We start from the raw sequence: 115343 nt of genomic DNA on the forward strand, positions 1-115343 counted from the left end.
GGGGGGGGTTGGTGGGCTACCCTTGCGCCCCCCAACGGGGGGGCGCCCCGGGGCTGGGCCGCGCCCCGCAACTGGTCGTCGTCTTTGGGCCCGAGCGTCACCACGGCCAACCCGGCTGTCCTCGCGCGTCCCGGAGCCCGGGTCTTGAGCCGTCGAGTCGCGTGTGCGGAATTGGCTTCGGCGGTCGGCGATGATGACGAAGTCTTCGAGCCTCCCCACCAGAGCCTTCCCCCCGCCGCGGCTACTGCCCCTCCACCACCACGTTGATCCGGCCCGCCGACACCCGGGCCGTCAGCTTCTCGCCCGCGTCGACCTCGTCCGGGCTGCGGACGGCCTGGCCGCTCTCCTTCTGCAGGACGGCGTAGCCGCGTTCCAGGGTGGCCGCGGGGGACAGGGCCACGACGCGGGCCCGGGTGTGCTCGAGGTCCGTGGCCGCGTGCTCGAGGCGGTGGCGCAGGGTGCGGCGGGAGCGGTCGAGGAGGGTGTCGAGTTCGGATTCGCGCGATTCGACCATGCCGTACGGGTCGGCCAGGACCGGGCGGGTGCGGACCGAGGCCAGGCCGTGTTCCTCGCGGTCGAGGCGCATGGCGATGGTGTGGCGGGCCCGGTCGCGGAGCTGCGTGATGCGCGCCGTCTCCTCGCCGACGTCCGGGACGATGCGCTTGGCGGCGTCCGTGGGGGTGGAGGCGCGCAGGTCGGCGACCAGGTCGAGGAGCGGGGTGTCGGGTTCGTGCCCGATCGCACTCACCACCGGGGTCCGGCAGCGGAAGACCGCGCGGATCAACTGCTCGTCGGAGAACGGGAGGAGGTCTTCGACGCTGCCGCCGCCACGGGCCACCACGATCAGGTCGATGTCCGGGTGCGCGTCCAATTCCTCGATCGCGGCGGTCACTTGCGCCACCGCGGAGACGCCCTGCACGGCGACGTTGCGGACGTCGAACTGCACCGCGGGCCACCGGTGCTTCGCGTTCTGCAGGACGTCCCGCTCGGCCGCGCTCGCTCGGCCGCACACCAGCCCGATGCGGTGCGGCAGGAACGGCAGCGGCTTCTTGTGTCGTGGATCGAACAAGCCTTCGGTGCCGAGCGTCCGCTTGAGCTGCTCCAGCCGGGCCAGTAGCTCGCCGATGCCGACCGGACGGATCTCGGTCGCGCGCAGTGACAACGTGCCGCGCGGGGCGTACCACTCCGGCTTGGCCAGCACCACGACGCGGGCACCCTCGGTCACCACGTCGGCGACCGCGTCGAACACCCGGCGGTAGCAGGTGACCGAGATCGACACGTCGTGCGACGGGTCGCGCAGCACCATGAACACCACGCCCGCACCGGGCCGCCGGCTGAGCTGGGTGATCTGCCCTTCGACCCACACCGCGCCGAGGCGGTCGATCCACCCCCCGATAAGGCGCGAGATCTCGGAGACCGGGACGGGCGATTCCGCGGAGGTAGTCAGCGCCATGCGGCCACATTACGGGCCGACCCCGACACTTTGGGTCACCCCCCGGCGCCCGGGGCCGCAGCGCGCCCGCGCCCGTACGATGGACACCATGACTGAGCACCCCCGCCGCGTCCTGCTCGCCGCCCCCCGTGGCTACTGCGCGGGCGTGGACCGGGCCGTCGTCACCGTCGAAAAGGCCCTCGAGCTGTACGGGCCGCCGGTGTACGTCCGCAAGGAGATCGTCCACAACAAGTACGTCGTCCAGACGCTGCGCAACCGCGGTGCGATCTTCGTCGACGAGACCGAAGAGGTCCCCGAGGGCGCCACCGTGATCTTCTCCGCGCACGGCGTCGCGCCGATCGTGCACGACGAGGCCGCCGAGCGCAGCCTCAAGACCATCGACGCGACGTGTCCGCTGGTCACCAAGGTGCACAAGGAAGCCGTCCGCTTCGCCGAGGAGGACTACGACATCCTCCTCATCGGCCACGAAGGCCACGAAGAGGTCATCGGCACCACCGGCGAGGCCCCCGACCACATCACTCTGGTCGACGGCCCCGACGATGTCGCGGACGTCGAGGTGCGCGACCCGTCGAAGGTGGTGTGGCTCTCCCAGACCACGCTGTCGGTGGACGAGACGCTCGCCACGGTCGACGCGCTCAAGACCAAGTTCCCGCTGTTGCAGAGCCCGCCCAGCGACGACATCTGCTACGCGACGCAGAACCGCCAGGTCGCGGTCAAGCAGATCGCCGCGGAGGCCGACCTGGTCGTGGTGGTGGGCTCGAAGAACTCGTCGAACTCGGTGCGTCTGGTCGAGGTCGCGCTGGAGGCCGGCGCGAGCGCGTCCTACCTGGTGGACTCCGCCGACGAGATCGACGCGGCGTGGCTCGACGGCGTCGGCACGGTCGGTGTGACCAGCGGCGCGTCGGTGCCGGAGGTCCTCGTCGACGGCGTCCTGGAGTGGCTCGCACAGCACGGCTTCGAGGACGTGCGCGTGCACAGCGCGATCGAGGAGAAGCTGACGTTCTCGCTGCCGCAGGAGCTGAAGCGGGACATGAAGGCGGCCCAGGGCTGAGCTGAAACCGGACCGACGGGTCGGCCGAGGCCGGGCCGCCTCGCGGCAGATCACGTGAAAGCCCGCGCGAACCCCGGACTGAACGGGGGCGCGCGGGCTTTCGTGTGGGCGGTGCCGGTGCCGGTGCCGGTGCCGGTGTGGGGTGTGGGGTGGTCGTCGTGCGGCACCGCGGCTTCGGGGGGTGCCGCGCAAACGGGGCGGGGGTGAGCGGGGTCCCGGGGGCTGCGTGCAAAAGGCCGCCGCTCCGGCGGCTGGACGAGTTTCGTGCGGCCCGCTCGGGAGCCGGGGGCGGGCCGGGGTGATAGGCCGGGAAGGCTCCGGGTGATCCCCTGCCGTGCGCGAGGGACCGCGCGCCGAATGCTGCGGGACGTGCGGCGTATCGACCTCGGCGCGCGCAGGGCGCGCGGGCGGGGTGGGGCCGGCGGGCCGGTTGACCGGTTTCGCACGCCGACGACCTGCGCCCCGGCCGTTCGGGTCAGGGTTTTTGCGGGTGTTCGCGGCGGATTCTTTCGCTTCCGGCGGGCCGTACCACCTCGACTCCGGCCGTCCCGTCAGGGTTCGCGCGGGTTTTCGCGGGGGCGGTGGAGAGCCTCGCTCTCGGGCGCGCGCGGCATTTCGGGGGCAGGCGGTGGGGACTGCGGAGGGCGGGCCGGGCGGGTGTCGCGGGGGGTTCGCGGGTCTCGCGGGGGCGTGCGGGGGGACCCCGGGTCGCGGCGGTCGGGGGCGTTGCGGTCCGGTCGTTCGGGCCGGTTCCGGTCACGTGGGTCTCGCGTGGTCCGCGGGCTGGGGGACGACTCTCCGTCGCGTTCGGCGCGCTTGCGGACCAAGACGACGGCCGCGGCCAGTGCCGTAGCCGCGAACAGGATCCCGGCCTTGAAGGTCAGCGCGGTGAACACGTCCAGCCCGGTCCGCAGCAGGAAGTCCTCGCCGTTGTCGCTGGGGAACAGCACGCTCGTCGCGACCGCGGTCAGTGCGAACGCGATCGGCGGCGCGACGACCGCGGCGACCAGGTCGCGCGGCCGGGTCTTGACCGCCACCAGCACGCAGACGGCCAGGAAGACCGTGCCGAACAGCGTCCCGAGGGTGTCCGTGAGCATTTCGTTGAGCACGCCGCCGAGCAGCGCGCCCGCGGTCAGGACCACGAAGGCGCCCGGTGCCGTCAGACCCACACCACCGGGCCGCGGACGGCGCTCGCCCGCGCGGGCCGGCCGGGATCGCGGACTCGCCGCGCCCGGGGCCGCGGGCAGCGGCTGCGGCGCACCCGGTCCGGAACCCCTGCGGGGTGCCTCGCGGCGTTCGGGCGGCACGGGGGCCCCGGGCTCGGGCACGCCCGACGATGCGTCGGAAGGACGGCGGCGGCGCACGGGTTCACTCCGTCCGGGCGCGGGCACGGCCGACCGCCGCGCCGACGCGGCGCCGCCCGAAGCCGGACGGGCTCGGCTGCGTTGATTCACATATCAACGTTATGTGTACAACCTGCTGCAAAGCGGTGAAGAACACGCGCATATCGTTACCCGATTCCCTCCCCTAGCCGGACCGGCCCGTCCGATTGGCCCTGCTCACCGCCGTTCGGATCACGGCCCGCGTTCCGTTCGGCGTGGCCCGTCCCGTCGGCCCGGGCCTCGCGCTCCGGGGGCCCGTTTCCGTCTCCGCCCTCGCCTTGATCGGCGCCCTCACTCCGCGCCACCGCCGGGAAAGCCGCTTCCTCGATCGGCGGCAGCGAACGCAGCCGATTGCCCTCCTCGGCCGACGCCACCAGCTCCGGCGCGGACAGCGCGCGGGCCGTGGTCTCGACCTGGCCCGGCGACGTCAGGTCGTCCTCGACCAGCTTGAGGTCCCGCATCCGCCGCGCGCTCACCAGTACGCGGGCCTCCAGCGACCCCACCGTGCGGTTGTACGCGCCGACCGCGCCGGTCAGCGACCGCCCCAGCCGGTCCAGGTGCTCGCCGAGGTTGCCGAGCCGGTCGTACAGCTCGCGGCCGAGTTCGAACACTTCGCGCGCGCCGTCGGCCAGCGCGTCCTGGCTCCATGCGTACGCGACCGTGCGCAGCAGCGCGATCAGCGTCGTCGGGGTGGCCAGCACGACCTTGCGCAGCGCGGCGTACTCCAGCAGCCCCGGCTCCTGCTCGAGCGCCTGCGCCAGGAACGCCTCGCCCGGCACGAACAGCACGACGAACTCCGGTGTCGGCTGGATCTTCTGCCAGTACGCCTTCCCGCCGAGCTGGTCGACGTGCGTGCGGAGCTGGCGGGCGTGTGCGGTGAGCCGCTCGGCGCGCACGGCGTCGTCGTCGGTCTCAGCGGCGTCGAGGAACGCGGCGAGCGGCACCTTCGCGTCGACCACGACGTGCTTGCCGCCCGCGAGGTGGACCACCATGTCGGGGCGGAACACACCGTCGTCGGTGGACACCGAGGCCTGGGTGTCGAAGTCGCAGCGGTCGACGAGGCCGGCCACCTCCACCGCACGCCGCAGGTGCATTTCGCCCCAGCGTCCGCGCACGTCGGGGCGGCGCAGGGCGCTGACCAGGGAGGCGGTCTCGCGGCGGAGCTGCTCACCGGCGTTGCGCACGTCGTCGATCTGCCGGGTCAGCGCGGCCTGTGCGGCGGCGCGGGCGCGCTCCAGTTCGCCGAGGCGGCCGTCGAGCTTGTCGAGGGTCTCGCGGATCGGGTCGCCCGCGATCCGGAAGCGGTGGTCGGCCAGCTCCAGGAACTGCGCGTTGCTGCGCGCGAGCGCGTCCGCGGACAGCGCCTTGAACCGCTCGCCGAGTTGCTCCTGCGCGCGCTCGGCCAGGTCCGCGGCGTCGAGCGCGGACGCCCGCTCGGCCTCCAGCCGGGCGATCCGCGCACTCGACTGACCGCGGCTCCACAGCACACCCAGCAGCGCACCGACGGCGAGCCCGATGAGCAGCAGCAACACGGCGGTGACATCCATACCGTTCATCCTTGCGGGTCAACGGCCACGGACGACACTCGCCGCGCCGGACCGAAGGGCGCGGGGGAAGGGACCACGGCGGCGGGATCGGCAGGGGACGACGCGCCGGACGGAAGGCGGTGAGGGGCGGAGGGACGGCTGTCGGGCCGTGCCGGTGCGGGCTGGTCGGCGGGCGGAGCCGGGGCCGCGGAGCGGGGGACGAGCGCAACGGGCGCCGTCGGGTGAGGTGGCGGCGGACGCGCGGTGTCGATGAGGCGGCTGCGTGCGCACGTGCAGCGCTCGGTCCGGGGGCGGCGCGCGCTCACTGCCCCAACGCTCGGTCTCCGACGGGGGAGCGGCGCACACCCGAACCCGAGCAGACACCCGGCGGCACGCGGTCATCGCCCGGAAGCCGTCGGCCCTGGCCGCAAGGCGGTTTCACCCCGCGCGGCGAGCCGGCCCCCACGGCCCTCGCCGGCCCTACCGCCCCGCGCTCCCGGACGGGTTCCCCGGTCCCGAGTGCGGGCCCTGCTGCCCCGGGTACGGCGCGGGTGCGGCGCCGTAGGGGCCCGGCTGTGCGGTCGGCGGCATGCCGTAGGGCTGGGGCTGGGGTGCGGGCGCACCGCCATACGGGCCCTGCTGCGGCACGCCAGGCGCGCCGTAGCCCTGCGCACCGCCCGCCGCCCCGAACGGATTCCCCGCCTGCTGCGCAGCCCGCGCCGCCGCCTCCTGGGCGTCGAGGGCCTGCAGCCGCTGGAGCGGTGCGCGCGAGCCCTTCGCTTCGAACGGAATGTGCCAGGGCGCTGCCGCGTCGCGGATGTCGCGGGCGAACCACGGCAGCATCTCCGCCTCGACGAAGTTCACCGTGTGCTTGAGCGTCCCGCCCGCCCGCAGCTGTGCGTGCAGGGCGAAGCTGCTCGGCGATTCGCCGCTGCCCTCGCGCAGCTTGACCGTGACCGCGGCGATGTCGCCCCACGCGGCCGACCGGTTCTTCGTCATGCCGTACAGCACGAGCCCCTGCGCGGAGATCGCGATGCGCCGGTGCTTGTACACGTAGAACGCCAGCACCGGGATCAGTGCCAGCGGGACCGCCAGCCCGGTCATCGCGCCCTTCGGCAGCCCGGTGCTGTCGGCGATGTCGGCCATGTCCATCGGCATCAGCAGCAGCGGGATCGCCGCCGCGAACAGCAGCTTGCCGAACTTCTCGCCTTGCCACAGAACGTAGTCCGGGTGCGTTTCCCGGTTCCCCGTGCCACTCATACGGTCATCCCCGAGGTGTCGTCGACGTGCGCGCCGAAGCCCCCCTCGCGCGGTGTGCGCGAGAGCCTACTTCCGCGACGCGCGGCGCCGGCAGCGGGTTGCCGCCAATGCCGTCAGGGCTCGAACGAGCGCGGCTGCCGTCCGCGCGCCATCCGCGTCACGACCTCGTCGGCGACGACCTGCGGGCCCTTGACGGTGAACCGCACCTGGCGTCCGGCGAGCCCCTCGCACACATCGACGGCGAGCGCGCGCAACATGCCTTCCTCGACGTAGGCCAGGCTGCGGTACTCGATGTCGCCGTTGTGCAGGGTGAGGTTCAGACTCGCCGTGGCCCGGTCGGTGCGGACACTCAGGCGGCACCCGAGCCAGACGGAGGCGATCGTGTCCCACGCGATCGGCACGGCACGCCTGCCGTCCACGAGGACGACGGCGTCGGGGCGGATCTCGATCCGTCGCCGGGCCTGGATCCGGCAGTAGCGCAGGCAGCCGGCCGCGAACAGGAGACCCGCGGCGGCCAGGACCCAGCCGACGACGCGCAGCCTGGTCCGTGCCGCGCCGGAGTCGCCCGCGGCCGCCAGGAACGCGGGCGCCGCCGCGCCGAAGAACACCACCGCGGCTAAGGCGTTGTACGCGATCCAGCGGATCCGCGTTCCCTGCCACACGATGTGGTCCGGGTAGGCCACCCGGTTCCTGCGTAGCTCGTCCACCACTCACCCCTGTGCCGCGACGTGCCGCGCGGCACAGGCCCCCCGCATCCCTTTGCCGGGGCAGGGCCACCGCTTGGCCGTCCCTCGGGCGGTGTGCGCGAGAGCCTACTTCCGCGACGCGCGGGCGCGGCAGCGGGCTGCCGCCGATGTCCTCAGGGCCCGAACGGTCGCGGCGGCCGCCCTGCCGCCATCCGCGCGGCGACCTCGTCGGCGACGACCTGCGGGCCCTGGACGGTGAACTGCACCGGGCGGCCGGCCAACCCCTGGCACAGGTCGAGGGCGAGTGCGCGGAACATGCCTTCTTCCACGTAGGCCATGCGGCGGATGTGGACCGAGTCGTCGCGCAGGCTCAGGTGCAGGGTCACGACGCCCGCGTCGGTGCGTTCGCCGACCCGAAGCCCCAGGCGGAGGGCGGCGATCGCGTCCCACGCGATCGGCAGGGTCCGGGCGCCGTCCACGAGGACGACGGCGTCGGGGCGGATCACGAACCGGCGTGCCGCGTGCACCCGGGCACGCCGCACCACGCAGCCCACAAGCAGGCCTCCGGCGGCGAGCAGCGCCGCGCCGAGGACGAGCAGCTTCGTCCGGTCGCCGTGAGAATCGCCCGCAGCCGCCACGAAGGCGGGGACGGATACACCGATGGCCGCCACCCCGAGGACGGCGTTGCCGAGGATCCGGCCGATCCGCAGCCCCTGCCACACCACATGGTTCGGGTAGGCCACCCGGTTCATGCGTGTTCCGGCCATCACTCACCCCCGTGTCGCGATGTGCCGCGCAGCGTAGCCCTCGCGCGTGGCTCCGGACCAGGCCCGCGGCCGCGGGCCGAGGCGTGTCGGCCGGTCGATAGACTGAAGCAAGGTATGGCCGCGTCCCGGCCGCCCTCCACCCGAACCCATCACCCCCAGGGAAGCCACGTTGTCGCTCACCATCGGAATCGTCGGTCTGCCCAACGTCGGCAAGTCCACCCTGTTCAACGCGCTCACCAAGAACAGCGTGCTCGCCGCGAACTACCCGTTCGCGACGATCGAGCCGAACGTCGGTGTCGTGGGTGTGCCGGACGAACGCCTCCACAAGCTCGCGGAGATCTTCGGTTCGCAGAAGGTCCTCCCGGCCACGGTCGACTTCGTGGACATCGCGGGCATCGTCAAGGGGGCCTCGGAAGGTGAGGGCCTGGGCAACAAGTTCCTCGCGAACATCCGCGAGTCGGACGCGATCTGCCAGGTCATCCGGGTCTTCACCGACCCCGACGTGGTGCACGTCGACGGCAAGGTCTCGCCGCGGGACGACATGGAGACCATCAACACCGAGCTCATCCTCGCCGACCTGCAGACCATCGAGAAGGTCCTGCCGCGCCTGCAGAAGGAATCCCGCCTCAAGAAGGAGTCCGCGGAGGCCGCCAAGGCCGTCGAGGAAGCCCAGAAGGTGCTGGAGAGCGGCCAGACGATCTTCGCCGCCGGCCTGGACTCCGCGCCGCTGCGCGAACTCCACCTGCTGACCGCCAAGCCGTTCCTCTATGTCTTCAACGTCGACGAGGAAGAGCTGGTCAACGAGGACCTCAAGGCCCAGCTCCGCGAGCTGGTCGCCCCGGCCGAGGCGATCTTCCTGGACGCCAAGATCGAGTCCGAGCTGATCGAGCTGCCCGACGACGAGGCCCTCGAACTCCTCCAGGGCATGGGCCAGGAGGAGTCCGGCCTGGCGCTGCTCGCCCGCGTCGGCTTCACCACCCTCGGCCTGCAGACCTACCTGACGGCCGGTCCCAAGGAAGCCCGCGCCTGGACGATCAAGAAGGGCGCCACCGCGCCCGAGGCGGCCGGCGTCATCCACACCGACTTCCAGCGCGGCTTCATCAAGGCCGAGGTCATCGCGTTCGACGACCTGGTCGAGACGGGCTCGCGCACCGAGGCCCGCGCCAAGGGCAAGGCCCGCATGGAGGGCAAGGACTACGTCATGCAGGACGGCGACGTGGTCGAATTCCGCTTCAACGTCTGACCGTTCGGCGAAGGGCGGGCTCCGCGGAGCCCGCCCTTCGGCGTTCGCGGGGGCCGGTGCCCGGGGCCCGGCGCGCGGCTCCGTATGGCTAGCATCGGCGCCCATGACGGGGAACTTGGAGCAGGGCTGGTATCCGGACCCGGCAGGGGTGCCGCACCGGCTGCGCTGGTGGGACGGAAGCGCCTGGACCGGGCGGACGAAGGACGAAGACGGCCCGGAAGCCGGCCCCGAGCCGGGGGCCGACGACCCGTTCCCCGCCGCGGCGCGCATACCGGCGGCCGAGACCGCCGCCCCGCCGCTCGCCCCGATTGCCCCGGTCGCCCCGGTCCTGTTCGAGGCCGTGGAGCCGGACCGGGTACGGCGGAGGGTCGTCACCGGCATCGCCGCCGTCGCCCTCGCCGCGGTGTCGGTGACCGGCGGCTACTTCTGGGGCGCGCACGGCAAGAGCAGCGGCGGCACGACGGGCGAGCCCGCGGCGGCGGCCCCGCCATCGGTCCCTTCCGCGCCGCAGCCCGGGGCGCCCGCCGCGGAGTCGCCCGCTCCATCCGCGTCCGGCAGCGCGGGTGCCCCGGCCGTCCCGGTCACCGAGGGGCTCGTCGCCCGCTGGCGGCTGGACGAGAAGTCGGGGAGCACGGCGCAGGACGCCGCGGGCAGGCACCCCGCGACGGTGGCCGGATCCGTGTCCTGGGCCGCCGACCGCGGCGGCAGCGCGGTGTTCGCGGGCAACGGCAGCCTCGCCACCGACGGCCCGGTGCTCGACACCGCCAAGAGCTTCACGGTGACCGCGTGGGCGAAACTCGCCGACACCGGCGGCCAGAGCATGGTCGTCGGCCAGGACGGCACCCAAGTCAGCGGTTTCTACCTGCACTTCAACCTGAACGCGAAGACGTGGGCGTTCGCTCGGACCTCGAACGACGCGGCGAACCCGACGGCGTGGAGCACCGTCACCGCGCAGGCGCCGCCCAAGACGGGCGTGTGGACGCATCTCACCGGGACCTTCGACGCGGCGACATCGCGCATGGCCCTGTACGTCGACGGCGTCCTGCAGGGCGAACTCACCCACCCCGCTCCCTGGAACGCCCAAGGCCCCTTCACGATCGGGCGCGCCACCAGCAACGTCGACCGGTTCCGCGGCTCCATCGCCGATGTCGAGGTCTTCGACCGGGTGCTGACCGCCGCCGAGGTACGCCAGTTGGCGACACCGCCGAAGAGCTAGCGCGAGCGCCGCGGAACCGACGATTTGCGGGGGATTGTCGCCCGTTCTCCCGGCGATGTGCGAAGGTGCGTTCCGGAACTGATAGTTGCGTTTGTCCCGCCGCCGACCTGGACTTTTCCCGACTGCTAGCATCTCGCGCCATGGCGACGGACAACAGGCCGAGCGGGTGGTATAGCGACCCGTCGGGGCAGCCGGACATGTTGCGCTGGTGGAACGGAACCGCGTGGACCGACGATTTTCGGCCGCAGTCCGACTTCCTCCAGACCGCGGGGGAGCCGCAGGATTCGGCGAACAGCCTGCATCCTCCGCAGGGCCCCCAGCCCCCCTTCACAATGCAGGAAAGCGCGTCGCAGCCCACGGTCGCCGCGTCGTCCGCGCCGTGGCCCGGGGCGGACCGGCCCATTCCGGGGCCGGTGACGCCCGTCCGTTTCGAAGCGGTCGAGCCCAACAAGACGCGCACGCGTGTCGTCGCCCTGACGATCGCGGTCGTGCTCGCCGCCGCGGCCGGCATCGGCGGCTACTTCCTCGGCACCTCCGGGAAGTCCGACGACAAGGCCGAGCCGGGTTCCACGAGCACGCCTACGAGCAGCACATCCCCAGGTGACGTCAACAGCCCGCAGGGCTTCGCCGGGACGGCGCTCGCCGGCGGCAAGCAGATACCCGGGGGCCAGGTGGTCACCGGCCCGAAGCAGCGTGTGACCTTCTCGGTCCCCACGGGCTGGACCCCGCAGGTCGACCCGAAGGCGACCAGCGAGGAAGCCCGCTACGTCCTCTCCTCGTACCCGTGCACCGGCCGCACCGCCGGCGTCTGCACCAAGGGCACGGTCGTGCAGAACCTGCGCCTGCTGAGCGGAGGCTGGTCCGACCTCAAGTCGCTGGCGCTCGGCATGGGCCAGGAGCTGATCACCGCCCAGTCGGGCGGCACCAAGCCCCCCGGCGTCACCGGCCCGCTCAAGCAGGCTCCTGTGCAGATCCAGGGGCTCGACGGCTACCTCGCGCTGTGGGACCTGCCCATGGTCGCCGGGCAGACCGCGCCCAGCAGTTATTGCGGCATCCTGACGGTCCGGGTCTCGCCGTCGACGCAGGAGATCGCCGTCCTCGAAATGTGCCTCGACCGTACCGCCGACGCACCGCCCGTTTCGCTCCTGGACGAGATCGCGAACTCGGTACGCATCACGGCTTGAGCACCACGATGATCGACACGGGGACGACGGGACACGCCGTGAAAACGCGCGACGGACGCGGGCGCCGGAGGGCAGCCGGACGGCGCCCCCCGGCCGGCTCGGGCACGCGGAGGACCAACAGGCGCAGGCGGAAGAACCGCGCCGCGCACCGCGCCTACGTCGCCTGCGCGGACACGTCGGGTCCCCTGCGCCCGGTCCCCGACGGCGACTACCGCGTCGAGTACCGCCGGACCGCCTCGACCGGGGCGAAGATCGTGCTCACCGTGCTGGTGCTGGTGAACGCCGCCGCGGCGGTGGCGTTCATCGGCTGGCTGCTGCTGCCCGAGCACGTCCCGGGCCCGGGCGTGCGCTGGTCGGACGGGGGACGGCTGGCCGTGGCCCGCGGCGCGTTCTGCGTGGTCGTGCTCGTCGAACTGATCCGGCTGGTGCAGTCCGCCGCCGTCTGGCTCTTCGCGTTCCGCGCCCGCGATCCGATACCCGTCGAACCGCCGAGCGGGCTGCGCGTCGCGGTCCTGACCACCATCGTCCCGGCCAAGGAGCCGATCGCCATCGTCGAGCGGACACTGCTGGCGATGAAGGAGATCGAGTACGACGGCACGGTCGACGTCTGGATCCTCGACGAAGGCGACGACCCCGCGGTCAAGGCCATGGCCGCCCGGATCGGCGTCCGCCACTTCAGCCGCAAGGGCCGCCCCGAGTACAACCAGGCGGAGGGCGAGTTCCGGGCCAAGACCAAGTCCGGCAACCACAACTCCTGGCGCGCCGAGCACGAGCGCGACTACGACGTGGTGGCGCAGATGGACCCCGACCATGTGCCGCTGACGTGCTTCCTGCGCCGCACCCTCGGCTACTTCCGGGACCCCGACACCGCGTTCGTCGTCGCTCCGCAGGTGTACGGGAACATGTACGACAACTGGGTCGCGCACGGCGCGTCCGTCCAGCAGTACCTGTTCAGCGGCCTCGTGGAGCGCGGCGGCAACGGCATGGACGCGCCGTTGCTGATCGGCACGAACCACCTGTACCGGCCCGCCGCGTGGGAGCAGATCGGCGGCTACCAGGACTCGATCATCGAGGACCACCTGACGAGCATGCGGGTCCAGGCCACCGACAACCCGGCCACCGGCCGGCGCTGGAAGGGCGTCTACACCCCGGACGTGCTGGCGGTCGGCGAGGGTCCGACGTCGTGGACCGACTACTTCAACCAGCAGAAGCGCTGGGCCTACGGCATCTGGGAGATCCTGCTGCGGCGCAAGCTGCAGCGGGGGATACGCCTGAAGTTCCGGCAGCGCGTCCTCTACGGGTTCGTGCAGTTCTACTATCCGAGTGTGGCGCTGACCACGGTGCTCGGCGGACTCGCGACCGCGACGTACCTGCTGTTCGGCGTCACCTCGCTGAGCGTCGACAACAGCCACTGGCTCGCCTTGTGGGGGGCCAGCATGGGCAGCTGGTTCGTGCTCTGGCTGTGGCTCCGGCGGTTCAACCTGGCGGCCCACGAACGCCGGGAAATCGGCATGGCGGGCATGGGGCTGGCGCTCTTCGCCGGGCCCGTCTACGTCGCCGCCGCGGTGGCCGCCCTGTTCCGCCGGCCGCTGGCCTATGCGGTCACCGCCAAGGGCGAACTGCGCAGCGCCGAGTCGTTCCGCACCTTCCGGCTGCACTTCCTGTGGGCGCTGCTCGCCGCCGGACTGCTCGGCGCGAGTTTCGCCCTGCACCACGACGTGACCGTGCTGCGCGTGTGGGCCGGGGTCAGCCTGGCGACCGGGCTCGGCCCGCCGCTGATCTCGTGGGTCGCCGCCCGCCGCAGCGTCGACCTCGACGCGGCCGGCCGCACGGCCGACGCCATGGCCGACGCCACCGCCGACGCGGGTGCCGGGCAGGTCCCGCACCAGCGCACCGCGCTGCCCGCCGGGTCCGGCCGGCCGGAGCGGCCGCCGGCCGACGACGTCGTGGCCGAGCCGCGGCCCGCGGCGCTCCGGCCCGACGAAGCCGCGGCGGGTACGCCCGCGGTGCAGCCGGGAGGAGCGGGCTGACATGCGCGTCACGTTTCCGCGGGTCCTGATCCTGCTGCTGCTCGGCTCGATGGTGGCCTACGCGTTCGTCATCGGCCCCAAGCTCGCCCATGTCGAGGCGACGACGGACGAGCGCCCCGGCGTGGGCCCGGTCCCGACCTACCAGCCGCCCCCGCCGTGGGTCGGCCAGCGCCGCACCATGGAGCCGATCAGCCGGTTCCCCGAGCCGGGCAAGAAGTTCCTCGGCATCATGACGGCCCGCGGCTCCTACGACCTGGAGCCGCTGGACGCCTTCCAGCAGGCCGTGGGACACGACCCGCAGGTGCTGCAGTTCTCCGTGGGCTGGGCCGACTCGACGTTCGACAGGCGGCTCTTCGACCAGGTCGCGAAGCGCGGCATGATGCCGCTGCTGGCCTGGGAGCCCTGGGACTTCACCAAGGAGTCCAGGGACGAGATGCAGCGCGGCAACCAGCCCGAGTACGCGCTGGCCAACATCGTCGCCGGCAAGTTCGACGACTACATCACCACGTGGGCCAACGGCATCAAGAACCTCGGATATCCGGTCGGCATCCGGTTCGCGCACGAGATGAACGGCTACTGGTACCCGTGGGCCGTCCAGGCGAACGGCAACACCCCCGACCAATACATCCAGGCGTGGCGGCACGTGCACGACATCTTCGAGCGCGCCGGAGCCACCGACGTGACGTGGGTGTGGAGTCCGAACCGCGACTACGAGAACGCCGCACCGCTCAAATCCGTGTACCCCGGCGACGACTACGTGGACTGGATCGGCCTCTCCGGCTACTACGGCACCAAGGGCGCGGAGAAGTACATGTCCTTCGACGAGATCTTCCGCCCCACGCTCCGACAGCTTCGCGAGTTCACGTCCCGGCCGATCGTCATCACCGAGACCGGCGCGGTCGACTTCGACCACAAGAAGGCGTCGTGGATCCAGGAGATGTTCCGGCAGCTGCCCGGCGATCCGGACATCATCGGCGTCATCTGGTACGAGGCGCGCAAGGAACGCGAGGCGGACTGGCGGATCTCCAACTCACCGGACGCCGCGGCGGCCTACCGGCAGGGGATGGAGGATCCGATGTACGACGTCAAGTGGACCTTCAACGCCAAGCCCCTGACCAGCCTAGAACCCGCCTCGGACCCGTCTCCGTCGGGCGGCTCGCCGGGCCCGGCGGACACCACCGCTCCGACCACCGCGCCCCCGACGACCAAGCCCCCCAAGTCCACGACGAAGCCGACGAAGCCCACGGGGACCAAGACCACGACCAAGGCGCGGTGACCCATGGACGAAGTCCGGAAAGGCCTCGTCCGGCTGTGGAACGCCGCCCGCACGCGCCCCTACGCGGCCGGCGCGGTCTCCGCGGCCCTGCTGGGCGCGGTGCTGGCCGTATGGGTCCTGATGCCGCCGCGCGTGGCCGGAAAGGTACGCGCCCCGCAGGCCGTGGCCGCGCCGCCGCCGAAGGCGGTCGCGCAGGTCATGCCCGAACCCGGCGACCTGTGCTCGACAGAGGAGAACCGGCACCCGGCCCGCACCGTCGACAGCGGCCGCTACCTGGTCAACCCGAACGAGTGGAACGCGGTCGGCGGGTTGTGCGTGCAGAGCCGCGGCGGCGCGGACTTCCGCATCACCCAGAGCGGCGTGACCGGGCGGACCGTGGTCGACCCGCAGCGCGGGCCCGGCGCCTACGCGCACATCACGACCCCGCCGACCGGCGGCCCGCTGCCGATCCGCGTCGACAAACTCCAGTACGCGACCAGCAGTTGGCGGACGCGCACGGTCGACTCCGGGACGTATAACGCCTCCTATGACCTCTGGTACAGCTCGGTGCCCGGCCAGTGCTCGTTCACGGACAGCGCCGAGCTGATGATCTGGATCGACAGCCGCAACAAGCGCCCGTCGGGCAAGCTGGCGCCCGACCCGTTCCGCGTCGGGGCCTTGTCGTTCTCGGTGTACGAGCCGCCGAAGCCGGTCAGCGGCGGCCACACGCTCATCGTCTACGCGCTGACCACGCCGGTCGACGAGGTGGTGAACCTCGACCTGCGGGCGTTCACCCGCGACGCCGTGCAGCGCGGCTACGTCCCCGGTGATTCCGCGCTGTGCGCGGCGCAGGCGGGCTTCGAGGTGTGGGACGGAGGCGTGGGACTCGCCACCGAGTCCTTCTCGTTCTCCGCGGCCGCGGGCATCCCCTCCGGCGCCGTGACCTCGGCGCTGCCGGGGTTGTGCCTGGAATGGCCCGACGGCGCCCGTGCCGCGAACGTGGGCACCTGCAACGCCCAGCCGTCGCAGAGCTGGTCGCGCCCGCCGGACGGGACGCTGGTGCACGCCGGCCTGTGCCTGGAGAACGGGCGCGACGGTGCGTTGTCGCTGGTCGAGTGCGACGGGACACCGGAGCAGCGGTGGATCCCGGATGCCGCCGGCCGGATCGTCAACGGCTCCCGGAACGCCTGCCTCGATGCGGGGACCGGCGGCGGTGCGGGCCGGACGGGTGCGGTGCCGCGGGCCCGCACCTGCGACAACAGCCAGGGGCAGGTCTGGTACCCGCCGGTCTAGGCGCGGCCTTGGTTTCCTGCCGGGTTTCTGCCGGTCTCGTGCCGGGCTCCTACCGGCTTTACTGCCCCGCGATTGCGGCGACCGGCCCGAAGCCCGCGTAGATGCCGGTCGCGGGCTGCACCGTCACCCACATCGTGACCTCGCCCTCCCGGGCGAAGCGGAAGGTGACGCGCCGGGACTGGCCCGCCGTCACCAGGTCGGCCGGGTTCGGCACCACGGCGGTGGCGTTCCCCGGGCCGCCGAGCTGCAGCGTCTCGTTCGGGCCGATGCGCATCTCCGGCCGCTGCGGGGTGGGCGTGAACACGGCCGGCTGCGGCAGTTCGTTGACGGTGACCTGCTGGAGCTGGTCCGGCGCGGTCCCGCCGTTGTAGATCGACCCGGTGACGGCGAGCGGCCCGCCGCGGCCCACCGCGGGGCTGACCAGCACGACGTTCTGCACTTTGAGCGAGCCGAGGGTGGTGGCGGGGGTGTCCGGCGCGATCTGGAGGGTCTCCGCGTCGTTGCCGGCGCCGCAGCCGGCGAGCGCGAGGGCGGGGGCGATGACCAGAAGCGCGGCGGCGAGCGCCTTGCGGATTCGGCGGTGCGGCACGGCGGCGTCACTCCGGAGGTCTCGACGGGAAGACACGTGACGTCCCTTTTATCCCGATTATCCGGAAAACAATCCCGCGGCGCGCCGACCGTGTCACTTCCCGCCGAAGTCCCGCACGATCGCGTCGATGTTGGCGGCCAGCCGGGTGTCGAGTTCCGTCACCCCGCCGGCGTCGTGCGTGGTGAGCAGGAAGTGCAGGTTCCGCCAGCGGATGTCGATGTCCGGGTGGTGGTTCATGTCCTCGGCGGCGATCGCGACGGTGTCGACGATGCGGATCGCGGTCGGGAAGTCGGGCGCTTCCACGGTCCGGCGGATCGCCTTGCGGTCGCCCGTCCAGCCGTCCAGGTCGTTGACGGCGACGGTGAGTGCGATGTCAGTCAGGAGTTCCGGCATGCCGACGACGCTGGTACGCGCGCGCCCGCACGTCAAGACTCCACGCGGGGCACCCGCACACCCCGATTGCCCCAAGCTGCGGAACCGGGACAGCGCCGGTATCCCGCCAAGACCCCCCAACGGCCCCGGAAGCCGTAAAGTGGTCCGGCATGACCGACCGCCCGCGCACCGGAGGCCCGGAGGCCGCCGGAGACCCCGCCCGTGAAGACGGCCTGATCGTGGTCGTCGGCGCGGCGATCCTGCACGGCGGCAAGGTCCTTGCGGCCCGCCGCAGCGCACCCGCGCACCTGGCCGGCGGCTGGGAGTTCCCGGGCGGCAAGCTCGAACCCGGGGAGACCGAGGACGTCACCGTGGTCCGCGAATGCCGCGAGGAGCTGGGCGTCGAGGTCCGCGCGGTGCGCCGGCTCCCCGGCAGCTGGCCGCTCAACCCGGGCTACGTCCTGCACCTGTGGCACGCCGAGCTGCTCGGCGGCCAACCGGAGCCGGAGCCGCTGGAAGACCACTCCGAACTGCGCTGGCTGGGCCCCGGCGAACTGGACGACGTGGCGTGGCTGCCGCAGGACCGCGATGCGGTCCCGGTGGTGGCGCGCCTCATGGCCGCGCACCGCGGCGGCTGACCGGCCGGGTGTACTCCGGCCAGGCTCGCAAAAGGCGTGAAAAAGCCGCGAATCGGGGAAGCGGCTTCTCGACACCAACGAAACCGGCGACGTGAGGGATCCGCGGTCCATGGATCAGGGGCAGAGCGGCGAGGGGCCTTCCGGGGGCACCACCCCCAACTCGGTGGCGCCCGGAACCCTGTACGACCTCGTGCCCAGCGCCACGTGGGTGCTGAACGCCGACGGCTTGATCACCATGTGGAGCCGCTCCGCCGAGGAGCTGTTCGGGTACACCCGCGAGGAGGTCCTCGGCACGTGGGCGGGCGATCTGCTCGACCCGCCGCTGACCCCGGAACGCGGCGACGCGATCAGCCGGCAGATGATGGACGTCGAGCTGATCGGCAGCACGTACCGGATCCGCAAGGCGGACGGCAGCGTCCACGACTTCGAGTCCCGGTCGGCGTTCGTGACCGACGCCGAGGGCAACAGCTCGGTGCTCATCACCTCGGTCGAGGCGGACGCGCTGCACCGGGTCGAGTCGGACCTGGCGATCCGGCAGGCGCTGTTCGACCAGTCGCCGATCGGCGTGGGGATCTTCGACACCGACCTGAAGTACGTCGCGGCGAACGAGGCCCTCGCGGCGATGGACGGCGTCCCGGTCTCCGACCACATCGGCAAGACCATCGCCGACGTGATGCCGGGCATCGACACCGCGCGCGTGCGCACGATCCAGCAGCGCGTGCTGGACACCGGCGAACCCGTCGTGGACTCGCGCATCTTCGGCCCGATTCCGGCCGACGGCGGCCCGCGGACGGTCTGGTCGATGTCCTACAACCGCCTTCAGGCGCAGGGCGGGAAGACCCTCGGGGTGAGCTGCTCGCTCATCGACGTGACCGAGCGGCACTACGCCATGGTCAAGGTCGACGCGGCCCGCAAACGGCTCGCGCTGCTCAACGAGGCCGGCACTCGGATCGGCGCGACGCTGGACATCCCGCGCATCGCCGAGGAACTCGCCGCCTCCGTGGTGCCGGGATTCGCCGACCTGGCCGCCGTCGACCTGCTCGAAGCCGTGATGATCGGCGAGGAGCTGCCGTCCGGCGTGCACGGCGACCAGACCGTGATGTACCGGGCGGCCTCGCGCGGCGCCCGGCCGGGCCGGTACACCGACGAACTCCTCGAACAGGGGTCGCGGCTGGTGTACTCCGCCGACTCGACGTTCGGGCGGTGCCTGCGCAGCGGCGGCTCGTACCTGGTGCAGAACATCCAGGACGACATGTACGAGGAGCTGATCCGCGACACCGGCCGCGCCGAATCCGCCCGCGTGCTCGGCGTGCACACGCTCATGGTGGTGCCGCTGAGCGCCCGCGGCATCGTGCTCGGCACGCTGCTGCTGGGCCGCGGCGAGGGCCGCCCCGCGTTCGACCCGGACGACCTGACGCTCGCCACCGAACTCGGCGCCCGCGCCGCGGTGTCGGTGGACAACGCGCGGCTCTACCACCGCCAGCGGGACACCGCGGTGATGCTCCAGCGCAGCCTGCTGCCGCAGGAGCTGCCGGAGATCCCGGGCGTCGCGGTCGCCTACCGCTACCTGCCGGGCAGCCTGGTCACCGAAGTGGGCGGCGACTGGTTCGACGTGCTGCCGCTGTCCGGCGGGCGCATCGGGCTGGTGGTCGGAGACGTCATGGGCCACGGCGTGCACGCCGCCGCGGTGATGGGGCAGTTGCGCACCGCCGTGCGCACGCTCGCGGGCCTCGACCTGCCGCCCGCCGAGGTGATGGGCCATCTCGACGACATCGTCGCCAGCCTCGGCGAACTCCACTACGCCACCTGCGTATACGTGGTCTACGACCCGGTCGCCCGGACCTGCGAGTTCGCCTCCGCCGGGCATCTGCCGCCGGTGCTGGTGTCGCCCGGCGGGCTGCCGGTCGTCGTGGATCCGCCGTCCGGCGCGGTGCTGGGCGTGGGCGGGGTGCCGTTCGAGCAGAAGGAGCTGTCCGTCGAGCCGGGCAGCCTGCTCGTGCTCTACACCGACGGCCTGGTGGAGACCCGGGAACGCGACCTGGACACCGGCATCGGGCTGCTGTGCGACGCGATCGCGCAGCACCACGGGCCGCTGGAGGAGGCGTCCGACGCGGTCATTTCGTCGCTGCACAAGGAACTCGGGTTCGACGACGTCGCGTTGCTGATGGCCCGACTGGACGCGCTGCCGTCGAACGCGGTGGCGTCGTGGTGGCTGCCCGCCGAGCCGCCGGTCGTCGCGCGCGCCCGCGAACTGACCCGCAAGACCCTGCACGACTGGGATCTCGAATCGCTCGTCGACATCGCCGAGCTGCTGGTGAGCGAGCTGGTCACCAACGCGCTGCGGTACGGCGCCGGTCCGATCCGGCTCCGGCTGCTGCGCGGGCGGAACCTGCTGTGCGAGGTGGCGGACGCCGTGCCGAGCCTGCCCCGGCTGCGCGAGGCGCGGGACACCGACGAGGGCGGCCGCGGGATGCAGCTGGTCACGACGCTGGCGGACCGCTGGGGCAGCCGCCGGGCCGGGCACGGCAAGATCGTGTGGTTCGAACTGCCTTTGCCCGACCCGGCGGACGACGATCCGGCCGGGTGACCGCGGGCTCCGCGTGGGGGAGTGCGGTCAGCTGGAGCGGCGGCGGATCTTGTTGCCGAGCCACACCAGCGGGTCGTACTTGCGGTCGGCGACGCGCTCCTTCATCGGGATCAGCGCGTTGTCGGTGATCTTGATGTGCTCGGGGCACACCTCGGTGCAGCACTTGGTGATGTTGCAGTAGCCCAGGCCGTGTTCCTCCTGGGCGGACTTCTGCCGGTCGGCCACGTCGAGCGGGTGCATGTCCAGCTCGGCGATCCGCATGAGGAAACGGGGCCCGGAGAACGCCGGCTTGTTGTCCTCGAAGTCGCGGATCACGTGGCAGGTGTTCTGGCACAGGAAGCACTCGATGCACTTGCGGAATTCCTGCGAGCGCTCGACGTCCACCTGCTGCATGCGGTAGTCGCCAGGTTCCAGCCCCTCCGGCGGGGTGAACGACGGGACTTCGCGGGCCTTGGCGTAGTTGAACGACACGTCGGTCACCAGGTCGCGGGTCACCGGGAACGTCCGCATGGGCGTGACGGTGATGGTCTCGTCCTCGGTGAACGTGCTCATGCGCGTCATGCACAGCAGCCGCGGCCGCCCGTTGATCTCCGCGCTGCACGAACCGCACTTGCCGGCCTTGCAGTTCCACCGCACCGCGAGATCGGGCGCCTGGGTGGCCTGGAGGCGGTGGATGATGTCGAGGACGACCTCGCCCTCGTTCACCTCCACCGTGTAGTCGCGCAGCTCGCCGCCGTCCGCGTCGCCGCGCCAGACGCGGAAGTTCGCTTTGTACGACATCAGTTGCCTTCCTCTTCCGCGTCCGCTCGCGTGGCCTCGGCCTGCGCGTCGGCGGGCAGTTCGGCGTCGGTCAGGTACTTCATCAGCTCGTCGCGCTCGAACAGCGCAAGCAGGTCGGCACGCATCGGCTCGGGGGAGCGCCGCACCAGGTCGACGTGCCCGCCGTCCGCGGCGAGAGTGCAGGTCAGCAGGACCTGGCGCCACTCCGCGGACATGCCGGGGTGGTCCTCGCGGGTGTGCCCGCCGCGGCTCTCCTCCCGCTCCAGCGCCGCTTTCGCAATGCACTCGGAGACCAGCAGCATGTTCCGCAGGTCGATCGCCAGGTGCCAGCCGGGGTTGAACTGCCGGTGGCCTTCGACACCCGCCTTGGCGGCGCGCTCCTTCAGCTCCTCCAGACGGGTGAGCGCCTCGGCCATCTCGCCCTCGCGGCGGATGATGCCGACGAGGTCGTTCATCGTCTGCTGGAGTTCCTGGTGGACCGAGTACGGGTTCTCCGCACCTTCGTTGCCGAACGGCGCGAGCGCCTCCGCGGCGGCCTCGTCGAGCTGCTCTTCGGCGACGTCGCGGCGCTCCTCGCCCAACTCGTCGACGTACTGGGCCGCGTACAGCCCCGCACGGCGGCCGAACACCAGCAGGTCGGACAGCGAGTTGCCGCCGAGCCGGTTGCTGCCGTGCATGCCGCCGGCCACCTCGCCGGCCGCGAACAGGCCCAGCACGCCGGGTGTGGCGGCGGTGTCCGGATCGACCTCGATGCCGCCCATCACGTAGTGGCAGGTCGGGCCGACCTCCATCGGCTCGGCGGTGATGTCGACGTCCGCGAGTTCCTTGAACTGGTGGTGCATGGAGGGGAGTTTGCGCCGGATGACGTCCGCGGGCAGGCGGGTCGACACGTCCAGGTACACACCGCCGTGCGGGGTGCCGCGGCCCGCCTTGACCTCGGAGTTGATGGCGCGGGCGACCTCGTCGCGGGGCAGCAGCTCGGGCGGGCGCCGGTTGTTGTCCGGGTCGGTGTACCAGCGGTCGCCTTCCTCCTCGGACTTCGCGTACTTCTCCTTGAACACGTCCGGGATGTAGTCGAACATGAAGCGCTTGCCCTCGGAGTTGCGCAGCACCCCGCCGTCGCCGCGCACCGATTCGGTGACCAGGATGCCCTTCACACTCGGCGGCCAGACCATGCCCGTCGGGTGGAACTGCACGAACTCCATGTTGACCAGCGAGGCGCCGGCCAGCAGCGCGAGCGCCTGGCCGTCGCCCGTGTACTCCCACGAGTTCGAGGTGACCTTGAACGACTTCCCGATGCCGCCGGTCGCCAGCACGATCGCGGGCGCCTCGAAGACCACGAACCGGCCCGACTCGCGCCAGTAGCCGAACGCGCCGGTGATCCGGTTGCCGGTCTCACTGCCCGCGTCCGGCACGGTCAGTAGGCGCGTGACGGTGGCCTCCTGGAAGACCTTCAGGCGGGCCTCGTAGTCGCCGTGCTCCTTGAAGTCCTCCTGCTGGAGGGCGACGATCTTCTGCTGGAGCGTGCGGATCAGCTCCAGGCCGGTGCGGTCGCCGACGTGCGCGAGGCGCGGGTACTCGTGGCCGCCGAAGTTGCGCTGGCTGATCCGGCCGTCCTGGGTGCGGTCGAAGAGCGCGCCCCACGACTCCAGCTCCCAGACCCGGTCCGGGGCTTCCTTGGCATGCAATTCGGCCATGCGCCACAGGTTGAGGAACTTGCCGCCGCGCATCGTGTCGCGGAAGTGCACCTGCCAGTTGTCGTTGCTGTTGACGTTGCCCATCGAGGCGGCGATGCCGCCCTCGGCCATGACCGTGTGCGCTTTGCCGAACAGGGACTTGCAGATGACCGCCGTGCGCTTGCCCTGCATCCGCGCCTCGATCGCCGCCCGGAGCCCGGCGCCGCCGGCCCCGATCACGACGACGTCGTAGCTGTGCCGTTCCACTTCTTTGGACATGAAAGCTCGGTGCCTTTCCCGGTACGTGGATGACTCACATGCGGACTCAGAAGAAGCGCGGGTCGGCGAACGCGTCGGACGCGACCAGGTACACGTACAAGTCCGCGATCGCGACGCTGAACAGCGACGCCCACGCCAGCTGCATGTGGCGCACGTTCAGGCGGCTGACGAGCTGCCAGTAGCGGTACCGCACCGGGTGCTTGGAGAAGTGCTTGAGCCGCCCGCCGACGATGTGCCGGCACGAGTGGCAGGAGAGCGTGTACGCCCAGATCAGCGTGACGTTGGCGAGCAGCACCAGGGTGCCCAGGCCCATGTGCCCCCACGCGCCGTGCTCGTCGCGGAAGGCGATGATCACGTCCCAGGTGAGGATGCCGCCGACGAGGATCGCGAAGTACAGGAAGTAGCGGTGGATGTTCTGGACGATCAGCGGGAACTTCGTCTCACCGCTGTACTTCGACCGCGGCTCGGGCACCGCGCACGCGGACGGCGACGCCCAGAAGCCGCGGTAGTAGGCCTTGCGGTAGTAGTAGCAGGTGAGGCGGAAGCCGAGCGGGAAGATCAGCACGATCAGCGCCGGGGACAGTCGCCACCAGTCCCCGAAGACCGGGACGTTGGCGCTCATCGGCATGCTGTCGCAGTTTTCCGCCAGGCATGGCGAATAGAACGGCGAGACGTACGGTTCGGCGAAGTAGTCGGCGTTCGCGAAGGCCCGCCAGGTCGAGTAGATGATGAACGCGACCAGGATCGTCACGGTGACGGCCGGGGCCAGCCACCAGCGGTCCGTACGGAGGTGCCGTTCCTTGATCTGCGCCCTTCCGGGCGCGGCGGTGCCGGTGGCCATGCGTGGGTGCCCTTCTCGGCTGACGGTCGTCCTCTGTGGGTGCGTGCCCCGCTACGTCCGCTGGGGCCGCATGCCGCCGATGCCCTCGTCGTCCGCATCGGCGAACAGGGCGGGGTCGTACGGCACTTCGGGAAGCGGTTCGAGTGGTGAGGGAGCGTCTTCGCGCGGCTCGGACGGGCCCGCGGGCGGCGCGTGTTCGCACAGCAGGTCGAGGGAATCCTTCAGCCGGTCGACGTCACCGCATACGCGGCGCACGTCCAGCGTGTTCCCCATCCGGTTCTTCACCGACCTGAGGACCCGGTCGAGTTCGTCCAGCTTGCGCCGGGCCCGGGTCAGGTCGTAGTCCACGATCGCCGTCATGTCGCGCGCTCACCCCCTGGTCGCCGGTCCCGCGCCGTCGGGGGACCGGTTGGTCGGTGTTGCGGACGTGCATTTTCGTACGCGGGCATGCCGGATCACGCCGGCGGCCGCTCGCGGTGCGAACCCCGGAAGTGTGGCGCGATCCATGATTGGTTGGAAAGTACCCTGTGGATCTTTTTCGCGACCGCGCGCGGATTTCCGGCGGGGGCGGGGACCGAGGCGGAATGCGACCGGTGTGGATCGAATCGCGGGTGGTCGGATTTTCGATCTTGAATTCCCGATCAAGGAATTCAAGATCACCTTTCCGCGGGCGCGACGCTTTCCGGCAGCAGGGCGCGACGTCGGCGAGCCTCGGCAGCCCGGGCGCGAGCCGCCGGGCTTTGGCAAGGCGGCGAATTGCGTCGCCCGGCCGGTCGTCCCGGGCGAGCGCGAGCGCGGCGGTGCAGTGGATTTGCGCCGCGGCCGCGGCACCAGACACCAGGCGCAGACCGATCCGGCAGTGGCGCAAGGCGGCACGGGTGTCCCCGTTGTGGAGCGCGTGCAGAGCTTCGCCGTCACCGGCGAGAGTGAGCATCGGGCCCGTGCGGGCGGCCGCGATCAGCCGGTCGGCGTCGACGTCGGGGCCGGCGGCGAGCAGCACCGTGCCGCGGCTTTCCTGCCGCATCGTGCGGTAGTAGCCGGCACGCAGCCTGACGAGGGCCGCGGCCGCCGTCGCGGGCGGCTCGGCATCCGGCGGAACTCCGGCGGCAAGCGCCTCGGCGTCGTCGTACCGCCCCTCCGTCAACGCGATGCCGGCCTCCAGAACCGCGGCCTCGCCCGCGGTGGTGGTCCCGGCCGCGATAGCCGCGCGGATCGCGGCGGTATCGCCTACGGAGGCGGCGCTGAAAACCGGCCACGCCGCCTTGCGGAGCGTTCCGCCGGGCGGCATGGCCGCGGCACCGCGGAACGGCAGGACGAATACGGTCCAGCCCATGGCGCCCGGCTGGAACTGCCCCAGGAACGCCGCGGTCGCCAGCACGATTGCGCCGCACAGGCCGACGCCGAGGCCGCCCGGAACGGCGAACGCGGCGACCGCGCTGCCGGCCATGCTCGCGGCGGTCAGCGCCTGCGCGGCCCAGTAACGCGGGACGGCGCCGGGAAGCCCGGGGTCGAACGGGCGCAGCGTGGTCGCCACGAGGGGGAGCCCCCGCCGTACGACCAGCAGGTCGCCGCGCAGGTGCGACGACCGGAAAGCGCCGAGACCCAGGACGACATGGGCGCTGGGCAGCCCCACCGCGGCGGCCCACAGAGCGGAGAACAGTCCGTAGATGAAAGACGCCGCGAGGAATCCCAGCAGCAGCCCGCCGAACACCGCGGACCCGCCCGCATGGTCCTTGTCCAGCTGCGGCACGAGCACCACAGCCGGCAGATAGCACAGCAGGAAGGGGAGCATCGGGCCGCGGAGCCTCGGACGCTTCTGCCGCGTCGAACGGCGATCGGACCTGGTCATGGCCGAATTTGTTGCATACCCGACCGGGCATGATCGCCGGTTTGGCCAATCTGTTACCGGCGTAGCCCGGGGGTCACTCCTCCCGCACCGTCGCCGCCGGGCTGGTCTCGATCCGGGCCCGCGTCGCCGTCACGCGGGGGCGGCCCGGGAGGGCGCGGTCGGCTTCGGCCAGGGCTTCGCGGGCCGCGTCGATGTCGCCCGCCGCGCACGCGGCCAAGGCGTAGGTGCACAGTGCGTCGGCGTAGCCCGCGCGGGTGCCGCGCTTTTCCGCGCGGACTTCGCGGCGGGCGGCGCGGACCGCCTTTTCCGGCTTGCCGTGCAGGACCAGCAGGAGCGGGTGGCCTTCCTCCTCCTCGGCGAACTTCAGGAGCGCGCCGGAGGGGTGCAGCATGTAGTCGGTCTGCCGGAGCGCGTCCTCCGCGGCGGCCAGGTTTCCGGCCAGCGGGACGGCGCCCATGACCAGTGCCTGGACGGCGACCTCGCCGAAGAGCGTCCGCGCCGTCTCCCACTCGTGGTCCGCCGGGTGCAGCCGCTCCAGGAATCCGCGGGCCAGCTCCACCGCCTGCGCGTCGTCGGCGCGCGCCTCGGCGGCCAGCACCTGGCCGTACGCGCGGTACGGCTGCGCCAGCGGCCCGTCCGGCATCAGGTCGGCGAGCTGCGACACCGTCGCCACATCCCCGGCGGCGTAGGCCTCGCGCAGCCGCTCGTGCAGGAGCCGGGCCCGCGTGGTGGTCTCGTGCTCGCCGGGCAGCGCGCCCGCCAACCCCGGCTCCGGCGCCTCGGCTCCCGGCCCGAACGGATTCCCGCCCGCCCCCGGCGCCCGGCCCGTCTCCGGCGCGTCCGCCCCGGACCCGCCGAACGGCCCGCTGCCGAAACTGCCGCCGCCCGCGTCCGGCGCGCCGCCCGGCGTCCCGAACGCGGCGTCGGAGTCGTCCCGCCGCCGTGCCCACCGCCGCCGCATCCGCTCGCTGAAGGAATCGCTCACAGGGACGATTCTGCCGGGTCGCCCGGGTTTCCCGTACGTGAGCGGGGTCCCCGCCGGGTCCCGGAGCCCGCCGCGGACCGAGGCCGGACCCCCGCGCCCCGTACGATAGGGAGTGCCGCGGCGGACCGGCCCGGCTGGCATCCCGGCATATCCGGCGGAACCGGACGACACGTGCCTCGCGGATGCGACGTCCCGAGCCCAACGGAAGCCAACACCCGCATGCCCACGCGCAACGACATCCGCAACGTCGCCATCGTCGCCCACGTCGACCACGGGAAGACCACCCTCGTCGACGCCATGCTCAAGCAGGCCGGCGCCTTCGGCGCGCACCAGCACGTCGACGACCGGGTCATGGACTCGAACGACCTGGAGCGCGAGAAGGGCATCACGATCCTCGCCAAGAACACCGCGGTGAAGTACCACCCCGCGGACGGCGGCGACCCGATCACCATCAACATCATCGACACCCCCGGCCACGCCGACTTCGGCGGCGAGGTGGAGCGCGGCCTGTCGATGGTGGACGGCGTCGTGCTGCTGGTCGACGCGTCCGAGGGCCCGCTGCCGCAGACCCGCTTCGTGCTGCGCAAGGCGCTGTCCGCGAAGATGCCGGTCATCCTGTGTATCAACAAGGTCGACCGGCCCGACGCCCGGATCGCCGAGGTCGTCGACGAGACGTACGAGCTGTTCATGGACCTCGACGCCACCGAGGAGCAGATCGAGTTCCCGATCGTCTACGCGTGCGCCCGCGACGGCATGGCGTCGCTGAACCGCCCGGACAACGGCGGCACGCCGGACAACAAGGACCTGCAGCCGTTCTTCCAGACCATCCTGGACACCATCGCGGCGCCGACGTACGACGAGGGCGCGCCGCTCCAGGCGCACGTCACCAACCTCGACGCGTCGAACTTCCTCGGCCGTATCGCCCTGTGCCGCGTGCACAACGGCACCATCAAGAAGGGCCAGCAGGCCGCCTGGTGCCGCCACGACGGCACGATCGAGCGGGTCCGCATCACCGAGCTGCTGATGACGGACGCGCTGGAGCGCAAGCCCGCCGAGGAGGCCGGCCCCGGCGACATCATCGCGATCGCCGGCATCCCGGAGATCATGATCGGCGACACCATCGCCGACCCGGAGGACCCGCGTCCGCTGCCGCTCATCACCGTCGACGAGCCGGCCATCTCGATGACCATCGGCACCAACACCTCGCCGCTGGTCGGCAAGGCGGGCAAGGGCCACAAGGTCACCGCGCGCCTGGTGAAGGACCGCCTGGACAAGGAGCTGGTCGGCAACGTGTCGATGCGGGTCCTGCCGACCGAGCGCCCCGACGCGTGGGAGGTCCAGGGCCGCGGCGAGCTGGCGCTGGCGATCCTCGTCGAGCAGATGCGCCGCGAGGGCTTCGAGCTGACCGTCGGCAAGCCGCAGGTGGTCACCAAGGAGATCAACGGCAAGGTGCACGAGCCGTTCGAGCGCCTGACCATCGACTCGCCCGAGGAGTACCTGGGCGCGATCACCCAGCTCCTGGCGAGCCGCAAGGGTCGAATGGAGACCATGACGAACCACGGCACCGGCTGGATCCGGATGGAGTTCGTGGTCCCGGCCCGCGGCCTCATCGGCTTCCGCACCGAGTTCCTCACCGAGACCCGCGGCACCGGCATCGCGCACAGCATCCACGAGGGCTACGAGCCGTGGGTCGGCGAGCTGCGCACCCGCAACAACGGCTCGCTGGTGGCCGACCGCTCCGGCGTGGTGACCGCGTTCGCGATGACCAACCTCCAGGAGCGCGGCACGCTGTTCATCGAGCCGACCGTCGAGGTGTACGAGGGCATGATCGTCGGCGAGAACTCGCGCTCCGACGACATGGACGTGAACATCACGAAGGAGAAGAAGCTCACGAACATGCGCTCGTCCACCGCGGACGAGACCGAGAAGCTCATCCCGCCGCGCAAGCTGTCGCTCGAGCAGGCCCTCGAGTTCTGCCGCGAGGACGAGTGCGTGGAGGTCACCCCGGAGACGGTGCGCATCCGCAAGGTGGTGCTGAACCAGCAGGAGCGGGCCCGCGCGGCGTCGCGCGCCAAGCGCTCCTGACGCTCCCGGCCGGGTCGCCGCGAGGCGATCAATAACAGTCGGGAATGAGCAAAAAAGAACATCGAAAGAACAAGAAAAAGGCGCGGCCGCCGGCCGCGCCTTTTTCTTGATCGCATTCCGTTTCTGCAAACCGTTCGGCTGTTATATTCGGAATGCGGGCTCGGGAAGATCGTTCAACCGATCGATCCGCGGATGTATCGACTCATTCGGCGGCTCATAGTCCGGACCGTGGGTCATCGGGTTTTTCCGGATTGATCGCCGTCAAGTGCGCTCATCGAACAGCGGGAACCGTTGAGCGGTGATCGGGATCTCCGCGACCGTCGCGCGATTCGTCCCGATGCGGCGGCTTTTCGCAGGAATTTCGGCGGCAGGCTTAACTGAAATGCAATCGTCCAAGCCTGGCTGTAGGTCGATATGCCGTCGGATAGTTGCGCTTGCGTCCGAGAGGTATTTCGCGCTCGTCCCCCTGCACGGCCTCGGACGCCGACAAGATCGCAATGCCCTCCCCCCTTCCTGTCCGAAGAGTCTTCGAGGAGGCAGACCGTGCGTGGATCTACGCGCGTGAAGGTCGGCGCGGCGCTGACGGTGGTCGCGTTGGCCGCGACCGCGTGCAGCAGCGGCAGCGACAGCAAGAACGCAGGTGGCAGTTCGCCGAGTGCGGGCGGCAGCGCTCCGGCCGGCAACCCGAACGGTGTCTACAGCTATCAGAGCGGCGAGCCGCAGAACCCGCTCCAGCCGGCGAACGCGAACGAGAACCAGGGCGGCCGCATCCTCCAGGTGCTGTTCCGCGGTCTGTACACCTTCGACCCGAAGGACGGCCACCCGATACCCGCGATGGCGGACAAGGTGGACAGCCCCGACGCACAGAACTACACCATCAAGATCAAGCCCGGCTGGACGTTCCACAACGGCGAGCCCGTCACCGCGAAGTCCTTCGTGGACGCGTGGAACTGGGGCGCCAACGCCAAGAACAAGCAGCTGAGCGCCGACCCGTGGTTCGCCGACATCGAGGGCTTCAAGGACGTCCACCCCGAAGAGGGCGACCCCAAGGCCGACACGATGACCGGCCTCAAGGTGGTCGACGACACCACGTTCACGGTCAAGCTGAGCCAGCCGGTGTCGAGCTTCAAGTACAAGCTCGGCTACGTCGCCTACTCACCCCTGCCGCAGGCCTTCTACGCCGACCCCGCGAAGTTCGGCGAGAACCCGGTCGGCAACGGCCCGTACCAGATGGACGGCGCCTGGGAGCACAAGGTCCACCTCAAGCTGAAGACCTTCGCGAACTACAAGGGCGACGACAAGCCGAAGAACGGCGGCATCGACTTCAAGTTCTACACGTCGGCCGAAGCGGCGTACACCGACCTGCTGTCGGACAACCTCGACGTGATGGACCAGGTCCCGACCACCCAGCTCGGCAAGTACAAGCAGGACCTCGGCGACCGCGCCGTGGACCAGCCGCAGGCGTCCATCCAGCTCGTCGGCATCGCGCTGTACGACCCGGCGTGGAGCAAGCCCGGCATGGAGAAGGTCCGCCAGGGCATCTCGATGGCGATCGACCGCGACACGATCACCAAGACCGTGTTCAAGGGCGCACGCAAGCCGGCCGACTCGTGGGTCTCGCCGGGCATCAACGGCTACCTGCCGGGCACCTGCGGCGACTTCTGCAAGTACGACCCGGCCAAGGCCAAGCAGTTCGTCCAGGAGGGCGGCGGCATCCCGGGCAACAAGCTGACGCTGATCTACAACGGTGACGCCAACCACAAGGAATGGGTCGACGCCACCTGCAACAGCATCCGCCAGACCCTGAACGTCGAGTGCGTGGGCGACCCGAAGCCGACCTTCAAGGACTCCCGCAACATCATCCAGGGCAAGAAGGTCACCGGCGGCCTGTTCCGCACCGGCTGGCAGGCGGACTACCCGCTCAACGGCAACTTCCTCGCGGACGTCTACCGCACCGGTGCCGCGTCGAACGACTCCGGTTACAGCAACCCGAAGTTCGACGAGCTGACGAAGCAGGCGGACGCCAACCCGGACCTCAACGCCGCGGTCAAGCAGTACCAGGAAGCGGAGAAGCTCCTGGCGGCCGACATGCCGCAGATCCCCCTGTGGAACTACCAGTCGACCACCGGCTACTCCAAGAAGGTCACCAACGTGACCTACGTGTGGAACGGCGACCCGGACTTCACCCAGGTGGTCGTCAAGTAACCGCAGTCGGTTCGGAACGACCCGTCCCGAGACGGCGCGTCCGGGCGGGAGCGGCCTCCGCCGCCCCGCCCGGGCCCCGAACGAGCGCGGCCCGGCGGCACGGTCCAGCCCACGAGGCGGCCGGGCCGCCTTGTGGGCTGCACCGACCGACTGGAGGTGACCGATGGGGCGCTATGTCGCGCGGCGGCTGCTCCAGATGATCCCGGTATTCCTCGGCACGACCATGTTCATCTACTACATGGTCTACAAACTGCCCGGGGACCCTATTTCGGCACTGTACGGCGACAAGGCCGCCGACAAGGTCTTCGTCCACGCGAAGCGCCAGGAACTCGGCCTCGACGACCCGTTCCTCGTGCAGTACTGGCACTACCTCAAAGCGATCGTCCTGCACTGGGACTTCGGCGTGACGTTCTCCGGCCGGCCCGTGTGGGAGGAGATGAAGCAGGCTTTCCCGGTCAGCCTGCGGCTGGCGACCGTCGCGGTCGCCTTCGAGATCGTCGTCGGGATATCGCTCGGTCTGCTGAGCGGGCTGCGACGCGGCAAGTTCGCCGACCGCATCGTCCTCATCATCACGCTGCTCATCATCTCGATTCCGATCTTCGTGCTCGGGCAGATCGTGCAGTGGACCGTGGCGATCCAATGGGATCTGACCAAACCCACCGTCGACGACGAAGCCAGCTGGGGCAGCCTCCTCATGCCCGGCTTCGTGCTCGGTGCGATCGCCGTCGCGTTCCTCGCCCGCGTCACGCGGACGACCATCGTGGAGAACATGCGCGCGGACTACATGCGTACCGCCACCGCGAAGGGCCTGCCGCGGCACCGCGTGGTGACCGTGCACCTGCTGCGCAACTCGCTCATCCCCATCGTCACGCTGGTCGGCACCGACCTGGGGACGCTGATGGGCGGCGCGATCGTCACGGAAGGCATCTTCAACGTGCACGGCGTCGGGTATGCCGTGTTCCGGGCGGTCCAGCTGAACGAAGGGCCCACGGTCGTCGGGTTCGTGACCGTCCTCGTCCTGATCTTCCTGGCCTGCAGCCTGATCGTCGACCTGCTCTACGCGGTCCTTGACCCGAGGATCCGATATGTCTGAGACCACGACTCCCGACACCAACCCGGAGCCCACCAAGCCCACGCTGCCCGAACAGCGGGCGAGCGACCTGGCCGCCGCGGAGGGGGCGACCCTCCAGAAAGCCGCGGTCCTCGCCGCCGAGAAGGTCGAAGCACCGCACAGCCTCGCCTCGGACGCTTGGCACGAACTGCGGCGCAACCCCTTCTTCGTGGTCTCCGGCGTGCTGATCCTGCTGCTGCTGACGATCGCGGCCTTCCCGCGCTGGTTCACCGGCAAGAGCCCGCGCGACGCCGAACTCCGCGAGCACTACATCGATCCGCCGAAGTGGTCGCACTTCTTCCAGGCCGACTGGTTCGGCTACGACGGCCAAGGCCACAGCATCTATGCGCGGATGATCTACGGCGCCCGCGCGTCGATCATCGTCGGCGTCGCCACCACGGTCATGGTGGCGATCCTCGGCATCGTCATCGGCATGCTGGCCGGCTACTACGGCGGCTGGGTGGACTCCATCCTGTCCCGCGTCGTCGACGTGTTCTTCTCGATCCCGCTGCTGCTCGGCGCGCTGGTGATCCTCATGGTCACCAAGGACCGCAACGAATGGACGGTGGTCCTCGCCCTGGGCATCCTGGGCTGGACCCAGATAGCCCGCATCATGCGCGGGTCGGTGATGACCGTGAAGAACTCCGACTTCGTGGTCGCCGCCCGGGCGCTCGGCGCCCGCACCCCGCGCATCCTGATGCGGCACATCCTGCCCAACGCGATCGCGCCGGTCATCGTCGTCTCGACGATCTCGCTCGGCGTGTTCATCGCCTCGGAGGCGACGCTGTCGTTCCTCGGCATCGGGCTGCGCGAACCCACCGTGTCGTGGGGCCTGGACATCGCGTCCGCCCACGAAGTACTGCGCGACGCACCGCACGTGGTGTTCTTCCCGTCCGCGTTCCTCAGCGTCACGGTGCTGAGTTTCATCATGCTCGGCGACGCGGTCCGCGACGCCCTCGACCCGAAGCTGCGTTAGGGGGCGGCGGTGACCATCGACATCACGGATCCGGTACTCGTGAACCCGGACATGCCCTTGCTCGAAGTCGACGACCTGCATGTGGAGTTCCACACCCGCGACGGTGTGGCGCACGCGGTCAACGGCGTCTCCTACCAGGTGCACCCCGGCGAAACCCTCGCGGTGCTCGGCGAATCGGGCTCCGGCAAATCGGTGACCGCCCAGGCGATCATGGGCATCCTCGACATGCCGCCGGCCCGGATCTCCAAGGGGGCCATCCGGTTCGAGGGCCAGGACATGCTCAAGATGCGCAAGGAAGAGCGGCGGAAGCTGCGCGGCCAGCGCATCGCGATGATCTTCCAGGACTCGCTGTCCGCGCTGAACCCGGTCTACTCGGTCGGCTTCCAGCTCGGCGAGATGTTCCGGGTGCACCGCGGCATGTCCCGCAAGGACGCCAAGGCCAAGGCCGTCGAGCTGATGGACCTGGTCAAGATCCCGGCGGCCAAGGCGCGCGTCGGCGACTACCCGCACCAGTTCTCCGGCGGTATGCGCCAGCGCATCATGATCGCCATGGCGCTGGCCCTCGAACCGGACCTGATCATCGCGGACGAGCCGACCACCGCACTCGACGTGACGGTGCAGGCCCAGGTGATGGGCCTGCTCGCGGAACTCCAGCAGGAGTTCCGGATGGGCCTCATCCTCATCACCCACGACCTCGGCGTGGTCGCCGACGTCGCCGACAACATCGTGGTGATGTACGCGGGCCGCATCGTCGAACGCGCCCCGGTCCACGCGATCTACGCGAACCCCGGCCACCCGTACACCAAAGGCCTGCTCGCCTCGATCCCGCGGCTCGACCTCAAGGGCCAGGATCTTTATGCCATCAAGGGCATTCCACCCAATCTGACCCGGATTCCACCCGGTTGCGCCTTCAATCCGCGCTGCCCTTACGCCCAGGACCTCTGTCGCACCGAGGTGCCGGCCGTCCTCGACCTCGGCGCGCACCGGCAGAGCGCGTGCCATTTCGCCCAGGCCGTGCTCGACGGCGAACTCCAGGCATCCGACGGGCTCGACGAGCTCGACGGCGTCGACGGGCGCGACGGGGAGGTGTCCGCGGATGTCCGGTGAGCCGATCCTGCGTGTGGAGAACCTGGTCAAGCACTTCCCGCTGACCCGGGGCATCCTGTTCCAGACCAAAGTGGGCGCCGTGCAGGCCGTCGACGGCGTCTCCTTCGACCTGCACCCCGGCGAAACACTGGGCCTGGTCGGCGAGTCCGGCTGCGGCAAGTCGACCGTCGCGAAGCTGCTCATGAACCTGGAGCGGCCGACGGCCGGAAAAGTCCTGTACAAGGGCAACGACATCACCCGGGTGACCGGCAAAGCACTCAAGGCGGTGCGCCGGAACATCCAGATGGTCTTCCAGGACCCCTATACATCGCTGAACCCGCGCATGACCGTCGGCGACATCGTCGGGGAGCCGTTCGCCATCCACCCGGAGGTCGCCCCGCGCGGCGACCGGCGCAAGAAGGTGCAGGACCTGCTCGACCTCGTCGGGCTCAACCCGGAGCACATCAACCGGTACCCGCACCAGTTCTCCGGCGGGCAGCGGCAGCGCATCGGCATCGCCCGCGGCCTGGCGCTGAACCCGGAGATCATCATCTGCGACGAGCCGGTGTCGGCACTCGACGTGTCGGTGCAGGCGCAGGTCGTCAACCTGATGGAGCGGCTCCAGGCGGAGCTGGGGCTCGCGTACGTCTTCATCGCGCACGACCTGTCGGTCGTCCGGCACATCTCCGACCGGGTCGCGGTCATGTACCTCGGCAAGATCGTGGAGATCGGCACCGAGACGCAGATCTACGACCACCCGACGCACCCGTATACGCAGGCGCTGCTTTCGGCCGTTCCCGTGCCCGACCCCGCGGGCCGCGACGAACGCGAGCGGATCCTGCTCACCGGGGACGTCCCGTCGCCGGCGAATCCGCCCTCGGGCTGCCGCTTCCGCACCCGCTGCTGGAAGGCCCAGGACATCTGCGCCCAGGAGGAGCCGCCGCTCCAGATCCGCTCCGGCCTGGGCGCCGAAACGGCGCACGCCAGCGCGTGCCACTTCGCGGAGGAACGGGACATCGTGCACGCGCACTGACCGCCGGGAGCTGCCCGCGCGGTGGCGATCCGCACAGCGGCAGGGCGCCCGTCCGCACCGCTGAACGGACATCGCGCACCGGTCAAATACCACCCCGCCAGGGTGCCGCCTCGACAGAGGTGGCACCCTGGTCTTTTGTGTCCGCACGCTACGCGCGTCACACCAGGAAATGCCTGGTCGATGGGCCTTTTGGGTTCCGCCACTCTGCGTAGCGTTTCCCCCTCCGGGGGTCGAGGTAGGGGCGCGATGTGGTTGTTCGTTCATCGGACTGTATGCTCCGGGCAGCGGTACGCCGTGTCCGATTGGTCACGCACGATCCGGGAACTGTTCGGCTAATGGATGCCCAGTCGTCGAGACGATCCGGAGAGGCGCGTGACCAAACCGCAATCCTTCAGACTCTTGGAGGGCGGGAATCGGTGACGGATAGTAGATGCGCTTGTGCTCGGACCACGGTCATGCGCTCGGTGGCGCGACTGGACGGGCATCCGCGGCGAGGACACCCACGGGTTGCCCGTCGTACTTCACTTCCGAAGTGATCCATGAGGAGGCAACCCATGCGCGGAACGACGCGCGTGAAGTGGCTCGCCGGGGCCGGCATGATCGCCCTGGTCGCCACGGCATGTGGTGGTGGCAGCAGTGACAACAAGAGCGGCAGCTCGGCGTCGGCGGGTGCCGGCGGCGGCAGCTCGACGGGTTACTACACCGCGAGCAGCACGGAGCCGCAGAACCTGCTGCAGCCGGCCAACGCGAACGAGACCGGCGGGTTCTACCCGCTGAGCATGATGTTCCGCGGCCTGTACACGTACGACCCCAAGACCGGTGACACCGTCCCGGCCATGGCCGAGTCGATGGAGTCCACGGACTCCACGAACTGGACCGTGAAGCTCAAGTCGGGGTGGACGTTCCACAACGGCGAGCCGGTCACCGCGAAGTCGTTCGTCGACGCTTGGAACTGGGGCGCGGTCTCCACGAACAAGCAGATCAACGCCACGTGGTACCAGCCGATCGAGGGCTACGACCAGGTCCACCCGGCGCAGGGCAACCCGACCGCGACGACCATGTCGGGCCTCAAGGTCGTGGACGACAACACGTTCACGATCAAGCTGACCCAGCCGATCTCCTCCTTCAAGGCGCAGATGGGCTACACGCCCTTCATGCCGCTGCCGCAGGAGTTCTACAAGGACCCGCAGAAGTACGGCGAGGCCCCGATCGGCAACGGCCCCTTCCAGCTCGACACCGCCGCGGGCGGCTGGCAGCGGAAGAAGCAGATCACGGTCAAGCGCTACGACGCTTACAAGGGCAACGACAAGGCGAAGTCGGCCGGCGTGACGCTGGTCTTCTACACGACCTACGACGCCGCCTACACCGCGCTGCGCGACAACAAGCTGGACGTCATCGACCAGATGCCGACCTCGGCGATCGCCTCCTTCCAGAAGGACCTCGGCGACCGCGCGATCGTCCAGCCGCAGCTGTCGATCCAGAAGATCGGCTTCCCGCTGTACGACCCCGCGTGGGCGACCCCGGGTGCCGCGAAGGTCCGCCAGGGCCTGAGCATGGCGATCGACCGCGCCGCGATCACCAAGGCCATCTACAAGGGCCTCGAGGTTCCGGCCACCGACTGGCTCGCCCCGGGCATCCCCGGCCACAGCGACGTCTGCGGCGACGTGTGCAAGTACGACCCGGCCAAGGCGAAGCAGCTCGTCGCCGAGGGCGGCGGCATCCCGCACGGCAAGCTGACCATCGCGACCAACGCCGACGGCCCGCACCGCGAGTGGGTCACCGCCGTCTGCAACAGCATCAACCAGACGCTGGGGTCGCAGGCGTGTGAGCCGAAGCTCTACCCGGAGTTCTCGGTCGCCCGTGACGAGATCACCAACAAGAAGATGACCTCCGCGTACCGGACCGGCTGGAAGGCCGACTACCCGTACCCGGACAACTTCCTGAACGACATCTACCGCACCGGTGCGGCGTCGAACGACGCGGGTTACAGCAACGCGAACTTCGACAACCTGGCCAAGCAGGCCATGGCCGCCTCGGACAAGAACCAGTCGCTCGACCTGTGGAAGCAGGCCCAGGGCCAGCTCGCCCAGGACCTGCCGTCCATCCCGCTCTGGTACTACACGACGAAGGCCGGCTACTCGACCAAGGTCTCGAACGTCCAGATGGACGTCTTCGGCAACCCGGTGTTCACCGAGGTCACCGTCAAGTAGTGACAAGGCACTGACGGTCCCGGCCGCTCCCGATCGGAGCGGCCGGGCCGTCGGAGCGTCGCAAGCGGACCCAGCCGGCGCAGTCGAACGGACGGCGCCGGCTGCAGGCCGTGTCACCCGAGCAGGAGGCTGACATGGGGCGTTACATCATCAGGCGGCTGCTGATGATGATCCCGGTGTTCATCGGGACCACGTTCTTGATCTATTTCATGGTGTACAAGCTGGGTGGCGACCCCATCTCGGCCATGTTCGGCGACCGCGGGGCCGACCCGGTCTTCGTCGCCCAGAAGCGGGCCGAGTACCACCTCGACGACCCGTTCTTCGTGCAGTACTGGTACTACCTGACCGGCCTCCTCAAGGGCGACTTCGGCACCAGCTTCTCGGGCATCCCCGTCTGGGACGAGCTGAAGAACGCTTTCCCGATCTCGCTGCGCCTCGCGCTCATCGCCTTCGCGATCGAGATCGTCATCGGCGTCACCGCCGGGCTCCTCGCGGGCCTGCGCCGCGGCAAGTTCGCCGACTCCGTGGTCCTCGTGGCCACCCTCGTCGTGATCTCGATCCCGGTCTTCGTGCTGGGCTTCGTGCTGCAGTACTGGCTCGGCCTCAAATGGGGCGTGTTCGCGGCCACCGCGAGCACCGAACCCACGTGGAGCGAGCTGATCCTCCCCGGCATCGTGCTCGGCTCCCTGTCGCTGGCGTTCGTCGCCCGATTGACGAGAACGAGCATCGTCGAGAACATCCGCGCCGACTACGTGCGCACCGCCACCGCGAAGGGCCTGCCGCGCCGCCGCGTGGTGACCGTGCACCTGCTGCGCAACTCGCTCATCCCGGTGGTCACCTTCCTCGGGGCCGACCTCGGATCGCTGATGGCGGGCGCCATCGTGACCGAGGGCATCTTCAACGTCAACGGCGTAGGCCGCCTGATCTACCTGGCGGTCACCAAGCACGAGAGCGCGACGGTCGTCGGGGCGGTGGCCTTCCTGGTCATCATCTACCTCTTCATGAACCTGATCGTCGACCTGCTGTACGCCGTCCTGGACCCGAGGATTCGGTATGCCTGAGTACGAAAAGGAACAGGGCGAGCAGCTGCCGACCCGCAGCAACGAGATGCCGCACTTCGGCGGGCAGGAGTTCCGCACGCTCTCCATGTCCGACGAGGAAGGCACCACGGTCGAGAAGGCCGGCGCCTACGCCGAGCCGATCGACAAGGGCCCGCAGGACAAGCCGCGCGGCGCGTGGGCCGAGGCGTGGCGCGAACTGCGCCGCAGCCCGCGGTTCTACATCTCCGGGCTGCTCCTGCTGCTGCTGATCGTGATGTCGTTCTGGCCGAGCCTGTTCACCAGCACGGACCCGCGCAACTGTCCGATCCTGGACACCGACATCAAGCCGAACGGCGACCACTGGTTCGGCACCAACACGCAGGGCTGCGACATCTACGCCCGCACGATCTACGGCGCCCGCGCCTCGATCATCGTCGGTGTCGCGACCACCGCCGGCGTGGTGCTGCTCGGCGGCCTGGTCGGCGCCCTGTCCGGCTACTTCGGCGGCTGGGTCGACTCGATCCTCGCGCGCGTCACCGACATCTTCTTCGGCATCCCGCTGCTGCTCGGCGCGCTGGTCTTCATGAGCGCCTTCCCGAACGACCGCAGCATCTGGCTGGTGGTCGGCGCCCTCGCGGTCTTCGGCTGGATGCAGATCGCGCGCATCATGCGCGGCTCGGTGATCACCGTCAAACAGTCCGATTACGTGGTCGCGGCCAAGGCGCTCGGCGCCAGTACGCAGCGCATCCTGATGCGCCACGTGCTGCCGAACGCGGTCGCGCCGGTGATCGTCGTCGCGACGATCTCGCTGGGCACCTTCATCGCCACCGAGGCGACGCTGTCCTTCCTCGGCATCGGCCTCCCCCCGACCGAGATCTCGTGGGGCGCGGACATCAGCAGCGCGACCACGGTCATCCGGGACCAGCCCTACCAGCTGTTCTTCCCGTCGCTGTTCCTCTCCGTGACGGTGCTCAGCTTCATCCTGCTCGGCGACGCGGTCCGCGACGCCCTCGACCCGAAGCTCCGCTGACCGGGGGAGGGGAAGACACCAAGTGACGACGAATCAGTTGACGAAGCCCGCCAAGAACGAGCCGGTGCCCGGTGCGCCGCTCCTCGAAGTGGACGATCTGCACGTCGAGTTCCGCACCCGCGACGGCGTCGCCAAGGCGATCAACGGCGTGTCCTACTCGGTCGCGGCCGGCGAGACCCTCGCGGTGCTCGGCGAGTCGGGTTCCGGCAAGTCGGTGACCGCCCAGACCATCATGGGCATCCTCGACATGCCGCCCGGGGTCATCACCGGCGGCGAGATCCGGTTCCACGGCCGCGACATGCTCAAGATGGGCAAGGAAGAGCGGCGGAAGCTGCGCGGCGAGAAGATCGCCATGATCTTCCAGGACTCGCTGTCCGCGCTGAACCCGGTCTACTCGGTCGGCTTCCAGCTCGGCGAGATGTTCCGGGTGCACAAGGGCATGTCCCGCAAGGACGCCAAGGCCAAGGCCGTCGAGCTGATGGACCTGGTGAAGATCCCGGCGGCGAAGCAGCGGGTGTCGGACTACCCGCACCAGTTCTCCGGCGGTATGCGCCAGCGCATCATGATCGCCATGGCGATGGCGCTCGACCCCGAGCTGATCATCGCGGACGAGCCGACCACCGCGCTCGACGTGACGGTGCAGGCGCAGGTCATGGACCTGCTCGCGGAACTCCAGCGCGAGCGCAACATGGGCCTGATCCTCATCACCCACGACCTCGGCGTGGTCGCCGACGTCGCGGACAAGATCGCGGTGATGTACGCGGGCCGGATCGTCGAGGAGGCGCCGGTGCACGAGCTGTACCGCCGCCCCGCGCACCCCTACACCGAGGGCCTGCTCGCGTCGATCCCGCGGCTCGACCTCAAGGGCCAGGACCTGTACGCCATCAAGGGCCTGCCGCCGAACCTCATGCGCATCCCGACCGGCTGCGCGTTCAACCCGCGCTGCCCGTACGCGCAGGACGTCTGCCGCACCGACGTCCCGCCGCTGCACCCGGTCGCGCCCGGCCGCGGCAGCGCGTGCCACTTCGCGAAGGAGGTCCTCGATGGCACCCTCGGGTGAGAACATCCTGGAAGTCCGCCAGCTGGTCAAACACTTCCCGCTGACCCAGGGGATCGTGTTCCAGAAGCAGGTCGGCGCGGTCAAGGCCGTCGACGGCGTGACGTTCGACCTGGTGCACGGCGAGACGCTGGGCCTGGTCGGCGAGTCCGGCTGCGGCAAGTCGACCGTGGCGAAGCTGCTGATGAACCTGGAGCGCGCTTCGGCGGGCCAGGTGCTGTACAAGGGCGACGACATCTCGAAGCTGTCCGGCCGGGCGCTGAAGAGCGTGCGCCGGAACATCCAGATGGTGTTCCAGGACCCCTACACGTCGCTGAACCCGCGTATGACGGTCGCGGACATCATCGGCGAGCCGTACAGCATCCACCCGGAGGCCAAGCCCAAGCAGGGCGTCAAGACCCGGGTCCAGGAACTCCTGGAGCTGGTGGGCCTCAACCCGGAGCACATCAACCGGTACCCGCACCAGTTCTCCGGCGGGCAGCGGCAGCGCATCGGCATCGCCCGCGGCCTGGCGCTGAACCCGGAGATCATCATCTGCGACGAGCCGGTGTCGGCACTCGACGTGTCGGTGCAGGCGCAGGTGATCAACCTGATGGAGAAGCTGCAGAACGAGTTCGACCTGTCGTACATCTTCATCGCGCACGACCTGTCGATCGTCCGGCACATCTCCGACCGGGTGGCCGTGATGTACCTGGGCAAGATCGTGGAGATCGGCACCGAGACCGAGATCTACGACCACCCGACGCACCCCTACACGCAGGCGCTGCTGTCCGCGGTCCCCGTCCCGGACCCGCAGGGCCGCGACGCCCGCGACCGCATCATCCTCACCGGCGACGTCCCCTCCCCGGCTAACCCGCCCTCGGGCTGCCGCTTCCGCACCCGCTGCTGGAAGGCCCAGGACATCTGCGCGCAGGAGGAGCCGCTCCTGCAGATCCGCAAGGGCCTCAAGGGCGAAGCCGTCCACGAGAGCGCCTGCCACTTCGCCGAAGAGCGGGACGTCGTCCACGCCCACTGACGCGAACCGCACACGACGCCGGGCCCGGCACCCTTCGGGGAGCCGGGCCCGGCGCGTGTCACGAGCCGAGGAAGCGCCCGACCCAGTCGCGGACGGCGGAAAGCGTGTCGTCGTCGGCCTGTGCGAGGACGCGGGATATCCGGCGTTGCGTGATCGAGCGGACGTATTCCGGCATGGCCCAACTCGGCCGGTCCAGACCGCCGTCGTGTCCGACTGCGACGTGGTGGGGAAAGCCCGTTGCGCGGCTGGTGATCGGCGCGACTACGGCCAGACCGACCGGCCAGCGGTTGAAGGACGACGCGGACACGACCAGCGCCGGCCGCTTCCCGCCTTGTTCGCCGAACACCGACGGCTCCAAGTCGACCAGCACGATGTCGCCCGGGTACACGTCGTCCTTCACGTGTTGTACTCCGGATACTCGGCACCAGCGTCGCCGGGCACCTCACCGACGCGATCCCACACGTCGCGCTCTTCGAGGTAGGCGGCCCAGGCATCCGGGTCCTCGCGGCGCATCCGGTGCATGGCCTCGTCGACCTCCCGCATGAGATCACGCGACTCGGCAGCATCGAGGCACGCAGCCAACGCGTCGTCGAGAGTGCGGCTGTCGTGCATGTCGGCCCAGCGGCGGAGCCGATCGCGGTTCTCCACGGAGACCTTTATCGTCGTCGTCGCCATACCACGAGTATACCGCTGGGGATGCTCGCGGTAGGGCGCTCGGCTTGCCAGTCAGTCCTCGTCTCGGTCCCCGGTGACAGCGACTGCTGCCGAGATTTCCGGATCGCCGAACGCCGGCGGCAGCGGCAGCGGCCCGACAACGGTCGGCGCGGTGGCGAGGCTGTCGGCGGTCAGCTGCGACAGGAGCCCGAGGCTTGGCGCCGTCTCGGTGGTTCCCTCGGCAGGCCGGGGGATGCTCGCGGCGTGCGTGTTGTCAGTCAAGGCCCAACGCCCGCTTCAGGAAGTCGACCTGGAGGAGCAGGAGATTCTCGGCCACCTGTTCCTGCGGGGTCATGTGGGTCACGCCCGAGAGGGGGAGGACCTCGTGGGGGCGGCCGGCGGCGAGGAGGGCGGAGGAGAGGCGGAGGGTGTGGGCGGCGACGACGTTGTCGTCGGCGAGCCCGTGGATGACCATCAGCGGGCGGGCGGGGTCCGCGGCGGGGCCGAGGTCGCCGCCGGTGACGAGGGAGTTCTCGGCATAGACGGCGGGCCGGTCGGCCGGGTGGCCGAGGTAGCGCTCGGTGTAGTGGGTGTCGTAGAGGTGCCAGTCGGTGACCGGGGCTCCGGCGACGCCCGCGTGGAAGACGTCGGGGCGGCGGAGGATGGCCAAGGCGGCGAGATAGCCGCCGTACGACCAGCCGCGGATGGCCACCCGGTCCAGGTCCAGGTACGGGCGGTCCACGGCGAGCGACTGGAGGGCCTCGACCTGGTCGTCGAGCGTCGCGCCCGCGAAGTCGTCGCGGATCGCTTTCTCCCACGCCGGTGAATAGTGCGGCGTGCCGCGGCCGTCCGCGACGATCACCGCGAAGCCCTGCTCGGCGAACCACTGCGACGTCAAGTGCGGGGCCTGCGCGGCGAATACGCGCTGCCCGTGCGGGCCGCCGTACGGGTCCATGAGCACCGGCAGCTTCTCGCCCGAGGTCGCGTCGAAGCCGCTCGGCAGCAGCACCGCGACCGGGATGCGGTTGGGTCCCGCGGTGGTCAGTTCCACCTCGGCGGTGAGCACCGGGGCCTCGCCGTGCGACGCGATCGTGCCGACCGGGGTGCCGTCGCGCAGCACCGTGACGGTCGGGCCGACCCGCTCCAGAGACGACGAAATCAGCACGGTGGTGGCGCCGTTGCGGACCGCGCTGTGGACGCCCGCGCCGGACGACACACGCTCCGCGCCCTCGGCGGTGACCCGGTAGACGTGCACCTGCCCGGTCTCCGGGTCGTCCGCCTCGGCTCCGGCGGCCGCGGTGACCAGCACGTCGTCGGCGGTGCTGTCGAGGACCGAACGCACGTGCAGCGTCCCGTCGGTGAGCGCCCGCCCCGCGACGGTGACGCGCCGCGCGCCGTCCGCGTCGACGATGCGCAGCAGGTCGCCGTTCGGCGTCCACGCCGGGGCGCCGGGGAAGATGTCGATCCACACCGGGTCGGTGACGGTGTCGACCTCGGCGGTCTTGCCGGTCGCGGGGTCGGCGGACAGGACGCGCTCGGCACGCTGGTCGCGGGTGGACACGACGAGCAGCGGCGGGCCGGACGCCGACCATGCCACGTTGACGAGGTAGGGGAACTGCTGCCGGTCCCAAACGATTTCGGTGCGCTCGCCGGTCGCGGTGGTGATCGCGTGCAGGGTGACGTCGGCGTTCGCGGTACCGGCCGCCGGGTAGGCGATTTCGTGCGCGGCCGACGCGGGGTTCGCCGGGTCGGCGATCCACCAGCGGTCGACGGGTGTGTTGTCGGCGCGTTCGGCGAGCAGTGAGGTGCCGTCCGGCGACCACCAGAAGCCGCGGCTCCGCTGCATCTCCTCCGCGGCGATGAACTCGGCGGCACCCCAGGTGACTTCCCCGTTCTCCGGGGTGGCGAGCGCGCGGTCGTTCGCGCCGTCGCGGTCGATCACGCGCAGTTCGCCGCCCGCGAGGTAGGCGATGCGCTCGCCGCCGGGTGCGGGGCGCGGGTCGATCACCGGTCCGGGGGTGGCGAGTTCGGCGACCGTGCCGGCGGTCAGGTCGGCGGCGAACAGGCGGCCGGACAGCGTGAACGCGGCGAGCGTGCCGGCGCTGTCGACGGCGTAGCCGACGACGCCCGCGGATCCTTCGCGGCTGCGTTCGCGGCGGGCGCGCTCTTCCGCGGACAGGTGTTCTTCGCCGCCGCCGAGCAGGGCCGCCGGGTCGGCGACCAGGCGCTCGCCGGCGCCGGGCGTGTAGGCCCACAGGCAGGTCGTGCGGTCGGTGCCGGAGCGCGACCGCAGAAAGAGCACGGTCCCGTCCGCGCCGCCTCCGGTGATGGTGAAGGTGCGCGGGACCCCGAGCGTGAAGCGCAGGGTGCGGGCGTGTTGCCGGGGAAAGGTGATCTCCGAACTCATGGAGGCCAGCCTACGGTCGCGCGTCCCGCAAAAGGCAGGTATACGGCCCGTGGGTAGATGGGCGTACGGCGGCGTATTCCGATCGGATCATGTGCAGGTCTGATCGGGTGAATTCCATCCGTGTGCGTTGCGTTACGCACCGTGTCTGGGCTTGATTCGATGTATCGGGGGTTTGCCAGGGCCCTCGGGCCACGCCTGTTGTACGGGAGGTGCGCGACCATGGCGGTCTCGGTCTCCGCTGTGACGCTTCTCGGCGTCATGGTCGTATTCCTGCTCCGCAAAGCCGGTATGCGTCCGCTGCACGCGATCGTGTGCACGCTGCTCGGCTTCTATCTGGCCGGTACGTCGATTGCCCCGTCCATCCGCGACGCGGGGACGAGTTTCGCGGGCATCGTCAACGGCATCCACTTCTGACCCCTCGTCCCCACCCGACCCCACGGTCGAAGCGGGTGGCTTCGAGGGCCTCCGGAGGCCGCTCTAGCCTGGTCGTATGACGACCGAGGCGAAGAACCCGAGCGGCAACCGCTGGCTCGAAGTCACCGGCGGGACGCGGGGCCCGGCATACGCGGCGCGCTTCCGCGCGCTCGCCGCCGAGGGCCGCGACCTGCACGGCGAAGCCCGCTTCTGCGACGCGCTGCTGCCGCGCGGCGCGCGGGTTCTTGACGCCGGATGCGGCACGGGGCGCATCGCCGTCGAGCTCGCCCGCCGCGGGCACACGACCGCGGGTGTGGACATCGACGCGTCCATGCTCGACGAGGCACGTGCCGAGGCCCCCGGGCTCACCTGGGTGCTCGGCGACCTCGCCGCGCTGGATCTCGCGATGCTGCATCCACAGCCTGTGGACGGCGGAGCCGTGAGCGAAGCCGAGCCCTTCGACCTCGCGGTGGCCGCGGGCAACGTCATGATCTACCTGACGCCCGGCACCGAGTTCCCGGTGCTGGCCGCGCTTGCTTCCTGTGTGCGGCCGGGCGGCGGCCTGGTGGTCGCCGGGTTCGCCCTCGACGGGGGCGAAGGCGGCGTCCCGCTGGCAGTCGATCGCTACGAGGCTGCGTGCGCGGCGGCCGGCCTCGTGCCGGTCGAGCGGTTCGCCGGCTGGGGCCGCGAACCGTGGGATCCGGACGGCGACTACGGCGTGTTCGTGCACCGGCGCGGCTGAGCCGTCCGAACCGCCCGGCGTTCCGGCCCGCGCCGGTGCGGCCACGTACGCTGGCACCCATGACCGCGTCCGCAGCACCCCTCAGCCTCCTCCTCGTCCACGCGCACCCGGACGACGAGGTGATCAACAACGGCGCGAGCATGGCGCGGTACGCCGCCGAAGGCGTGCACGTCACGCTCGTGACCTGCACGCTCGGCGAAGAGGGCGAGATCCTGGTGCCCGCGCTGGCGCACCTCGCCTCGGACCGCGAGGACGGCCTCGGGGCGCACCGGATGACCGAGATGGCCGACTCGATGAAGGCGCTCGGCGTGTCCGACCAGCGCTACCTCGGCGGCGCGGGCCGGTTCCGGGACTCCGGGATGATGGGCACGCCGCAGAACGACCGGCCGGACTCCTTCTGGCAGGCCGACGTGGACGAGGCCGCGGGGCTGCTGGTGCCGGTGATCCGCGAGGTGCGGCCGCAGGTCCTGGTGACCTACGACGAGATCGGCGGCTACGGCCACCCCGACCACATCCAGGCGCACCGCGTCGCGATGCGCGCCGCCGAGCTGGCCGCCGACCCGGGGCACGGCGAGGGCGAGGCGTGGGCGATCGCGAAGGTCTACTGGAACGCGATGCCGAAGTCCGTGGTGAAGGCGAGCTTCGACCAGATGGTGGCGGACGGCAAGCAGCCGCCGTTCGACTTCAAGGACGTGGACGAGCTGCCGTTCGTGGTGGACGACTCCGTGGTGACCGCGGCCGTCGACGCGGGCGAGTTCTTCGACGCGAAGGTCGCGGCGCTGCGGGCCTACCCGACGCAGGTGTCGACCGAGGACACCTTCTTCGCGCTGTCCAACAACGTCGGCCAGTCGATCATGAGCGTCGAGCACTACCGCCTCGTGCGGGGCGAGCCGGGTCCGGCCGGGGCGGACGGCCGCGAGACGGACCTGTTCGCCGGGCTGCGCGGCTGACCGGCGCCGCAGGGACCGGGCCGGGACGGCCGTCCGGGGCGCCCGGGGCCGGACCCCGGCCCCGGGCGGCGCGGGTTAGAGTTTCCGGGTGCTTTCCACCGTCGGCCGGGTCGCGGCGTACATCGGACTGTTCGTGCTGGGCTGCGCGGTGGCCGCGGTCGGCGCGTTCGCGCAGGCCGCGTACCTGCCGGGCGGCCTGATCGCGGCGCTCGCCGGTGCGGGCGGCGCCTTCGTGGTCGGCGGCTACGCGATGCAGAGCAAGGGCGGTGCGCTGGCGCCCGCCGCGGGATGGCTCGTCACCGCGTTCTACATCGCCGCGAACCCGCGCCCGGAGGGCGACTGGGTGTTCACCAGCGGCGCGACCTCCTACCTCTTCCTCTTCGGCGGCTCGATCATCGGCGTCACCATCGCGATGCAGCCGTGGGGCGGCACCCCCGGATTCCTCCTCCTTTCGGGTGAACGCACGCCGCATAAGAACACCTGAGCGCCGCCACGCGGCATGCTCGTGGGCGCGGGTGCCCGGGATCGTCGTCCCGGCCGGCCGGAGCCTCGAACGTAACTTCTCAGGTCCCCTGTTCGTTGCTCACATGGAGCGGCCAAGCACCCCCGGTCCATTGGCCCCACGTGTGCCGGAGAGGCACGCGGTTCCGTCCCGGCACGGCGGCATCAAGCGATCACGAGTCGGTCGCCCGCGCGCCCGCCGTCGGACGCGACCGGCCATCGGTGGCCGCCTTCCCGGGCGGTCGAAGATCGCAACGGAGAGTTCGTTCGTCGTGAGCAACGACCACCCCACCACGCCCGGCCCGCCCGAGGACCCCGGATACGAGCCGCCCGCGGGCTCCGCGGGAGGCCGCGTCCCGGGCCCGGCGGCCGGGCCGTCGCGCGAGGCGGACGGTACCGATCTGCCGCCGCGCGACCCGTCCGAGTTCGACTCGTGGTTCGCGGACGAACCGGTGCGTCCGATGCCGTCGGTCGACGGGATTCCGCCGACGCCGCATGTGCCGTCGTACGGCACCGGCGCGTACCCGGTGGCGGACGAAGGGGTACCGGGCGGTCCTTACCCGCCGCCCGGGGACACCCGCGCCATGCCGGCCGTGGACCCGGAGTCCGTCCCGCCGCCGGCCGCCGAACCCGCCGCGGCCGCCGCCGATGTCCCTGCCGCCGCCCTGCCGAAGAAGGCGGGACGCCGCAGCCTCATCGGCGCGTTCGGCAGCCCCACCCCGCTCGCCTCGCCCGGCGGCACCGACGCCTTCCGCAGCACGGCCGAGGGTGGCGACGACGCGGGCGACCGCACCATGACGACCCGCGTCAGCATCAAGATCCCCGGCTCCCGGCCGATCCCGCCCGTAGTGCTGCGCGGCCAAGCCCCGCTCGCCCAGGACGGCGACCCGGGGCGGTACGGCGCCTGGGACGACGCCGACGACCACGAGTTCGGCGCCGACGCCCCGCAGTACCAGCCCGCGCCCGCGGGCCAGAAGAAGCGGGCCGCGTCGATGTCGCCCGCACGGCGGCGCAAGCGCATGCTGATCGTCGGGTCCGCGGCCGGCATCGCGCTGCTCGGCGGGATCTACGGCGGCTCGCTCGCGTACGCGGGCGGCGGGGTGCCGCGCGGCACATCGGTGCTCGGCGTGGACATCGGCGGTCAGTCGAAGTCCGAAGCGGTCCGCACCCTGGAGAGCGTCCTGGGGGACCGCGCGACCGGCCCGTTCCCGGTGAAGATCGGCGACAAGGAGCTGATGCTCGACCCGCCGAACTCCGGTCTCATCCTGGACGCGGAGAGCACGGTGGACCGCGCCGCGCACCGCAGCCTCAATCCGCTGGAGTCCGTGCCGGCGATGTTCGGCAGCTCGCGCACCGTGAAGCCGGCCACCATCGAGGACCCCGCCAAGCTGGCCGCGGCACTCGAGCAACTCGCCGCGGACGCGGGCGAACAGGCCCGCGAAGGCGGGGTGTCCTTCGACGGCGGCAAGGCCACCGCGATCGCACCGCAGACCGTGCGGGTGCTGGACACTCCGGCGGCGGTCGAGGCGGTGCGCAGCGCCTACCTGAGCGGCGGTGCGCGCGGGCCTGTGGTGCTGCCCACCAAGCAGTCGAGGCCGAAGGTCAGCCAGGAGGAAGTCGACCGGGCGATGCGCGAGTTCGCCGTCCCGGCGATGTCCGGCCCGGTGACGCTGACGGCCGGCAAGGTCAGCATGAAGCTCGAACCGGCCACACTGGCGAAGTACTTGTCGATGGTGCCGGACGCGAACGGCAAGCTGGTGCCCAAGATCGACACCGCGGGTCTGCAGGAAGCACTCGGGAACAGCTTCTCCACGGTCGGCCAGAAGCCGGTCGACGCGACGTTCAAGGTGGACAACGGCAAGGTGAGTGTCGTCCCGTCCAAGCCCGGGCAGGGCGTCTCCGGCGACACCGCGGCGCAGGCGCTGATGCCGGTGCTGACCAAGACGACCGGGCGCACGGCGGCTGTCGCGCTGGGGCCGGTCGAACCGGCGTTCACCACGGCCAAGGCGCAGGCGCTCGGGATCACCGACGTGCTGGCGACGTACACGACGAACTACCCGTATGCGCAGTACCGGTTGACGAACATCCACCGCGCCGCCGACCTCGTCGACGGTGGTGTGGTGATGCCCGGCGACACCTGGTCGCTCAACAAGGCGGTGGGGGAGCGCACCGCGGAGAGCGGCTTCGCCAAGGGCACGATCATCAACAACGGCCGCTTCCAGACCGACTTCGGCGGCGGCGTCTCGCAGGTCGCCACGACGATGTTCAACGCGGTCTTCTTCGCGGGCCTGAAAGACGTGCAGCACAAGCCGCACAGCTTCTGGATCGACCGCTACCCCGCGGGCCGCGAGGCGACCGTCGCGTGGCCGTCGCTCGACCTGAAGTGGCAGAACGACTCGGGCAAACCGGTCTACATCGACACGTCGTACTCCGACAACTCGGTGACCGTGACCCTGCTGGGCACCAAGAAGTACGACCAGATCAAGTCGACCAGCTCCCCGAAGTACGACCTGGTGGAGCCGAAGGCGATCAACGACACCAGCGCCGGCTGCGTACCGCAGGGCCCGTCGCAGGGCTTCAAGATCGACGTGACGCGCATCTTCGTGCAGGGCGGCCGGGAAGTGCGCCGCGAGCAGTTCCACACCAAGTACGACCCGGCCGACGCCATCACCTGCGGCCCGCCGGCCCCGGGCGGGGCGGCGGCCCCGCCGGGCGTCGGTTCGGGCAACAACGACTGATGAAGGCCGCCGAGTTCGCGGGCCTGCCGCGGTGACCGTCGCGACCGGACGGCGGCATGGCGGCGGCCCGGCCGGCCGCAAGCGCGCCGCGGTGGTGCGGGCGGCCCGGGAGCGCTTCCTGCGCGACGGGTTCGGCGTGACGGTCGAGGCGATCGCCGGTCACGCGCGGGTGTCCAAAGCCACGGTCTACAGCCACTTCGGCACCAAGGAAGAGCTGTTCGCCGAGGTCGTCGGCGAAGCCGTCGAGGAAGCCTGCCGCGAACCGTTCGAGACCATGCGCGAGTTCGTCCGGCGCGCCCCGGACGTGCGGGGTGCGCTCACCGCCGCGGCCCGCGCCTGGGTCGACGGCCTCGCCCGGCCGGACGTGCTGGCGCTCCGCGCGTTGGTCGCCGCGGAGAGCGCCCGCTTCCCGGAACTCGCCGGAGTCTGGCGCACGTACGGCCCGGACCGGCTCGCCGGGGCCCTCGCCGAACTGCTGCGCGGCGACCCCCGACTGGACGTCCCCAACATGGACGTGGCCGTGCTGCAGTTCCACGCGCTCGTCCTGTACCCGCACTTCGCGCACGGCGGCTACCCCGCGCCGCTGGATCCGGAGACGGCCGACGAGCTGATCGCCCGGGGCGTGGAGATGTTCCTGGCGTACTACGGCCGCGACGGCCGCTGACCCGTCAGTCCGACGGATGGATCTTCCCGACGTCCTGCGCCAGATCGAGGCCGAACGTGCGGTCGAGGTGCACGAGCGACTCGAACCGGGCCCCCGGCGCGACCGCCGCGTCGTGGCGCAGCGAGTCGGTCAGCGCGAGCGCCCGCGCGGTGTCGAGGTCGTCGTCGACCGCGGCGTGGATCGCGGAGATCCGGTCGAGCGGGATGGCGCCGGACGGCGCCTCGGCGAAGCGCGCCACGTCGGCCCGGAGTTCCAGCAGCCGGGTGTGCGCCTCGGCGATGTCCGCAGGCCCCAGCGGAGTGCGGTCGCCGTGCCGCCGGTCCAGCAGCGCCAGGCGCACCGCCAGTGGATCCGCGTCCGGGAACGCCGGATGGTCGTGCATGGTGGCGAGGATGATCCGGTCGCCCTCGTCGTGGTCGTGCGGGCCGACGTGCACGTCGACGGCGCCGACCGTGGCGGTGGCCGACGGCGGGTGGATGTTGTAGCGGAGCGGCTCGGCCATCGGAGGTTCGCCGCACGGATGCGGCGCCAGCATCACCACCAGGTGGTGCCGTTCGGCGGCGCGGCGGACCAGGTCGGCGGTCACGGCGGCACGCAGCGAGCCGGGGCAGAACGCCACCGTCAACCGGCGGCCTCCCGCAGCCTGGACGGGCGTCTTCCGGCCGCTGCGGGCGTCGGCGAGTTGCAGCATAGGGGCACGCTACCCGCGCGGCACCGGTGTGCGGTGCCGCCGCGCGGGGCCGGAAGGGCCCCGCGGCGCGGCGCGATGCATGATGCCGCATCGGGGGAACCCCGTGGCGCAGTACGGCGTTCTCGTTGCGGGCGAGGGCAGAGCGAGTAGAGTCCTTGCGCCACCGACGGCGACCCGCGCGACGGACGGTTCACCCCCGCCGGGGGCTCCGGGGCCAACCCCCCGGATTTGTGCAGCACTTCGGAGGCAGGCCATGGCGCTGCGCCGCGCGAACGCGCCGCATTCGGATGCGGCCCCGGCACCGCGCGGCCGCCGGACCGGCCGGCTACGCGCGTCGCTTCCCGCCACCGCACGCGGCCGCCTCCGCTGGGGCGCCGCCGCGACCGTGCTCGCCGCCCTCCCGGCGGTCTTCGTGGTCGCGCTCGCGGAGGACGGCCCTCGCACCCGGCTGACCGCCGAATATGTGCGCACCGGAAGTTGGGCGACCGGCTTCAGCGCCCAGTACGTGGTGCGCAACAGCGGCGAGGACGCCGCGCACGGCTGGACGCTGCGATTCCGCCTCCCGGCGGGCAGCGAGGTCGCCACGCTGTGGAACGGCCGCATGACGCGCGACGGCGGCAAGTACACGATCCGGGACGAGGAATGGAACCGGGTGCTGCGCCCCGGCGAGACCGCCGTCGTCGGATTCGAGGTGCGGCGCGTCGATCCGGGCGAGCCGCCGACCGAACTGCCGTTGGAATGCACGATCAACGACCGGCCGTGCGGGCAGGCCGACGCGGCGGCCTCGCCGTCCGCCGAGCCGTCGGCGACCCCGCAGACGAGCGCGGTGTCCGGGCCGGGCCGGGGTGCGCCGCAGGAGCGGCCGGCCACCGCGACCGCGTCGGCGACCGGCACGGTGCGGCCCGTGGTGCCGCCCGCGTCGGCGTCGCCCGGGGTGTCCGGGGCTCCCGGAGGGACCGGGACGGGGGCGACGCGGATCCGACCGTACGTCGACCTCTCCGCGCCCGGCTCGTTCGACCTGGCCGCGACGAGCCGGCTGACCGGGGTCGCGGACTGGACGCTGGCGTTCGTGGTCGACGGCGGCGACTGCCGGCCCGGGTGGGGCGGCGGGGTCCGCCTGGACGACCCGTCGGTCGTCCAGCGGGTGTCCGAACTCCGCTTTCAGGGCGGCGACGTGACCATCTCGTTCGGCGGCTCGGGCGGCAACGACCTGGCCGCCGGCTGCCGGACGCCGGAAGCGCTCGCCGACGCTTACCTGCAGGTCGTCGACATGTTCCGGGTGACCCACATCGACCTCGACGTCGAAGGCCGGTCGCTCGCCCGCCCGGACATCGTGGAACGCCGCAACCAGGCCCTCGTCCTGGTGCGCCAGCGCCTCGGCAAGGCCGGCCGGAACCTGCACCTGACCTACTCGCTGCCCGCGGGACCCGCGGGGCTCGGGGCGGAAGCCGTCGCCCTGCTGCGCGACGCCGCCACCCGCGGTCTGAACGTCGACACGGTCAACCTGATGGCGATGGACTACGGGCCCGCCAACGCGCCCAACCCGATGGGCCGCATGGCCCGCTACGCCACCGACGCCGCCAACACGGCGCACGGTCAACTGCGCGGCGTGTGGCCCAACCTGACGGATGCTCAGGTCTGGCGCACGATGGGCTTGACGCCGATGATCGGCGTGGCCGACGTGCCCGGCGAGGTGTTCACCGTCGCGGACGCCCAGGAACTCGCCCGCTTCGCGGAGAGCCGGCACCTCGGCGCGCTGTCGTGGTGGTCGGCGGCCCGCGACCGCGGGTGCGGCTCGACGGTCGTGGCGCTGGGCGCGGCCGACCCGGGCTGCAGCGGTATCTCACAGGCGCCGAACGCGTTCCTGCGCGCCTTCACCGGCACCGAATACGGCAGTTCGGTACCGACCGCGCCGGCGGACGGCGGCGGCGCCCCGGAGAAGCCCTAGCCGCGGCCGGGCGGACCGGACACCCGCCAGGGACCCGGCCCGGACCCGGCCCGGACCCGGCCCGGGCCCGGCCTAGTTCAGCCGGGAGCGGGCCGCGCGGGCTTCCCGGCGCACCACGTCCGCGAGTTCCCGGTCGATCGGCCCGACGAGGTCCGCGAACGCATCCAATTCGGCCGCCCCGCCGGGGAAATCCCCGGTCTGCGCGAGCAGCGCACCGCGCTCCCGGCGCAGCACCGCGGGATGCCGCGGCAGCAGCAGGGACAGTTCGACCGCCCACAGCTGCGTCCACGTGCGCTCCGGGACAGGCACCGTCACGGGCCCCGGGGCGGGTGCCATGGCCGGGTGCGGTCCTTGGGCCCAGCCGCGGATGTTGTTGAGGATGCGCAGCAGGATCGCGTGCGGCGGGGCGGGCAGCAGCAGGTGCGGGTCGTCCGGTGACCCGCCCGCGGCCAGTGCGACGGCGCGGGCGTCGGTCTCGGTCATGAGCCGCCCGCCGTCGAAGGGGTCGGCGAGCACGAACGCGCCGTCCGGGTCGCCGATGCCGACCACGAAGTGGCCGGGCAGGGCCACGCCGTAGACCGGCAGGCCGGCGCGGCGGCCCACCTCGGTCCAGACCGCGGACAGCAGGATCGGCAGGCCGCGTCGGCGCCGCAGCACTTGGTCGAGCAGCGACGACCGCAGGTCCCCGTAGTCGGCTTGGCTGCCCCGGAACCCGGCGCGGGCGCCGAGCACCAGCGCCAGGACCGCGGCAGCCCGGGACGGGTCCGCGTCGTCCGGCGGTTCGGCGAGCTCCGCGGCGACCGCCGCGGCGAGTCGGTCGAGTTCCGCGCGGCACGGCCCGAAGTCGAGCGACGGGTCCGCTTCGGCGCCGATCAGCAGGCACGCTTCGGCGAGGTCGACCGGTTCGCCGCGCACGACGGCGGCGAACCGCGCCCGGCGGGCGGCGGTGGGGTCGGTCACGGGCGCGTCTCCCTGCGACGGCGTGGGGGCGTGGCGGAGCTGGGTGGTGCGGCCGACGGGTCCGGCGGCCGACGGGTCCGGCTAGGGCTGCGGGGGCTGCCGGTAGTGGTATCGGTGGTGGTTCGCGAAGCCCAGGGCGTCGTACAGCGCGATCGCCGGGTCGTTGTCCGGTTCGACCTGGAGCCAACCGGTCGTGGCGCCCGCGTCGAGCGCCCCGGCGGTCAGCGCCTTCATGATGGCGCGCGCCCAGCCCTGCCGCCGGTGTGCGGGGTCCACCTCGACGGCCGCGAACCCGGCCAGCCGGCGGCCGGGGCCGGGGCCGGCGTCGCCGCCGACCTCGATCGCGCAGCGGCCGATCGCGACGGTCGCGCCGGTGGCGGGATCGCGTATTTGGGCGAACAGGGTGCCGGGCGGGCCCGCCAGCACGTGCCGCGCCTCGGGGGAGAGGACGTCCACCCGCCGGTACAGGCTCATCCACGTGTCGTCGAAGGTGCCGGACAGCTCGACCCTGCTGTCGTCGACGGCGTCCAGCCGGTCCCGGGCCGCGGCCAGGCGTCCGGTCTGGAACAGCGCGGCGCGGACCGGCGTCCAGCCGAGCGCGGCGAGCGCGCGGTCTTCCGCATCACCGTCGACGGTCTGGAACAGGCACGGCAGGCCGCGGTCGGCGTACCAGCGCTCGGCCTCCGCAAGTGCCGCGTCGAACGGTCGGCCGGGCTCGCCGAGCGCCAGCACCGAGTTGGCCCGGGCGGTGAATCCGCCGGCCGCCCGCAAACGCCAGCCGCCCAGCGCGGCATACTCGAAAGCAGGCCACGCCCGATCGGCTGCGGCCTGCAACAACTCCACCGGCAGAGCGGCCGGCCCTCGCGCCGGGACCGGGGGAACGACCTTCCCCGCAACCAGCGTGTGCTCGTCCACCCGGGTGATGCTGCCGTCCTTGCGGGTGATCGTGAGCACCCCCGCGGACCAGGTGTCGAGGACGCCGACCACGTCGCCGAACTGCGGCGGCGCGCCTTCCGGGCTCAGCCGGCGTCGAACCGACACCCGCCTTCCGACGTCGTGCGGTGTGATCCGGTTCACCTGCCGTACACCCCGATCTCTGCTGACCTGAGACGGTGATCTCTGCTGATATGGGCCCGCTAGGAGATAGCCCGGGACCACCGCGATACTAGTGACGGGCATCGACGTTGCCGCGCTCCCGCGCACCCGTAACGACCTGGCGGAGCCCGCCATGAGGAGGAATCCCAAGTGACCTACGTCATCGCGCAGCCCTGCGTCGACGTGAAGGACAAGGCTTGCATCGAGGAGTGCCCCGTCGATTGCATCTACGAGGGTGAGCGCGCCCTCTACATCCACCCGGACGAGTGCGTGGACTGCGGCGCGTGCGAGCCGGTCTGCCCGGTCGAGGCGATCTTCTACGAAGACGACGTGCCCGAGCAGTGGAAGGACTACTACAAGGCGAACGTCGAGTTCTTCGACGACCTGGGCTCCCCCGGCGGCGCCTCGAAGCTCGGTCAGATCGACAAGGACCACGCGCTGATCGCCGCGCTGCCGCCGCAGGCCGCGGAGTAGTCGTCGCTGTGACCGACACGCACAACCGCACCGCGCCGTCCGCCTCCGCCGAGGGGTGGGCGGCGCGCCGCGTCTCCGGACGGCTGCCGGAATTCCCGTGGGACCGGCTCGAACCGCTCAAGGCGAAGGCCGCCGCGCACCCGGACGGCATCGTCGACCTGTCCGTCGGCACGCCCGTCGACCCGACGCCCGCGTTGATCCGCGACGCGCTCGCCGCGGCCGCCGACTCGCCGGGCTACCCGCTGACCTACGGCACCGCCGCGGTCCGCGAATCCGCGGCCGGCTGGCTGCGCCGCCGCCTCGGCGTGGCGGCCGACCCGGCCGCGATCCTGCCGGTCATCGGCACCAAGGAACTCGTCGCGGGGCTGCCCGCGCAGCTCGGCGTCGGACCCGGCGACAAGGTGCTGCACCCGGCGCTCGCGTATCCGACGTACGACGTCGGCGCGCGGCTGGCCGGCGCCGAGCCGGTGCCGGTCGCGGACGGCGAGAAGCCGGACCCGGACGGTGTCCGGCTGGTCTGGATCAACTCGCCGGGCAACCCGCACGGCGCCGTGCGGACCGCGGACGAACTGCGCGACATGGTCGCCTGGTCGCGCTCGATCGGCGCGATCCTGGTGTCCGACGAGTGCTACATCGAACTGGGCTGGGACACCGAGCCGGTGTCGGTGCTGCACCCGGACGTGTGCGGCGGCAGCCACGACGGCCTGCTCGCGCTGCACTCCCTGTCGAAGCGCTCCAACCTGGCCGGCTACCGCGCCGGGTTCGTCACCGGCGACCCGGCGGTGGTGCGGGAGTTGCTCGCGGTGCGCAAGCACGCGGGAATGATCGTGCCGGGCCCGGTGCAGGAGGCGATGCGCGTCGCGTTCGACGACGACGCGCACGTGGCGGAGCAGAAGGCGCGGTACGGCGCTCGGCGGGCGCTGCTGCGCGGCGCGCTGGAGTCGGCGGGCTTCCGCATCGACCACTCCGAGGCGAGCCTGTACCTGTGGGCGACGCGCGACGAGGAGTGCTGGGACACCGTGGCGTGGCTGGCCGAACGCGGCGTCCTGGTGGCGCCCGGCGAGTTCTACGGCGCGACGGGCACGCGGCACGTCCGGGTGGCGTTCACCGCCACCGACGAGCGCGTGGCGGCCGCGGTGGCGCGCCTCAAGGGCTGAGTCCGAGGACCGAGCGCCGAGGGCTGGAGCCCCGGGGCGGAGTGTGCGGGTGTGCGGGGCGATGCTCGGGGCGCCGCCCCGCACACTTTCGGGTTCCGCGGATCCCTCGGGGTGGTCCGGGGGTTCTCGGTCGGTGCAGACCGGCTGACCCGGGACCGGCCGGGATCAGAAGAGCTGCGGAACCTCGCGCAGCGGCGTCGTCACGCCGGCCAGCGTCTCCGCCGCGTTGGTCTGGAGGTAGTGCTGGGTACCCGTGGTGATCGCGTTGTCCGCGGACGGCATGGCGCTGTTGAGCCCCCGGTCGGCGGAGAAGCCCGCGACCGGCAGCGCGGGGCCGAGGCCCGCCTCGGCCGGGACCAGCACGGAGCTCGCGAGGCCCTCCCCGACCTGGTCGGCGATCCCCGTCGGCACCGCCAGGTCCGGCTGCGAAATGCCGGTGACGCCGTCGAGCGCCGGCACCGGCAGCTCCGCGGCGTGGGCGGCGGACGCCCCGATGATCAACGGCGCCGCGCCCGCGGCGGCCAGCAGCGCGGCCTGGACCACGCGGCGCGGGAGAGTGCTCGACATCGCGCTCCTCAAGAACTTTCGTACCTGCCGGGTCCCCGGCGTCCGGGCCGGTCGGGCACGGACGCCGGGTATATCGGCCGCGGCGCGGAAAGGTTGCGACGAAGCGGGCCATTCGCGAAACAGATCCCTCGTTCGGGTGAGGGAACCCGGGAGGCACTTGTCAGGACGGGGCGTCCGTGTAGCGGATCTGGACCTGCGTCGCGTCCGCGGGGGCGGCCTTGCCGCTGCCGGACTTGACGGTCTGCCAGCCGTCGCCGCCGTCCTCGCGCGTCCACACCTTGCCGCCGTAGGAGACCTCGCGGATGCCCAGCTGCTGGGCGTGCGCGACGGCCCACGACGCGATCGCCCAGCCCCGGCCGTCGGCCTTGCCGGGCTGCACGGCCAGCGTGCCCGTGGCGTCGGCGACCGCGGAGTCCGCGACGGCCGGCTTGAAGTCCTTGGTGAGCGCGGTACGCAGCGGTGCCGCGGTCACCACGCCGGGCTTGGCGGCGAGGCGGCAGCTCAGCGTGGCCGGGGCACGGCCGGTGAGCGCGGCGGTCAGCGACACGGCCTTGTTCTCGTGCCGGGCGTAGGCGTCCGGGTAGGCGCTGCGCTGCACCTTCTGGGCGGCCTGGGTGAGCGGCAGGTCGGTGTAGTTCGGCACCTTGACCAGTGCGTCGTAGAACTTGCCGGACGCGTAGACGGGGTCCTGGAGCTGCGCCTGGGTGCCCCAGCCCATCGACGGGCGCTGCTGGAAGAGGCCCAGCGAGTCGGCGTCGCCGTAGCTGATGTTGAAGAGCTTCGACTCCTGCATCGACGTCGCCAGCGCGATCTCGATGGCGCGGTCGGGCAGCCCGCGGGCCTGGCCGACGGCGGCGATCGTGGCGGCGTTCGCGGCCTGCTCGGGGTCGAACGACAGCGTGTCCGACGCCCCCGAGGCATCCGGCACGGTGCACTCGTCGGACGGGGTGCCGCCTCCGGGCAGCATCTTGACGACGACGACCGCCACGGCGGCGAACAGCCCGAGCACGACCAGCAGGGCGACCACCCAGCCGACTATGCCCGACCGCTCGTTCCGCTCTTCCGCACGCTTTCTCTGGCCCACACACCGAAGACTATGGTGGCGGGCATGCCTGCTGCTTTGGACTTGGCCCGCGACGCGGCCGACGTGACCGCGCAACTCGTCGACATTCCCTCGGTCAGCGGTGCGGAGAAAGCCCTCGCGGACGTGGTCGAGGAGGTGCTGCGGGCGCTGCCGCACCTGACCGTGCACCGGGACGGCGACGCGGTGGTCGCGCGGACCGACCTGGGCCGTGCGGAGCGCGTGGTCCTGGCCGGGCACCTGGACACCGTGCCGATCGCCGACAACGTGCCGTCGCGCCTGGACGGGCCGCGGCTGTACGGGTGCGGCACCTCGGACATGAAGGCGGGCTGCGCGGTCCAGCTGCGGCTCGCGGCGCATCTGACAGCGCCGAACCGGGACATCACGTACGTCTTCTACGACAACGAGGAAGTCGAGGCGTCCCGCAACGGCCTCGGCCGCCTGGCCCGCACCCACCCCGAGTGGCTGGCGGGCGACTTCGCGGTGCTGATGGAGCCCACCGGCGGGGTCGTCGAGGGCGGCTGCCAGGGCACGCTGCGGGTGCGGATCACCACCGACGGGGTGCGCGCCCACTCGGCTCGTTCGTGGCTCGGCGACAACGCGATCCACAAGGCCGCGCCGATCCTGGCCGCCCTGGACGCGTACGAGCCCCGGGTGGCGCTCATCGACGGCCTCGAATACCGCGAGGGCCTCAACGCGGTCGGCATCGAGGGCGGCGTGGCCGGCAACGTCATTCCGGACGCCTGCGCGGTCACCGTGAACTTCCGCTTCGCCCCGGACCGCTCCGAGGCGGACGCGTTCGCGCATGTGCAGGAGGTTTTCGCGGCGGCGGTGGCCCGCGGCGCGACGATCGAGCTGACCGACACCGCCCCGGGCGCGCTGCCCGGGCTGGACCGGCAGTCCGCGGCGGAGTTCGTGGCCGCGGTCGGCGGGACCCCGCGCGCCAAGGTCGCGTGGACGGACGTGGCGCGCTTCTCGGCGCTCGGCGTCCCGGCGGTCAACTACGGCCCCGGCGACCCGGCGCTCGCGCACACCCGCGGCGAGTACGTCGAGGTCGCCGCGGTGCTGGAGGCGGAGACCCGGATGCGGGCCTGGCTGGCCTGAGAACCGCGGGGCAGGCCGGCCCGAGCGCCGCGGGCCCGGCCGCCCGGAGAACGGAAATCCCCACGTCGGGGGGCCGTCGGTGGCAATGTGGTGCGCATGGACACGCGCTTCACCCCCACCGAGCCCCCCGAGTTCGCCACGCCCGCGGAATTGGCCGCGGTACATCCGAGAGTCCGGCATCTCGGCACCGAGGCATGGCGCGTGCTGCGCATTCAGTCGGAGTTCGTGGAAGGGTTCGGCGCGCTCGCCGAGCTGGACCGGGCGGTCGCCGTGTTCGGCTCGGCCCGCACCCCGGCCGCGTCGCCCGAGTACGTGCTGGGCGAGCGGGTCGGCAAGGCCCTCGTCGAGGCCGGCTACGCGGTGATCACCGGCGGCGGCCCCGGCGCGATGGAGGCGGCCAACAAGGGCGCCCAGGAGGCCGGCGGCACGTCGGTCGGCCTCGGCATCGAGCTGCCGTTCGAGCAGGGGCTCAACCCGTACTGCGACATCGAGCTGAACTTCCGGTACTTCTTCGTCCGCAAGACGATGTTCGTGAAGTACTCGCAGGGTTTCATCGTGCTGCCCGGCGGCATCGGCACGCTGGACGAGCTGTTCGAGGCGCTCACCCTCATCCAGACCCGCAAGGTCGTGCACTTCCCGCTGGTCCTCATCGGCGTCGACTACTGGACCGGGCTGATCGACTGGCTGCGCGATCGCGTGGTGGCGAGCGGCAAGGCGTCGCCGACCGACCTCGAGCTGATCCACATCACCGACGACATCGAGGAAGCGGTCCGCGTCATCGTCAACGCGGACAAGCTCCTCGACCAGACCGAGGTCGCCGCCCAGCGGGCCAAGGCCGCCGCGGAGCGCCGCGCGGGCAGCTGACCCCTGCCGGGCTCGCCTGATCCCGCCGGATCCGGGGCATCCGCCGGATTCCTCTGCTCGGCACCCGTCCGCCCGGCCGCGTTCACCGGGCGGACATCACCGCGCGGGAACGTGTGAGCGCCCCGGCGCATCGGACACGCCGGAGCCGTGGACGCGCACGACCCATCAGTGCGCATCCGTTCCCGCCGAGCAGGTCCGAGCAGGAGAAACGATGCCCCAGACCAGTGGCGTGTCCCGCCGCGGCTTCCTCGGCCGCTCCGCGGTCGTCGGCGCCGGTATCGCCTTCGTCGGCAGCACCGAGATGCTGCTGGCCCCCGGCGCGTCCGCCGCGCAGGGCGGCAACGACCAGGGCGAGGACCGCAACGGCAACGGCCGCGGCCCGCGCCCCGAGTTCGGCTACGGGCCGCTGGTCGCCGACCCGGCCGGGCGCCTCGCGCTGCCCGCCGGCTTCTCGTACCAGATCGTCACCCAGGCCGGGGTCACCAAGCTGGAGTCGGGCCACCCGACGCCGAGCAACCACGACGGCACCGGCGCGTTCAACCGGCACGGCGGGGGGACCGTGCTGGTGAACAACCACGAGCTGGGCGGCCTGGTCGACAAGACGCCGCTGCCGGTCCCGCACATCGACGGCTACGTGTACGACCCGGCCATCGCGGGCGGCTGCACCGTCGTCGAGGCCGACAAGCACGGCCGCCGCATCCGCGAGTACGTCGGCGTGGCCGGCACCTCGACGAACTGCGCCGGCGGCAAGACCCCGTGGGACACCTGGCTGACCTGCGAGGAGACCGAGACGCTCGCAGGCCAGAACGGCGCCACCAAGGACCACGGGTACGTCTTCGAGGTCGACCCGTACGACACCCGCGCGAACCGCGACCCCAAGCCGGTCAAGGCGCTCGGCCGCTTCGCCCACGAAGCCGCCGCGGTCGACCCGTGGCGCGGCCACATCTACCTCACCGAGGACGCGGGCAACCCGAACGGCCTGCTCTACCGCTGGGAGCCGCCGCGCGGCTTCCGCGGCGGTCGCGGCCGGCTCAAGGGCCTCGCGGACACCGCGGGCACGCTCGCCGCGATGAAGGCCGTGGACGCGTCGGGCAAGCACGTCGACGACCTGTCGCGCGCCACCGAGATCGGCACCACCTACGCGGTGTCCTGGATCCCGGTGCCGGACCGCGACGCGCGCACGGTGTCGATCCGCAAGCAGTTCGCCAACACCGACATCACCCGCGGCCGCAAGATCGAGGGCACGTGGTGGGGCGACGGCGGCGCGTACGTCGTCACGAGCTTCGCCCGCGCCGAGAGCCCGGTGCAGCACGACGGCCAGGTCTGGTTCTACGACCCGGCGCGCCGCACGCTCGCCCTCAAGCTCCGCTTCGGCGTCAACCCGAACCCGGCCGTGGACGGCGCGTTCGACGGCCCGGACAACATCACCGTGTCGCCCCACGGCGGCGTGGTCCTCGCCGAGGACGGCGACGGCATCCAGCACCTGGTCGGCGCCACCAGCAAGAACCGCGCCTACCCGCTCGCCCGCAACGACGTGAACGAGGGAACCGCGGACAAGCCGGAGTACAGCGAGTTCACCGGCCCGACCTTCTCCCAGGACGGCCGCATCCTGTTCGCCAACGTGCAGACGCCGGGCACCATGTTCGCGATCACCGGCCCGTGGCGGCACCACGCCGATCTCTGATCCGAACCGAGGTCCGGAACGCGGCCGGAAGGGGCCGCGGCACCGCGTGAACGCTTCGAGGCGGAGGAGTTCACGCGACGGGGGAAGACCGGAGGGGCTTCGCGCGGGGGCGCGGAGCCCCTCCGGCACGCCGTGTTTCCGGCACGTCCCGCGGGGCCGCTAGGCCAACGCGCGCCGGGCAACCGCCGGTTCGCGCGTGCCTTGGATGGTGGCCACCATGTCGAGCACCTGCCGCGTCTCGCGCACCTGGTGCACGCGGTACAGCCGGGCGCCGAGCCACGCGGACACCGCGGTCGTGGCCAGCGTGCCCAGCAGCCGCTCGTTGACCGGTGCGTCGAGCGTCTCGCCGACGAAGTCCTTGTTGGACAGCGACACCAGCACCGGCCAGCCGGTCGCGGCCATCTCGCCGAGCCGCCGGGTGGCCTCCAGCGAGTGCCGGGAGTTCTTCCCGAAGTCGTGCCCCGGGTCGATGACGATCGCGTCCCGGCGCACGCCGAGTGCGAGCGCGCGTTCGGCGAGGCCGACCGTGACGTCCAGGATGTCGGCCATGACGTCGTCGTAGCCGATCCGGTGCGGGCGGGTGCGCGGCCGGGCCCGGCCCGCGTGCGTGCACACGATGCCGACGCCGTAGCGGGCGGCGACCTCGGCGAGCTTGGGGTCGACCCCGCCCCACGCGTCGTTGAGCAGGTCCGCACCCGCCTCGCACACCGCCTCGCCGACCTCGTGGCGCCAGGTGTCGACGCTGATCACGACGTCCGGGTGGCGGCGGCGCACCTCGGCGACGAAGGACACGGTGCGGCGCATCTCCTCGGCGGCGTCCACCTCGGCGCCCGGCCCGGCCTTCACGCCGCCGATGTCGACGATGCCCGCGCCTTCCGCGACCGCGCGGTCCACGGCTTCCAACGCGGGGCGGTCGTCGAACGTCGCGCCCTTGTCGAAGAAGGAGTCGGGCGTGCGGTTCACGATCGCCATGATCACGTGCTCGTCGTCGCCGAATTCGCGTCGTCCCAGCCGCAGCGTCGCCACCGGCATCCTCCAGGTCGTGGTTTCCGGGCAGCCCGTGGTTTCGAGCGGTTCGTACGCCGCCGGGCGGACATCCCCACCCCAGATCGTGGCACGATCGTCCCGGGTACGGCCGACAGGGGGCTCGTACACGCGGTGCCGACAAGGGGAGTGTCCGTGTTCTGGATCCAGCTGGTCGTGGTGACCGCGGTGGTCTTCGTGGTCGCCGCCGTCGTGCTCGGCGCGGGCGGCTCGCTGCCCGACGCCTACCAGGACCGCCCGGACCTGTCGTGGACCCCGGACAAGCCGCTGACCGTCGAGGACGTCGACCGGGTGCGGTTCCCCGTCGTGCTGCGCGGCTACCGGATGAGCGAGGTGGACTACACCCTCGACCGGCTGAGCGCGGAACTCTCCGCCCGGGACGCCCGGATCATGGACCTGGAGTACCGGCTGGCCGGGGTGGTGCCGGCGGGGGTGGCCGGGGCCGCGGTGGCGGTCGGCGCGGCCGTGGGGGCGGCCGGGTACGCCGGCACCGCCCCGGTGGGGCTGGAGAAGCAGGCGCCGGAGGCGGCCGGACGGCCCGAGGCGGCCGACGAGATCGGTGTGGACGCTGCGGAGACCGTGGGGGCTGCGGAGGCCGTGGAGGCCGTGGCGGCGTCGGAGGGCGCCGGGACGCCGGGCGGTGCGGCCGAGCCGCAGGCCGCCCCCGAGGACCCGTCCGCCGAGGCGCAGGACGCCGCACCGCAGGCCGCCGCGGCGCCGAAGGACGAGGAGCAGGCGTGACGGTTCCCGGCGGGGTCGTGGTCGGCGAGGACGGGCTCGCGCGCTGTCCGTGGGGGCTGAGCACCGAGGACTACGTCGCGTACCACGACGAGGAATGGGGCGTGCCCGTCCACGGCGACGACGCGCTGTTCGAGCGACTGTGCCTGGAGGCGTTCCAGTCCGGTCTGTCGTGGATCACGATCCTGCGGCGCCGGGAGGGCTTCCGGACGGCCTTTGCCGGGTTCCGGATCGACAAGGTCGCCGCGTTCGACGAGACGGACGTGGCGCGGCTGCTGGCCGACCCGGGGATCATCCGCAATCGGGCCAAGATCGAGGCGTGCATCGCCAACGCCAAGGTCACGCAGGGCCTCGCCAACGGCGGCCTCGACACGCTCATCTGGTCCCACGCGCCCAAGCGCCGCGGCAAGGCGCCGCGGACCGTCGCCGACGTGCCCGCGGTCACCGACGAGTCGACGGCGCTCGCCAAGGACCTGCGCAAGCGCGGGTTCAAGTTCGTCGGGCCGACGACGGCGTACGCGATGATGCAGGCCTGCGGGCTGGTGGACGACCACCTCAAGGCGTGCCACGCGCGGCGGATCTGACCGTCCGCCGCTTCCGGCTTAGCGGCCGGCCCGGGCGGAGGTCCCGGACCGGCCCGCGGCTCACTTGCCGGTGAACTCCGGCTTGCCCTTCGCGAGGAAGGCGTCGACCGCGATCCGGTGGTCGGCGGAGCGGCCGGCCTTCAGCTGGAGTTCGTCCTCCTTGGCGAGGGTCTCCACGATCGAGTGGTCGGCGCCGTAGGCCAGGGCTTCCTTGATCGCGCCGTACGCGACCGTCGGACCCGCGGCCAGCTTGGCGGCCAGCGCACCTGCCTCGGCGGCCACGTCGGCGGCCGGGACGACCCGGGTGGCCAGGCCCAGCTCCAGCGCCCGGGCTGCCGGGATGGTCTCCGGCAGCATGAGCAGCTCGGTGGCGCGGGCATGGCCCACCAAGCGCGGCAGCGTCCAGGACGCGCCCGAGTCGGCGGTCAGCGCGACGCCCGCGAAGGCCAGGTTGAAGCCCGCGGTGTCGGCGACGACGCGGAAGTCGCACGCGAACGCGATGGCCGCGCCGGCGCCCGCCGCGACCCCGTTGACCGCCGCGACGACCGGCTTCTGCATCGTGGCCAGCGCGGTGACCAGCGGGTTGTAGTGCTCCTTGACGGTCGCGAAGGTGACCTCGGGGCTGACGTCCAACAGCTCGATGTGCTGCTTGAGGTCCTGGCCGACGCAGAACGCCCGGCCGGTGCCGGTGAGCACGACCGCGCGCACGTCCGGGTCGTCCGCGGCGCGCAGCACGGCGTCGCGCAGCGCCACCTTCGTGTCGGTGTCGAGGGCGTTCATCGCGCCGGCCCGGTTGATCGTGATCGTCGCGACCCCGTCGGCGGCGGCGTAGAGCACGTTGTCGGCGGTCTCGGGGGTCTCGGTCGCGGAGGACTTCTCGGCCACGCGGATCTCCTGGTACGTGAGGGCGGCAGGGCGGGTGCGCGGGCGCATCCGGTGGGTTCAGCATGCCGGACGGCCTCCGCCGCGCCGTCGCGGCCCCCGGGCCTCGGCGGGTGCCGCACAGGTCGGAACACCCGGTGCGGGGACGGCGGATGGACCGCTCGAACCGGCCTGCGAGAGGCGCGCGGGCGGCAGTCCCTGACCGATGTTGCTCATGCCGCCGCCGAATGCGGGATAATGGCTCCTGATCAATGCGCTCGAAGACCGGTTGCCGGTTGTGCAGCCGGTGTGTCGATATGTGCGGGAAGGGGAACGAGCATGGCGGCCATGAAGCCGCGGACGGGCGACGGCCCGCTCGAGGTGACCAAGGAAGGGCGGGGCATCGTCATGCGCGTTCCGCTTGAGGGCGGAGGGCGGCTCGTGGTCGAGCTGACCCCCGACGAGGCGGGTGCGCTCAGCGAGGCGCTGGCGAACGCCACGGGCGCGAAGGCCTGACCTCGGATCGAGCCGCTGCGGCGGCTCGGCCCGTGCCGCCCTCGGCGGCGTCACGATGAGCAGCGGCCCCGGCCGGTATGTGTTCAGGGAGTTTTCCCGCGATCGGAAGATCCGGGACGCATCCGTGAGAACGTACCGCCCGGGGCCGTCGCATGCCCGAAAACGGCTGCCGGGCGGCCCTCGGGGGTTCCGATGCGGCTCCGGTGCGGATCAGGAGCGGGGCCGGATGCGGGGTCAGGTGCGCTTGACCGCGCAGAGCAGGCCGTCGCCGACCGGGAGCAGCGTCGGGACGAACGCGTCGTTCTCGCGGACGCTGCGCAGCACGTCGCGGACCGCGGTGGTCTCCGGGTCGCGGTGGGCGGGGTCGGCGACCCGGTCGTGCCACAGCGCGTTGTCGAAGCAGACGACGCCGCCGGGGCGCAGCAGGCGGATGGCTTCCGCGAGGTAGTCGCCGTACTCGGCCTTGGAGCCGTCGGCGAAGACGAGGTCGTAGCCGCCGTCGGCGAGCCGCGGCAGCACGTCGAGGGCGCGGCCCGGGATGAAGCGGGCGCGGCCGCCGGAGAATCCGGCTTCGGCGTAGGTCTCCTTGGCGATGCGCTGGTGGTCCGGCTCCAGGTCGACCGTGGTGAGGACGCCGTCCGGGCGCATGCCGCGCAGCAGGTAGACGCCGGATACGCCGGTCCCGGTGCCGATCTCCGCGACCGCGCGGGCGTCCGTCGCGGCGGCGAGGAACGACAGTGCGGCGCCGCCGCCGGGGCTGATCGGCGTCACGCCCACCTCGCGGGCGCGGTGGCGGGCTTGCACGAGGATCGCGTCCTCGCCGCCGTACGCCTCCGCGAAGTCCCAGCTCGCCTGGCGGTTGCTGGAAATGGCTCCTCCTCACGTCGGGACGCCGATGGGCCGCTACTGATCGTCAGCAATCGTCGGAAATCCTCGGAACCGGACCGTCGCGGGACGGGACGACCGGATGCGGCAAGAGTAGTAGAGCCCGGCGCACGCCACCGTGGCGAGCCACACCCCCACCCGCATCCCCGCCGGCCCCGGGGGTCACACCCGGTGGGCCGGGGACGCCCGCGGGCGGCCGAGGGGGCCGGGAACCTGGGGGCGGGGCGGGTCGTTGGCCCTTGTGGAACAGGAAAAACGCAGGTTCGCATGGGAGAAGGAGCGCCGGGCGCACTTATCCGGGCTTAACAGGCAGGTTGTCTATGGTGGTTGCGCTACTCGAAAGAGGAGGTGTGGCAATGGACGGCAGTCGCGAGGATCAGACCGTTTCTCGCGCCGCTGCGCCGATGCCGAATCCCGTGGCCGACGCCGCAAACGCAATCACCGAACGCCCGACCGCCCCCGCATCCGCCGCCACCGCGGCAGGCACGGGGGATTTCGCGCAGCCAGGCACCGAGAAGGGCACGATCGCCCGCCCCGGTGCGGATGCGTGGACACCGCCGTCGTGGGAGGACATCGTCCGCACCCACTCGGCGCGCGTCTATCGCCTCGCCTACCGCCTGAGCGGGAACCCGCACGACGCGGACGACATCACGCAAGAGGTGTTCGTCCGGGTCTTCCGTTCGCTGTCGAGCTACACGCCCGGCACGTTCGAGGGTTGGCTGCACCGGATCACCACGAACCTGTTCCTCGACATGGTGCGCCGTCGTCAGCGCATACGGTTCGAAGGCTTCGCCGAGGACGCCGCCGAGCGGATCCCCGGGCGCGAGTCCTCGCCCGCCCAGCTGTACGACGACACGCACTTCGATGCGGACATCCAGCAGGCGCTCGACGCGCTCGCCCCGGAGTTCCGTGCCGCGGTCGTCTTGTGCGACATCGAGGGCCTGTCGTACGAGGAGATCGCCACCACGCTCGGTGTGAAACTCGGGACCGTCCGTAGCCGCATCCATCGCGGCAGGTCCCAGCTCCGGGCGGCGCTGCGGCACCGTGCCCCCCGGACTTCCGCGGACCGCGAGGAGACCCCGGGGTGGGTATCGGTGCAGAGATGAGGGCACCGTGAACGTTGGTTCGCACGCCGGGGTGGCGTGTCCGGCCGAGGCTGGAGGCGCAGAACGGTGAACCACCCCGAGGACAAGCTCGCGGCATACGTCGACGGCGAGCTTGGACACGAGGCCAGGGAGAAGGTGCTGGCCCACTTGGCGCAGTGCGCCGAGTGCCGGGCCGAGGCCGAGGAGCAGCGGCGCGTCAAAGCGCTGCTCGCGACCAGTGCCCGCCCGGAGCCCTCCGGCGACCTGATGGCCCGTTTGCTCGCGCTGGGTGCCGGCGATGCCGCCGGCGGCCCGGGTGGCGGGGGAGAAGAGGCCGCCCCTCCTCGCGTCGCGGGGGCCGTCCCGCCCCCTTCGCAGTTCCAGAACCGGGCCCCGGGTTTCGCACGGCCGCGCGGCGGAAGTTCGGGCCCGCGCGCCGGACGGCCGACGACGGCGCCGAGACGCGTCAGGCCCCCGGTCAGCAAGCGGCGGCTCACGTTCGCCGCGGCAGGGGCGTTCTCGATGATGGCGATGGCGCTGGGCAGTGCGGTGATCCCGGGTAGCCCCGGCAGCGGCTCGTCCGGCCGCCCGGCGGGGCCGGTGGTCGAACGCAACCTCGTCGAGCAGGCCGCCACGGTGGCGGGGCTGCCGAGCCCGGGCGCCAGGCCGGACGCGTTCCCGGCCACACTGGCCGCTCCGGTGGGCCGCACGCTGGCGATGGCGGCGGCGACGGAGTCGGAGCACGCGCGGCACTGAGCCGCGCTCCCGGAGCGAGTAGCACCAAGCGGAAAAGACGAAGCGGGTACCGGCCGGGCCGGTGCCCGCGACTGACGTGTGCGGACGTTTGCGGCGCGCGGGTCCCGATGGGCGCGGCGCGGTCTCCGGGGTGTGTCGGCCTGTGCGGCAGAGCGTCTCCGCACGCGTGGGCTGTCGGGCTCCCGCACGTCATCCGACCGGACGTGTCCGGCTGCGGCATTCGGCCGACGCGTTCGGTCGCCCTCGGCCGGCGGCTCGGTTGCGGCCGCGGGCTGCGGAATTCCGGGCGGGGAGCGGGCGCGGGGCCGTAGCGTGCGGCTTCGGGCGAAATCCGGTGGTGCGGATCGCCTGCGGTGCGGCTGGGGCGATCCACGGAACATCGCCGCTTCGCGCGGCGACCCCGATCTGCGTATTGCCCGCGGGCCGGGGACACTTGTGCTCGGTGTGTGGCGTGGTGGACGGGGCCGGCGCGGTCGGCCCGGCCGGCTGGTCCGAGGCGGGTGCGTCCTCGGCGGTGACGGAAGGCGCAGGATGAGCGACGAGGTCGGCGGCACGGCAGGCGGTCCCGAGGACCGCGGCGAGGACGCGCCGGACGGTGCGTGGGGCTTTCCGCACCCGGCCGGGCAGCCGACGGTGCCGCCGAACGCCGGGCCGCCGTACGCGCAGCCGGGCCCGCCGCCCCCGCCGGTGAATCCGGCGAACCCGGCCGGCGCGGCGCCGCCGCCGTACGGCCACCACCCCTATGGCCACACGATGTACGGCGCCCCCGCGACCGTCGCCGAGCCGCCGCGTGCACCCTTCCGGCTGACCTGGCGGATCGCCGCCGGCCTCGGCCTCGTCGCGCTGGCGGCCGGGGCCGCGGGCGGCGGTCTGGGCGCGTGGTGGGCGGACCGCGACGAGCGGTCGGTGACGCTCCACCAGCCCGCCGCGTCGGGGCCGCCGCGGGCGCGCGACTCGGTGGCGGGGCTGGCCGCGGGCACGCTCCCGGGCGTCGTCTACATCCACGCGTCGAAGGGCGGCAAGCAGGCCACCGGCACCGGCTTCGTGCTGGACAAGGGCGGCGACATCCTCACGAACAACCACGTGGTGGCGGACGCGGCCGACGGCGGCACGATCCGCGTGGTGTTCAACGGCGGCGAGCAGGTCGAGGCGAAGGTCGTCGGCCGGGACACCGGGTACGACCTCGCGGTGATCCGGGTGACGGGCGTGCAGGGCCTCGCGCCGCTGCCGCTGGGCAACTCGGACACCGCGCAGGTGGGCGACCCGGTGATCGCGATCGGTGCGCCGTACAACCTCGAAGGCACCGTCACGTCGGGGATCATCAGCGCGAAGGACCGGGCGGTGAGTGCGGGGGGTTCGGGGGACGACGTCTCGTACATCAGCGCGCTGCAGACCGATGCGCCGATCAACCCGGGCAACTCCGGCGGGCCGCTGATCGACGCGTCGGGCCGGGTGATCGGGGTGAACTCGGCGATCCGGTCGGCGGACAGCGCGGACCCGTTCGGCGGCGAGTCGGGCGCGGGCAGCATCGGCCTGGCGTTCGCGATCCCGATCAACCAGGCGAAGCGGGTCGCGCAGCAGCTGATCGACAACGGCAAGGCCGTGCACCCGGTGATGGGGGTGTCCCTGGACACCGGCTACGACGGTCCGGGCGCGCGGGTCGTCGACAAGTCCTCGAAGGGCGCCCCGGTGCGCTCGGGCGGGCCCGCGGACAAGGCGGGCATCAAGCCCGGCGACGTGGTGATCGCGATCGACGGGAAGAAGGTCGCCGGCGCCGAGGAGCTGATCGTCGCGGTGCGCACCAAGGCGCCGGGCGACACGGTGACGCTGACCGTGCAGCGCGAGGGCAAGGAGCTGCAGCTGCCGGTGAAGCTGGAGGGCGAGGGCGGCAGCTGAGTCGCCGGACCGCGGCGGGCCGCCCTCGGCCCCCGCGGCATGACCGGGGTATGACGTCGGCATGACGGCGGGGTCACATCTTCGGGTGAAACAGGCATTTCGGTCGACCTTTGGGTGGTTTGATCGAGGGGGACGGTGCCGGTCGCCGGGATCGGCAGTTACTGTGGTTGGGGTCCGGTCGGCCGACCGGGGGCCCTTGCCGCGCAGCGTGGAGTCCAGGTGTTCGACGTCGGTCCATTGGAGATGGTCGCGCTCGTCGTGCTGGCGGTCGTCATTTTCGGCCCGGACAAGCTGCCCAAGATGGTGGCCGAGGCGGCCCGGACGATCCGCAAGTTCCGCGAGTTCTCCAACAGCGCACGCGAGGACCTGCAGAAGGAACTGGGTCCGGAGTTCCAGAACATCAAGTTCGAGGACCTCAACCCGAAGACCTTCGTGCGCAAGAACCTGATGGGCGACGACGACGCGTTCGGCCTGAAGGAACTCGGCCAGATGGGCACCGACCTGTCGAAGGACCTGCGGTTCGACCCCAACACCGACGTCGGCACGGGCACCGCGGCGAAGCCCAGCGCCATCTCGATGGAGAAGAACACCGCGCGGGTCCAGCCGGGCGAGCGCCCGCCATTCGACCTCGACGCCACCTGAGCCGCGGCCCCGTGCCCGATGCCCTGGGTCGACCGCATCGGCCACCTGGGCGACGGAGCCACCGGTATTCCCCCGATAATGCGCATGCGACCCGCCCGAACGGCGGGTCGTAGGCGATTGCCGCGCCTGCACGGGGGCTGAGGCCGTACCGTGCCAGAGCGGGACCTGTGCCGAGTGTCACCTGCGGCGGTGGGTCCCCAGCGGCCACGGCGCTCCATGGAGATGGCAGGTATGGACACGCAAGGCATGGACACGATGAGCCACGCGGGGGTCGACGGCGTGGCGGTGCGGAACCCGACCGGCGGCGGAGGTGCCGCGATCGCGGCACCGGCTGCGGGTGCGTCCGCCGCGGACGACACGGACGCGGAGCGCGGGCCGTCGCTGCTGGAGCAGTACCTCACCGCGGACTTCCCCTGGTACGGCCTCGACGCCGGCTGGGACGGCAGACGCTGGCTCGCCTCGGTGTGCGCGGGGCGCGAGGGCCTGGAGTACGGCACCCTCGGGCACGGTGACGCGCCGAGCCGCCGACCCGGCGTCCCGACGCCGCGCAAGTTCGTATCGGTGGTCACCGTCCCGCAGCGGGACCGCCGCCGGAGCGGCGACGGCGCGGGCATGCTCGAGGCCACGTCGATGGCGAGCGCGGCCTCGGTCGCGGGCGTCGCGCTGCTGGGCGACAGCTGGCCGTGGGACCTGGAACGCGAACTGCGCCAGGAGTGGATGGACCAGCAGACCCACCTGGCGTGGGAACTCGCCGACAACCTCGAGGGCGACGGCTGGACCGGGCTCGCCATCCCGGTCAACGGCGTCCCCAACCGGTTCCGCTACCGCGAGTCGGAGTACGGCTGGGTGCTGGCGGGGCAGGCGGCCGGGGTGTACCTCGGGCTGTACGGGCGAGGCGTGAGCGCGTACGGGCTCGGGTTGGCGTTGCTGCCGGACCTGAAGGCGTACGAGGGCTGAGATGGTCGCTTGAGGCTGCTTCTGCTGCTTCTGCTGCTTCCGCTGCTTCGGCGCGGAGGGATCCCGCGCCGGACACCGGTGGCGGCCGTCGGCGTGCGGCCGACGGCGACGGCGGCGAGGCGGCATCATGGTCGGGTGATTTGGCTGCCGCCGGAGGAATACGTCCGCACCCTGCCGAACGCCACGATGTACGGCGCGCTCTACTTCACCGACGAGGACGGAAACCCCTTGGGGCTGCAGTCCGTTCGTTCGGCGGAGTCGTGGCAGCTGCCGGGCGGGAACGTCGAGCACGAGGACGCGTCGCCGTTCGTGACGGCGGTCCGCGAGTGCCGGGAGGAGACCGGCATCGTCTTCACGGGTGAACCGGCGCTCCTGCTCACCCACTTCCGCGCGGCGGACGCGGCGTGGCCGTGCGACAAGGTGGGGTTCGTCTTCGACGGCGGCATCCTCACCCCGGACGCCCTCGACGGCATCGTCTTGGACCCTTCCGAACACGGGACCTGGCGGGTGGCGACCCTCGCGGAGTGGGAGGCGATGGCCAGTGCCCGCGTCTTCCGCCGGATCCGGGCCCTCGCGGAGGCCCGGAGCAGGGGAGCGGCGGGGTTCGTGCTGGAGCCGCGCGGCTGACGCCGCTGCGCTCACCCCAGGTAGGGCGTTCCGGAACCGGCCGCGTAGTGGTCGATGCGCAGCCGTTGCGTCGGATGCATCGGCAACGCGTCGAGCTGCGCCGCGTCCACGAACGCGACGTCCGTCGACTCGCCCGACACCGCGAGCCGCCCGCCCACGGCGCGCGCCGTGAAGCACACCGCGAACTGTTGGCGCACCTCCCCGTCGGCATACGCGATCACGTGCTTCGGGTCGCTGAAGATCCCCACCAGCCCGGTGACTTCGACGTCGAGCCCGGTCTCCTCCCGGACTTCCCGCACCGCGCACCCGACCAGCGACTCCCCCAGCTCCATCCCCCCACCCGGCAGAGCCCAGTTCCCGGAGTCCCCCCGCCGCACGAGCAGCACCCGCCCGGCATCGTCGGCGACCACCGTGGAGGCGGCCACGACAAGGGAATTGGGCTGGGGAGCGGCGGGATCGTCGTAGTAGTCGATGCGCGGCATACGGCCACGGTACGTATGTGGCCCGGAAACGGAACTGCGCGCCGCGGTGGTCCGCGGCGCGCAGTCGGTGGGGTCCTGTCCTCGGCCCCGTGGAGTCCGGGTCAGAACTTGCGCCGCGGGGTCAGCCCCAGCTGCATGCCGGAGAGGCCGCGCTGGCGGTTGCCGAGCTTCGTGGCGATCGCGTTGAGGGCCGCGGCGGCAGGGGAGTCCGGGGCGTCCAGGACGACCGGGGTGCCGGTGTCGCCGCCTTCGCGGAGGCGGGTGTCGATGGGGATCTGGCCGAGCAGCGGAACCTTGGTGCCGGTGGCCTGGGAGAGGCCGTCCGCCACGCGCTGTCCGCCGCCGCTGCCGAAGACGTCGAGGATGTGGTCGTCGCAGTGCGGGCACGGCAGCCCGGACATGTTCTCGATGACGCCCGCGACGGTCTGGCGGGTCTCCACGGCGATCGTGCCCGCGCGTTCGGCGACCTCGGCGGCGGCCTGCTGCGGGGTGGTGACCACGAGGATCTCGGCGTTCGGAACCAGCTGGGCGACCGAGATGGCGATGTCGCCGGTGCCCGGCGGCAGGTCCATGAGCAGGACGTCGAGGTCGCCCCAGAACACGTCCGCCAGGAACTGCTGGAGCGCCCGGTGCAGCATCGGCCCGCGCCACACCACCGGGGTGTTGCCCGGGGTGAACATGCCGATCGAGATGACCTTCACGCCCTGTGCGGCGGGCGGCATGATCATGTTCTCGACCTGGGTCGGACGGCCGTCCACGCCGAGCATGCGCGGCACCGAGTGGCCGTAGATGTCCGCGTCCACGACGCCGACCTTCAGGCCCTGCGCGGCCATCGCCGCGGCCAGGTTGACGGTGACCGAGGACTTGCCGACGCCGCCCTTGCCGGACGCCACCGCGTAGACCCGGGTCAGCGACCCCGGCTGGGCGAACGGCACCTCGCGCTCGGCCTGGCCGCCGCGCAGGTGCGTCGCGAGTTCCTTGCGCTGCGCGTCGCTCATGACGTCCAGCTCGACCGCGACGGACGTCACACCCGCGACCGCCGCGACCGCGTCGCGGACCCGCGTGGTGATGGTGTCGCGCATGGGGCAGCCGGCCACGGTGAGGTACACCGCGACGTCGACGCGCCCGTCGGCGGCGATGCCGACGGATTTGACCATGCCGAGCTCGGTGATGGGCTTGCCGATCTCGGGGTCGTTGACGGTCGCCAGGGCGTCCCGGACGTCGTCTTCCGAGACCGAGGTGGCCGTGCCGCCGGATTCCAGGGTTGCCATACGAATGAGCTTACGTGCCCGCGGAAGTACCCCGGCGTGGAGGTTGCCCGCCGTCGTCCGGACCGCCGCCCGAGCCGGTGCCGGAGCCGCCGCCGGAACCCGGGCCCGAGCCGGACCCCGGCTCGCCCCCGGACAGCACCGAGTCCGTCTCCCGCCGCTCGTCCAGCTCCTTGACCAGCGCCTGCAGCTCCGAGCGCAGGAAGTCGCGGGTCGCCACCTCGCCCAGCGCGATGCGCAGCGACGCCACCTCGCGGGTCAGGTACTCGGTGTCCGCGATGTTGCGTTCGTTGCGGGCCCGGTCCTGTTCGAGGTTGACGCGGTCCCGGTCGTCCTGCCGGTTCTGCGCGAGCAGGATCAGCGGCGCCGCGTACGACGCCTGCAGCGACAGCGCCAGGGTCAGGAAGATGAACGGGTACTCGTCGAAGCGCAGCGACGCCGGGACGACCACGTTCCAGCCGATCCACGCCACGACCGTGGCCGTCATGTAGACGAGGAACCGCCCCGTCCCGAGGAACCGTGCGATGCGTTCCGACATCCGGCCGAACGACTCCGGGTCGTACTCCGGGAACGGGCTCAGCCGCCGCCGCGGCAGGCTCGGCTGGTCCAGCCGGGGCCGGCGCCGCCGGTCGTCGGTCGCGGTGCTCTGCGGGTCACGGGGCACGGCGTCGCCCCCTCGGCGGAATCGCGAGGACCGCACCCGCCGCGCCCACTCCGGCCGGCTCGCCGTCCACGGCGCCCTCGCGCCAGTCCTCCGGCAGCAGGTGGTCGAGCACGTCGTCGACGGTGACCGCGCCGAGCAGGTGGTCGTCCTCGTCCACGACGGGCGCGGCGACCATGTTGTACGCGGCCAGGAAGCTCGTCACGTCGGCCAGCGCCGTGTCCGGGCGCAGCGGCTGCAGGTCGGTGTCCACGACCGCGCCGACCAGCGTGAACGGGGGATCGCGGAGCAGCCGCTGGAAGTGCACGGTGCCCAGGTACTTCCCGGTCGGCGTCTCGGTCGGCGGCCGGCACACGTACACCTGGCTGGCCAGCGCGGGCGACAGGTCCGGGTTGCGGACCAGCGCGAGGGCCTCGGCGATCGTCGCGTCCGGCTCCAGCACGATCGGCTCGGTGGTCATCATGCCGCCCGCGGTGTCGTCGGAGTACGTGAGCAGGCGCCGCACGTCCTCCGCTTCGTCGGGCTCCATCAGGTCCAGCAGCCGCTCGGCGGTCTCCTCCGGCAGCTCGGAGATCAGGTCCGCGGCGTCGTCCGGGTCCATCGCCTCCAGGACGTCCGCGGCGCGCTCCTCGCGCAGTTGGCCGAGGATCTCGACCTGGTCGTCCTCGGGAAGCTCCTCGAGGACGTCGGCGAGACGGTCGTCGTCCAGCGCCGCGGCCACCTCGACACGGCGCTTCGCGGACAGGTTGTGCAGCACGTTCGCCAGGTCCGCGGGGCGCAGCTGCTCGAAGGTGGCCAGGAGGTTCGCGGCGCCCTGCTGCTCCTCGGGGCGTTCGAAGCCGGTGACGGCGTTCCAGTCGACGGTCAGCGTCTCGCCGCGGCGGCGGCGCAGCGCGGAACCGCTGCCGCCCTTCTGCACGAACAGCTTGCTCACGTACCAGTCGCGTCCGCGGCCGGTGCTCATCGCGACGTCGAGGACGGTCACCTGCTCGCCGGTCTCGACCAGCGTCACCCGCCGGTCGAGCATGTCGCCCAGGACGAGGGTCTCGGTCGGCCGCTGCTCGAAGCGCCGCATGTTGACCAGGCCGGTGGTGATGACCTCGCCGGTCTCCACGCTGGTCACCCGGGTCATCGGCACGAAGATGCGGCGGCGGGTGGTGACCTCGACGACCAGCCCGAGGACGCGCGGGGGCTGGGCGGCGGTGCGCAGCGCCACGACCACGTCGCGGAGCCGTCCCACCTGGTCGCCGACCGGGTCGAAGACCGCGGCGGCGGACAGGTGCGAGATGAACACCCGGCTCGGCGTCGCACTCATGCCGCTCCCTTCGACGTGGTCTCCGCTGCGTCCGGGCCCGGAGGGGAGCGGCCCCGCCGCGCGCCGGACGGCGCCGACATCCCCGGATACCCCTCCGTGCGGCCGCGCACTCCCCACCGCGGTCCGCCCCGACGCCACAGTAGCGCCCGGCGGGGCCGCGCGATCTTCGGGCGGCGGCGGAACGTCCCTGCGCTTCGGGGCGGCCTCGGGCCCTGCGCAAGCCCGGATGCGCGGGGCCGGGGGCCCGCGACCGGCCCGGAGTTTGTACGCTGCCGGGTGACCCGACCGACACCCGCCCCAGGGAATCCGGTGCGCCTCCGCCTTCGTGCTACCGCCGTACTGCTGACGATCGTGGCCGTGTTCTCCGCGGCCTGCTCGTCCGGCGACGATCCGACCGGCCGCGCCGCCGACCCGGTCGACACGCTCCTCGACCAGGCCCGGACGGCCGCCAAGACCGCGACCGCGGTGCACATGACCGGCACGTGGGTCACCAAGAACGTCGAGTACCAGATCGACATGCGCATCAAGACCGACGGCGCGACCGGCGAAGTCACCACCGCGGGCACCAAGATCGAGCTGCTGCGGGTCGGCGCCGACCTGTTCGTGCGCGGCGACGAGTCCCTCTACGCCCCGCGGGACGGCCGCCAGGACCCCGGCGCGGACGAATCCGCGCAGATGCTGCGCGACAAGTTCGTGAAGGTCCCGCCGGACGATCCGGCGTTCGCCCGGCTGTCCGGGTTCACCCAGCTGCATCCGCTGCTCGACGACCTGTTCCGGCTCGGCGGCAAGGTCAAGAAGGACGGCCGGAAGCACGTGCGCGGCGTCGAGACGCTGATCCTCAGCGGCGACAAGGGCCGCGGCGGCGAGCTGGACATCGCGCTCGGCGATTCCGCGCCGTTCCCGATGCAGTACAGCCCGGGGCCGAACGCGGGCAGGCTCGACCTGTACGAGTACAACCAGGACTTCCCGGTCGGTCCGCCGCCGGGGGACAAGGTCGTCGACTACGGTTCGCTCACCGGCGCGTCGCCCACCGGCAAGCCCGGCACGGACGCGGACGGCGACGGGCCTTCGTCGCCGAGCGGCTCCCCGAAGCCGTCGGGGACGTCGACCAAGAACCCGAGCTGAGCGCGCTAGTCTGCACACGTCTTCTGAGATAAGGATTCTGTCGGTGGATCAGGTACGCGCCCGACGGCGGACGGGTTTCGCGGCGGCGGCGGTCGCCGTCACGGTTCTCGCGGCGGCCGGCTGCAGCGTCGGCAAGCCCGCGCACCGGTCCTTCACCGACCCGAGCGACGAGCCGTCGGTCGGCCTACCGCTCGGCAACCAGGTGGCCGGCCTCGACCCGGCGGCGATCCTGCAGCGCGCCCAAGCGGCCACCGCCGCGGCCGCGTTCGTGCACGTCAAGGGCACGGTCGGGGACGGCGGCAAGAACGCGTTCGCGGTCGACATGAACTTCACCAGCACGGGCAGCGACGGCACCATCAAGCAGGACAGCATGACCGCGCGGGTCACCCGGGTGCAGAACCAGGTGTGGTTCCAGGGCGACTCGCGGTTCTGGTCGGACGTCGGCAGCACCCAGGCCGACGTGGCGAACAACGGCAAGTACGTCCAGGTCCCGGCCAACGACAAGCGGTTCGCGGGCCTGGTCGACAACACGTACATCGAACGTCTGGTCGCGAAGCTGCTCGGGAAGCCGGGCGCGCTGGAGAAGGGCGAGGCGCGCGACGTCAACGGCCGCCGCGCGATCCCGCTGGTGGACAAGGGCGCGGGCGGCGGCACGATCTGGGTCGCCACCGAAGGCGCGCCCTACTTCGTGCGGTTCGAATCCGCCGCGGACGCCAAGGCCCGCGGTTCGGTCGACTTCCTCGGCTACAACGAGCGCACCGTCGTGAACGCGCCGGACCCGGACCAGGTCGTCGACAAGGACCTGTCGCCCGCGCCGACCCGGGGCGGTTCGACGAAGAAGCCGACGAGCGGGTCGAACTCGACGTCCGGCAGCGGCAAGACGCCGGTCGGCACGGCCACCGGAACGGCACCGGGCGGCGGAAGCAGCAGCACGACCCGCGGCGGCACGGCGACGGGCACCAAGAGCACCGGACGGTAGCCCCGGGCGCCGCCCGCTTCCCCGGGGAGGCCCGCCTCCGGCCCCGGGAGCCGCTCAGCGCCCCCGCAGCCGCTTCCCGAACGAGTAGTTGCGCGGTGCGGCGCCGCGGGTCTTCGCCGGGCTGGGCACCGGCGCAGCGGCTTGGGATCCGGCGGGCAGCCCCGCGCCGTGTGCGATCGCGCGGGCCGGGCCGATCCGGACGATCACGCAGTCCCGCGCCCACCGGTCCGGCTGGGCGTCGCCGTCGTGCGCGTTGAGGCGCTCGCCGTGCAGCGCGGCCGCGGCGGCGTCCCACGCGGCCGCTCCGGGCGTCAGGACCGCGACGTCGGCCGCCCAGGCGACCAGCCGCCCGCCCTTGTCCTTGCTCCGGACCGTCACCTCGACCGCGGCGGCCTCGGCGAGCCCCGGCAGGTGCTGCTCGACGCCGCCGCCGGTGCGCTGCTGGAGGACCAGCACGGCGCCGTCGTGCCACACGTGCCACACCGGGCGTGCCGCGTGGCCCGGGACGGCGATCCACACCAGCGCGGACTTCTTTGCGGCCTCCTCGACGAGCGCGGCGTCGAACCAGGCGTCGGCGGTACCGGGGTCGGTCATGGCGCCAGCGTCCCACGCCGGGGCCGCCCGGGGACGCCGCGCGCGGTCCGCGTCTCGCCTGCCGGAACGGTGCATACCCCCCATGGCCGACCTGGTGACCTGCCAGTAACCTGACCGCACGATCCGCATGCAATGGGAGGACCTCATATGGCCGCCACATCGCGTAGCCTGCGTTCCCGCCGCTCCTGTATGGCAGTTCCGGGCAGCAACCCGCGCTTCATCGAGAAGGCCCAGGGCCTTCCCGTCGACCAGGTGTTCCTCGACCTGGAGGACGCCTGCGCGCCGCTCGCCAAGGAGGGCGCCCGCCACACCATCGTCGACGCGCTGAACAACGGCGACTGGGGCGACCGCATCCGCGTCGTGCGGGTCAACGACTGGACCACGCACTGGACGTACCGCGACGTCACCACGGTGGTCGAGGGCGCCGGCGCGAACCTCGACTGCATCATGCTGCCCAAGGTGCAGGACGCCGCCCAGGTCAAGGCGCTCGACCTGCTGCTCACCCAGATCGAGAAGACGGTCGGCCTGGAGGTCGGCAAGATCGGCATCGAGGCGCAGATCGAGAACGCGCGCGGGCTGGTCAACGTCGACGAGATCGCGGCCGCGTCGCCGCGCATCGAGACGATCATCTTCGGCCCGGCCGACTTCATGGCGTCGATCAACATGAAGTCGCTGGTCGTCGGCGAGCAGCCGCCCGGCTACGACACGGGCGACGCGTACCACTACATCCTTATGCGGATCCTGATGGCCGCGCGCATGCACGACCTGCAGGCGATCGACGGCCCGTACCTGCAGATCAAGGACACCGACGGCTTCCGCCGGGTGGCCGGCCGCTCCGCCGCGCTGGGCTTCGACGGCAAGTGGGTGCTGCACCCCGGCCAGATCGACGCCGCGAACGAGGTCTACGCGCCGTCCCAGGCCGACTACGACCACGCCGAGATGATCCTCGACGCGTACGACTGGTGCACGTCCGAGGCCGGCGGCAAGAAGGGCGCCGCGATGCTCGGCGACGAGATGATCGACGAGGCGTCCCGCAAGATGGCGCTGGTCATCTCCGCGAAGGGCCGCGCCGCGGGCATGAACCGGACGAGCAAGTTCGAGCCGCCGCAGAGCTGAGCACGACCGGAGGCCCCGGCGCGCCCCGTGCGGGCGCGCCGGGGCCTCCGGCTTTCCGTCGTCCCGTGTTCCGGCCCGCCCGGGCCCCGCTCTGCCCCCGCCCGGTCTCAGGCCTTGCCGAGCGGCAGCACGACCCAGACCGCCTTGCCGCCGTCCTCGGTGCGCTGGATCTCGGTGATCCCGTCCGCCTCGGTGACCACCTCGTGCACCACACCGAGCGCGTCGGGGGTGCGGGCCGCGGGCGGCCGCGGGTCGGCGTCGTGCACGCCGACGCCTATGTGGCCGTCGCCGAGGACCATCGTCAAGGTGAACGACGGGGTGAGCCGGTCGGCGTTGCGGACCGAGTTCGCGGCCAGCTCGGACACGATCAGGCGCAGGTCGTACTCCAGGTCCGCGTCCGGGAACACACCCCAGTCGGCCAGCGTGTCGCTGAGCAGCCGGCGCGCCCGGGGGACGGACGCCGGTGCCGGACTGAGCTGTTCCGTGCGGTGCCGGGCCCGCGAATCGGCGGTCATGTGGGGTCCTCACACGGCTTGGGAGGCCCGCCAGGGCCGGTGCGGACAGGCAGCACGGACTAGCATGGCCCGCCCGGAGATCATGCCGCAACGCGTTCCCGCATCCGGATGCCGATCCGCGGACACCCCGTGGGGGCGCCTCGTGGCGCCGTGCGTGACCTGCGACAACGCGGGAACGCGGGTCTGCGCGGGTAGAACCGGGGGCGTTTCACCGTCCGGCGGGGTGTCCCGCGGCGCGGAACGGGCACTATTCGGGTGCGCGGCCCCGGGGTGCCGCGGCCGCCCGCACGGCATCCGAGCACGACCTCCGCAGCGCCTGCAGCACCACCAGAGCACCCGAGCACCACGAGCATTCGACCCGAGCGAACTGGACCCACCGATGAGCGCCATGCGATCCCGGGCCCCCGGCGGCGGGGACGCGCGCGATCCGCGGCCCGGTCGTCGGCAGGTGCGGCGGCTGCCGTTCACGTCGGCCTCCGGGGCCGTCGGCCGCTCCCGCACCTTCCTGCGCACGTCGATGCAGGCGTACGGCTGGCTCCCCGCCCCCGACCAGCCCACCGAACTCGCCGCCGACGACATCCTGCTGGTCGCCGTCGAACTGGTCACCAACGCCTGCCTGCACGGCGGCGGCCCGGTCGAACTGCGGATGATCGTCACGGACGGCACGGTGCGCATCGAGGTCGACGACCGCAACGACCGGACGCCGGAACCGCGCAGCCCCTTCGAGGGGCCGCGCGCGGGCGGCCACGGGCTGCACATCGTGCGGCGGTTGGCCCGCGAGTGGGGCGTGCAGGTGCACAGCGGCTTCCGCAGCCGCGGGAAGACCGTGTGGGCGGAACTGGTGGCGCCGGACCGCGCCGAGGAGGAGAAGCGCGCCGAGAGCGACGAGGGGCCGGGCGCGGAGATCTGAGGCTCGGCCGCTTCCGCGGCGGCCGATACCGCGGCGGGCGGGGCCGATTGCGGCCGCCGAACGCACGAAGGCAGAGCGCACCGAGGGGGAAGCACCGAGGCCGGGCGGGCCCCGAAGGGTCCGCCCGGCCTCGGCCGGTGGTCGTCCGGCGCCGCGTCCGTCACCTCGCCGACGGACCGCCGCCGGTCACCGGAGGAACCGACGTGCGTCGACTACCACTTGACGGTGATCGGCGCGATCGCGACCTTGTCGAACTTGAACGACGTGTCGATCTCGGCGGCGGTGATCGAGTTGACCTTGGTGCTGGTCACCAGGATGTAGGTGCAGAACTTGCCGTCCGAACCGGCCCACGCGGCGGAGAAGTTCGCCACCGGGGTGGTGCCGTTGACGCCGATGATGGCGACCAGCGTGTTCGGCGTGAAGTTCTCGCCGGTGACCTTGACGAACGACCACGGCCGGATGCTCGTCTTGCTCAGCGTGATCTTCCGCTGCGGGACCGGGATTTCCTTCTTCTTCACGGTGATCGGCGCGGTGGCGCTCTTCGCGCCGTTCGTCACCTTGACCGTGTAGGAGCCGTCGGCGGTGCCGGCCGCGACCGTCACGCTGCCGCCGAGCTTGCCGTCCGCGGCCACCGCGAGGGTGTTGGCGGAGATGCCGGCCGGGTTGCAGTTCGCGCCGGCCGCGTCGCACAGCTCGGGCGTGGCCGGGGTGTTCGGGGCCCAGTTGACGCCCGCGAGGGCGGTGCTGCCGCCCGGCTCGACGGTGCCCGGGTCGGCGCTGAGCGTCGGCACCTCGGGCTGCGGGGTCTTGACCGTCACCGTCTCGGCGACGCCGCCGCCGGAGGTGATGTCGCACGGCGTGACCTGGGTGAGGTTGTACGACGGGATGAAGACCGTCGTGACCAGCTTCACCGGGGTGAACGTCACGTCGCCGGCCGCGGTCGCCGGGATGGTGAGCTGCCCCGCGTACGGCGGCGGGGTGATCGGCGCGTTCTGCGCCACGTCCATCGTGGTGGTCGCGCCGGTCACGGTGACCGTGCCCGACGCGCCGCCGCCCAGCTGGAGGGTTATGGACGGGGTGACCTGCACACCGGTCAGCGGGACGGGGCTGGTCGCCGGGCTGGCGCCCAGCTTGACGTTCGCGGTGACCGACGCGCCCGGGTCGGCGGGGTTGGGCGTGACGGACAGGTCGATCTGCTGGGGACCCGTGAAGTGCTTGTTGAGCGCTTCGACGAAGCAGTCCACGGTCGGGGTGATCGTGCCGGCGGAAGCCGCCGGGGCGATGGCCATCAGGCCGGTCGCCATGATCGCGCCCGCACCGAGTCCGGCCGCGAGACGCCTGACAAGTGAGGTCATGGGTTGAAGCTCCCTTCTGGAGGAGCCGTCGCGTCCGCGTGGCGCCGAACGTACGGCTGTTCGGGCGCCCGCGCCTGCCGCCGGCGAGGTACTTGCGGTGGCCGGGGCGCCGTTCGTGCCGAGAACCGGGGGAGTGCGACCGTGGGCTCCCGACCCCTGTTCGGGAGCCTCGCGGCCGCACGACTGGAACGTGTTACAGAAGTGGGGCGGGGATATTCAGTCGTGGATGCGCTCCGAAGTCAAGCCCGAAATTACCCCCGGTAACACCCCATTCCGTTGGCTCGCAAGCCGCTGACCTGCGGTGACACGTGTCGAATGCGGACGGACTCACAATCCGCGCTATTTCCGGTGATCACGAAAAAACCGCGGGGGTGAGACGCGGACAATGTCTGCGTCTCACCCCCGCGGCCGACGTGCGGGTCGCGAGCGGCTCAGATGAGCGTCAGCGTGAGCGTCGCCGTGTAGGTGCCGGCGAGCTGGAAGCCCGGCACGCTGAGCGACAGGTTCGCGTCGCCGGAGAACTCGCCGCCGCTCGGCTTGCCGGGCGTGGTCTGCGCCGGCATGCCGCACAGCCGCGCGCCCGACACGGCGCCCGCGGTGCCGGTCAGCACCGGGCTGGGCGAGTCCGGGTTGACCACGGCGCAGGCCGGCGTCCAGGCGAGCTGGGCACCCGGGATCGCGCCGTTCCGCTCCGACTTGAAGTCACCGATCTGCCCAGTGAGTTCCCAGCCGAGTGTGCCGCCGCGGAAGTCCTGGACGACGACCTGGTTGAGCTTGCCGTCCATGCTCTGCGGCTTGCCGTTCAGGGTGATCGGCGACAGCTGGATCCGGGTGGGTGCACCGTTCTGCTTGAAGCCCAGCGCGCCCGGTTCCACGTTGCCACCGGTGTTGCCGCCGCCCCCGCCTTCCACGGTGAACTTCGCAGCGACGGCCTTGGTGATGTCGGTGCCCTCGGCGGCGGCGATCTGGTCGGTCTGCGCCTTGGTCACGGTGATCTGCCCGGTGAAGGTGCCGTCCGGGCCGGACTTGAGGAACGCCAGGTCGAACGTCGGCTGCTGGTCCTTGTCGATGCCCGCGAGCGAGATGTCGACGTTGGGGGTGTAGCCGGTGCCGTGCACGGTGACCACGGTGCCCAGCGGCCCGTGGTTCGGCGTCAGCGTGACCGCCCGGTTGTTCGGCGCGGGCGCGTCGACGGTGAGCGGGGCAGTCGCCGACGAGGTGCCGATGACCACCTTGACCGTGCGGGCGCCTTGCGGCGCGGTGGGGGCGAGCGTGGCATTGCCGCTCAGTTGCCCGTCCGGCGCCACCGCAAGGGTGTTCGCCGAGAACGCGGCCGCGTCGCACGCCGTGCCGTCCGCCGCGCACAGCTGCACGGCAGCCGAACCGGCCCCGACCTGCGGCCAGTTGACGCCGGACAGCGCCACCGCGTCGCCCGCCTTGACCGGGTTGGGCGCCGCCGCCAGCGTGGCGGGCGGCGGGGTCGGGATGCCGGCCTGCATCGTCGTGGACACGCCGGGCGTGCCGGAGACGGTGCACGGCGAGGTCTGCGCGATGAGTTTGAGCGAGTAGTCGCCCGGCGTCAGGTCGATCTTGCCGTTCGCGGTGACCGGGAACGTGCCCGTCATGTCGGAGACCTGCACGACCGCCGGAGGCGCGCCCGCGCTCGGGTTCTTCTTCGGGCCCGTCATCGTCACCGTGCCGGTCTGCGCGCCGGACAGCTTGACCACACCGGTCGGCGTGACGGTGTCCGCGAGCAGGACGACGAGCGGCATCTGCGGGTTCCGCGGGTACTGCTTCCAGCGCCACGTCACGGTCACCTGGTCGCCCACGTTGTAGTAGGCCTTCTCCGGGCTGACCTCCAGGGCCACTTCCGGCTTCCATCCGTAGTTGGCGCCGTTGGTGACCTGCTTGCAGTTGACGTCGTACTGGATCGGGTCCGCCCACGCGGGCGCGTTGTTGCGCACCTTGAGCGGGGTGGTCAGCGAGGTCGCGCCGGAGGTGACACGCAGCGCGTAGTCGCCCTCGGACGCGGTCCGCGGGATCGACACGCTGCCCGTGAGTGCGCCGTTGGCGTCGACGGCGACGCCGGTCGCGGGCGCCTTCGCCGGGTCGCACGCGGTGCCGTCGGCCGCGCACAGCGCCACGGCGGGTGCCGCGCCGCCGGCCGGCCAGTTCGCCCCGGTGATCCGGAACGGCGAGCCGCCGGGCCGGACTTCGCCGCGGCTCACGCCGAGCGAGGCGGGCAGGATGCTGCCGTCGACCTGGAGGGTCGTGGACACGCCGGGCGTGGTCGTGGCGTTGCACGGGGTCTCCCACGTGCCGACCTGGTGCGCGACGTTCTTGTAGCTGCCGGGCGACAGGTTGATCGCGCCCGGCTTGGTGATGGTGAGCGTGCCGGTCATCGTGGACAGCCACAGGGGCTGGCCGCTAGGCGTCGACGCGTTCTTCTGCGGGCCGGAGACGTTGACGGTGCCGCCTTGGGCACCGGACACGTTGACGGTTCCGAACGGCTGGACCGAGTCGGCGTTCACGGTCACACCGGACGGGTTGCTGGCCGCGGCCTTCCAGTTCCAGGTGACGGTCACCTGGTCGCCGACCGCGTACAACGGCTTTGCCGGGCTGACCGTCAGGTCGACCTGGGCCTGGAAGTCGAACGGGCTGCCGCCCACACTCGGCGGCGTGCAGTGCACGTTGTACGCCACGGTCGCGGCCTGAGCGGCCGGCGACCCCAGCGTGACAACTGCCCCGACGGCCATGGCGGCGGTCCCCACGACCGCCGCCAAGGACTTCGCGGGTTTGCGCATAGAGAGCTGTCCCTCCTCGGGATCCGTGCCCGGCCCGCCCCGGGGTGAGCGGTCCGGATGCACGGCCTCGCGGACTCCGCACGGCAGGCCGCTGCGGGCCGGCCGAAGGGCCGAAATGCCGTGCCGCGGACGGCCGGTCGCTCGGCCGGGCGAGCCCGGCCGAGTAGGGGTGACGCCGTCGGCGCGGGGCGGCCCGGCGCCCCACACGCCGGATCCCCCCGAAGACATACTGAAACGTGTTCCAGTAATGAGTCCTGCTTATTCAGCGATGACTCGGGTCGCGAAGTCAATACCGTCCCGCTGGTCAGATGAGCGTCAGCGTCATCTCCGCGGTGTAGTCGCCCGCCGGAGTCCCCTCCGGGACGGCGAGGTTGAGCGACGCGCCGACTCGGAACTTGCCGCCGGTCAGCTCTCCCATGCTCGGGTTCTGCCGGCACAGCAGCTCGGGATAGCCCGCGGCGGTGCCCGGCAGACCGCCCATGACGGCGCTCGGACTGGTCACCGTAGGCGCGCAGTTCGGTACCACGGTCACCCGGTCCGCGGGGATGCGGCTGCCGTCGATGGCGACGAAGTCGTCGATCTGCCCGGTGAGCGTCCAGCCGAGCGTGCTGTTGCGGCCGTCGACCACGGTGACGGGCTTGAGTTCGCCCTGCACGAACTGCGGTCCCCCGCCGGGGGCGAAGGGGGCCATCGTCACGCCGTCCTGGATCTGCATGATCAGCGGGCCGGGCGGCGGTGGCGTCTTGGGCTCCGCCGGAGGCTGGTCGCCGCCTGCGGGACTCCCGCCGTCCCCACCGATGGGGAAGCCGGACGCACCGGCCGTCGGCAGACCGCTCGGCAAGCCCGTGGGATCTCCGGTGGCGCCCGGCGTGCCGGTGGCACCCGGGCTGACGGAGGCGCCGGGGGTGCCGCTCGCGCTTGCGCCGGGGCTGGGGGACTGGCCGGGGGTAGGGGTGCTGCCGGGGGTGTCGGCGACTTGGAGGGACAGGGCGACGGCGGCCGGCGTTGTCGGAACACACGGCGTCGGGCGACCCAGCCACTTGTTCTCGATCACGTACCCGGCCGGTGCCAGATCGATCTTCCCAGCCTTCGCGACGGTGAGCGTCCCCGTCATGTCGGCGACCGCGAGCGGCTGGGCGCCCCAGGTCGCCGGGTTCTGCTGGGGGCCGATGACGGCGACATCGCCGGTCTGCGTGCCGGTCAGCTTGACCGTGCCGCTCGGCTTCGCCAGGTCCTTGCCGGCCAGCACCCACGAAGACGGGTTCCGAGGCGGCGTCTTCCAATGCCAGGTGACGGTCAGCTTGTCGCCGACCGCGTACGCGCTCTTCTGCGGCGCGACGCTCAGTTCGATTTGTGGTTGCCAGGTGAACTTGCCGCCGTTGCCCATCGGCGGATCGCATTCCACCGTCGTACTCACCGCCGCCGCGTATGCGGGTGGTGCCACGGGGCCGAATCCGGCAACAGCGACGACGATTCCGAGGGCGACGGGTATCCCGGTGCGCCGGAGAGCCATGCTGCGGACGCTCCCTTCCTGCATGCCGAGCGCGTGCACCCCTGCCGCGCGGGCGGACGGGCCGACGGGGAAGGGGGGTGTGCGGGCGACCTTACTGACTGACGGTCGAACAGCAATTCACGCGGGTCTCCTGACGGCATGTCAAGGCGCATGCCCCGCACGCGATACACGCGTTGGGTGACGAATCGGTGCCCAGGAACGGGGCATTCCCCATGCAAATACGCGAATCCGTACACGTGTCACCAAAAATCCCGCGGCCCGGCTCCCGGTCGCGGGGTTCGGCAAACCCCTCGAATCACCTCGTTGTGGTGACACGTGTCGATCGGCTTCGCTGGGCGGGTCATGTGCCAAGCGCCTTGTCGATACGGCGATTTCCCAGGTCGCGGCCGATACGGAACCGTTTTCCGACGCCGCGGTTTTTTCTGTCGATCGCTGTTGTCCGCTGATGTTACTTGTCGTACCGTCACCCAAGGATCTGACATGCCATCAATGACTGGCACAGTCTTGATGTCTCTCGGGGTGCGGACGGGCAAGGGCTTCGATCAAGGGAGCCCCTGGTCAACTCACCCGGGCCTGTGCGTATGTGCGGGCCGTCGAGTCCGTTCCGGGCCCAAACCTGGGGGGTCGGTGCGGGTGGACGATCGCGGTTCCACCACGCGGAGCCGCGAACGGTCCGTGCAAGACGAGAACGCCGGTACGGCCGGGCCGAGAGCACGCCGTCGGCCGCAGCGCCGTCCGACACGACAGGCAAGTCCCCGAAGGGAGAACCACTCCATGGCGAAGCCCCTCACGCGGGCCGCGAGCGGTATCGGCGCGGTCGCGCTGGCGACCGGCGCGTTCCTGGCAATGGCGCCGCAGGCGTACGCGGGCGAGATCAACGCGAAGGTCACCTGTGACGTTCCGATGGTCGGCTCGAAGTCGGCGCAGCAGAGCATCAAGGTCGATGCCCCGGCGAGCGCCGCAGCCGGCACCGAGATCAGTGTCACGGTGACGCTGGGCCCGAGCCCGGCGACCAGCCCCGTGGCGATGCAGAACGTCAAGGCCACCCCGTCGATCGATTTCAAGATCGGCAGCTCCACGGTGACGGTGACCGGCGGCGTTTCGACTGTCAACTTCGAGGCGGGCAAGCCGATCCAGGCACCGCCCTACACGGGCAAGCTCAAGATCCCGGCCGGCGCCACGGGCTCCATCGACCTCATCCCGGTCAAGATGTCGACGTTGGCCGACGTGTCCGGCGTTGGCAAGCTGACGACGCCCTGCACGGTCGAAGGCGGCGGTTCGGTCGCCAAGATCACCATCAGCGGCTCCGGCTCGAGCACGACCACGTCCGGCGGTTCGTCCACGACGACCTCCGGCGGCTCGAGCACGACTTCGTCGGGCAGCTCCACGTCCGGCGGCTCGAGCACGACCTCGTCGGGCGGCACGAGCGCCGCCGCGGGTTCGTCGACCACGACCACCGGTGACTCACTGCCCAAGACCGGCCCGCTGGACGACGCGCTCTCCATGGGCCTCGTCGGCGGCACCGTCGGCCTGCTGGGTATCGGCGCGGTTCTCGTCGCCACCCGCAAGGTCCGCAACTCCCGCAACGCCGCGGCCTGATCCCAGGCCCGTCCACGGGCGTGAGCGCCGTGTCCCCGAGCCCTCAAGGGGTGGGCTCGGGGACACCGCTTACGCCCGCGGAACTCTGTTTCTTTCGCCACGGAACGAGCCGGGCGTGCCGGCCTCTCGCGCACACGCCGCGCGCGACGCGGGCCGAAGTCTTGACTTCACGGGCACGTGGCGGCATCAATGGCTCGCCTGGTTTCTGAAACAGGTTCCACCCCGCACGTCGGCCCGCTCCGCTACCGCACGACCACGGAGCGGGACGCGAGACGGCCGCCTCGGCCGTGTGCGACGGAAATTCGAGGCGACCGTCCCAGGACGGCACCGGAGTACCCGAGTTCATGGTAGTGCGCTCGCGGGATCCGCTCCGGTGCGGTGTTCGACTGCCACCGCTCCCCGGCGGCGGCAGCAGCCCCTGGAAGGGAGTACCACCCCGATGTTTGAACCCCGTAAGAAGGTCGCTGCGGGCCTCGGTGCCGCAGTGATCGCGGGAAGCGCGGGCCTGGTCGCCATGGCCCCCGCAGCGCTCGCGGGTACCACCACCGTGAACGCGGTCTGCAACGTCCCCGTCATCGGCACCAAGACCGGTCCCCAGGACATCAAGGTCGACCTGTCGCCGACGACGGGCGCCGGCGGCACCACGGTGACCGCTTCGGTGGACATGGGCCCGCCGCCGATCACGAGCCCGTTCGCCATTGCGAACGCGTCCGCCCAGAGCACGCTCACGCTGCAGATGTCCGGTGCGGCCACCGGGACGGTCGACCTGCCCGGCCCGAAGGTCAACCTGGACATCCCGGCGAACATCGCGATCGACCCCGCGCCGTACACCGTCACGTTCCAGATCCCGGCCGGTGCCGGCGTCGGCGACATCACCTTCACGCCGGTCAGCTCGCAGAACCTCACCACCCTGCCGGGCTTCGGCGACCAGGTCGCGCCCTGCACCTACACCGGTGGGGGCTCCATCGGCACCTTCACCGTGAAGGCGCCGCCGGCCGACCCGACGCTGGTCGCGGCGCCGGGCAGTGTCGAGCAGAACAGCCAGCTCGGCCTGACCGGTACCAAGTGGGAAGGCAACATCACCAAGGTTTCGCTGTGCGACGCCGCGGGTGCGAACTGCCAGGCCCTGCCTGCGCAGCTCTACAGCCTCAACGTCGCCAACGGAAACCTGACCGGTGGCGTGCAGATCGTCGACCAGGTCCCGCCGGGCACCTACACCGTCAAGGTGGAGTCCGACGCGCCGCAGAGCAAGACGAGCAACAGCTTCACCGTGACCGGCGTTCCGCCGGTGACGGCGTCGGCCAGCCCGTCCTCGGGCGACCTCGGCCAGGCGACCGTCGTGTCGGGTGACAACTGGGTCAAGAGCGGCAACGTGACGCTCCAGGGCCAGACGTCGAACGGCACCGCGACCACCGACGCGCCGGTCACTGTCGCGACGGACGCGAACGGCCACTTCTCGTCGCCGTACACGGTGAACGACAAGAACACCGCCAAGATCAACGTCTCGGGCGGCGGCAAGTCGGCCAACGCGGCCTACACGCCGAAGTTCGGCCAGCAGCTCGCGCAGAACACCTCGGGCACCGTCAACTCCGGCGGCCTGAGCTTCCAGCAGGCCGCGGCCGGCATCCAGCTCTCGCCGATCACGCTGAACGGCAAGCCGCAGACGATGACCGGTGCGCTGAACCAGGTTGCGGTCCAGGACTTCCGTGGCGACGTCCTCGGCTGGGACCTGACCGGTCAGATCACCGACTTCACCAACCCGGAGAAGGGCGGTGTCATCCCGGCGAACTCGTTCTCCTGGAAGCCCGCCTGCGCGGTGACGAACCCGGCTTCGCCGAGCCAGGTCGTGACCGGTTCCGAGGGCAACGTCGGCCTGCTGTGCAAGCAGAACGCGAACGCTCCGGGCGTCGTGTCCGGTGGTGAGTTCACCGCCGACGCGTCGACCAAGCTCGCGGTCCCCGCGTGGCAGCTGTCCGGCACCTACACCGCCACCCTCACGCTCACCCTGATCTGATCCCCGCGATCCGATCGCGAGCGACGCAAGGACTCCCGGCCGGTCTTCCGGACCGGCCGGGACCCTGAACGGCCTTGAGGTCCGGTGCCGGATGGCGGGAGCCACCCGCTGTCCGGCACCGGCGCTTCCGGGCCGCTGCGGATCGGCGCAGAGCGGAGGGTGGGACGGGCAAGCCGTGCCCGTTCCACCCACGCCGCTCGGCGACGGTCCGTCCCCCGCAGCACCCGCACCGCCCGGGTTTCCGCTCCCGAGGGGTGCTTGTCCGCCGATCCGCCCCTCACCACCGTGCAGGAGACCGCCATGACCGACGTGCCGACCAAGCCACGCGGCAGACTTGCCCGCCGGAGCCCCCGGCGGTCCGGTCCGTGCGCCCGTGCGCTGTCCCTGCTCGCCGCACTCGTCACCGTGTTCGCGACGATGATCGCCGGACCGCTGCCCGCCGCGCACGCGATGGGCAACGGGGACTGGTCGGTCGACCCGTACGTCCCGCCCGGCACCGACCAGAACAACCGCCGCTACTTCTACATGGACGGCGCGGCCGGCGAGACGCTCACCGACACCGCGGTCGTCGCGAACTCCAGCGACCACCCCATCACGCTCAAGCTGTTCGGCGCGGACGCGTTCAACACCCCGCGCGACGGCGCCTTCTCGGTGCGGCAGTTCACCGACAAGATGAAGGGCGTCGGTCTCTGGCTCAAGGTCGCCAACGGCCAGGACACCCTGACGATCCAGCCGCAGACCCGCGTCGCGGTGCCGTTCAGCATCACCATCCCCGCCGACGCCACGCCCGGCGACTGGGTCGGCGGCATCATGGCGCTGAACCCCGACGCGATCGGCCAGCAGACCCAGGGCCAGCTGAAGGTCGACCTCAAGATGCAGGTCGGCGCGCGCATCTACCTGAACGTCAAGGGCCCGCGCATGCCCGCGATGGACATCCGCGACGTGCGCGTCCAACGCGACACCGGCTTCTCGCAGTTCTTCGGTTCGAGCGACGCCGAGGTGCACTACAAGGTCGTCAACAAGGGCAACGTGATCATCCGCCCGGTGACCGACATCAAGGCGACCGGCATCTTCGGCCGCACCCTGCTCGACAAGAAGCACGACCCGACGAAGGCCGGGCCGGAGATCTTCCCCGGCCAGGAGGTCGAGCTGGTCGTGAAGTGGCACGACGCGCCGCTCCTCGACCGGGTCAACTTCAAGGTGTCCGCGACCAGTGACACCCAGGACGGCGGCCAGCCGCTGGCCGACTCCGAGAGTGTGTCCTACACCGCGGTGCCGTGGCCCGCGCTGCTGATCCTCGCGATCCTGCTCATCGCGGGCAGCGTCGCCTGGCAGCTGCTGCGCAACCGCAAGCGCGGCGGCGGCAAGGGCGGCGACCCGGCGGAGAAGTCCGGCCCCAAGGGCCCCGCGGGCGACGCCGAGAACACGCCCGGCGACGCGGACGGCGGCAAGCCGACCGGCAAGAAGGACGCCAAGGACAAGGGCGCGAAGACGCCGGCCGCGAACGCCGCGGAGAGCACCCCGACGGCCCCGGCCGCTCCGCCGGCGAAGCCCGCGACCGCTCCGGCCGAGACGCCCGAACCGGCCACCACCAAGGCCGAATCGGCGCCGTCCGCGGAGAGCGACGCCGCGGCGGGCAAGGCTGCTGCGAAGGGCGAGGCCGCGAAGAGCGACGCACCCGAGGGTGAGGCCGCCAAGAGCGACGCCGCGAAGGACGCGGCCGCGAAGGCCGGCGCCGCGAAGAGCGATGCTCCCGAGGCCGACGCCGCGAAGAGCAGCGACGCTCCGAAAGCCGCCGACGTGGCCGACGGCACCGCCGGTCCTGCCTCGAAGACATCCGTTGATGACAAGTCGAAGTCCGCTCCCGACGCCGCCGACGGGGCGGAGGCCGACAGCGCGGACACGGCCGGCGATCCGGCGGGGGTCAGCCGTTGAGTCACCTCGCACTGACGCGCACCCCGGCGCGACCGGCCACCGGCCGGTCCCGCCGGGGGGCGTTCCTGTTCGTCCTGGCATTCCTGCTCTTCCCCGCCGTGCTCGCGGCCCTCGGCGCGGCTCCCGCGGACGCCGCGACTTCGCCCCCGCCGTCGCCCGGTGCCTCCGCCGCCCCAAGCGAAGCGACCGTCTCCCTCGACCCGGCCACCACGAAGCCGGACGGCATCGTCAAGGTCAGCGGCGGCGGCTGGACCCCGGGCTCCATGGTCAACATCGCGATCTGCGGTCAGAACGCCATGAGCGGCACCCGCAGTTGCGCGGTGCCGACGTCGATCACCCTGCCCGTCGGCCCCGAAGGCACCGTCTCGGCGTCGCTGAAGGCCGTCGTTCCGCCGGTGCCCTGCCCGTGTGTGGTGCGCGTCGTCACCGTCACCGGCGGCAAGTCCATGGACCGCAACACCCCGCTGGAGATCCAGGGCGCGCCGTTCGCGCCGCTGCCCGACGCGTCCAAGACGCCCGGCCGACTCACCTTCGTGAAGAGCGAACTGGTCGGCAAGGACAACCTGTTCAACTGGTTCGGCTCGCCCGTGCAGCGCCGCTTCGTCATCGAGGTCGGCAACATGGGCCAAACGCCCATCACCAACCCGGTGTTCAAGATCGGCACGTACGAAGGCGTATACGCGCCCACGTGGGAGGACAAGACCTGGCAGGGCGTCATCGCGCCCGGTGCCCGGGTGAAGATCAGCCTCCCGATCGAGCTGGCGCCGCGGCAGCACGGCGCCTTCAAGTACCGGGTCATGTACGACGGCCGGGTGGTCGACGAGGTCGCGCTCAACGTCGGACGGCCCTGGGGCGTCTACTTGTTCGGCGCCCTGATGGTGGTCGTCGTGCCGATGACCGTGTGGCGCCTCGGCGTCTCGCTGGTCCGCGCGATCCGTGACCACGGCAAGGAGCGGGCCGTCGAACGCGACCGCGAGGTGGGCCTGCCGGGCACCTCGGCGATCCGGAACGGCAAGGACGCCGGAAAGGGCTCCGGCGCGGATCCGGCCGACCCGGACGACCCGGACGCCGCGGTCCCGGCGCCCGAAGCCGCCCGCGAGCCCGCACTCGTCCCGGGCGGCGGCACGCCGCGGCGCCGCGTCGAAGAGACGATGGTCGTCGGCGCGCCGCTGTTCGCGGGACCCGAGCCGGCCCGCGGCCGGGAACCCGCCGCGGAGACCGAGGCCGAACGCACGAAGGTGCTCCCGTCCGAACCGCCCGCCACCCGCGGGAGATCCGGCGGGACCGGCGCGGTCAGCCCCTCCGATGTCGCCAACGGGCTTGCCTGGAACGCGGGAGAGGAGCGCGACGAGCCATGACGTACCGGCCCGGAGCGGGGACCGCGGCCTTGCTGAGCACGGCGTTCGCCGTCGCCGTCATGACGGCGGTACTCGCCAGCTTCCTGCTGTTCCCGGGAAGCGGCTGCAACGCCGAAGGGTGCGGCAGCGCCGACGATCCGCAGGTCGGCGCCATGGGCGACCAGTCGCCCGCGAGCCCGCCCGCGTCGCCGCCCGCCTCCACGGCGCCCGCGGCACCGACCGACGACCCCGTCGGCCCGCCCGGCACGCCCGGCGGGCCGTCGGGTGGCACTCCGGCCGACGTCGGCGACCTGCGGTTCGACACGCAGGTCGCCGGCCCGGCCGCGGCCACCGGTCCGGGCGGCGACCCCGCCGGGATCAGCGCCATGCTGCTGCCCGGACCGCTGCGGGTGGTCACGCCCGCACCCGGCGGCTCCGGCTACCTCAAGGTCAACTCCGTCACGGGGAACGCCGAAGGGCGTATAGCCCCGGTACTCGTCCAGGACTTCCGCGGCTCGCGCTCCGGATGGACGCTCACCGCCACCATGTCCGACTTCTCCGCCGCGGGCGGCCCGAAGCTCGACGCGGACAAGCTCAACTGGGTTCCGAAGTGCGGTGCCCACCCGGGCCCGTCGTCCTACCCCAGCACGCCGGTCGCGGGGTCGCCGGTGGCGACCAGCCGCACCGCGCTGCTGTGTTCCACCCCGTCCCTGCCCTCGGTCACCGGCGGCCAGTTCGACGTGGAAGCCGATCTCCGACTCCAGTTGCCCGACCGGGGATCCGGCGGCGGAACGTACACCGCGACCCTCGTGCTCACCCTCGCCTGACGGCGAGCCGCTCGGCCCGAAGCTCGACCGTATTGGGGCAAGTCCCGCCCCGACGAGAGGAGTTACCAGTCCGATGGCGACAAGAAGGATGACGAGAGCCGCGCTCGTCGCGACGGTGAGCGCGGCATTCGCGGCCGGGGGGATCCTCGCCCTCGGACAGCCGGCCGGGGCCGCCGCGAACACCCGCACCGCCACGGTGGCGATGGACTGCGTGTGGGGGACGGCGGGCGGAGGTGCCGCGTACGGACCCCAGTTCGTCGCGAGCCCCGCCTTCGTGCTCTCCGCGCCTGGCGCGGTCCAGGTCGGCGGCAAGGCGGACCTGAGCGCGACGGTCAAGGACGACGGCAGCCTGCTCACGATTCCGGCGGGCGCGACCGCGCACAACCTCATGTACACCGGCGCGTCCATGGACGCGCAGGTCTCCGGCGCGACGGGCCTCGCCGCCGCGAAGCTCACCACGGCGTCGGACAGCGCAGCCGTGGGCGCGGACGGGGTCGTCAAGACGGGCGCGTTCACCCAGTCGTACAGCGTCACCGCGGCAGGCGCCCTGACCGTCCGACTCGACAAGCTGACGGTGTCGTTCACGGACAAGGCCAACAACGACGCGGCGCTCACCCTGGTGTGCACGCCGCGGTCGGCGTCCGGCGTCTGGCCGACGATCAACGCGACGTCCGGGACCCCGGGCGCGCCGTCGAACGGCGGAACGCTTCAGCAGACCGTCGGTGCGGGGGTCAGCGCCACGGCCACCGCGACCGACACCGCGTCGGCCACGCCGACGGCCACGCTGACGCAGGGCGTCAGTGTGGCCCCCACCACGACCGCGTCCGCCTCGGGGTCCGTGTCGGGGTCCGGAAGCACGTCGTCCGGCCCCCTGGCACACACCGGCGGGGGAGGCCCCGGCCTGATGGCCCTCGCCATGCTCGCCGCGTCGCTGCTGCTCGGCAGCATCGCCGTGATTCTGGCCTTTCCGAACCGCCGAAAGAACCGTCCGCTCACCTGACACCGATTCGACCACGCACGGAGCCGAGTCAGTTCACTTCGGAGATGGGGACTTCCACTTCATGTTGAAAGCCGGAAAGAGAACAGCCGCAGTGCTCGGGGCGGTGACACTGGTCGGCACGGCGGGCCTGGTGGCACTGGCACCGACGGCGTCGGCCGCCGCCGTGAGCTACCACATCAAGTGCCCGGTCGGCATTCCCGGGATTCCGGACGCCGACGGCAGCCAGGACATCACGTTCACCATGCCCTCGGGGAAGGTCAAGCCGGGACAGACGGCCACGATCGGTGTGACGATGGGGCCGAGTCCGATCGCCCTCAACATGGGTCCGCTCGACGTGGACGTTTCGGTGGCGTTCGACCTGAAGGCGGGCGGCGGCTCGAGCGCCGATGTGGCTTTGCAGGGGGAGAGCGGCAAAAAGCTGACGATCACCCCGAACCAGCCGCTCCAGGTGCCCGCGTTCAACGCCACCATGACCGTCCCGGCCGACGCGACCGGCGACATCACGCTCACGCCGAAGAAGTTCACCATCACGGCGATGGGTTCGATCAACATCGTGTGCACGCCGGACGGCGACATTCCGTCCCTGGGTACCCTCCCGGTCGACGCCGCCGGCCCCTCGGTGGCGGTGACCCCCGGCACCCAGGAGCCCGGCAAGGACATCACCCTCGCCGGTGCGAACTGGCCGGCCGGGACGCCCACCGTCGAACTCTGCAAGGGCACCGACTGTTCCGCGGACCGTTTCTCGGCCAAGTCGCCCGTCGTGGGCACCGACGGGAAGCTGTCCGGCACCGCCACGCTCAAGGCGGACGTCGCCGACGGCGACTACACCGTCAAGGTCACGGTCGGCGCCGCGTCGGAAAGCGCGCCGCTCACGGTCAAGAAGCCGCAGGCCGCCACCCCGGCGATCACCCTCAGCCCGACGTCGGGCCAGGTCGGCACCGAAGTGACGGTCAACGGCACCGGCTTCCCGGCCGGCGCGGTGAGCGTGTCCGGCGTTGCCGGGACCGCGGCCAGCTCCGACACCGCGGTGGACGCCACGGCCGCCGCGGACGGCACGTTCTCCGCCAAGTTCAAGGTGACGGACGCCAAGACCACGAAGATCAAGGCCGCGGGCGTGCAGAGTTCCAGCGCCGAAGCCGCTTTCGAGGTCAAGGCTCCCGTCAAGGACCCGAACGGCAAGCTGGTCGCGGTCCAGTACAGCTGCCTGACGGCGGACAGCCCGATCGAGTCGGCCAAGGGGCCGTTCGAGGCGACCCGCAAGGTGCTCATCACCCTGCCGTCCTCCGCCGACCCGAACGAGAAGGTCGACGTCAGCGCGACGTTCGAGAACGACGTGGTCGGCGACATGCCGAACATCCCCGTCCAGGTGAAGCTCCACATCACACCCGAGATCGACGTCAAGGTCACCGACGACGCCGGCAACACCGGCGCGCTCACGCTCAAGGCGGACTCCCCGCCCGACTTCGACCTGGTCCCGGGCCAGCCCATGAAGGCGGGTCCGTTCAAGGGCTCCTTCACCGTGCCCGGCGGCGGCGTGTTCTCCTTCGCTCCCGGAGAGCTACGGATCGCCACCGTGGCCATGGGCGCGACGACGCACACCGTCTGCACCCTGAAGAACACCCCGGAGGTCTCGGCGACCCTGACCGCCGTCGGTGACCGCGGCGAGCTGCCGCAGACCTCCACCGGCGGCACCTCCACCGGCAGCTCCTCCAGCACCACCGGAGGCGACCTCGCCAAGACCGGTTCCGGCGGCTCCGCCATCAACGCGTTCGCGCTCGCGGCGGGTACCGCCGTGCTCGCGGCCGTCGGTGTGCTGCTGCTGGTGCCCTACCGCCGTCGTCTGCGCACCCGCGCCTGACGGAGCGGCTGAGGCGCCGGACGCGTGCGGGTATGACGCGTGAGCGCCGAGTCGGGTCCTCCCTCCGGAATCTCCCCGGAGGGAGGGCCCTTCGCGTACTGTGCGCACCGGTAGGACCGGGTGTGTGGCGCGTGTGGCCTGTGTGCCGAGCGATGAAGGGACCGCGATATCCGATGGCTCGACGTATAGCGAGGGCCGGGTTCGTCCTGGGACTGACGTCGGCAAGCGTGGCCGCGTCGGTGGTGGGACTGGCTCCGCCCGCGTTCGCGGGCAACCAGATCTCCATGCAGGTGCACTGCGAACTACCGTTGGACCAGCCGCCGATCGAAGGCGAGCAGCTCGTCACGCTGGAGGGACCCGCGGACGCGGTGCGCCCCGGCGACAAGGTCAAGATCCGGGTGACGCTGGGCCCGAACGCGGGCACCAGCCCCATCCCGTTCCCGGGCACCCCGACCACCCCGTCGATCGAACTGACCATGTCCGGCGGCGCCACCGGCACGGTGCGGCTGCAAGGACCGCAGATGATCGTCGACATCCCCGGGGCCCCGCACCAGATCCTGATCCCGCCCTACGAAGGCGAACTCCAGATCCCGATCGAGGCCACCGGCGACATCTCCCTGACGCCGGGCAAGATGGTCACCACCACCGCGATCTTCGGCTCGCAGGTCACCACCTGCTTCCCGACCGGCCCGGTCCCGGTCTCCACGGTCGTCAAGATCACCAGCCAGGACGCGCCGGTGAACCCCGCCCAGGGGCCCGCGAGTACGACCGGTGCCGGGCCGAGCGCGCAGAGCGTGGTCCCGGCGGCTCCGCCCAGCCAGGCGCCGGTCGGCACCGGAAGCCCCTCCGGCCCCGAGTCGCCCGGCCCGTCGAGCGCGACCATCCAGGCGAAGAGTTCGGCGTCCGACTCCAGTGGCGGCGGCGGGCTTTCCGGCGCCGCGGTGTTCGGCATCGCGGCCGGCGCGCTGGTGCTCGCCATGGCAGTCGTCACGATGCTGATGTCCTGGCGGCGGCACACCGAGGACGACTGACCGGGACCGGGCGGCGCCCATCGGCACGGCCCGGGACCTCGACTCCGCGCGGAGGACGACCACTTCCGCCCGGCGCACGACTGCCGCCGCTCCCCGGCGCCGGCAGCAGACCCGGAAGGAGCACGATCGACCATGCACGCCACCAGGCGCAGAGTCGCCTCGGCGACCGCGGCGGGGGCTTTGGCCGTGGCCGGCCTGGCCGCGGCGGCACCCGCCGCCGACGCCGCCCAGGTGACCGCCAACGCGGTCTGCCGCCAGGCGTCCCCGCTGCCCGGGGAAGCCACCGGCGCCGTGTCCGTCGGTGTCACCTTCAACCCGACTTCGGGGCCTGCCGGCACCGTCGTCGCGGTGCGCGCGACGGCGGGGCCGCTGCCCCTTTCGTCGGCCATCGCGGTGCCGGATGCCATGATCGAGGCCCGGCTCACGCTGGCTTACGCGGGTGCTGCCTCCGGAACAGCCGACCTCGTCTCGGTGCAGACCGTCTCGCTCCCCCAAGGCCCGGTGACCCTCGGCCCCTTCGACGCGTCGTTGCGCATTCCCGACGGGACCCCGCCCGGCGACCTGCTGTTCACCGCCAAGGCGCTGTCCTTCACCATCACCACGCCCTACGGCACTCTGATCGAGGACTGCGACTTCTCCGGCAGCGGAGTGCTCGGCACCTTCGCGGTCACTTCGGACACCGGGACGCAGCAGCGTCCGCAGGGCACCGTGGACTCGGGCGGCCTGAACTTCGAGCAGGCCGCCGCGGGCATGCGGCTGTCGCAGGTCACGCTGAACGGCAAGCCGCAGACGATGACGGGCGCGCTGAACCAGGTCGCGGTGCAGGACTTCCGCGGCGACGTCCTGGGCTGGGACCTGACGGGTGCGATCACGGACTTCACCAGCCCGGAGAAAGGCGGCCTGATCCCCGCGGACTCGTTCACCTGGAAGCCGGCCTGCGCGGTGACGAACCCGGATTCGCCGAGCCAGGTCGTCACGGGATCGGAGGGTACCGTGGGGCTGCTGTGCAAGCAGAACGCGAACGCTCCGGGTGTCGTCTCCGGCGGCGAGTTCACCGCCGACGCGTCGGCCAAGCTCCCGATTCCGGCGTGGCAGCTGTCCGGCACCTACACCGCCACCCTCACGCTCACCCTGATCTGACCCGGCACGGGTTCCCCTACCTGTTCCACGCGCGTTTCCCCCGGCTTTTCCGCCCCTCCGCCCGCCCCCGCCGGTGCCCGCGCGCCGTCGAATGCGTCGTCCGGCACGGGTTGTGAACCGGTGAGTACGGGACAGGTACGGGACCCAGGCCCGGATGGGTTCTACGATCGGGCCATGACCCGCGTACTGCTCGCCGAGGACGATGCTTCTATTTCCGAGCCCCTGGCACGCGCACTGCGCCGCGAGGGCTATGACGTTGAGGTGCGTGAGGACGGACCGACGGCCCTCGAGTGCGCCGCGCAGAGCGGGGTCGACCTGCTCGTGCTCGACCTCGGGCTGCCCGGCATGGACGGTCTGGAGGTCTGCCGTCGGCTGCGCGCCGAGGGCCACGGGTTCCCGGTCCTCGTCCTGACCGCCCGCGCCGACGAGGTCGACACGGTCGTCGGGCTCGACGCCGGCGCCGACGACTACGTGACCAAGCCGTTCCGGCTCGCCGAACTCCTGGCCCGGGTCCGGGCGCTGCTGCGCCGCGGCGCGGCCGAGGTCGGCCAGGGGGTGCACGGCGTCCGGATCGACGTCGACTCCCACCGCGCCTGGATCGGCGACGAGGAACTGCAGCTCACCGCGAAGGAGTTCGACCTCCTGCGGGTTCTCGTCCGGGACGCCGGCCGCGTGGTGACGCGCGACCAGCTCATGCGCGAGGTGTGGGACACGACCTGGTGGTCGTCCACCAAGACCCTGGACATGCACATCTCCTGGCTCCGCAAGAAGCTCGGCGACGACGCGGGCAACCCCCGCTACATCACCACCGTGCGCGGTGTCGGGTTCCGGTTCGAGAAGAACTGACAGGCAAGGTAACGGGGGCATTCGGAACGGTCGTATCTGTGCGTCGCAGGCTCATCAACACCACGCTCGGTGTGGTGCTCGTCGTCGTGGCCGTGCTCGGCATCCCTTTGGCGTTCGTCGAGACGCGCGCCATCGAGACCACGGCGAAGGACAACCTCAAAGCCGAGGCGGCGCGCGTCCTGGAGGTCGTCGAACTGCGCCTGTCGTCCGGCGACCAGCCCGACGTGGCGGTGCTGGAACGCCAGGTCGCGTCGTCGCGCTACGCGGCGATCACGATCCCGGGCCGGCCGGTCCTGGAGTTCGGCAACAAGCCGACCGGCCGGACCCTCAACGTGTCGATGAGCGGCCCGCACGGCGAGACCGTGACGGTGTCCGAGTCGCGCGACAAGGTGAGCCAGCGGGTCCGCGAATCGCTGCTGCTGATCCTGGGCGTCGCCCTGCTCGCGGTGGCCGCGGCGACCGCGCTGGCGGTGTGGCAGGCGCGCCGGCTGGCCCGCCCGCTCACCGACCTGGCGGAGACCGCGGAACGCCTCGGCTCCGGCGACCCGCGCCCGCGGCAGCGCCGCTACGACGTCCCGGAGCTGGACCGGGTCGCCGAGGTGCTCGACCAGAGCGCCGAACGCATCGCCCGCATGCTGACCGCCGAGCGGCGTCTCGCCGCCGACGCGTCGCACCAGCTGCGCACCCCGCTCACCGCGCTGTCGATGCGCCTCGAGGAGATCATCGCCACCGAGGACCCGGGCACCGTCAAAGAGGAAGCGGCGATCGCGCTCACCCAGGTGGAGCGGCTCACCGACGTCGTGGAACGGCTCCTCACCAGCACCCGGCGCGGCGCCGCGGGCCGCGACCCGCGCACCGAGTCGGCTGTGACGGTGAGCGTGGACGACGTGATCCGCCAGCAGGTCGACGAATGGCGGCCCGCGGTGGCGAGCGCGCACCGCGCCATCCGGGTCACCGGGCAGTCCGGCCTGGTCGCCGTCGCCACGCCCGGCGCGCTCGCCCAGGTGCTCGCCACGCTGCTGGAGAACGCCCTCATGCACGGCGGCGGCACGGTCACCATCAGCACCCGCCGGATCGGCAGCTCGATCGTCGTCGAGGTCGAGGACGAAGGCGCCGGGGTGTCCGACGTGCTCGGCGCACGCGTGTTCGAGCGGGCGGTCAGCGGACGCAACTCGACCGGCCTGGGCCTGGCGGTCGCGCGCGACCTCGCCGAAGCGGACGGCGGACGCCTGGAACTGCTGCAACTGCGCCCGCCGGTCTTCGCGGTGTTCCTGGGCGCCTACCCGGGCGCGGGCAACGGCGACTGACCCCGCGAGCCGCCCACTCGGCCGGAACCGGCGCCTGGGGCACCCTTCGGGGCGGGAACGCGCCCGGGGGCGCGTCACACGGCCGTCAGGACGCCTTCGTGGACTCTTCCTCGACCAGCTTGGCCGCCTCGCGGTCGATTTCCGCGGCGTGTGTGCCGGTGAAGACCCAGGTGCGGTACGACCAGAAACGGAACAGCGTGCCCAGCGGCAGGCCGAACGCGTACTTGGCGACGTTGTTGGCCTTGCTGGTCGTGTAGTCCAGCAGGTAGTTCGACACCGCGACGGCGCCCGCCTCGATGGCCATGCCGACACCGCTGAAGAGCAGGAACAGCAGCACTTCGCGCCGCTGGTCCGCGGACTTGCGGTGCCGGAACGCCCAGAAGCGGTTGCCGACGTAGTTGACCACGATGGCGACCGCGGTGGAGATGATCGACGAGCGCACCGGTGCCAGGTCGAGCTGGTTCAGGCACAGGTTGAACACGAGGATGTTGACGACGACGCCGAAGCCGCCGACGGCGCCGAACTTGAGCGTCTCGTGCACCAAGTGGTGGAAGCGCGCATAGAACGCGCGGGGCCCGGTCACGGGGTGCCGCCCCGGCCGGCGGACAGGGCGGGTTCGGTCGCGGGCGCGGTCTCGGACTTGTGCTTGAACACGAAAGTACGGAACGCCCAGAACCGGAACAGGGTTCCCAGGGCCATACCTACGATGTTGCCCGAAATGTTGTCGGCGAGCGTGCTGGAGAACCCCATCAGGTGATTCGAGACGAAAACGCACCCCGCCTGGATGCCCGCTGCTATGGCGCTGAACACGAAGAACATCGTGTATTCGCGCCGGACCCCGGTCCGCTCGCGACTGCGGTACGTCCAGTACCGGTTGCCGATGTAGGCGACGATCGTGGCCGGGACGGACGAGACGATCTTCGCGGCGACGCCGCCGAGACCCCAGTACAGGCAGAGGTTGAAGACCGCCACGTCGACCGCGTAAGCCAGGCCGCCGGCGATGAGGAACTGGGTGACCTCGGACCGTGCCGCGGCGAGCCGCCCCGGGGCCTCGGCGGGCTCCGTGGGGGCCGTACCGCTCACCGGCGTCCTCGGGTGTCTGCACAACTCACCCGACGAGGGTAGCCGCATCCGTCCGCCGCGGAGCGCCGGATACCCTTGGTGCCCGTGACCTACCCGATCGTCGGCATGGTCGGCGGCGGCCAGCTGGCCCGCATGACCCACCAGGCCGGAATCCCCCTCGGCATCCGTTTCCGCCTCCTCGCCGCGTCCGCGGACGAGTCCGCCGCGCAGGCCGTGGCCGACACCGTCCTCGGCGACGAGAAGGCCCTCGGCGACCTCCGCACATTCGCGCAGCCGTGCGCCGTGGTCACCTTCGACCACGAGCACGTGCCCACCGAACACCTCCGCGCGCTGGAGGCGGACGGCATCGCCGTGCGCCCCGGCCCCGACGCCCTCGTGCACGCCCAGGACAAGGGCGTCATGCGCGAGCGCCTCGCCGAAATCGGCATCCCGTGCCCGCGCAACCGCATCGTCGCCGACCCGGCGGACGTCGCCGCGTTCGCCGACGAGGTCGGCGGCTGGCCGGTGGTGCTCAAGACGGTGCGCGGCGGCTACGACGGCAAGGGCGTCTGGGTCGTCGGCGACACCGAGGCGGCCGCTGCGCCGTTCCGCGCCGGCGTCCCGGTGCTCGCCGAGGAGAAGGTCGACTTCGCCCGCGAGCTGGCCGCCAACGTGGTGCGCTCGCCGCACGGGCAGGCGGTCGCCTACCCGGTCGTGGAGAGCATCCAGGAGGACGGCATCTGCCGCGAGGTCATCGCGCCCGCGCCTGGCCTGTCCGAGGAGCGCGCCGTCGAGGCGCAGCGGATCGCCCTGAAGATCGCCGGCGAGCTGGACGTGACCGGCCACCTCGCGGTCGAGCTGTTCGAGACCCGCGACGGCCGCATCCTGGTCAACGAGCTGGCGATGCGCCCGCACAACTCCGGGCACTGGACCATCGACGGGGCCGTCACCTCGCAGTTCGAGAACCACCTGCGCGCGGTCCTCGACCTGCCGCTCGGCGACCCGCGGGCCCGCGCCAAGTGGACCGTGATGGTCAACGTCCTCGGCGGCGACTACCCGGACATGTACCACGCGTACCTGCACGTCATGGCGCGTGACCCCGGGGTCAAGGTCCACATGTACGGCAAAGAGGTCAAGCCCGGCCGCAAGGTCGGCCACGTCACCGTGTGCGGCGACGATCTGGACGACGTCCGCGAGCGCGCCAACCACGCCGCGGACTACCTGCGAGGGAGCATCACCGAATGAGCCAGACCGCCGCCGGGCCCGTCGTCGGCATCGTCATGGGGTCCGACTCCGACTGGCCGGTCATGCAGGCCGCCGCGGAGGTCATGGACGAGTTCGGCATCGCGTACGAGGCCGACGTGGTCTCGGCGCACCGGATGCCGCAGGAGATGATCGCGTACGGGCAGAACGCCGCGGGGCGCGGGCTCAAGGCGATCATCGCGGGCGCGGGCGGTGCCGCCCACCTGCCCGGCATGCTCGCGTCGGTGACGCCGCTGCCGGTGATCGGCGTGCCGGTGCCGCTGAAGTACCTCGACGGCATGGACTCGCTGCTGTCGATCGTGCAGATGCCGGCCGGTGTGCCGGTGGCCACCGTGTCCGTCGCGGGAGCGCGCAACGCGGGCCTGCTCGCGGTGCGGATGCTGGCCGCGCACGACCCGGCGCTGCTGGAGCGCATGACCGCGTTCCAGGCCGACCTCAATGCCCAGGCCACCGAGAAGGGCCGCAAGCTGCGCGAGTCCCTCGGCCGCTGACCGGACGCACCGGACGCACCCGACGTCCCGGATGCACCGAGTGCATCGGATGTGCGGTGCCCGGCCCGACCGGTGCCGGTCGGGCCGGGGGTCAGGCGTTGGTGAGCGACATGCGCTGCATGGTGACGGCGGCGCAGCGGTCCATGACCATGTCCAGGCCCGCGGCGGTGGTCCGTTCGTAGGCGGCCAGGTCGATCACGTCGAGCTGGCACCACACGGCCTTGGCGCCGATCTGCACGGCCTGGTCGGCGATGGCGCCGGCCTTCGCGGAGTTGACGAAGACCTGCACGACGTCGACCGGGAACGGGATGTCGGCGAGGGTGAGGTACCCGGTTTCGCCGTGCACGGTCTCGGCACGGGGGTGCACCGGGACGATGCGCTTGCCCAGCTGCTGGAGATGGGCGGCGACGCCGAACGCCGCGCGGTGCGAGTTGGTGCTGAGGCCGACCACCGCCCACGTGCGGTGGGAGAGGATGCGCCGGATGGTCGCGTCGTCGCCGTACGGCATGCTGTGCCCCTCAGGTTGGGGAGGGTGGGACGGAGGCCGGGGAGCCTCCCGGGGGAATCGCGGGCCCGTGCGGATCAGGCGCCGATCAACCGCGGCCACTCGATGGCGGGGCAGCGGTCCACGACGACCTGGAGTCCCGCGTCGACCGCGAGCTTGATCGCGTCCGGGTTCACGACTCCGAGCTGATACCAGATGGCTTTCGCCCCGATGGCGATCGCTTGCGCGGTCACCGGCTCGGCGTGCTCGGCGTTGACGAACACGTCGACCACGTCGACGGGGAACGGGATCTCCTCCAGCAGCGCGTACCCGGTCTCGCCGTGCACGGCTTCCGCTTTCGGGTGCACCGGCACGATCCGTTTGTCGTGGCCTTGCAGGAACCCGGCGACGCCCCACGCGGGGCGCCCCATGTTCGTGCTCAGCCCGACGACCGCCCACGTGCGGTGGACGACCATGAGGTCGCGGATCGCTTCGTCGTCGGTGAGGACACCGTCGGTGACATAAGCCATGCGGTCATCGTGCCCCTGTCGCCTCGGTCCCACCACCCGGGGGAGGGGGCCGGTGCGGACGCGGGGCCCGGCGGAGCGGGGCGGGACTACGGGCGGCCGAGGGCCCGGTAGGTCCAGCCCGCGGCGCGCCAGCGGTCGGCGTCGAGGGCGTTGCGGCCGTCCACGACGCGGCGCTCGGCGACCACCTCGCCGAGCGCGGCGGGGTCGATCTCCCGGAACTCGCGCCATTCGGTCAAATGGAGGACGACGTGCGCCCCCGCGGCCGCGCCGAAGGCGGAGTCGGCGTAGGCGAGGCCGGGGTACATCTTGCGGGCGTTGTCGACCGCCTTGGGGTCGTAGACCGTCACGTCGCCGCCCTGGAGCTGCACCTGCGCGGCGACGTTGAGCGCGGGCGAGTCGCGGATGTCGTCGGACTCCGGCTTGAACGCGGCGCCGAGGACGGCGACGCGGCGCCCGAGGAACCCGCCGCCGCACGCGTCGCGGGCCAGGTCGACCATCTTGAAGCGGCGGCGCATGTTGATCGCGTCGACCTCGCGCAGGAAGGTGAGCGCCTGGTCGACGCCCAGCTCGCCGGCCCGGGCCATGAAGGCGCGGATGTCCTTGGGCAGGCAGCCGCCGCCGAAGCCGAGGCCGGCGTTGAGGAACTGGCCGCCGATGCGCGGGTCGTAGGAGAGCGCCTGGGACAGCTGGGTCACGTCGGCGCCGGCCGCCTCGCAGACCTCGGCCATCGCGTTGATGAACGAGATCTTGGTGGACAGGAACGCGTTCGCGGACACCTTGACCAGTTCGGAGGTGGCGAAGTCGGTCACCAGGAACGGCACGCCTTCGGCGATGAGCGGCGCGTACACCTCGCGCAGCGTGGCCTCGGCGGTCTCGGAGCGCACGCCGACCACCAGGCGGTCCGGGTGCAGCGTGTCGCCGATGGCGTGGCCCTCGCGGAGGAACTCGGGGTTCCAGGCGAGTTCCGCGGCGTCTCCGACGGGGGCGCGCTCGGCGATGCGGGTGGCCAGGCGTGCCGCGGTGCCGACCGGGACGGTGGACTTGCCGACCACCAGGCAGGGCCGGTCCAGGTGCGGGGCGAGGGCGTCGACGGCGGCGTCGAGGTAGCTCGTGTCGGCGGCGAATTCGCCCTTGCGCTGCGGGGTGCCGACGCACAGGAAGTGCACCTCGCCGAACGCGGCGGCCTCCTCGGCGGAGGTGGTGAAGCGCAGCCGCCCGGAGGCCAGGTGCGGGGCGAGCAGGTCCTCCAGGCCGGGCTCGTAGAAGGGGAGGGTGCCGGCCTGGAGCATCGCCGCCTTGTCGGGGTCGACGTCGACGCCGAGCACCTCGTAGCCCAGCTCGGCCATGCACGCGGCGTGGGTCGCGCCCAGGTAACCGGTGCCGATCACGGTGATGCGCGACACGGGTGCCACACCGCCTCCTGACGGGACGAACGAAATCGAGCGGCGGCCCCCGACGGGCCGTTTTCCTCCCGGAATCGTAGTCGCGCGGCCGGCCCGCCACGGCCGGTACCGGGCAGCACGGCGGACTCGCGGGGTGCCGGGGCCGGGAAAACCGGGGTTACCGAACGGTAACCTCGGTCGTCCGGCGTCAGGGCGTGTCCTAGGCGAGTTCCTCGCGCAGCTCGGTCAGGGTCCGCACCGCCTCGGCGGCACGCAGCGTGCGGGCGACGAGGAGGGCCGCGTCCACCCGGGAGCGGGCGAGTTCGGGCATGCCGAACTCGTGCTTCTCGACGCGGGCGGCGACGGTGACCAGTTGGGCGTACTGGCTTTCGAACCGGGGCAGCCCGATCTCCAGCCGGGTGGCGCCGCGGTCGGCGATGCGGAGCGCCTCGTCGTTGCGGTCCTCCATCCACAGGGCCTGGGACCACTGGACTTCGGTGGCGGTGCGTTCGTGCGCCCGGTCCAGGTCGGGGCCGTCCTCGGCGGCGGCATCCAGGAGGGCCATGGCGTCGGCGAATTTCGCCAGGCCGGCGTCGACCTTCGCACGGGCGGCGTCCTCGTCGGCTCCGTCGTCGTACTGGCCGTCGATGAGGTTCCAGGCCGCGGCGCGGGTGAGGCGGACGGCCGCGCCGGGGCGGCCGGCCTCCCCCGCGAGCCGGATCGCCTCGGGGAACGCCGCGCCGGCCTCGGTGCGGCGTTCCGCCACGGCCAGGGTCTGCGCGGCTTCGCCGGCGAGGGTCGCGCGGATGCCCGGGTCGGCGTCCTGCGCGGCGGCCCGCGCGGCGGCGCCCACCAGCACGTCGGCGGCCTCCAGGGCGTGCCCCGCCGCGGACAGGGAGGTCCCCAGCATCCACCGGTTGTGCAGCACGTCGTCCGGGCCGAGGAGTTCGTCGACCTCGGGCAGGGACTCCTCGAGGATCGCGGCGGCGTCGGCGGGGCGGTCCAGGTCCTTGAACAGGGCTGCCAGGGTGACCCGGCACTGCACGGCGCCGAGCCGGTCGCCGAGCCGGTCGAACTCCTGCGCGGCGAGTGCGGCGTACTCCGCCGCGGCGGCCGGACGGCCGTTCACGGCGGACGCCCGGGTCAGCGCAGCGAGCACGTCGGCGTACAGCGTTGGATCGTGGGTGGGGCCTTGGGCCGCGTCGAGGACACTGAGCAGGACCTCTTCGGCGCCGGCGGCGTCCCCGTGGTGGAGCAGAAAGCCGCCCAGCAGGCGCCCGGTGGAGGCGGCGGCCCAAGGCCGCTCCGCCGCGGCGGCTGCGGTGAGCGCGCCGCGGAGCTCGGCTTCGGCGCGCTGGTGGTCGCCGTCGACCACCGCCAAGTGCGCGCGGGCTTCACCGGCTTCGGCGATGCGGTGGCCCAGCCGATGGTGGGCGGCCGCGGCGGCCAGCCGGTCGGTCTCGGCCTCGTAGGCGGCTCGGGCGGCGGCCTGCGTCTCTTCCTCCGCGGTGGCGAACGCCAACCGCGCGGCCATCATGCGGGCCGCCAGTACCGACACCAAGTCGGCCGGTTCGGCGCGGCCTTGGGAGACCAGGTGGACGAGATCGGCGGTGGTCGCGTCGAGGCCGGGCGCCCAGTCGGCGGACAAGCCCTCCGGAGCGGCCGGATGGCGGACCGAGACGACGGCCCGCGCGCGGGCGACGTGCGCCGGGCCGGGGCGGTCGGTGGCAGCGAACAGCTCTGCCGCTATGCGGAGTTGTTCGATTCCGGCGGCCAGGTCGCCGGAGTTGACCAAGTCGATGGCGCGGGCGTCGGCAAGGTCTGCCGCGTCCCGGTCGGTGACGGCGGCGCCGCGCTCCGCCGCGGCCGCGGCGAAAAGCTCCCACGCCGCGCGGCTGCCCGGGTGGCCCGCCTTGACCGATGCGCGGGCCCGCTCGGCGAGTTCGTCGAGACTGGTGCCGGCCTCCGGAGCCGGTTCCGCGGGACGCGGCGTGGGGACGAGGACGGACCGCACGCCGAGCGGCAGTGCGGCGACGACCGGCTTGGCGGCCAGCCGGGTGCGGAGTTGGCCGCTGACGAAGCCCGAGCCGTTGCGGGCGTCGAAGCGGGCGGCGAGCGCGAACGCGTCGCGCTCGACCAGCGCCAGCAGTTCGGCCGCCGTTCCGTCCGTGCCGGGCACACCGGCGACCCGCATACCGCCGCGGCCCAGCGCGACCAGGCGCCGCAGCAGCACGCCGACACCGCCCAGGAAGGCCAGATGCACGTCCGCGTCGGCGGCAGGGGAGGCCAGCCACGTCCGGTGCGCCGCGGTGATCTCCACGCCGCGGCCCTCGTTGCCGGTGAGCGCGCAGAATTCGATGTGCCTTCCGACGCTCGCGTAGGTGCTGACCGAGCCGCGGACCAGCCGGTAGCCGCGCAGGTGGTTGGTGCGGGCTTCGTCGAGCCGCCCGAGGCGGGTCAGCGGCAGCAGGGAGTCGGCGATGGTGATCTGCGGCTCTTCGGCGCACGTGCGCATGCCCGACAGTGTCGGCTCGAAGATCTCCAAGGCCCCTTCGTCGTCGCCTTGTTCGGCGAGCCAGCGGCCCTGCTCGCGGCGTTCGCACGCGTCGCAGTCGGTCAGCGAATCCCGGTCGGCGGCCATCCAGGCGGCGAACTCGGCTGCGGCGCCCGCCTTGTCGCCGGTGTGGTCGGCCAGGTAGAAGCGGCATTTGTGCACCGGACGCATGCTGTGTCCGGCGGTGCGGAAGCGGCGCTCCATGTCGTCGAGGAACGACCGGATCGTGGTGAGCGGCACCTCCGGCGCCGCGAGGAGCGACGACGTGACCCACTTCAGGTGCCAGTAGACGCCGTGCGTGAGCCCTGGGGAGAACTCGCCCGGCTGCTCGTCATATAGGCGCAGCAGGCGGCCCATGGAGACCGCGCTCTTGGGGGATTCGCCGCCGTAGTTGTAGGCGACGATCGTCTCCAGCAGCGCTGCGGCGACCAGCGGGGTGCCGCCCAGGCGTTCGGCGGCGGCCAGGAGGGCCTCGGCGGCCGCGCTGCGGGCGACGCCGTAGGGCCGGTCGCGGACTTCGGCGCGGGCGCGCTCGAACGTGGCGTCGTCGATGACCTCGTCGTACATGTCTGCGGCCCCCGTCACTTGTCGTCGTTCGCGGTCTCGTGCACGGCGCGTTCCAGCAGGCCGAGGAACGACCGGTTCAGCAGCGCGCTTTCCGCGGCGGTGAGCGGGCGGCGGCTGAGCAGCAGCGCTTGGCCGTACAAGCCTTCGACGGTAGTGCGTGCGAGGTCCGGGTCGCCGACGGTCAGGACGCGGCGGACCAGCGGATTGAGGTGGTTGAGTACCAGTCGGGCGCGCGGTGCGCTGCCGCGCAGCGCGCCGAGGATGCCGGCCCACAGCGCGTCCCCCGCGTCCGAGGCCTCGGATTCGGCCTGGGCGCGGGCCCGTTCGCCGCGTTCGTCGCGGCCGTCGAGGAGCAGCGCGGGCACCGTGACGGGGTGGAAGGCGCGCAGCGAGGCTTCGCAGGAGAGCGGGTCGAGGACGGTGCGGGCGTGGCCGAGGAAGGTCCCGGCGGCGAGTTCGACGGACGGGTCGACCGGGTCCAGGTACGCGGTCACGGTGTCCGGGTCGAGGGAGTCGACGACGGTGCCGGGGCGCAGGTCGGGGAGGCGGCGCACCAGGTCGGCGTCGTAGGTGTAGCCGCCGTTCACCACGCCGAGGCCGGCCGCGGCGGCGATCGGGGCGATCTGCCGGAACTCCTCGACCGAGTCGGTGAGGTGCACGACGCGGTGCCGGCGGACGAACTCGTCGAGCCCGAGGTGGCCGTCGGTGGTCTCGAAGGGCAGCCACGGCAGCATGAGGTCGAGCAGGTCGTCGTCGTGCCGGGCCATCGCCTTGACGCCGAGGTGGTGCACGGCGAGGAACCGGCCGAGGCGTTCCGGGTCGCGGGCGGCGAGGCCGGTGAGCCAGTCGCGGATGGCCGCGCCGAGCGCGTCGCGGACGGCGGCCAGCGCCTCGTCGTCGTAGAGGTTCTCGCGCGACGCGGTGGGCCGCAGCGCCTCGGTGTCGACCGCGCACCGCACGAAGAACGCCCAGTCCGGCAGCAGCGTGTCGGCGGACTCGGTGAGCAGCATGCCCTTGAGGTGCACGCGGTGCTTCCCGCGCATGGCGGGGCTGACCGCGGAGGGCAGGACGAAGGCGGTGCCGCGGACGCCGGCGAGCGGCACGTCGAGGTCGATCATGTCCAGCGGGCGGAAGCCGAGGACGTTGTCGCAGTACTGCGCGAGCGCGGCGCGGCGGGCGTCCGGGTTCGGGTACCCGCGCTCCCACACCGCGGGGGTGTCGGTGACCGGGTGGACGGTGCCCGCGTCGTCGGCGACGGCGGTGTCGTACGGCAGCAGCGCGCCGAAGTCCCGGGCGAGTGCGACGACCCGGTCGGCGGCGAACCATTCCTCGCTGCCGCGGCGCGGGGCGAGGAGCACGGTGGTGCCCGGGTCCGGGCGCGCGTCGTGCGGGAGGGTGCGGACGGTGTAGCGGCCGTCCGCGCCGGCCCGCCACTCGACCGGCGCGGCATCCGGGTCGGCGGCGGAGCGGGTCACCACGGTGATCTCGTCGGCCACCACGAAGCAGGCGAGCAGGCCGATGCCGAACTGGCCGAGGTAGTCGCGGCGGGCCGATTCGAGTTCGCCGCGTTTCGAGCTGCGGCCGATCGTGGCCAGGAAGCGGTGCACGTCGGCTTCGGTCAGGCCGACGCCGGTGTCCTCGACGCGCAGGGTGCCGCCCGCCGCGGTGAGACGGATCGCCGCGGGTGCCGCGGGGTCCGCCTTGCGGCGGGCGGTGATGGCGTCGACGCCGTTCTGCAGCAATTCGCGCAGGTAGACCCGGGGACTCGAATACAGGTGGTGGGACAGCAGGTCGACCAAGCCGCGCAGGTCGACCTGGAAGGTGTGGTCGTCGAGGGGAGCCCGGGTCGGGGCGGCGTCGCTCATGGCTCACGATGATGGCCGACGGCGGTTGCCGCCAGCCACCGGGTTAGCGCGGAATCGGATCGCCGTTGCGCAGCGCGTCGAACAGCGCCTTGGCCTTGGTGTCGTCCCACAGCACCGAGGATCCCGCGCTGGTTTGGTAGTTCGGGTTCTTGATCGGGACGGTCACCGTGCCGCCTTCGCCGCCGGTCAGCGTGCCCATGTCCTTGAACAGGTCGTACAGGTCGAAAAGGCCGGTGTCGTCGTCGACGATGACCGCGCTCAGGCTCGCGTCCGCCATCGGGAAGCCCTTGAACGGGTTGAGCAGCACCGACGGAGACTTCGCCTTCTTGGCGAGCGCCGAGAGGAACTGCTGCTGGCGCTTCATCCGGCCGAGGTCGGACGACGGGTCGAAGTAGCGGGCGCGCACGAACGACAGCGCCTGGCCGCCGTCGAGGCTCTGGCAGCCGGCCGGCAGGTCGGCGCCGGACTTCTCGTCCTTGATCGGCTTGTCCAGGCACATGTCCACGCCGCCGAGCGAGTCGACGATGCCCACGAAGCCGTCGAAGCCGACCTCGGCGTAGTGGTCGAGGCGCATGCCGGTGGCCATTTCGACGGTGCGCACCAGCAGCGGTGCGCCGCCCAGCGAGAAGGCCGCGTTGAGCTTGTTCTTCTGCGCCTTCACATGGGTCTTGCCCTCGTCGTACGCGGGGATCTGCACCCACGAGTCGCGCGGCAGGCTGATCAGCGACGTGCCGCCCGCGCCCTTGTGCAGCAGCATCATCGAGTCGGTGCGCTTGCCGTCCGCGCTGCCGGTGCGGAGCTTCTTCTTGTCCGCGTCGGACATGCCTTCGCGGCTGTCCGAACCGACGATCAGCCAGGTGGTGCCGGCGGTGGCGGCGGGGCGGCCCTGGTAGTCCTGCAGGACGTCCTGGTGCCGGATCTTCGAGTCGAGCCAGAAGTAGGTGCCGGTCAGGAAGGCCAGGACGAGCACCAGGAAGACGACGGTGCCGACGAGGATCCGCTTCTTCCAGTTCGGCTTCCTGCCCGGGGTCCGCGGACCTCCCGGACCGCCGGGACCGTCGGGGCCGGGCGGGCCGCCGGGGCCGTCCGGCCCGTCCGGCCCGGGGTACGGGCGGGGCGGGGTCTGCACCGGGCTGCCCGGGGCGTCGAACACCGGCTGCGGGGGATAGGCGCCCGGATCCGGCGGCAGGACGGCGGTGGGCTGCGCGTCGGGCGGGAAGCCCGGCGGTGGCGACTGGGTGCCGTAGGGCGGCGGCTGCGGCGGAGTGCCGCCGCCCGCCGGGATGGTCCCCGCGGGACGGCTCGGGAGCGTCCCGGGCGGGGATATGGGATTTCCGTGCGGGGCACGCGGCGGCACCGACGCGGGGTCGGGGCCGGGCGTGCCGGCGGGCCCGGCGGAGTGTCCTCCGGGGCGGCGTGCGTCGTCCTCGGCCCAGCCGGGCGGCCATGCGTTCATGCGTACGAACCTGCCATCGCCCGCGGGCGGGGGGCAAACCTCGGAGCGTATCGGTGCGGTTCTGTGGCGGGGTTGGTACAGGTGTGTCCGATTCGCGACCTCGGCCAAAAGGCGAGTTGTGCGCGATTTGCGCCCGGGCCCGGTGCGCCCCCGGCTCGTACGCGCACCGCGCCCTTACTTGCAGACGACCTTGTCGCCCGTCGTCGTGGTGTACGCCGGGCTCGGCGCCCCGCCGCCGGGGGTCGTCGACGCGGGCTTCTCGGCCGCCGCCACCGGCGTGACCCCGGTGAACGACGAGCCGACGACGACCTCGATGGTCCGGCCCAGGCCGTCCACCGGCTTGAGTTCGGCGCCCGGCAGCGCGGCCGCGACGCTGCGGACCGAGCGGTCCCAGCGCGGGTCGTACCGGATCACCGTCTGGACCGCGTCGGAGATGCCGATCTGCTGGCCCGCGCGGGCGGCGCCGCTCATCTTGAAGCCCTGCTGCGCGAGGCCGTCGTAGGCCTTGCCGCCGAGGCCCGGCTGCGTCGTGCCGTTGTAGACCTGGAGGTAGACGTCCGCGGGGGCGACGTCGACGGCGACCGGGGCCGGGCCCGCGGGGGCGGGGGAGGGCGACTTGCCTGCCGGAGACTTGCCCGGGTTGGTCACGTCTTGGTCGTTGCGCATCGCGTCGAACAGCGCGCGCGAACCGGCGTCGTCCCACAGCACCGTCGAACCCCAGTCCTTGACCTGGTAGTCCATGGTCTTGAGGGGGATCTGCGCGTAGGTGATACCGGAGCTGGAAAGGCCCTTGAGCTTGGTGCCGAGGTCGAGCAGCCCTTGGGCGCTCAGTCCTTCGTCGACCTTGATCGACCCGAGCACGGCGTCGAGGACGCCCTTGAGCTTGACCGGGTTCGCCAGCGTGCCGGTGCCCGTGGCGCGGGCCAGGACCTGGGTCATGAACTTCTGCTGGCGCTGCGTCCGGCCGATGTCGCCGGTGGGGTCGCTGCTGATGTGGCGGGCGCGCACGTACTGCAGCGCCTGGACCCCGTCCAGGTGCGTGGTTCCGGCGGGCAGGTCGAGGCCCGATTTGGGGTCTTTCA

At 71.9% G+C, this 115343-nt stretch carries 101 protein-coding genes and 2 pseudogenes (1 of these 103 only partly in view); 59 read left to right on the forward strand and 44 right to left on the reverse strand.

Annotation, left to right across the window (positions count from 1 at the left end; all coding sequences use genetic code 11):
* Positions 1-241 precede the first annotated feature (241 nt).
* The gene (gene xseA / locus ACPA54_RS09140) at positions 242-1453 is read right to left on the reverse strand and encodes an exodeoxyribonuclease VII large subunit (RefSeq protein WP_423528169.1); all 1212 of its coding nucleotides are present in this window, start codon (positions 1451-1453) and stop codon (positions 242-244) included.
* Between the two features lie 79 nt (positions 1454-1532).
* On the opposite strand from xseA, the gene ACPA54_RS09145 reads away from it, so the two are divergent.
* Complete coding sequence (locus ACPA54_RS09145; RefSeq protein ID WP_423528170.1) at positions 1533-2504, forward strand: 4-hydroxy-3-methylbut-2-enyl diphosphate reductase; 972 nt, start codon at positions 1533-1535, stop codon at positions 2502-2504.
* Positions 2505-3055: 551 nt separating this feature from the next.
* Here ACPA54_RS09145 and ACPA54_RS09150 read toward each other — a convergent pair.
* From ACPA54_RS09150 to ACPA54_RS09170, 5 genes are all read right to left on the reverse strand, one after another.
* On the reverse strand, positions 3056-3673 hold the full coding sequence (locus ACPA54_RS09150; RefSeq protein WP_423528171.1) for a DUF6542 domain-containing protein: 618 nt from the start codon (positions 3671-3673) through the stop codon (positions 3056-3058).
* A 341-nt stretch (positions 3674-4014) separates the two neighbouring features.
* A complete protein-coding gene (locus ACPA54_RS09155; protein ID WP_423528172.1) occupies positions 4015-5433 on the reverse strand; it encodes a DNA recombination protein RmuC in 1419 nt (472 codons plus the stop codon).
* Positions 5434-5892: 459 nt separating this feature from the next.
* Positions 5893-6672 carry a hypothetical protein gene (locus ACPA54_RS09160; protein WP_423528173.1) on the reverse strand — a complete coding sequence of 260 codons (780 nt, stop codon included), beginning with the start codon at positions 6670-6672 and terminating at the stop codon, positions 5893-5895.
* A 113-nt stretch (positions 6673-6785) separates the two neighbouring features.
* Positions 6786-7379, reverse strand: a complete 594-nt coding sequence (locus ACPA54_RS09165; RefSeq protein ID WP_423528174.1) for a hypothetical protein — start codon at positions 7377-7379, stop codon at positions 6786-6788.
* 152 nt (positions 7380-7531) lie between these two features.
* Positions 7532-8125, reverse strand: a complete 594-nt coding sequence (locus tag ACPA54_RS09170; protein WP_423528175.1) for a hypothetical protein — start codon at positions 8123-8125, stop codon at positions 7532-7534.
* 169 nt (positions 8126-8294) lie between these two features.
* On the opposite strand from ACPA54_RS09170, the gene ychF reads away from it, so the two are divergent.
* From ychF to ACPA54_RS09205, 7 genes and pseudogenes are all read left to right on the forward strand, one after another.
* A complete protein-coding gene (ychF, locus tag ACPA54_RS09175) occupies positions 8295-9368 on the forward strand; it encodes a redox-regulated ATPase YchF (RefSeq protein WP_423528176.1) in 1074 nt (357 codons plus the stop codon).
* Between the two features lie 103 nt (positions 9369-9471).
* Positions 9472-10584, forward strand: a complete 1113-nt coding sequence (locus ACPA54_RS09180) for a LamG-like jellyroll fold domain-containing protein (RefSeq protein WP_423528177.1) — start codon at positions 9472-9474, stop codon at positions 10582-10584.
* 140 nt (positions 10585-10724) lie between these two features.
* A pseudogene (locus ACPA54_RS09185) lies at positions 10725-10820 on the forward strand (DUF2510 domain-containing protein); the annotation flags it as partial.
* A 177-nt stretch (positions 10821-10997) separates the two neighbouring features.
* A complete protein-coding gene (locus tag ACPA54_RS09190) occupies positions 10998-11768 on the forward strand; it encodes a DUF8017 domain-containing protein (protein ID WP_423528311.1) in 771 nt (256 codons plus the stop codon).
* Entirely contained in the window at positions 11765-13798 is a 2034-nt protein-coding gene (locus ACPA54_RS09195) for a glycosyltransferase family 2 protein (protein WP_423528178.1), read from the forward strand. Before ACPA54_RS09190 ends, ACPA54_RS09195 begins: the two co-directional genes overlap by 4 nt.
* Position 13799: 1 nt before the next feature.
* Complete coding sequence (locus tag ACPA54_RS09200) at positions 13800-15074, forward strand: glycoside hydrolase family 26 protein (RefSeq protein WP_423528179.1); 1275 nt, start codon at positions 13800-13802, stop codon at positions 15072-15074.
* A 3-nt stretch (positions 15075-15077) separates the two neighbouring features.
* A complete protein-coding gene (locus ACPA54_RS09205) occupies positions 15078-16346 on the forward strand; it encodes a GH12 family glycosyl hydrolase domain-containing protein (RefSeq protein WP_423528180.1) in 1269 nt (422 codons plus the stop codon).
* A 58-nt stretch (positions 16347-16404) separates the two neighbouring features.
* Here ACPA54_RS09205 and ACPA54_RS09210 read toward each other — a convergent pair whose 3' ends face one another.
* Together ACPA54_RS09210 and ACPA54_RS09215 are read right to left on the reverse strand one after the other, a co-directional pair.
* Positions 16405-16935: a DUF461 domain-containing protein gene (locus ACPA54_RS09210; RefSeq protein WP_423528181.1), complete on the reverse strand. Its 531-nt coding sequence runs from the start codon at positions 16933-16935 to the stop codon at positions 16405-16407.
* 93 nt (positions 16936-17028) lie between these two features.
* Entirely contained in the window at positions 17029-17328 is a 300-nt protein-coding gene (locus ACPA54_RS09215) for a 4a-hydroxytetrahydrobiopterin dehydratase (protein WP_345675914.1), read from the reverse strand.
* A 149-nt stretch (positions 17329-17477) separates the two neighbouring features.
* Between ACPA54_RS09215 and ACPA54_RS09220 the strand changes: the two genes are divergently transcribed.
* Together ACPA54_RS09220 and ACPA54_RS09225 are read left to right on the forward strand one after the other, a co-directional pair.
* Positions 17478-17945, forward strand: a complete 468-nt coding sequence (locus ACPA54_RS09220; RefSeq protein ID WP_423528182.1) for a (deoxy)nucleoside triphosphate pyrophosphohydrolase — start codon at positions 17478-17480, stop codon at positions 17943-17945.
* A 109-nt stretch (positions 17946-18054) separates the two neighbouring features.
* Positions 18055-20532, forward strand: coding sequence for a SpoIIE family protein phosphatase (locus tag ACPA54_RS09225; RefSeq protein WP_423528183.1), 2478 nt, complete (start codon positions 18055-18057; stop codon positions 20530-20532).
* A gap of 27 nt (positions 20533-20559) precedes the next feature.
* On the opposite strand, the gene ACPA54_RS09230 is transcribed toward ACPA54_RS09225, so the two are convergent.
* The 6 genes from ACPA54_RS09230 to ACPA54_RS09255 all read right to left on the reverse strand — a co-directional run bounded on the left by ACPA54_RS09230 (position 20560) and on the right by ACPA54_RS09255 (position 26942).
* Complete coding sequence (locus ACPA54_RS09230) at positions 20560-21312, reverse strand: succinate dehydrogenase/fumarate reductase iron-sulfur subunit (RefSeq protein ID WP_423528184.1); 753 nt, start codon at positions 21310-21312, stop codon at positions 20560-20562.
* Positions 21312-23267 (reverse strand): fumarate reductase/succinate dehydrogenase flavoprotein subunit, encoded by a 1956-nt coding sequence (locus tag ACPA54_RS09235; RefSeq protein ID WP_423528185.1) that lies wholly within the window; start codon positions 23265-23267, stop codon positions 21312-21314. The genes ACPA54_RS09230 and ACPA54_RS09235 overlap by 1 nt, the downstream gene beginning before the upstream one ends.
* 46 nt (positions 23268-23313) lie before the next feature.
* A complete protein-coding gene (locus ACPA54_RS09240) occupies positions 23314-24108 on the reverse strand; it encodes a hypothetical protein (protein WP_423528186.1) in 795 nt (264 codons plus the stop codon).
* A 51-nt stretch (positions 24109-24159) separates the two neighbouring features.
* On the reverse strand, positions 24160-24381 hold the full coding sequence (locus tag ACPA54_RS09245; protein ID WP_423528187.1) for a hypothetical protein: 222 nt from the start codon (positions 24379-24381) through the stop codon (positions 24160-24162).
* Positions 24344-25900: a hypothetical protein gene (locus ACPA54_RS09250; RefSeq protein ID WP_423528188.1), complete on the reverse strand. Its 1557-nt coding sequence runs from the start codon at positions 25898-25900 to the stop codon at positions 24344-24346. The genes ACPA54_RS09245 and ACPA54_RS09250 overlap by 38 nt, the downstream gene beginning before the upstream one ends.
* 130 nt (positions 25901-26030) lie before the next feature.
* Entirely contained in the window at positions 26031-26942 is a 912-nt protein-coding gene (locus ACPA54_RS09255) for a hypothetical protein (RefSeq protein ID WP_423528189.1), read from the reverse strand.
* A 219-nt stretch (positions 26943-27161) separates the two neighbouring features.
* Here ACPA54_RS09255 and typA point away from each other — a divergent pair, with 219 nt between their 5' ends.
* The 11 genes and pseudogenes from typA to ACPA54_RS09310 all read left to right on the forward strand — a co-directional run bounded on the left by typA (position 27162) and on the right by ACPA54_RS09310 (position 41790).
* A complete protein-coding gene (typA, locus tag ACPA54_RS09260; protein ID WP_423528190.1) occupies positions 27162-29027 on the forward strand; it encodes a translational GTPase TypA in 1866 nt (621 codons plus the stop codon).
* Between the two features lie 543 nt (positions 29028-29570).
* A complete protein-coding gene (locus ACPA54_RS09265) occupies positions 29571-31232 on the forward strand; it encodes a peptide ABC transporter substrate-binding protein (protein ID WP_423528191.1) in 1662 nt (553 codons plus the stop codon).
* A gap of 163 nt (positions 31233-31395) precedes the next feature.
* Complete coding sequence (locus tag ACPA54_RS09270) at positions 31396-32325, forward strand: ABC transporter permease (protein ID WP_423528192.1); 930 nt, start codon at positions 31396-31398, stop codon at positions 32323-32325.
* The gene (locus ACPA54_RS09275; RefSeq protein WP_423528193.1) at positions 32318-33319 is read left to right on the forward strand and encodes an ABC transporter permease; all 1002 of its coding nucleotides are present in this window, start codon (positions 32318-32320) and stop codon (positions 33317-33319) included. The genes ACPA54_RS09270 and ACPA54_RS09275 overlap by 8 nt, the downstream gene beginning before the upstream one ends.
* Positions 33320-33370: 51 nt before the next feature.
* Positions 33371-34345 (forward strand): annotated as a pseudogene (locus ACPA54_RS09280) (ABC transporter ATP-binding protein); the annotation flags it as partial.
* A gap of 70 nt (positions 34346-34415) precedes the next feature.
* A complete protein-coding gene (locus ACPA54_RS09285; RefSeq protein WP_423528194.1) occupies positions 34416-35438 on the forward strand; it encodes an ABC transporter ATP-binding protein in 1023 nt (340 codons plus the stop codon).
* Between the two features lie 554 nt (positions 35439-35992).
* Positions 35993-37648: a peptide ABC transporter substrate-binding protein gene (locus tag ACPA54_RS09290; protein ID WP_345675927.1), complete on the forward strand. Its 1656-nt coding sequence runs from the start codon at positions 35993-35995 to the stop codon at positions 37646-37648.
* A 134-nt stretch (positions 37649-37782) separates the two neighbouring features.
* Entirely contained in the window at positions 37783-38709 is a 927-nt protein-coding gene (locus ACPA54_RS09295) for an ABC transporter permease (protein WP_423528195.1), read from the forward strand.
* Entirely contained in the window at positions 38702-39718 is a 1017-nt protein-coding gene (locus ACPA54_RS09300; RefSeq protein WP_423528196.1) for an ABC transporter permease, read from the forward strand. The genes ACPA54_RS09295 and ACPA54_RS09300 overlap by 8 nt, the downstream gene beginning before the upstream one ends.
* Before the next feature lie 22 nt (positions 39719-39740).
* Positions 39741-40778 (forward strand): ABC transporter ATP-binding protein, encoded by a 1038-nt coding sequence (locus tag ACPA54_RS09305; RefSeq protein ID WP_423528197.1) that lies wholly within the window; start codon positions 39741-39743, stop codon positions 40776-40778.
* Complete coding sequence (locus ACPA54_RS09310; RefSeq protein WP_423528198.1) at positions 40762-41790, forward strand: ABC transporter ATP-binding protein; 1029 nt, start codon at positions 40762-40764, stop codon at positions 41788-41790. The genes ACPA54_RS09305 and ACPA54_RS09310 overlap by 17 nt, the downstream gene beginning before the upstream one ends.
* 58 nt (positions 41791-41848) lie before the next feature.
* Here the strand turns inward: ACPA54_RS09310 and ACPA54_RS09315 are convergent, their stop codons facing one another.
* Genes ACPA54_RS09315 through ACPA54_RS09330 form a run of 4 tightly spaced genes read right to left on the reverse strand, consistent with a single transcriptional unit; the run spans position 41849 to position 44851 of the window.
* The gene (locus ACPA54_RS09315) at positions 41849-42190 is read right to left on the reverse strand and encodes a type II toxin-antitoxin system PemK/MazF family toxin (protein WP_423528199.1); all 342 of its coding nucleotides are present in this window, start codon (positions 42188-42190) and stop codon (positions 41849-41851) included.
* Positions 42187-42465, reverse strand: coding sequence for a hypothetical protein (locus ACPA54_RS09320; protein WP_423528200.1), 279 nt, complete (start codon positions 42463-42465; stop codon positions 42187-42189). The genes ACPA54_RS09315 and ACPA54_RS09320 overlap by 4 nt, the downstream gene beginning before the upstream one ends.
* Positions 42466-42516: 51 nt before the next feature.
* Complete coding sequence (locus ACPA54_RS09325) at positions 42517-42726, reverse strand: hypothetical protein (RefSeq protein WP_423528201.1); 210 nt, start codon at positions 42724-42726, stop codon at positions 42517-42519.
* Complete coding sequence (locus tag ACPA54_RS09330) at positions 42719-44851, reverse strand: S9 family peptidase (RefSeq protein WP_423528202.1); 2133 nt, start codon at positions 44849-44851, stop codon at positions 42719-42721. The genes ACPA54_RS09325 and ACPA54_RS09330 overlap by 8 nt, the downstream gene beginning before the upstream one ends.
* 219 nt (positions 44852-45070) lie before the next feature.
* Here ACPA54_RS09330 and ACPA54_RS09335 point away from each other — a divergent pair, with 219 nt between their 5' ends.
* The 6 genes from ACPA54_RS09335 to ACPA54_RS09360 all read left to right on the forward strand — a co-directional run bounded on the left by ACPA54_RS09335 (position 45071) and on the right by ACPA54_RS09360 (position 50860).
* Complete coding sequence (locus ACPA54_RS09335; protein WP_345675935.1) at positions 45071-45265, forward strand: DUF2304 domain-containing protein; 195 nt, start codon at positions 45071-45073, stop codon at positions 45263-45265.
* Between the two features lie 76 nt (positions 45266-45341).
* A complete protein-coding gene (locus tag ACPA54_RS09340; protein ID WP_423528203.1) occupies positions 45342-46007 on the forward strand; it encodes a class I SAM-dependent methyltransferase in 666 nt (221 codons plus the stop codon).
* Positions 46008-46066: 59 nt separating this feature from the next.
* Complete coding sequence (gene mshB / locus ACPA54_RS09345) at positions 46067-46957, forward strand: N-acetyl-1-D-myo-inositol-2-amino-2-deoxy-alpha-D-glucopyranoside deacetylase (RefSeq protein ID WP_423528204.1); 891 nt, start codon at positions 46067-46069, stop codon at positions 46955-46957.
* An 88-nt stretch (positions 46958-47045) separates the two neighbouring features.
* Positions 47046-47441 (forward strand): DUF6113 family protein, encoded by a 396-nt coding sequence (locus ACPA54_RS09350; protein WP_423528205.1) that lies wholly within the window; start codon positions 47046-47048, stop codon positions 47439-47441.
* A 289-nt stretch (positions 47442-47730) separates the two neighbouring features.
* Positions 47731-50196 carry a VanW family protein gene (locus ACPA54_RS09355; RefSeq protein WP_423528206.1) on the forward strand — a complete coding sequence of 822 codons (2466 nt, stop codon included), beginning with the start codon at positions 47731-47733 and terminating at the stop codon, positions 50194-50196.
* Between the two features lie 31 nt (positions 50197-50227).
* On the forward strand, positions 50228-50860 hold the full coding sequence (locus ACPA54_RS09360) for a TetR/AcrR family transcriptional regulator (RefSeq protein WP_423528207.1): 633 nt from the start codon (positions 50228-50230) through the stop codon (positions 50858-50860).
* Positions 50861-50864: 4 nt separating this feature from the next.
* On the opposite strand, the gene ACPA54_RS09365 is transcribed toward ACPA54_RS09360, so the two are convergent.
* Positions 50865-51551, reverse strand: coding sequence for a hypothetical protein (locus ACPA54_RS09365; protein WP_423528208.1), 687 nt, complete (start codon positions 51549-51551; stop codon positions 50865-50867).
* Between the two features lie 253 nt (positions 51552-51804).
* On the opposite strand from ACPA54_RS09365, the gene ACPA54_RS09370 reads away from it, so the two are divergent.
* Positions 51805-53499, forward strand: a complete 1695-nt coding sequence (locus tag ACPA54_RS09370) for a glycoside hydrolase family 18 protein (RefSeq protein ID WP_423528209.1) — start codon at positions 51805-51807, stop codon at positions 53497-53499.
* A gap of 72 nt (positions 53500-53571) precedes the next feature.
* Here ACPA54_RS09370 and ACPA54_RS09375 read toward each other — a convergent pair whose 3' ends face one another.
* Entirely contained in the window at positions 53572-54459 is an 888-nt protein-coding gene (locus ACPA54_RS09375) for a transglutaminase family protein (protein WP_423528210.1), read from the reverse strand.
* Between the two features lie 81 nt (positions 54460-54540).
* Positions 54541-55536 (reverse strand): GNAT family N-acetyltransferase, encoded by a 996-nt coding sequence (locus tag ACPA54_RS09380; RefSeq protein ID WP_423528211.1) that lies wholly within the window; start codon positions 55534-55536, stop codon positions 54541-54543.
* Positions 55537-55704: 168 nt separating this feature from the next.
* Here ACPA54_RS09380 and fdxA point away from each other — a divergent pair, with 168 nt between their 5' ends.
* Positions 55705-56028: a ferredoxin gene (fdxA, locus tag ACPA54_RS09385; RefSeq protein ID WP_345675945.1), complete on the forward strand. Its 324-nt coding sequence runs from the start codon at positions 55705-55707 to the stop codon at positions 56026-56028.
* A gap of 83 nt (positions 56029-56111) precedes the next feature.
* Entirely contained in the window at positions 56112-57185 is a 1074-nt protein-coding gene (gene dapC, locus ACPA54_RS09390; RefSeq protein ID WP_423528308.1) for a succinyldiaminopimelate transaminase, read from the forward strand.
* Between the two features lie 165 nt (positions 57186-57350).
* Here the strand turns inward: dapC and ACPA54_RS09395 are convergent, their stop codons facing one another.
* The gene (locus tag ACPA54_RS09395; protein ID WP_423528212.1) at positions 57351-57752 is read right to left on the reverse strand and encodes a hypothetical protein; all 402 of its coding nucleotides are present in this window, start codon (positions 57750-57752) and stop codon (positions 57351-57353) included.
* A gap of 160 nt (positions 57753-57912) precedes the next feature.
* Entirely contained in the window at positions 57913-58836 is a 924-nt protein-coding gene (locus ACPA54_RS09400) for a VldE C-terminal domain-containing protein (protein ID WP_423528213.1), read from the reverse strand.
* 24 nt (positions 58837-58860) lie between these two features.
* On the opposite strand from ACPA54_RS09400, the gene dapE reads away from it, so the two are divergent.
* The 3 genes from dapE (at position 58861) to ACPA54_RS09415 (ending at position 62485) form a co-directional block, all read left to right on the forward strand.
* The gene (gene dapE / locus ACPA54_RS09405) at positions 58861-59937 is read left to right on the forward strand and encodes a succinyl-diaminopimelate desuccinylase (protein ID WP_423528214.1); all 1077 of its coding nucleotides are present in this window, start codon (positions 58861-58863) and stop codon (positions 59935-59937) included.
* 96 nt (positions 59938-60033) lie between these two features.
* The gene (locus ACPA54_RS09410; RefSeq protein ID WP_423528215.1) at positions 60034-60801 is read left to right on the forward strand and encodes an LOG family protein; all 768 of its coding nucleotides are present in this window, start codon (positions 60034-60036) and stop codon (positions 60799-60801) included.
* Positions 60802-61012: 211 nt separating this feature from the next.
* Positions 61013-62485, forward strand: coding sequence for an alkaline phosphatase PhoX (locus tag ACPA54_RS09415; RefSeq protein WP_423528216.1), 1473 nt, complete (start codon positions 61013-61015; stop codon positions 62483-62485).
* A gap of 159 nt (positions 62486-62644) precedes the next feature.
* Here ACPA54_RS09415 and folP read toward each other — a convergent pair whose 3' ends face one another.
* The gene (gene folP / locus ACPA54_RS09420) at positions 62645-63517 is read right to left on the reverse strand and encodes a dihydropteroate synthase (protein WP_423528217.1); all 873 of its coding nucleotides are present in this window, start codon (positions 63515-63517) and stop codon (positions 62645-62647) included.
* A gap of 147 nt (positions 63518-63664) precedes the next feature.
* Here folP and ACPA54_RS09425 point away from each other — a divergent pair, with 147 nt between their 5' ends.
* Positions 63665-64270, forward strand: coding sequence for a DivIVA domain-containing protein (locus tag ACPA54_RS09425; RefSeq protein ID WP_423528218.1), 606 nt, complete (start codon positions 63665-63667; stop codon positions 64268-64270).
* A complete protein-coding gene (locus ACPA54_RS09430) occupies positions 64267-64851 on the forward strand; it encodes a DNA-3-methyladenine glycosylase I (RefSeq protein WP_423528219.1) in 585 nt (194 codons plus the stop codon). The genes ACPA54_RS09425 and ACPA54_RS09430 overlap by 4 nt, the downstream gene beginning before the upstream one ends.
* A 60-nt stretch (positions 64852-64911) precedes the next feature.
* Here the strand turns inward: ACPA54_RS09430 and ACPA54_RS09435 are convergent, their stop codons facing one another.
* Entirely contained in the window at positions 64912-65736 is an 825-nt protein-coding gene (locus ACPA54_RS09435; RefSeq protein WP_345675953.1) for an enoyl-CoA hydratase-related protein, read from the reverse strand.
* 315 nt (positions 65737-66051) lie between these two features.
* Between ACPA54_RS09435 and ACPA54_RS09440 the strand changes: the two genes are divergently transcribed.
* Complete coding sequence (locus tag ACPA54_RS09440; protein ID WP_235057699.1) at positions 66052-66228, forward strand: DUF3117 domain-containing protein; 177 nt, start codon at positions 66052-66054, stop codon at positions 66226-66228.
* A 234-nt stretch (positions 66229-66462) separates the two neighbouring features.
* On the opposite strand, the gene ACPA54_RS09445 is transcribed toward ACPA54_RS09440, so the two are convergent.
* Complete coding sequence (locus tag ACPA54_RS09445; protein ID WP_345676045.1) at positions 66463-67098, reverse strand: O-methyltransferase; 636 nt, start codon at positions 67096-67098, stop codon at positions 66463-66465.
* 371 nt (positions 67099-67469) lie between these two features.
* Between ACPA54_RS09445 and sigE the strand changes: the two genes are divergently transcribed.
* From sigE to ACPA54_RS09475, 6 genes are all read left to right on the forward strand, one after another.
* Complete coding sequence (gene sigE / locus ACPA54_RS09450; RefSeq protein ID WP_423528220.1) at positions 67470-68219, forward strand: RNA polymerase sigma factor SigE; 750 nt, start codon at positions 67470-67472, stop codon at positions 68217-68219.
* A 66-nt stretch (positions 68220-68285) separates the two neighbouring features.
* Complete coding sequence (locus ACPA54_RS09455) at positions 68286-68954, forward strand: anti-sigma factor family protein (RefSeq protein ID WP_423528221.1); 669 nt, start codon at positions 68286-68288, stop codon at positions 68952-68954.
* Positions 68955-69485: 531 nt separating this feature from the next.
* Positions 69486-70850 (forward strand): S1C family serine protease, encoded by a 1365-nt coding sequence (locus tag ACPA54_RS09460; RefSeq protein WP_423528222.1) that lies wholly within the window; start codon positions 69486-69488, stop codon positions 70848-70850.
* Between the two features lie 219 nt (positions 70851-71069).
* Positions 71070-71492: a sec-independent translocase gene (locus ACPA54_RS09465; RefSeq protein WP_423528223.1), complete on the forward strand. Its 423-nt coding sequence runs from the start codon at positions 71070-71072 to the stop codon at positions 71490-71492.
* A gap of 231 nt (positions 71493-71723) precedes the next feature.
* Entirely contained in the window at positions 71724-72449 is a 726-nt protein-coding gene (locus ACPA54_RS09470; protein WP_423528224.1) for a hypothetical protein, read from the forward strand.
* Between the two features lie 135 nt (positions 72450-72584).
* Positions 72585-73076: an NUDIX domain-containing protein gene (locus ACPA54_RS09475; RefSeq protein WP_423528225.1), complete on the forward strand. Its 492-nt coding sequence runs from the start codon at positions 72585-72587 to the stop codon at positions 73074-73076.
* 11 nt (positions 73077-73087) lie between these two features.
* Here the strand turns inward: ACPA54_RS09475 and ACPA54_RS09480 are convergent, their stop codons facing one another.
* From ACPA54_RS09480 to ACPA54_RS09495, 4 genes are all read right to left on the reverse strand, one after another.
* Entirely contained in the window at positions 73088-73558 is a 471-nt protein-coding gene (locus ACPA54_RS09480; protein WP_423528226.1) for an NUDIX domain-containing protein, read from the reverse strand.
* 101 nt (positions 73559-73659) lie between these two features.
* Positions 73660-74829 carry an Mrp/NBP35 family ATP-binding protein gene (locus ACPA54_RS09485; RefSeq protein ID WP_423528227.1) on the reverse strand — a complete coding sequence of 390 codons (1170 nt, stop codon included), beginning with the start codon at positions 74827-74829 and terminating at the stop codon, positions 73660-73662.
* A gap of 10 nt (positions 74830-74839) precedes the next feature.
* Positions 74840-75490 (reverse strand): DUF1003 domain-containing protein, encoded by a 651-nt coding sequence (locus ACPA54_RS09490; protein WP_423528228.1) that lies wholly within the window; start codon positions 75488-75490, stop codon positions 74840-74842.
* The gene (locus ACPA54_RS09495; RefSeq protein WP_423528229.1) at positions 75480-76802 is read right to left on the reverse strand and encodes a magnesium transporter MgtE N-terminal domain-containing protein; all 1323 of its coding nucleotides are present in this window, start codon (positions 76800-76802) and stop codon (positions 75480-75482) included. The genes ACPA54_RS09490 and ACPA54_RS09495 overlap by 11 nt, the downstream gene beginning before the upstream one ends.
* A gap of 309 nt (positions 76803-77111) precedes the next feature.
* Here ACPA54_RS09495 and ACPA54_RS09500 point away from each other — a divergent pair, with 309 nt between their 5' ends.
* Together ACPA54_RS09500 and ACPA54_RS09505 are read left to right on the forward strand one after the other, a co-directional pair.
* Positions 77112-77927, forward strand: a complete 816-nt coding sequence (locus tag ACPA54_RS09500; RefSeq protein ID WP_423528230.1) for a hypothetical protein — start codon at positions 77112-77114, stop codon at positions 77925-77927.
* 43 nt (positions 77928-77970) lie between these two features.
* Entirely contained in the window at positions 77971-78906 is a 936-nt protein-coding gene (locus ACPA54_RS09505) for a hypothetical protein (RefSeq protein WP_423528231.1), read from the forward strand.
* 54 nt (positions 78907-78960) lie between these two features.
* Here ACPA54_RS09505 and ACPA54_RS09510 read toward each other — a convergent pair whose 3' ends face one another.
* Positions 78961-79500: a hypothetical protein gene (locus ACPA54_RS09510; protein WP_423528232.1), complete on the reverse strand. Its 540-nt coding sequence runs from the start codon at positions 79498-79500 to the stop codon at positions 78961-78963.
* A gap of 147 nt (positions 79501-79647) precedes the next feature.
* On the opposite strand from ACPA54_RS09510, the gene ACPA54_RS09515 reads away from it, so the two are divergent.
* Positions 79648-80616, forward strand: a complete 969-nt coding sequence (locus tag ACPA54_RS09515) for an HpcH/HpaI aldolase/citrate lyase family protein (protein WP_345675967.1) — start codon at positions 79648-79650, stop codon at positions 80614-80616.
* 107 nt (positions 80617-80723) lie between these two features.
* Here ACPA54_RS09515 and ACPA54_RS09520 read toward each other — a convergent pair whose 3' ends face one another.
* Positions 80724-81131: an ATP-binding protein gene (locus tag ACPA54_RS09520; protein WP_423528233.1), complete on the reverse strand. Its 408-nt coding sequence runs from the start codon at positions 81129-81131 to the stop codon at positions 80724-80726.
* A 379-nt stretch (positions 81132-81510) separates the two neighbouring features.
* On the opposite strand from ACPA54_RS09520, the gene ACPA54_RS09525 reads away from it, so the two are divergent.
* Positions 81511-82041, forward strand: coding sequence for an ATP-binding protein (locus tag ACPA54_RS09525; protein ID WP_345675969.1), 531 nt, complete (start codon positions 81511-81513; stop codon positions 82039-82041).
* A gap of 212 nt (positions 82042-82253) precedes the next feature.
* On the opposite strand, the gene ACPA54_RS09530 is transcribed toward ACPA54_RS09525, so the two are convergent.
* The 3 genes from ACPA54_RS09530 to ACPA54_RS09540 form a co-directional block, all read right to left on the reverse strand.
* Positions 82254-83396 (reverse strand): hypothetical protein, encoded by a 1143-nt coding sequence (locus ACPA54_RS09530; RefSeq protein ID WP_423528234.1) that lies wholly within the window; start codon positions 83394-83396, stop codon positions 82254-82256.
* A 431-nt stretch (positions 83397-83827) separates the two neighbouring features.
* Positions 83828-86200, reverse strand: coding sequence for a hypothetical protein (locus ACPA54_RS09535; protein ID WP_423528235.1), 2373 nt, complete (start codon positions 86198-86200; stop codon positions 83828-83830).
* Between the two features lie 304 nt (positions 86201-86504).
* The gene (locus ACPA54_RS09540; RefSeq protein ID WP_423528236.1) at positions 86505-87713 is read right to left on the reverse strand and encodes a hypothetical protein; all 1209 of its coding nucleotides are present in this window, start codon (positions 87711-87713) and stop codon (positions 86505-86507) included.
* Positions 87714-88487: 774 nt separating this feature from the next.
* On the opposite strand from ACPA54_RS09540, the gene ACPA54_RS09545 reads away from it, so the two are divergent.
* The 11 genes from ACPA54_RS09545 (at position 88488) to ACPA54_RS09595 (ending at position 102607) form a co-directional block, all read left to right on the forward strand.
* Positions 88488-89312, forward strand: coding sequence for a hypothetical protein (locus tag ACPA54_RS09545; protein ID WP_423528237.1), 825 nt, complete (start codon positions 88488-88490; stop codon positions 89310-89312).
* 439 nt (positions 89313-89751) lie between these two features.
* The gene (locus tag ACPA54_RS09550; RefSeq protein WP_423528238.1) at positions 89752-91326 is read left to right on the forward strand and encodes a hypothetical protein; all 1575 of its coding nucleotides are present in this window, start codon (positions 89752-89754) and stop codon (positions 91324-91326) included.
* A gap of 300 nt (positions 91327-91626) precedes the next feature.
* Positions 91627-93261: a WxL protein peptidoglycan domain-containing protein gene (locus ACPA54_RS09555; protein ID WP_423528239.1), complete on the forward strand. Its 1635-nt coding sequence runs from the start codon at positions 91627-91629 to the stop codon at positions 93259-93261.
* The gene (locus ACPA54_RS09560; RefSeq protein ID WP_423528240.1) at positions 93258-94619 is read left to right on the forward strand and encodes a hypothetical protein; all 1362 of its coding nucleotides are present in this window, start codon (positions 93258-93260) and stop codon (positions 94617-94619) included. The genes ACPA54_RS09555 and ACPA54_RS09560 overlap by 4 nt, the downstream gene beginning before the upstream one ends.
* A complete protein-coding gene (locus tag ACPA54_RS09565; protein WP_423528241.1) occupies positions 94616-95425 on the forward strand; it encodes a WxL domain-containing protein in 810 nt (269 codons plus the stop codon). The genes ACPA54_RS09560 and ACPA54_RS09565 overlap by 4 nt, the downstream gene beginning before the upstream one ends.
* A gap of 73 nt (positions 95426-95498) precedes the next feature.
* A complete protein-coding gene (locus tag ACPA54_RS09570; RefSeq protein ID WP_423528242.1) occupies positions 95499-96425 on the forward strand; it encodes a hypothetical protein in 927 nt (308 codons plus the stop codon).
* Positions 96426-96486: 61 nt separating this feature from the next.
* Positions 96487-98283: a hypothetical protein gene (locus tag ACPA54_RS09575; protein ID WP_423528243.1), complete on the forward strand. Its 1797-nt coding sequence runs from the start codon at positions 96487-96489 to the stop codon at positions 98281-98283.
* Positions 98284-98456: 173 nt separating this feature from the next.
* Positions 98457-99314 carry a hypothetical protein gene (locus tag ACPA54_RS09580; protein ID WP_423528244.1) on the forward strand — a complete coding sequence of 286 codons (858 nt, stop codon included), beginning with the start codon at positions 98457-98459 and terminating at the stop codon, positions 99312-99314.
* 132 nt (positions 99315-99446) lie between these two features.
* Positions 99447-100454, forward strand: a complete 1008-nt coding sequence (locus tag ACPA54_RS09585) for a hypothetical protein (RefSeq protein ID WP_423528245.1) — start codon at positions 99447-99449, stop codon at positions 100452-100454.
* Positions 100455-100628: 174 nt separating this feature from the next.
* Complete coding sequence (locus tag ACPA54_RS09590) at positions 100629-101300, forward strand: response regulator transcription factor (protein WP_345675983.1); 672 nt, start codon at positions 100629-100631, stop codon at positions 101298-101300.
* A gap of 38 nt (positions 101301-101338) precedes the next feature.
* On the forward strand, positions 101339-102607 hold the full coding sequence (locus ACPA54_RS09595) for an ATP-binding protein (RefSeq protein WP_423528246.1): 1269 nt from the start codon (positions 101339-101341) through the stop codon (positions 102605-102607).
* 85 nt (positions 102608-102692) lie between these two features.
* Here the strand turns inward: ACPA54_RS09595 and ACPA54_RS09600 are convergent, their stop codons facing one another.
* Together ACPA54_RS09600 and ACPA54_RS09605 are read right to left on the reverse strand one after the other, a co-directional pair.
* Complete coding sequence (locus ACPA54_RS09600; RefSeq protein ID WP_345675985.1) at positions 102693-103190, reverse strand: GtrA family protein; 498 nt, start codon at positions 103188-103190, stop codon at positions 102693-102695.
* On the reverse strand, positions 103187-103690 hold the full coding sequence (locus tag ACPA54_RS09605) for a GtrA family protein (RefSeq protein WP_423528247.1): 504 nt from the start codon (positions 103688-103690) through the stop codon (positions 103187-103189). The genes ACPA54_RS09600 and ACPA54_RS09605 overlap by 4 nt, the downstream gene beginning before the upstream one ends.
* Positions 103691-103774: 84 nt before the next feature.
* On the opposite strand from ACPA54_RS09605, the gene ACPA54_RS09610 reads away from it, so the two are divergent.
* Both ACPA54_RS09610 and purE read left to right on the forward strand, forming a co-directional pair.
* Complete coding sequence (locus ACPA54_RS09610) at positions 103775-104914, forward strand: 5-(carboxyamino)imidazole ribonucleotide synthase (RefSeq protein WP_423528248.1); 1140 nt, start codon at positions 103775-103777, stop codon at positions 104912-104914.
* Complete coding sequence (gene purE, locus ACPA54_RS09615) at positions 104911-105423, forward strand: 5-(carboxyamino)imidazole ribonucleotide mutase (protein ID WP_423528249.1); 513 nt, start codon at positions 104911-104913, stop codon at positions 105421-105423. The genes ACPA54_RS09610 and purE overlap by 4 nt, the downstream gene beginning before the upstream one ends.
* A gap of 91 nt (positions 105424-105514) precedes the next feature.
* On the opposite strand, the gene ACPA54_RS09620 is transcribed toward purE, so the two are convergent.
* From ACPA54_RS09620 to ACPA54_RS09650, 7 genes are all read right to left on the reverse strand, one after another.
* Complete coding sequence (locus ACPA54_RS09620; RefSeq protein ID WP_423528250.1) at positions 105515-105931, reverse strand: CoA-binding protein; 417 nt, start codon at positions 105929-105931, stop codon at positions 105515-105517.
* Positions 105932-106005: 74 nt separating this feature from the next.
* The gene (locus ACPA54_RS09625; RefSeq protein ID WP_423528251.1) at positions 106006-106437 is read right to left on the reverse strand and encodes a CoA-binding protein; all 432 of its coding nucleotides are present in this window, start codon (positions 106435-106437) and stop codon (positions 106006-106008) included.
* Positions 106438-106523: 86 nt separating this feature from the next.
* A complete protein-coding gene (locus ACPA54_RS09630; RefSeq protein WP_423528252.1) occupies positions 106524-107849 on the reverse strand; it encodes a UDP-glucose dehydrogenase family protein in 1326 nt (441 codons plus the stop codon).
* A gap of 190 nt (positions 107850-108039) precedes the next feature.
* On the reverse strand, positions 108040-110958 hold the full coding sequence (locus tag ACPA54_RS09635) for a hypothetical protein (RefSeq protein WP_423528253.1): 2919 nt from the start codon (positions 110956-110958) through the stop codon (positions 108040-108042).
* The gene (locus ACPA54_RS09640) at positions 110955-112805 is read right to left on the reverse strand and encodes an HSP90 family protein (protein ID WP_423528254.1); all 1851 of its coding nucleotides are present in this window, start codon (positions 112803-112805) and stop codon (positions 110955-110957) included. The genes ACPA54_RS09635 and ACPA54_RS09640 overlap by 4 nt, the downstream gene beginning before the upstream one ends.
* Positions 112806-112848: 43 nt before the next feature.
* Complete coding sequence (locus tag ACPA54_RS09645; RefSeq protein ID WP_423528255.1) at positions 112849-114261, reverse strand: LCP family protein; 1413 nt, start codon at positions 114259-114261, stop codon at positions 112849-112851.
* Positions 114262-114435: 174 nt separating this feature from the next.
* Positions 114436-115343, reverse strand: partial view of an LCP family protein gene (locus ACPA54_RS09650; RefSeq protein ID WP_423528256.1) — the 3' portion only. Its footprint extends 604 nt past the window's final position; the window shows 908 of its 1512 coding nt (coding positions 605-1512); its start codon lies beyond the right edge, outside the window — the gene reads right to left on this strand; the stop codon is at positions 114436-114438.

This window comes from Uniformispora flossi (assembly GCF_049534875.1).
GTDB classification, from domain to species: Bacteria; Actinomycetota; Actinomycetes; order Streptomycetales; family Streptomycetaceae; genus Yinghuangia; species Yinghuangia aomiensis.

Excerpts from the sequence above, each read along its gene's own strand:
- xseA (WP_423528169.1), bottom strand. The coding sequence starts at position 1,453 with ATGGCGCTGACTACCTCCGCGGAATCGCCCGTCCCGGTCTCCGAGATC.
- ACPA54_RS09145 (WP_423528170.1), top strand. The coding sequence starts at position 1,533 with ATGGACACCATGACTGAGCACCCCCGCCGCGTCCTGCTCGCCGCCCCC.
- ACPA54_RS09155 (WP_423528172.1), bottom strand. The coding sequence starts at position 5,433 with ATGGATGTCACCGCCGTGTTGCTGCTGCTCATCGGGCTCGCCGTCGGT.
- ACPA54_RS09160 (WP_423528173.1), bottom strand. The coding sequence starts at position 6,672 with ATGAGTGGCACGGGGAACCGGGAAACGCACCCGGACTACGTTCTGTGG.
- ACPA54_RS09170 (WP_423528175.1), bottom strand. The coding sequence starts at position 8,125 with ATGGCCGGAACACGCATGAACCGGGTGGCCTACCCGAACCATGTGGTG.
- ACPA54_RS09180 (WP_423528177.1), top strand. The coding sequence starts at position 9,472 with ATGACGGGGAACTTGGAGCAGGGCTGGTATCCGGACCCGGCAGGGGTG.
- ACPA54_RS09200 (WP_423528179.1), top strand. The coding sequence starts at position 13,800 with ATGCGCGTCACGTTTCCGCGGGTCCTGATCCTGCTGCTGCTCGGCTCG.
- ACPA54_RS09205 (WP_423528180.1), top strand. The coding sequence starts at position 15,078 with ATGGACGAAGTCCGGAAAGGCCTCGTCCGGCTGTGGAACGCCGCCCGC.
- ACPA54_RS09215 (WP_345675914.1), bottom strand. The coding sequence starts at position 17,328 with ATGCCGGAACTCCTGACTGACATCGCACTCACCGTCGCCGTCAACGAC.
- ACPA54_RS09220 (WP_423528182.1), top strand. The coding sequence starts at position 17,478 with ATGACCGACCGCCCGCGCACCGGAGGCCCGGAGGCCGCCGGAGACCCC.
- ACPA54_RS09225 (WP_423528183.1), top strand. The coding sequence starts at position 18,055 with ATGGATCAGGGGCAGAGCGGCGAGGGGCCTTCCGGGGGCACCACCCCC.
- ACPA54_RS09230 (WP_423528184.1), bottom strand. The coding sequence starts at position 21,312 with ATGTCGTACAAAGCGAACTTCCGCGTCTGGCGCGGCGACGCGGACGGC.
- ACPA54_RS09235 (WP_423528185.1), bottom strand. The coding sequence starts at position 23,267 with ATGTCCAAAGAAGTGGAACGGCACAGCTACGACGTCGTCGTGATCGGG.
- ACPA54_RS09240 (WP_423528186.1), bottom strand. The coding sequence starts at position 24,108 with ATGGCCACCGGCACCGCCGCGCCCGGAAGGGCGCAGATCAAGGAACGG.
- ACPA54_RS09245 (WP_423528187.1), bottom strand. The coding sequence starts at position 24,381 with ATGGGGAACACGCTGGACGTGCGCCGCGTATGCGGTGACGTCGACCGG.
- ACPA54_RS09250 (WP_423528188.1), bottom strand. The coding sequence starts at position 25,900 with ATGCTCCCCTTCCTGCTGTGCTATCTGCCGGCTGTGGTGCTCGTGCCG.
- typA (WP_423528190.1), top strand. The coding sequence starts at position 27,162 with ATGCCCACGCGCAACGACATCCGCAACGTCGCCATCGTCGCCCACGTC.
- ACPA54_RS09270 (WP_423528192.1), top strand. The coding sequence starts at position 31,396 with ATGGGGCGCTATGTCGCGCGGCGGCTGCTCCAGATGATCCCGGTATTC.
- ACPA54_RS09275 (WP_423528193.1), top strand. The coding sequence starts at position 32,318 with ATGTCTGAGACCACGACTCCCGACACCAACCCGGAGCCCACCAAGCCC.
- ACPA54_RS09285 (WP_423528194.1), top strand. The coding sequence starts at position 34,416 with ATGTCCGGTGAGCCGATCCTGCGTGTGGAGAACCTGGTCAAGCACTTC.
- ACPA54_RS09290 (WP_345675927.1), top strand. The coding sequence starts at position 35,993 with ATGCGCGGAACGACGCGCGTGAAGTGGCTCGCCGGGGCCGGCATGATC.
- ACPA54_RS09295 (WP_423528195.1), top strand. The coding sequence starts at position 37,783 with ATGGGGCGTTACATCATCAGGCGGCTGCTGATGATGATCCCGGTGTTC.
- ACPA54_RS09300 (WP_423528196.1), top strand. The coding sequence starts at position 38,702 with ATGCCTGAGTACGAAAAGGAACAGGGCGAGCAGCTGCCGACCCGCAGC.
- ACPA54_RS09310 (WP_423528198.1), top strand. The coding sequence starts at position 40,762 with ATGGCACCCTCGGGTGAGAACATCCTGGAAGTCCGCCAGCTGGTCAAA.
- ACPA54_RS09320 (WP_423528200.1), bottom strand. The coding sequence starts at position 42,465 with ATGGCGACGACGACGATAAAGGTCTCCGTGGAGAACCGCGATCGGCTC.
- ACPA54_RS09330 (WP_423528202.1), bottom strand. The coding sequence starts at position 44,851 with ATGAGTTCGGAGATCACCTTTCCCCGGCAACACGCCCGCACCCTGCGC.
- ACPA54_RS09335 (WP_345675935.1), top strand. The coding sequence starts at position 45,071 with ATGGCGGTCTCGGTCTCCGCTGTGACGCTTCTCGGCGTCATGGTCGTA.
- ACPA54_RS09340 (WP_423528203.1), top strand. The coding sequence starts at position 45,342 with ATGACGACCGAGGCGAAGAACCCGAGCGGCAACCGCTGGCTCGAAGTC.
- mshB (WP_423528204.1), top strand. The coding sequence starts at position 46,067 with ATGACCGCGTCCGCAGCACCCCTCAGCCTCCTCCTCGTCCACGCGCAC.
- ACPA54_RS09365 (WP_423528208.1), bottom strand. The coding sequence starts at position 51,551 with ATGCTGCAACTCGCCGACGCCCGCAGCGGCCGGAAGACGCCCGTCCAG.
- ACPA54_RS09370 (WP_423528209.1), top strand. The coding sequence starts at position 51,805 with ATGGCGCTGCGCCGCGCGAACGCGCCGCATTCGGATGCGGCCCCGGCA.
- ACPA54_RS09395 (WP_423528212.1), bottom strand. The coding sequence starts at position 57,752 with ATGTCGAGCACTCTCCCGCGCCGCGTGGTCCAGGCCGCGCTGCTGGCC.
- dapE (WP_423528214.1), top strand. The coding sequence starts at position 58,861 with ATGCCTGCTGCTTTGGACTTGGCCCGCGACGCGGCCGACGTGACCGCG.
- ACPA54_RS09410 (WP_423528215.1), top strand. The coding sequence starts at position 60,034 with ATGGACACGCGCTTCACCCCCACCGAGCCCCCCGAGTTCGCCACGCCC.
- ACPA54_RS09415 (WP_423528216.1), top strand. The coding sequence starts at position 61,013 with ATGCCCCAGACCAGTGGCGTGTCCCGCCGCGGCTTCCTCGGCCGCTCC.
- folP (WP_423528217.1), bottom strand. The coding sequence starts at position 63,517 with ATGCCGGTGGCGACGCTGCGGCTGGGACGACGCGAATTCGGCGACGAC.
- ACPA54_RS09440 (WP_235057699.1), top strand. The coding sequence starts at position 66,052 with ATGGCGGCCATGAAGCCGCGGACGGGCGACGGCCCGCTCGAGGTGACC.
- sigE (WP_423528220.1), top strand. The coding sequence starts at position 67,470 with ATGGACGGCAGTCGCGAGGATCAGACCGTTTCTCGCGCCGCTGCGCCG.
- ACPA54_RS09460 (WP_423528222.1), top strand. The coding sequence starts at position 69,486 with ATGAGCGACGAGGTCGGCGGCACGGCAGGCGGTCCCGAGGACCGCGGC.
- ACPA54_RS09470 (WP_423528224.1), top strand. The coding sequence starts at position 71,724 with ATGGACACGCAAGGCATGGACACGATGAGCCACGCGGGGGTCGACGGC.
- ACPA54_RS09480 (WP_423528226.1), bottom strand. The coding sequence starts at position 73,558 with ATGCCGCGCATCGACTACTACGACGATCCCGCCGCTCCCCAGCCCAAT.
- ACPA54_RS09485 (WP_423528227.1), bottom strand. The coding sequence starts at position 74,829 with ATGGCAACCCTGGAATCCGGCGGCACGGCCACCTCGGTCTCGGAAGAC.
- ACPA54_RS09495 (WP_423528229.1), bottom strand. The coding sequence starts at position 76,802 with ATGAGTGCGACGCCGAGCCGGGTGTTCATCTCGCACCTGTCCGCCGCC.
- ACPA54_RS09510 (WP_423528232.1), bottom strand. The coding sequence starts at position 79,500 with ATGACCGACCCCGGTACCGCCGACGCCTGGTTCGACGCCGCGCTCGTC.
- ACPA54_RS09515 (WP_345675967.1), top strand. The coding sequence starts at position 79,648 with ATGGCCGCCACATCGCGTAGCCTGCGTTCCCGCCGCTCCTGTATGGCA.
- ACPA54_RS09520 (WP_423528233.1), bottom strand. The coding sequence starts at position 81,131 with ATGACCGCCGATTCGCGGGCCCGGCACCGCACGGAACAGCTCAGTCCG.
- ACPA54_RS09525 (WP_345675969.1), top strand. The coding sequence starts at position 81,511 with ATGAGCGCCATGCGATCCCGGGCCCCCGGCGGCGGGGACGCGCGCGAT.
- ACPA54_RS09530 (WP_423528234.1), bottom strand. The coding sequence starts at position 83,396 with ATGACCTCACTTGTCAGGCGTCTCGCGGCCGGACTCGGTGCGGGCGCG.
- ACPA54_RS09535 (WP_423528235.1), bottom strand. The coding sequence starts at position 86,200 with ATGCGCAAACCCGCGAAGTCCTTGGCGGCGGTCGTGGGGACCGCCGCC.
- ACPA54_RS09540 (WP_423528236.1), bottom strand. The coding sequence starts at position 87,713 with ATGGCTCTCCGGCGCACCGGGATACCCGTCGCCCTCGGAATCGTCGTC.
- ACPA54_RS09545 (WP_423528237.1), top strand. The coding sequence starts at position 88,488 with ATGGCGAAGCCCCTCACGCGGGCCGCGAGCGGTATCGGCGCGGTCGCG.
- ACPA54_RS09550 (WP_423528238.1), top strand. The coding sequence starts at position 89,752 with ATGTTTGAACCCCGTAAGAAGGTCGCTGCGGGCCTCGGTGCCGCAGTG.
- ACPA54_RS09555 (WP_423528239.1), top strand. The coding sequence starts at position 91,627 with ATGACCGACGTGCCGACCAAGCCACGCGGCAGACTTGCCCGCCGGAGC.
- ACPA54_RS09565 (WP_423528241.1), top strand. The coding sequence starts at position 94,616 with ATGACGTACCGGCCCGGAGCGGGGACCGCGGCCTTGCTGAGCACGGCG.
- ACPA54_RS09570 (WP_423528242.1), top strand. The coding sequence starts at position 95,499 with ATGGCGACAAGAAGGATGACGAGAGCCGCGCTCGTCGCGACGGTGAGC.
- ACPA54_RS09575 (WP_423528243.1), top strand. The coding sequence starts at position 96,487 with ATGTTGAAAGCCGGAAAGAGAACAGCCGCAGTGCTCGGGGCGGTGACA.
- ACPA54_RS09580 (WP_423528244.1), top strand. The coding sequence starts at position 98,457 with ATGGCTCGACGTATAGCGAGGGCCGGGTTCGTCCTGGGACTGACGTCG.
- ACPA54_RS09585 (WP_423528245.1), top strand. The coding sequence starts at position 99,447 with ATGCACGCCACCAGGCGCAGAGTCGCCTCGGCGACCGCGGCGGGGGCT.
- ACPA54_RS09590 (WP_345675983.1), top strand. The coding sequence starts at position 100,629 with ATGACCCGCGTACTGCTCGCCGAGGACGATGCTTCTATTTCCGAGCCC.
- purE (WP_423528249.1), top strand. The coding sequence starts at position 104,911 with ATGAGCCAGACCGCCGCCGGGCCCGTCGTCGGCATCGTCATGGGGTCC.
- ACPA54_RS09620 (WP_423528250.1), bottom strand. The coding sequence starts at position 105,931 with ATGCCGTACGGCGACGACGCGACCATCCGGCGCATCCTCTCCCACCGC.
- ACPA54_RS09625 (WP_423528251.1), bottom strand. The coding sequence starts at position 106,437 with ATGGCTTATGTCACCGACGGTGTCCTCACCGACGACGAAGCGATCCGC.
- ACPA54_RS09640 (WP_423528254.1), bottom strand. The coding sequence starts at position 112,805 with ATGAGCGACGCCGCCCCGACCCGGGCTCCCCTCGACGACCACACCTTC.
- ACPA54_RS09645 (WP_423528255.1), bottom strand. The coding sequence starts at position 114,261 with ATGAACGCATGGCCGCCCGGCTGGGCCGAGGACGACGCACGCCGCCCC.